The 115,343-nt window shown below is 45.0% G+C and carries 108 protein-coding genes, 3 tRNA genes, 2 pseudogenes and 1 other annotated feature (1 of these 114 only partly in view); of the genes and pseudogenes, 62 read left to right on the top strand and 51 right to left on the bottom strand.

Translation table 11 applies throughout. The annotated features are described in order from the left end of the window. Positions 1-64: the end of a DUF1287 domain-containing protein gene (locus tag YWE_RS0124610; RefSeq protein ID WP_036017101.1), read on the top strand. Its footprint begins 488 nt before the window's first position; the window shows 64 of its 552 coding nt (coding positions 489-552); the start codon falls outside the window, past its left edge; its stop codon occupies positions 62-64. 120 nt (positions 65-184) lie between these two features. Beyond that, a complete protein-coding gene (locus YWE_RS28640) occupies positions 185-1,474 on the top strand; it encodes a polysaccharide deacetylase family protein (protein WP_051323567.1) in 1,290 nt (429 codons plus the stop codon). Positions 1,475-1,490: 16 nt separating this feature from the next. On the opposite strand, the gene YWE_RS29295 is transcribed toward YWE_RS28640, so the two are convergent. The 6 genes from YWE_RS29295 to sfsA all read right to left on the bottom strand — a co-directional run bounded on the left by YWE_RS29295 (position 1,491) and on the right by sfsA (position 7,252). Further along, on the bottom strand, positions 1,491-2,567 hold the full coding sequence (locus YWE_RS29295) for a GGDEF domain-containing protein (RefSeq protein WP_029096829.1): 1,077 nt from the start codon (positions 2,565-2,567) through the stop codon (positions 1,491-1,493). A gap of 183 nt (positions 2,568-2,750) precedes the next feature. After that, the gene (gene folK, locus YWE_RS0124595; RefSeq protein ID WP_029096828.1) at positions 2,751-3,248 is read right to left on the bottom strand and encodes a 2-amino-4-hydroxy-6-hydroxymethyldihydropteridine diphosphokinase; all 498 of its coding nucleotides are present in this window, start codon (positions 3,246-3,248) and stop codon (positions 2,751-2,753) included. Positions 3,249-3,353: 105 nt separating this feature from the next. After that, on the bottom strand, positions 3,354-4,751 hold the full coding sequence (gene pcnB, locus YWE_RS0124590) for a polynucleotide adenylyltransferase PcnB (RefSeq protein WP_071605934.1): 1,398 nt from the start codon (positions 4,749-4,751) through the stop codon (positions 3,354-3,356). A gap of 120 nt (positions 4,752-4,871) precedes the next feature. Further along, positions 4,872-5,759 carry a tRNA glutamyl-Q(34) synthetase GluQRS gene (gluQRS, locus tag YWE_RS0124585; protein ID WP_029096826.1) on the bottom strand — a complete coding sequence of 296 codons (888 nt, stop codon included), beginning with the start codon at positions 5,757-5,759 and terminating at the stop codon, positions 4,872-4,874. A gap of 132 nt (positions 5,760-5,891) precedes the next feature. Beyond that, positions 5,892-6,347 (bottom strand): RNA polymerase-binding protein DksA, encoded by a 456-nt coding sequence (dksA, locus tag YWE_RS0124580; protein WP_029096825.1) that lies wholly within the window; start codon positions 6,345-6,347, stop codon positions 5,892-5,894. A 200-nt stretch (positions 6,348-6,547) separates the two neighbouring features. Continuing rightward, positions 6,548-7,252, bottom strand: a complete 705-nt coding sequence (gene sfsA, locus YWE_RS0124575; protein WP_029096824.1) for a DNA/RNA nuclease SfsA — start codon at positions 7,250-7,252, stop codon at positions 6,548-6,550. Positions 7,253-7,321: 69 nt separating this feature from the next. Between sfsA and YWE_RS30865 the strand changes: the two genes are divergently transcribed. The 3 genes and pseudogenes from YWE_RS30865 to mrcB all read left to right on the top strand — a co-directional run. Next, on the top strand, positions 7,322-7,489 hold the full coding sequence (locus YWE_RS30865; protein WP_154661462.1) for a hypothetical protein: 168 nt from the start codon (positions 7,322-7,324) through the stop codon (positions 7,487-7,489). A gap of 91 nt (positions 7,490-7,580) precedes the next feature. Then, positions 7,581-10,025 carry an ATP-dependent helicase HrpB gene (gene hrpB / locus YWE_RS0124570; protein ID WP_029096823.1) on the top strand — a complete coding sequence of 815 codons (2,445 nt, stop codon included), beginning with the start codon at positions 7,581-7,583 and terminating at the stop codon, positions 10,023-10,025. Between the two features lie 145 nt (positions 10,026-10,170). Beyond that, positions 10,171-12,504, top strand: a pseudogene (mrcB, locus tag YWE_RS28630) (bifunctional glycosyl transferase/transpeptidase); the annotation flags it as partial. A 137-nt stretch (positions 12,505-12,641) separates the two neighbouring features. Here the strand turns inward: mrcB and pheA are convergent. From pheA to glsA, 6 genes are all read right to left on the bottom strand, one after another. Further along, positions 12,642-13,799, bottom strand: a complete 1,158-nt coding sequence (pheA, locus tag YWE_RS0124560; protein WP_029096822.1) for a bifunctional chorismate mutase/prephenate dehydratase — start codon at positions 13,797-13,799, stop codon at positions 12,642-12,644. A 32-nt stretch (positions 13,800-13,831) separates the two neighbouring features. Further along, positions 13,832-13,968 (bottom strand) — a sequence feature (Phe leader region). After that, a complete protein-coding gene (gene pheL / locus YWE_RS30860) occupies positions 13,920-13,967 on the bottom strand; it encodes a pheA operon leader peptide PheL (protein ID WP_127526519.1) in 48 nt (15 codons plus the stop codon). (Overlaps the previous feature by 48 nt.) A 289-nt stretch (positions 13,969-14,257) precedes the next feature. Further along, positions 14,258-15,178, bottom strand: coding sequence for a L,D-transpeptidase family protein (locus tag YWE_RS0124555; protein ID WP_029096821.1), 921 nt, complete (start codon positions 15,176-15,178; stop codon positions 14,258-14,260). Between the two features lie 183 nt (positions 15,179-15,361). Then, positions 15,362-15,700, bottom strand: coding sequence for a ribosome-associated translation inhibitor RaiA (gene raiA / locus YWE_RS0124550; RefSeq protein ID WP_029096820.1), 339 nt, complete (start codon positions 15,698-15,700; stop codon positions 15,362-15,364). A gap of 591 nt (positions 15,701-16,291) precedes the next feature. Next, the gene (locus tag YWE_RS0124545; RefSeq protein ID WP_029096819.1) at positions 16,292-17,929 is read right to left on the bottom strand and encodes an MFS transporter; all 1,638 of its coding nucleotides are present in this window, start codon (positions 17,927-17,929) and stop codon (positions 16,292-16,294) included. Positions 17,930-18,025: 96 nt separating this feature from the next. Next, a complete protein-coding gene (gene glsA / locus YWE_RS0124540) occupies positions 18,026-19,030 on the bottom strand; it encodes a glutaminase A (protein WP_029096818.1) in 1,005 nt (334 codons plus the stop codon). 1,019 nt (positions 19,031-20,049) lie between these two features. Between glsA and thiM the strand changes: the two genes are divergently transcribed. Together thiM and thiD are read left to right on the top strand one after the other, a co-directional pair. After that, positions 20,050-20,871 (top strand): hydroxyethylthiazole kinase, encoded by an 822-nt coding sequence (gene thiM / locus YWE_RS0124535; protein WP_051323566.1) that lies wholly within the window; start codon positions 20,050-20,052, stop codon positions 20,869-20,871. Further along, positions 20,868-21,665 carry a bifunctional hydroxymethylpyrimidine kinase/phosphomethylpyrimidine kinase gene (thiD, locus tag YWE_RS0124530; RefSeq protein ID WP_029096816.1) on the top strand — a complete coding sequence of 266 codons (798 nt, stop codon included), beginning with the start codon at positions 20,868-20,870 and terminating at the stop codon, positions 21,663-21,665. Before thiM ends, thiD begins: the two co-directional genes overlap by 4 nt. 135 nt (positions 21,666-21,800) lie before the next feature. Here thiD and epd read toward each other — a convergent pair whose 3' ends face one another. Further along, entirely contained in the window at positions 21,801-22,859 is a 1,059-nt protein-coding gene (gene epd, locus YWE_RS28625; RefSeq protein WP_051323565.1) for an erythrose-4-phosphate dehydrogenase, read from the bottom strand. A 289-nt stretch (positions 22,860-23,148) separates the two neighbouring features. Continuing rightward, entirely contained in the window at positions 23,149-24,600 is a 1,452-nt protein-coding gene (locus tag YWE_RS0124520) for an MFS transporter (protein ID WP_029096815.1), read from the bottom strand. A gap of 240 nt (positions 24,601-24,840) precedes the next feature. Here YWE_RS0124520 and YWE_RS0124515 point away from each other — a divergent pair, with 240 nt between their 5' ends. After that, entirely contained in the window at positions 24,841-25,770 is a 930-nt protein-coding gene (locus YWE_RS0124515; protein ID WP_029096814.1) for a LysR family transcriptional regulator, read from the top strand. Between the two features lie 131 nt (positions 25,771-25,901). After that, positions 25,902-26,141, top strand: a complete 240-nt coding sequence (locus YWE_RS0124510) for a hypothetical protein (RefSeq protein WP_029096813.1) — start codon at positions 25,902-25,904, stop codon at positions 26,139-26,141. Between the two features lie 112 nt (positions 26,142-26,253). On the opposite strand, the gene YWE_RS0124505 is transcribed toward YWE_RS0124510, so the two are convergent. The 5 genes from YWE_RS0124505 to YWE_RS0124485 all read right to left on the bottom strand — a co-directional run bounded on the left by YWE_RS0124505 (position 26,254) and on the right by YWE_RS0124485 (position 30,398). Next, positions 26,254-26,700, bottom strand: coding sequence for a DUF7832 domain-containing protein (locus YWE_RS0124505; protein WP_036017078.1), 447 nt, complete (start codon positions 26,698-26,700; stop codon positions 26,254-26,256). Positions 26,701-26,730: 30 nt separating this feature from the next. Further along, positions 26,731-27,630, bottom strand: coding sequence for a hypothetical protein (locus YWE_RS0124500; RefSeq protein WP_029096811.1), 900 nt, complete (start codon positions 27,628-27,630; stop codon positions 26,731-26,733). A gap of 5 nt (positions 27,631-27,635) precedes the next feature. Continuing rightward, positions 27,636-28,118 (bottom strand): DUF4240 domain-containing protein, encoded by a 483-nt coding sequence (locus YWE_RS28620; protein WP_036017077.1) that lies wholly within the window; start codon positions 28,116-28,118, stop codon positions 27,636-27,638. A gap of 188 nt (positions 28,119-28,306) precedes the next feature. Next, complete coding sequence (locus tag YWE_RS0124490; protein ID WP_029096810.1) at positions 28,307-29,560, bottom strand: enolase C-terminal domain-like protein; 1,254 nt, start codon at positions 29,558-29,560, stop codon at positions 28,307-28,309. A gap of 103 nt (positions 29,561-29,663) precedes the next feature. Next, complete coding sequence (locus YWE_RS0124485; protein WP_029096809.1) at positions 29,664-30,398, bottom strand: FadR/GntR family transcriptional regulator; 735 nt, start codon at positions 30,396-30,398, stop codon at positions 29,664-29,666. A 315-nt stretch (positions 30,399-30,713) separates the two neighbouring features. On the opposite strand from YWE_RS0124485, the gene YWE_RS0124480 reads away from it, so the two are divergent. From YWE_RS0124480 to idnD, 4 genes are all read left to right on the top strand, one after another. Continuing rightward, a complete protein-coding gene (locus tag YWE_RS0124480) occupies positions 30,714-31,481 on the top strand; it encodes an SDR family oxidoreductase (protein ID WP_029096808.1) in 768 nt (255 codons plus the stop codon). Between the two features lie 105 nt (positions 31,482-31,586). Beyond that, on the top strand, positions 31,587-32,858 hold the full coding sequence (locus tag YWE_RS0124475) for an MFS transporter (RefSeq protein WP_029096807.1): 1,272 nt from the start codon (positions 31,587-31,589) through the stop codon (positions 32,856-32,858). Between the two features lie 208 nt (positions 32,859-33,066). Then, positions 33,067-34,386, top strand: coding sequence for an MFS transporter (locus YWE_RS28615; protein ID WP_036017075.1), 1,320 nt, complete (start codon positions 33,067-33,069; stop codon positions 34,384-34,386). Between the two features lie 28 nt (positions 34,387-34,414). Further along, positions 34,415-35,464, top strand: coding sequence for an L-idonate 5-dehydrogenase (gene idnD, locus YWE_RS0124465; protein WP_036017074.1), 1,050 nt, complete (start codon positions 34,415-34,417; stop codon positions 35,462-35,464). A gap of 67 nt (positions 35,465-35,531) precedes the next feature. Here the strand turns inward: idnD and YWE_RS0124460 are convergent, their stop codons facing one another. From YWE_RS0124460 to YWE_RS0124440, 5 genes are all read right to left on the bottom strand, one after another. Continuing rightward, complete coding sequence (locus tag YWE_RS0124460) at positions 35,532-36,140, bottom strand: TetR/AcrR family transcriptional regulator (RefSeq protein WP_029096805.1); 609 nt, start codon at positions 36,138-36,140, stop codon at positions 35,532-35,534. Between the two features lie 279 nt (positions 36,141-36,419). Next, a complete protein-coding gene (gene speG / locus YWE_RS0124455; protein ID WP_029096804.1) occupies positions 36,420-36,953 on the bottom strand; it encodes a spermidine N1-acetyltransferase in 534 nt (177 codons plus the stop codon). A 217-nt stretch (positions 36,954-37,170) separates the two neighbouring features. Then, the gene (gene purN / locus YWE_RS0124450) at positions 37,171-37,809 is read right to left on the bottom strand and encodes a phosphoribosylglycinamide formyltransferase (RefSeq protein ID WP_029096803.1); all 639 of its coding nucleotides are present in this window, start codon (positions 37,807-37,809) and stop codon (positions 37,171-37,173) included. Continuing rightward, positions 37,809-38,846 carry a phosphoribosylformylglycinamidine cyclo-ligase gene (purM, locus tag YWE_RS0124445; protein WP_029096802.1) on the bottom strand — a complete coding sequence of 346 codons (1,038 nt, stop codon included), beginning with the start codon at positions 38,844-38,846 and terminating at the stop codon, positions 37,809-37,811. Before purM ends, purN begins: the two co-directional genes overlap by 1 nt. 168 nt (positions 38,847-39,014) lie before the next feature. Next, complete coding sequence (locus tag YWE_RS0124440) at positions 39,015-39,950, bottom strand: M28 family peptidase (protein ID WP_029096801.1); 936 nt, start codon at positions 39,948-39,950, stop codon at positions 39,015-39,017. Positions 39,951-40,262: 312 nt separating this feature from the next. Here YWE_RS0124440 and upp point away from each other — a divergent pair, with 312 nt between their 5' ends. The 4 genes from upp to hda all read left to right on the top strand — a co-directional run bounded on the left by upp (position 40,263) and on the right by hda (position 44,231). Further along, positions 40,263-40,889 (top strand): uracil phosphoribosyltransferase, encoded by a 627-nt coding sequence (gene upp, locus YWE_RS0124435; protein ID WP_029096800.1) that lies wholly within the window; start codon positions 40,263-40,265, stop codon positions 40,887-40,889. Between the two features lie 183 nt (positions 40,890-41,072). Beyond that, positions 41,073-41,972 carry an endonuclease/exonuclease/phosphatase family protein gene (locus tag YWE_RS0124430; RefSeq protein ID WP_029096799.1) on the top strand — a complete coding sequence of 300 codons (900 nt, stop codon included), beginning with the start codon at positions 41,073-41,075 and terminating at the stop codon, positions 41,970-41,972. 189 nt (positions 41,973-42,161) lie between these two features. Continuing rightward, positions 42,162-43,433, top strand: a complete 1,272-nt coding sequence (locus tag YWE_RS0124425) for a uracil-xanthine permease family protein (RefSeq protein ID WP_084167198.1) — start codon at positions 42,162-42,164, stop codon at positions 43,431-43,433. Between the two features lie 90 nt (positions 43,434-43,523). After that, the gene (gene hda / locus YWE_RS0124420; protein WP_029096797.1) at positions 43,524-44,231 is read left to right on the top strand and encodes a DnaA inactivator Hda; all 708 of its coding nucleotides are present in this window, start codon (positions 43,524-43,526) and stop codon (positions 44,229-44,231) included. A 70-nt stretch (positions 44,232-44,301) separates the two neighbouring features. Here hda and YWE_RS0124415 read toward each other — a convergent pair whose 3' ends face one another. The 3 genes from YWE_RS0124415 to bepA form a co-directional block, all read right to left on the bottom strand. Then, a complete protein-coding gene (locus YWE_RS0124415) occupies positions 44,302-44,742 on the bottom strand; it encodes a hypothetical protein (protein WP_036017072.1) in 441 nt (146 codons plus the stop codon). A 309-nt stretch (positions 44,743-45,051) separates the two neighbouring features. Beyond that, positions 45,052-45,402 (bottom strand): arsenate reductase (glutaredoxin), encoded by a 351-nt coding sequence (gene arsC, locus YWE_RS0124410; protein ID WP_029096795.1) that lies wholly within the window; start codon positions 45,400-45,402, stop codon positions 45,052-45,054. A 15-nt stretch (positions 45,403-45,417) separates the two neighbouring features. Then, on the bottom strand, positions 45,418-46,887 hold the full coding sequence (bepA, locus tag YWE_RS0124405; protein WP_029096794.1) for a beta-barrel assembly-enhancing protease: 1,470 nt from the start codon (positions 46,885-46,887) through the stop codon (positions 45,418-45,420). A 480-nt stretch (positions 46,888-47,367) separates the two neighbouring features. Here bepA and YWE_RS0124400 point away from each other — a divergent pair, with 480 nt between their 5' ends. Beyond that, positions 47,368-48,435, top strand: a complete 1,068-nt coding sequence (locus YWE_RS0124400) for an AI-2E family transporter (protein WP_029096793.1) — start codon at positions 47,368-47,370, stop codon at positions 48,433-48,435. Positions 48,436-48,518: 83 nt separating this feature from the next. Here the strand turns inward: YWE_RS0124400 and bcp are convergent, their stop codons facing one another. Continuing rightward, the gene (gene bcp / locus YWE_RS0124395; protein WP_029096792.1) at positions 48,519-48,989 is read right to left on the bottom strand and encodes a thioredoxin-dependent thiol peroxidase; all 471 of its coding nucleotides are present in this window, start codon (positions 48,987-48,989) and stop codon (positions 48,519-48,521) included. 2 nt (positions 48,990-48,991) lie between these two features. Further along, the gene (locus YWE_RS0124390; RefSeq protein ID WP_029096791.1) at positions 48,992-49,561 is read right to left on the bottom strand and encodes a glycine cleavage system transcriptional repressor; all 570 of its coding nucleotides are present in this window, start codon (positions 49,559-49,561) and stop codon (positions 48,992-48,994) included. 144 nt (positions 49,562-49,705) lie between these two features. Here YWE_RS0124390 and dapA point away from each other — a divergent pair, with 144 nt between their 5' ends. The 3 genes from dapA (at position 49,706) to purC (ending at position 52,515) form a co-directional block, all read left to right on the top strand. After that, entirely contained in the window at positions 49,706-50,584 is an 879-nt protein-coding gene (dapA, locus tag YWE_RS0124385) for a 4-hydroxy-tetrahydrodipicolinate synthase (RefSeq protein ID WP_029096790.1), read from the top strand. Positions 50,585-50,600: 16 nt separating this feature from the next. Further along, complete coding sequence (bamC, locus tag YWE_RS0124380) at positions 50,601-51,635, top strand: outer membrane protein assembly factor BamC (RefSeq protein WP_029096789.1); 1,035 nt, start codon at positions 50,601-50,603, stop codon at positions 51,633-51,635. A gap of 166 nt (positions 51,636-51,801) precedes the next feature. Next, the gene (purC, locus tag YWE_RS0124375; RefSeq protein ID WP_029096788.1) at positions 51,802-52,515 is read left to right on the top strand and encodes a phosphoribosylaminoimidazolesuccinocarboxamide synthase; all 714 of its coding nucleotides are present in this window, start codon (positions 51,802-51,804) and stop codon (positions 52,513-52,515) included. A gap of 53 nt (positions 52,516-52,568) precedes the next feature. Here purC and YWE_RS0124370 read toward each other — a convergent pair whose 3' ends face one another. Then, positions 52,569-53,051: a WapI family immunity protein gene (locus YWE_RS0124370; protein ID WP_029096787.1), complete on the bottom strand. Its 483-nt coding sequence runs from the start codon at positions 53,049-53,051 to the stop codon at positions 52,569-52,571. 226 nt (positions 53,052-53,277) lie between these two features. Between YWE_RS0124370 and ypfJ the strand changes: the two genes are divergently transcribed. Continuing rightward, the gene (ypfJ, locus tag YWE_RS0124365; protein ID WP_029096786.1) at positions 53,278-54,156 is read left to right on the top strand and encodes a KPN_02809 family neutral zinc metallopeptidase; all 879 of its coding nucleotides are present in this window, start codon (positions 53,278-53,280) and stop codon (positions 54,154-54,156) included. 81 nt (positions 54,157-54,237) lie between these two features. Next, positions 54,238-54,690, top strand: coding sequence for a DUF441 domain-containing protein (locus tag YWE_RS0124360; RefSeq protein ID WP_029096785.1), 453 nt, complete (start codon positions 54,238-54,240; stop codon positions 54,688-54,690). Positions 54,691-54,888: 198 nt separating this feature from the next. Here the strand turns inward: YWE_RS0124360 and YWE_RS0124355 are convergent, their stop codons facing one another. Then, complete coding sequence (locus tag YWE_RS0124355; RefSeq protein WP_036017071.1) at positions 54,889-55,254, bottom strand: hypothetical protein; 366 nt, start codon at positions 55,252-55,254, stop codon at positions 54,889-54,891. A gap of 276 nt (positions 55,255-55,530) precedes the next feature. Here YWE_RS0124355 and YWE_RS28610 point away from each other — a divergent pair, with 276 nt between their 5' ends. Next, a complete protein-coding gene (locus YWE_RS28610; RefSeq protein ID WP_227659973.1) occupies positions 55,531-57,582 on the top strand; it encodes a tRNA(Met) cytidine acetyltransferase TmcA in 2,052 nt (683 codons plus the stop codon). Positions 57,583-57,791: 209 nt separating this feature from the next. Here the strand turns inward: YWE_RS28610 and YWE_RS0124340 are convergent, their stop codons facing one another. The 6 genes from YWE_RS0124340 to narQ form a co-directional block, all read right to left on the bottom strand. Then, complete coding sequence (locus YWE_RS0124340; protein ID WP_029096783.1) at positions 57,792-57,989, bottom strand: YpfN family protein; 198 nt, start codon at positions 57,987-57,989, stop codon at positions 57,792-57,794. Beyond that, complete coding sequence (locus YWE_RS0124335; RefSeq protein ID WP_029096782.1) at positions 57,986-58,666, bottom strand: M15 family metallopeptidase; 681 nt, start codon at positions 58,664-58,666, stop codon at positions 57,986-57,988. Before YWE_RS0124335 ends, YWE_RS0124340 begins: the two co-directional genes overlap by 4 nt. Beyond that, positions 58,663-59,799 carry a succinyl-diaminopimelate desuccinylase gene (gene dapE / locus YWE_RS0124330; protein WP_029096781.1) on the bottom strand — a complete coding sequence of 379 codons (1,137 nt, stop codon included), beginning with the start codon at positions 59,797-59,799 and terminating at the stop codon, positions 58,663-58,665. The genes YWE_RS0124335 and dapE overlap by 4 nt, the downstream gene beginning before the upstream one ends. Then, positions 59,799-60,170 carry an ArsC family reductase gene (locus tag YWE_RS0124325; RefSeq protein ID WP_029096780.1) on the bottom strand — a complete coding sequence of 124 codons (372 nt, stop codon included), beginning with the start codon at positions 60,168-60,170 and terminating at the stop codon, positions 59,799-59,801. The genes dapE and YWE_RS0124325 overlap by 1 nt, the downstream gene beginning before the upstream one ends. A gap of 303 nt (positions 60,171-60,473) precedes the next feature. Next, the gene (narL, locus tag YWE_RS0124320) at positions 60,474-61,106 is read right to left on the bottom strand and encodes a two-component system response regulator NarL (protein ID WP_029096779.1); all 633 of its coding nucleotides are present in this window, start codon (positions 61,104-61,106) and stop codon (positions 60,474-60,476) included. Positions 61,107-61,270: 164 nt separating this feature from the next. Further along, positions 61,271-62,959, bottom strand: a complete 1,689-nt coding sequence (gene narQ / locus YWE_RS0124315; protein ID WP_029096778.1) for a nitrate/nitrite two-component system sensor histidine kinase NarQ — start codon at positions 62,957-62,959, stop codon at positions 61,271-61,273. A gap of 402 nt (positions 62,960-63,361) precedes the next feature. Between narQ and napF the strand changes: the two genes are divergently transcribed. Genes napF through napC form a run of 7 tightly spaced genes read left to right on the top strand, consistent with a single transcriptional unit; the run spans position 63,362 to position 69,400 of the window. Then, the gene (gene napF / locus YWE_RS0124310; protein ID WP_029096777.1) at positions 63,362-63,862 is read left to right on the top strand and encodes a ferredoxin-type protein NapF; all 501 of its coding nucleotides are present in this window, start codon (positions 63,362-63,364) and stop codon (positions 63,860-63,862) included. Next, entirely contained in the window at positions 63,849-64,118 is a 270-nt protein-coding gene (gene napD, locus YWE_RS0124305; protein ID WP_036017070.1) for a chaperone NapD, read from the top strand. The genes napF and napD overlap by 14 nt, the downstream gene beginning before the upstream one ends. Beyond that, entirely contained in the window at positions 64,115-66,598 is a 2,484-nt protein-coding gene (gene napA / locus YWE_RS0124300; protein WP_029096775.1) for a nitrate reductase catalytic subunit NapA, read from the top strand. Before napD ends, napA begins: the two co-directional genes overlap by 4 nt. Before the next feature lie 20 nt (positions 66,599-66,618). Beyond that, complete coding sequence (gene napG / locus YWE_RS0124295; RefSeq protein WP_029096774.1) at positions 66,619-67,374, top strand: ferredoxin-type protein NapG; 756 nt, start codon at positions 66,619-66,621, stop codon at positions 67,372-67,374. Then, entirely contained in the window at positions 67,374-68,339 is a 966-nt protein-coding gene (locus YWE_RS0124290) for a quinol dehydrogenase ferredoxin subunit NapH (protein ID WP_029096773.1), read from the top strand. The genes napG and YWE_RS0124290 overlap by 1 nt, the downstream gene beginning before the upstream one ends. Then, positions 68,336-68,788, top strand: coding sequence for a nitrate reductase cytochrome c-type subunit (napB, locus tag YWE_RS0124285; RefSeq protein WP_029096772.1), 453 nt, complete (start codon positions 68,336-68,338; stop codon positions 68,786-68,788). Before YWE_RS0124290 ends, napB begins: the two co-directional genes overlap by 4 nt. A gap of 12 nt (positions 68,789-68,800) precedes the next feature. Next, the gene (gene napC, locus YWE_RS0124280; RefSeq protein ID WP_029096771.1) at positions 68,801-69,400 is read left to right on the top strand and encodes a cytochrome c-type protein NapC; all 600 of its coding nucleotides are present in this window, start codon (positions 68,801-68,803) and stop codon (positions 69,398-69,400) included. Between the two features lie 202 nt (positions 69,401-69,602). Here the strand turns inward: napC and YWE_RS0124275 are convergent, their stop codons facing one another. Continuing rightward, positions 69,603-70,052, bottom strand: a complete 450-nt coding sequence (locus YWE_RS0124275; RefSeq protein WP_029096770.1) for a YaiI/YqxD family protein — start codon at positions 70,050-70,052, stop codon at positions 69,603-69,605. A 188-nt stretch (positions 70,053-70,240) separates the two neighbouring features. Between YWE_RS0124275 and YWE_RS0124270 the strand changes: the two genes are divergently transcribed. Both YWE_RS0124270 and YWE_RS0124265 read left to right on the top strand, forming a co-directional pair. Continuing rightward, entirely contained in the window at positions 70,241-70,666 is a 426-nt protein-coding gene (locus YWE_RS0124270) for a GNAT family acetyltransferase (RefSeq protein WP_029096769.1), read from the top strand. Positions 70,667-70,715: 49 nt separating this feature from the next. Beyond that, on the top strand, positions 70,716-71,294 hold the full coding sequence (locus YWE_RS0124265; protein WP_029096768.1) for an RpoE-regulated lipoprotein: 579 nt from the start codon (positions 70,716-70,718) through the stop codon (positions 71,292-71,294). A gap of 86 nt (positions 71,295-71,380) precedes the next feature. On the opposite strand, the gene ulaR is transcribed toward YWE_RS0124265, so the two are convergent. Next, positions 71,381-72,136, bottom strand: a complete 756-nt coding sequence (gene ulaR, locus YWE_RS0124260) for an HTH-type transcriptional regulator UlaR (RefSeq protein WP_029096767.1) — start codon at positions 72,134-72,136, stop codon at positions 71,381-71,383. A 141-nt stretch (positions 72,137-72,277) separates the two neighbouring features. Beyond that, a complete protein-coding gene (ulaG, locus tag YWE_RS0124255; protein ID WP_029096766.1) occupies positions 72,278-73,342 on the bottom strand; it encodes an L-ascorbate 6-phosphate lactonase in 1,065 nt (354 codons plus the stop codon). Between the two features lie 431 nt (positions 73,343-73,773). Between ulaG and YWE_RS0124250 the strand changes: the two genes are divergently transcribed. The 13 genes from YWE_RS0124250 to cysM all read left to right on the top strand — a co-directional run bounded on the left by YWE_RS0124250 (position 73,774) and on the right by cysM (position 85,180). After that, the gene (locus YWE_RS0124250; RefSeq protein WP_029096765.1) at positions 73,774-75,180 is read left to right on the top strand and encodes a PTS ascorbate-specific subunit IIBC; all 1,407 of its coding nucleotides are present in this window, start codon (positions 73,774-73,776) and stop codon (positions 75,178-75,180) included. 24 nt (positions 75,181-75,204) lie between these two features. After that, positions 75,205-75,513, top strand: coding sequence for a PTS ascorbate transporter subunit IIB (gene ulaB, locus YWE_RS0124245; protein WP_029096764.1), 309 nt, complete (start codon positions 75,205-75,207; stop codon positions 75,511-75,513). A gap of 9 nt (positions 75,514-75,522) precedes the next feature. Further along, positions 75,523-75,993, top strand: coding sequence for a PTS ascorbate transporter subunit IIA (gene ulaC, locus YWE_RS0124240; RefSeq protein ID WP_029096763.1), 471 nt, complete (start codon positions 75,523-75,525; stop codon positions 75,991-75,993). A 16-nt stretch (positions 75,994-76,009) separates the two neighbouring features. Then, the gene (locus YWE_RS0124235; protein WP_099044274.1) at positions 76,010-76,669 is read left to right on the top strand and encodes a 3-keto-L-gulonate-6-phosphate decarboxylase UlaD; all 660 of its coding nucleotides are present in this window, start codon (positions 76,010-76,012) and stop codon (positions 76,667-76,669) included. 9 nt (positions 76,670-76,678) lie between these two features. Beyond that, positions 76,679-77,533, top strand: coding sequence for an L-ribulose-5-phosphate 3-epimerase (locus YWE_RS0124230; RefSeq protein ID WP_029096761.1), 855 nt, complete (start codon positions 76,679-76,681; stop codon positions 77,531-77,533). A 2-nt stretch (positions 77,534-77,535) separates the two neighbouring features. After that, a complete protein-coding gene (locus tag YWE_RS0124225; protein WP_036017068.1) occupies positions 77,536-78,225 on the top strand; it encodes an L-ribulose-5-phosphate 4-epimerase in 690 nt (229 codons plus the stop codon). 190 nt (positions 78,226-78,415) lie between these two features. Then, a complete protein-coding gene (locus YWE_RS0124220; RefSeq protein WP_029096759.1) occupies positions 78,416-78,979 on the top strand; it encodes a YagU family protein in 564 nt (187 codons plus the stop codon). A 315-nt stretch (positions 78,980-79,294) separates the two neighbouring features. Beyond that, positions 79,295-80,197 (top strand): Dyp-type peroxidase, encoded by a 903-nt coding sequence (locus YWE_RS0124215; RefSeq protein WP_029096758.1) that lies wholly within the window; start codon positions 79,295-79,297, stop codon positions 80,195-80,197. 248 nt (positions 80,198-80,445) lie between these two features. Beyond that, on the top strand, positions 80,446-81,453 hold the full coding sequence (gene cysP, locus YWE_RS0124210) for a thiosulfate ABC transporter substrate-binding protein CysP (RefSeq protein WP_029096757.1): 1,008 nt from the start codon (positions 80,446-80,448) through the stop codon (positions 81,451-81,453). Positions 81,454-81,455: 2 nt separating this feature from the next. Further along, on the top strand, positions 81,456-82,289 hold the full coding sequence (gene cysT / locus YWE_RS0124205; RefSeq protein ID WP_029096756.1) for a sulfate/thiosulfate ABC transporter permease CysT: 834 nt from the start codon (positions 81,456-81,458) through the stop codon (positions 82,287-82,289). Further along, complete coding sequence (cysW, locus tag YWE_RS0124200) at positions 82,289-83,164, top strand: sulfate/thiosulfate ABC transporter permease CysW (RefSeq protein WP_029096755.1); 876 nt, start codon at positions 82,289-82,291, stop codon at positions 83,162-83,164. Before cysT ends, cysW begins: the two co-directional genes overlap by 1 nt. Further along, positions 83,154-84,248 (top strand): sulfate/thiosulfate ABC transporter ATP-binding protein CysA, encoded by a 1,095-nt coding sequence (cysA, locus tag YWE_RS0124195; protein ID WP_029096754.1) that lies wholly within the window; start codon positions 83,154-83,156, stop codon positions 84,246-84,248. Before cysW ends, cysA begins: the two co-directional genes overlap by 11 nt. 50 nt (positions 84,249-84,298) lie before the next feature. After that, entirely contained in the window at positions 84,299-85,180 is an 882-nt protein-coding gene (cysM, locus tag YWE_RS0124190; RefSeq protein ID WP_029096753.1) for a cysteine synthase CysM, read from the top strand. A 352-nt stretch (positions 85,181-85,532) separates the two neighbouring features. Here the strand turns inward: cysM and YWE_RS0124185 are convergent, their stop codons facing one another. Beyond that, positions 85,533-87,500, bottom strand: coding sequence for a MacB family efflux pump subunit (locus YWE_RS0124185; protein WP_029096752.1), 1,968 nt, complete (start codon positions 87,498-87,500; stop codon positions 85,533-85,535). Positions 87,501-87,504: 4 nt separating this feature from the next. Beyond that, positions 87,505-88,695, bottom strand: coding sequence for an efflux RND transporter periplasmic adaptor subunit (locus YWE_RS0124180; RefSeq protein WP_036017064.1), 1,191 nt, complete (start codon positions 88,693-88,695; stop codon positions 87,505-87,507). A 21-nt stretch (positions 88,696-88,716) separates the two neighbouring features. On the opposite strand from YWE_RS0124180, the pseudogene YWE_RS32200 reads away from it, so the two are divergent. The 3 genes and pseudogenes from YWE_RS32200 to YWE_RS0124170 form a co-directional block, all read left to right on the top strand. Beyond that, positions 88,717-88,800 (top strand): annotated as a pseudogene (locus YWE_RS32200) (hypothetical protein); the annotation flags it as partial. Positions 88,801-89,040: 240 nt separating this feature from the next. Beyond that, positions 89,041-89,718 carry a response regulator transcription factor gene (locus tag YWE_RS0124175; RefSeq protein WP_029096750.1) on the top strand — a complete coding sequence of 226 codons (678 nt, stop codon included), beginning with the start codon at positions 89,041-89,043 and terminating at the stop codon, positions 89,716-89,718. A gap of 6 nt (positions 89,719-89,724) precedes the next feature. Further along, positions 89,725-91,056: an ATP-binding protein gene (locus YWE_RS0124170; protein ID WP_029096749.1), complete on the top strand. Its 1,332-nt coding sequence runs from the start codon at positions 89,725-89,727 to the stop codon at positions 91,054-91,056. A gap of 336 nt (positions 91,057-91,392) precedes the next feature. Here YWE_RS0124170 and acrD read toward each other — a convergent pair whose 3' ends face one another. The 5 genes from acrD to cysK all read right to left on the bottom strand — a co-directional run bounded on the left by acrD (position 91,393) and on the right by cysK (position 99,154). Then, a complete protein-coding gene (gene acrD, locus YWE_RS0124165) occupies positions 91,393-94,518 on the bottom strand; it encodes a multidrug efflux RND transporter permease AcrD (RefSeq protein ID WP_029096748.1) in 3,126 nt (1,041 codons plus the stop codon). Positions 94,519-95,054: 536 nt separating this feature from the next. Next, positions 95,055-95,564 (bottom strand): PTS glucose transporter subunit IIA, encoded by a 510-nt coding sequence (crr, locus tag YWE_RS0124160; RefSeq protein ID WP_029096747.1) that lies wholly within the window; start codon positions 95,562-95,564, stop codon positions 95,055-95,057. A 111-nt stretch (positions 95,565-95,675) separates the two neighbouring features. Next, the gene (gene ptsI, locus YWE_RS0124155) at positions 95,676-97,403 is read right to left on the bottom strand and encodes a phosphoenolpyruvate-protein phosphotransferase PtsI (protein WP_029096746.1); all 1,728 of its coding nucleotides are present in this window, start codon (positions 97,401-97,403) and stop codon (positions 95,676-95,678) included. 52 nt (positions 97,404-97,455) lie between these two features. Continuing rightward, positions 97,456-97,713, bottom strand: coding sequence for a phosphocarrier protein Hpr (gene ptsH / locus YWE_RS0124150; protein WP_029096745.1), 258 nt, complete (start codon positions 97,711-97,713; stop codon positions 97,456-97,458). A gap of 472 nt (positions 97,714-98,185) precedes the next feature. Next, entirely contained in the window at positions 98,186-99,154 is a 969-nt protein-coding gene (cysK, locus tag YWE_RS0124145) for a cysteine synthase A (RefSeq protein ID WP_029096744.1), read from the bottom strand. A gap of 573 nt (positions 99,155-99,727) precedes the next feature. Here cysK and YWE_RS0124140 point away from each other — a divergent pair. The 10 genes from YWE_RS0124140 (at position 99,728) to YWE_RS0124095 (ending at position 110,415) form a co-directional block, all read left to right on the top strand. Then, positions 99,728-100,834 carry an LPS O-antigen chain length determinant protein WzzB gene (locus YWE_RS0124140; protein ID WP_029096743.1) on the top strand — a complete coding sequence of 369 codons (1,107 nt, stop codon included), beginning with the start codon at positions 99,728-99,730 and terminating at the stop codon, positions 100,832-100,834. Positions 100,835-101,060: 226 nt separating this feature from the next. After that, positions 101,061-102,314, top strand: a complete 1,254-nt coding sequence (locus tag YWE_RS0124135; RefSeq protein WP_084167195.1) for a flippase — start codon at positions 101,061-101,063, stop codon at positions 102,312-102,314. A 4-nt stretch (positions 102,315-102,318) separates the two neighbouring features. Further along, positions 102,319-103,419, top strand: coding sequence for a UDP-galactopyranose mutase (gene glf / locus YWE_RS0124130; RefSeq protein WP_029096741.1), 1,101 nt, complete (start codon positions 102,319-102,321; stop codon positions 103,417-103,419). After that, on the top strand, positions 103,416-104,192 hold the full coding sequence (locus YWE_RS0124125) for a DUF4422 domain-containing protein (protein ID WP_029096740.1): 777 nt from the start codon (positions 103,416-103,418) through the stop codon (positions 104,190-104,192). Before glf ends, YWE_RS0124125 begins: the two co-directional genes overlap by 4 nt. A 1-nt stretch (position 104,193) precedes the next feature. Next, positions 104,194-105,360: an EpsG family protein gene (locus YWE_RS28605; RefSeq protein ID WP_036017063.1), complete on the top strand. Its 1,167-nt coding sequence runs from the start codon at positions 104,194-104,196 to the stop codon at positions 105,358-105,360. Continuing rightward, complete coding sequence (locus YWE_RS0124115) at positions 105,357-105,923, top strand: acyltransferase (protein ID WP_029096738.1); 567 nt, start codon at positions 105,357-105,359, stop codon at positions 105,921-105,923. Before YWE_RS28605 ends, YWE_RS0124115 begins: the two co-directional genes overlap by 4 nt. Further along, a complete protein-coding gene (locus YWE_RS0124110) occupies positions 105,923-107,080 on the top strand; it encodes a glycosyltransferase (RefSeq protein WP_029096737.1) in 1,158 nt (385 codons plus the stop codon). The genes YWE_RS0124115 and YWE_RS0124110 overlap by 1 nt, the downstream gene beginning before the upstream one ends. After that, a complete protein-coding gene (locus YWE_RS0124105; RefSeq protein ID WP_029096736.1) occupies positions 107,077-108,180 on the top strand; it encodes a glycosyltransferase family 4 protein in 1,104 nt (367 codons plus the stop codon). Before YWE_RS0124110 ends, YWE_RS0124105 begins: the two co-directional genes overlap by 4 nt. Beyond that, positions 108,177-109,136, top strand: a complete 960-nt coding sequence (locus YWE_RS0124100) for an NAD-dependent epimerase/dehydratase family protein (protein ID WP_029096735.1) — start codon at positions 108,177-108,179, stop codon at positions 109,134-109,136. Before YWE_RS0124105 ends, YWE_RS0124100 begins: the two co-directional genes overlap by 4 nt. Positions 109,137-109,248: 112 nt before the next feature. Then, a complete protein-coding gene (locus YWE_RS0124095) occupies positions 109,249-110,415 on the top strand; it encodes a nucleotide sugar dehydrogenase (RefSeq protein WP_029096734.1) in 1,167 nt (388 codons plus the stop codon). A gap of 147 nt (positions 110,416-110,562) precedes the next feature. On the opposite strand, the gene cysZ is transcribed toward YWE_RS0124095, so the two are convergent. Next, positions 110,563-111,330: a sulfate transporter CysZ gene (cysZ, locus tag YWE_RS0124090; RefSeq protein ID WP_029096733.1), complete on the bottom strand. Its 768-nt coding sequence runs from the start codon at positions 111,328-111,330 to the stop codon at positions 110,563-110,565. A gap of 341 nt (positions 111,331-111,671) precedes the next feature. Between cysZ and zipA the strand changes: the two genes are divergently transcribed. From zipA to YWE_RS0124075, 3 genes are all read left to right on the top strand, one after another. Further along, positions 111,672-112,538 carry a cell division protein ZipA gene (gene zipA / locus YWE_RS0124085; RefSeq protein ID WP_029096732.1) on the top strand — a complete coding sequence of 289 codons (867 nt, stop codon included), beginning with the start codon at positions 111,672-111,674 and terminating at the stop codon, positions 112,536-112,538. Between the two features lie 82 nt (positions 112,539-112,620). Beyond that, positions 112,621-114,642: an NAD-dependent DNA ligase LigA gene (gene ligA, locus YWE_RS0124080; protein ID WP_029096731.1), complete on the top strand. Its 2,022-nt coding sequence runs from the start codon at positions 112,621-112,623 to the stop codon at positions 114,640-114,642. Between the two features lie 16 nt (positions 114,643-114,658). Continuing rightward, positions 114,659-114,874, top strand: a complete 216-nt coding sequence (locus YWE_RS0124075) for a DUF3820 family protein (RefSeq protein WP_029096730.1) — start codon at positions 114,659-114,661, stop codon at positions 114,872-114,874. A gap of 157 nt (positions 114,875-115,031) precedes the next feature. Here the strand turns inward: YWE_RS0124075 and YWE_RS0124070 are convergent. The 3 genes from YWE_RS0124070 to YWE_RS0124060 all read right to left on the bottom strand — a co-directional run bounded on the left by YWE_RS0124070 (position 115,032) and on the right by YWE_RS0124060 (position 115,343). Continuing rightward, positions 115,032-115,118 (bottom strand) — tRNA-Leu (locus tag YWE_RS0124070). A gap of 65 nt (positions 115,119-115,183) precedes the next feature. After that, positions 115,184-115,259 (bottom strand) — tRNA-Lys (locus tag YWE_RS0124065). Between the two features lie 8 nt (positions 115,260-115,267). Further along, a tRNA-Val gene (locus tag YWE_RS0124060) sits at positions 115,268-115,343 on the bottom strand.

The following is a 115,343-nucleotide window of genomic DNA, read 5'->3' as shown; positions in this document are numbered from 1 at the left end:
GAAGGCTGAAGACATCTTATTTTTATGGAAGATTAACGGGCATTTTCGTTACTTCTCTCAATAGATAAATCTTAGTGATGAATTTTTCATCACTTCTTGCGTTATCTCATGATTGCCGATAAAAATATTCTCTATATTCAGTCATGCTTAAACCATTTGTATATCTATAAGAAAAACATCACTTATGAGTTTTAGAAAACTTTCTATTCTATTGATCCTTCTGCCTTTATTTATATTTTCATCTGCCTATGCAGAAGAGGACGTAGATTTTGATAGTGACGATATGATCCCCGTTCAGGTTAGGATGATTCGCAATAGTGAAATTTTGGCTCAGGTCGGCAATGATGTGATTAAAGTCGGTGAGCTGAATAAAGGTGAGGAGCTAATGGTTTATCCCCTTAGCGCTGAATATTATGAATTCACCTTCGGCAACGCTCATGGGCTTATACCTAAAGATGCCTTTATTCCGATAAGAAAATCCAGAAAGATTTTTGGCTTAGAGCTTGCCGGGTTGCAAAAGCTCAACCAAAACTTGATTACCACCAAGCAAATAAAAGTATTTGATCGTGCCGATGTGAAAAGTCCGGTATTTGGCACATTGGACGAGAATTTACGTTATCCCATCATGGGCCGCTTGAGGGATAGCGATAATAAATTGTGGTATGAAATTAACATCGGTGATGATGTTAAGTATATTGAGGCTGATGAGTGTGAGCTGGATAATGGCCTGCCTATTTTGACTTATCACCACGTTCTGAAAGACGATGAGAATAAGTTATTCCGCCATACCTCGACCACCACGTCAGACACCGCTTTTGATGCTCAAATGGCCTACCTGAAAGAGGCCGGGTACCAAACGATTTCAATGTATCAGCTGGAAGGCTACCTGAATAATACGTTAAATATTCCCGCTAAAGCGGTAGTTTTAACCTTTGATGACGGACTCAAGTCGGTATATCGCTATGCTTATCCGATTCTAAAAAAGTACGGGCAGCAGGCCACGGCATTTATTATTTCTTCACGTATTAAAGGCCAACCTCAAGCGTGGGATCCCGACTCGTTGCAGTTTATGAGTATCAGTGAGTTAAAGGAGATTCAGAGCGTATTTGACATTCAGTCTCACACCCATTTCTTACACCGTTATTCTGATGATAACCGCCCGATCTTGCTAAGCAGGTCTGAACACAACATTGAACTGGATTTTGAACGCTCCAGCAGAGCGCTGAGCCAGTTCAATCCCAAAGTGCTTTATATCTCCTACCCGTTTGGTGGCTACAACGACAGCGCCATTCAGGCGGCAAAACTGGCGGGTTATCATTTAGCAGTAACCACGGTCAGAGGTAAGGTGAAGCCCGGCGATAATCCATTTACCCTTAAACGCTTATATGTATTAAGCGATGACTCTATTAGCACCATGGCTGAACGTATTGCCAATACCCGTACCGATATAACACCAATATATCAGCCCCAATAGCCATTCTTTATTGGGATTAGGCGTCATCAGTCGCGTAGATAACTTTATTTCTACCGTCTGATTTCGCCTGGTACAGCGCTCTGTCAGCTCGGCGAAATAAAGATATGCTATTTTTGGCTACGTTCTTGCTGCAGCTCAAACCGATTGAAATCGTGATGTGGATGACTTTGCCATCCGGCAGAATAAACGGGTGGCTGGCTATTTGCTGTCGAATTTTCTCGGCTATACGAATCACTGATAGTACCGGGCTATCGGTAAAAACCGCTGAAAACTCTTCTCCGCCGATACGGTAATTTTTCTGTTGATATTCGGTATAGGTATTCAGAATTTCAGCGACCTCTTTAAGTACAGTATCTCCGGCATCGTGGCCGTGCTTATCATTAACCTGTTTAAAATAGTCAATATCCATCAGCATTAAGACGATGTTTTCTTCAGCGTTGAGCATATCTCTTAGGGTTTGCTCAAACATACGCTTGTTCAATAAGCGGGTTAAGAAATCCTGTTGAGCCTGATCTTGAAAGGCCATCATGTCAGTTTTCTGCTTTTTAAGATCTTTTAATAACATAAATGCCAGCAGCAATCCGACGGTGGAATAAGAGGTAATCAAACCGGTAAATATCAGCGTTCGAATCAAGTCTTTTGTGATCAAAAGGTAGCTTACACAGATCATAACGATCGTGATGGTACTGAACTGAATGGCACGATAACGCATCGAGCGCTGAGAATGTTGACTATATATCGATAATATAATGCCAATAAATATATAACATGTTGATATTGTTATTGTCGCTGGTGATATATCAAAAGTTAATCGGGTAATGGCAATCATAATTGCCGTGATCATGGTAGGAATAGCGCCGATATAACATGCCGCAATAATAAGAGGGATATGTCTGAAATCGATCAGCGTATGGCTGAATGTCGGAATAGAAAACTTCATTAATATAAAGCAGAGTAATCCATTACATAGGCCGATTAATATCTGTCTCAGCGGGGAGATATTCGCATCCAGAGGGAATTTCGATAGTTTAGAGATGAAGTAAAAGCCAGTAATCAACATACTGATATTAATTATGACTCCTTCTAAAAACATGGTGCAGCCCCAAGATTCTGTGTGAGAAAAACTCATCCATATTGAAATATTAAGCATAGCTAAGTGGTGGATTTTTGTAAAAAAACACCCTTAAATAAGCCCGGTTTCAATGAATGTAGCAGAGGACTTTCTTCAACATGGTCTCTGTTATTGCGAATAGCTTAACCAGCGCTATTTTCTTTGTTAATCGGTCTTATTGCCGAACCAGAGTGCTAATCCATCCTTTGGTATATGTTTTAAACGCTCAGATAACGATACTCCGTCGGCGAAGATGATATTAGGCGCTATATCAGCCAGCGGGTAAAGCATAAATCCGCGATTGAACATATCATAGTGAGGCACGGTTAGCCGTGGTGTCGCGATAGTCTGATGGCCAAACAGCAGAATATCTAAATCTAACGTTCGTGGCCCCCAGCGTTGATCCTTTCTGACTCTGCCCTGATTGAGTTCAATCGCCTGAGTCGCATCTAATAATTCTTCCGCTTGCAGTTGGGTCTCTAGTTCAACAACGGCATTTAAATAATCGGGCTGATCCTGAGGGCCCAGAGGTTTAGTCCGATAGAAGGGAGAACAATTAATTAAACGGGTTTGTGGAATTTGCTTTAGTGCGGAAAGGGCAGCTTCAACCTGTTCAAGCGGCTGATTTAAATTGCTTCCCAGTGCGATAAAAACTTGAGTCATGGATAACTCCTGCGGGGAAAATATCGGGTAACGATGGCGTTGAGTATGATGCTGTGCGGGTTATTACTCAATGATAAGCCGCGGTGAAGCGGCTTATCATTTTACTTATGACGACTGTTTTGGTGACGGCTTGCGCGGGCGCCGTGAACGATGGCGTCGGGCTGAGGGTTCATCACCCAGCGAAGTCAGCATCGTCTTCTGGCGCTGGATATCCGCTTGTTGGAACTCATCCCACCAATGTGTCAGTTTCAATAATTCGCCTTTCTCTATTTCAGCGCGTAGCTGCAATAGATCAAATGCGGCGCGGAACTTAGGATGTTCCATCAGCTTATACGCTTTTCTGCCGTGGCGACGTGGCAAGCGTAACTGCAATTGCCAGATATCCCGAACTAACGAGGTAATGCGTTTAGGGATTGCCAGCGTACGACACTGCTCATCTAATACGTCATTCATGGCTAAAGCGAAGGCATCGTAATAGGCCAGTCCGCTCTCCTGGGCCAGTTTCTCAGCATGTTCAACCAACGGATACCAGAGCATTGCGGCAAACAGAAACGCAGGGTTAACCCGTTTGCCGATTTGCAGGCGGGTGTCAGTGTTCTTTAGCACCTGAGATAAAATCTGTTCCATATTGCTGTCGCCCTGAGGCGTAAAATTCTTAGCAATAATTGGGAATAATGGCCTGAACAGATGATGTTGACGCAATAGTTGATAGGTCGGGTAACCATATCCGGACTGTAATAATTTCAGCGCTTCTTCAAACAGGCGGGCTGCCGGAATTTCACTTAACAGCGATGACAACCGACCGATAGGCTCGGCGGTAACCGGTTCAATTTGCATATCCAGCTTAGCGGCAAAGCGTATCGCCCGCAGCATTCTTACCGGATCTTCCCGGTAGCGGGTTTCCGGATCGCCAATCAGGCGGATAATGCCCTGCTTTAAATCCTGTATACCACCGGTAAAGTCACGAACGGTGAAATCAGCGGCGCTGTAGTACAAACTATTAATCGTAAAATCGCGACGATGAGCATCTTCAGTGATTGAGCCATAAACGTTATCACGCAGTAGCATGCCGTTGTTGGCCTGCTGTGACGCGTTTTTATCATCATTGTCACTGTGTCCGCCTCGAAAGGTGGCCACTTCAATAATCTCTGGCCCGAACATAATATGGGCCAGACGGAATCGACGACCAATCAGACGGCAATTGCGAAATAATTTACGCACCTGCTCCGGTGTGGCATTGGTCGTAATATCAAAATCTTTAGGTTTTTTATTCAGCAAGAGGTCGCGAACACCGCCGCCAACCAAATAGGCTTCATATCCTGATTTATTCAAACGATAAAGCACCTTCAGGGCATTATCGCTAATTTCCTGACGGGAAATGGTGTGCTGCGCGCGAGGAATAATAGCCACATCACTTTCAGTATGATGGCTTTCTTGCTGCGTGTCCGTATCAGATTCTCTGGTGAGTACCTTACGGCAAAAATTAGCTACGCGGGTAAAAATAGGACACCTCGGTCATTGTGTATCAGTAAGTGGTGCCGTTTGTTGGACCACTAGTCAAATATAGTCATTAAATAGCGAACGGTAAAAACGGCGGCCTATCATAGCTCACACTGAATCATTTTAGAATGAGAAGTGTGAAGCTAAAGCCGATTGCCGGGGAACTCGATCGCTATCCCAATGTTTAATACTCCATTCCAGTAAGGTATGAAGCGTTGCATCTTGCCAATCAGGCGGTAACGCCTGCCCGAGAAATGCTAAAGCTTTAGCCAATACGGGTAATGGTGCATTGTCTGGCAAGGGCTGAGCGTGGTTTTGCTTAGATAACTTATGACCTTCAGCATCCAATGCCAGCGGTAGATGAAAATAGCATGGTTCAGGCCAGCCCAGGTGCCGGTAGAGTGCTATCTGTTGTACGGTTGGCTGAATTAAATCTGCACCGCGTACAATCTCGGTTACACCCTGAAAATGGTCATCGACCACCACCGCCAGATTATAGGCAAATAACCCGTCTCTGCGATGGATAATAAAATCTTCATGTGCCCGCTCGGTATCAGCAAACAGTTGACCTAAATGACGGTCCTGAAAGCGATAAACCGGCTGCGATAAATGTAATCTAACCGAGGCGCCTTGCGCTGGAAGTTGAAGGTCTCGACAGTGTCCATCATATATGCCGCCCAACTGCTGAATTCGGGCTCGGGTACAGTGGCAATAATAGCAATGTTTTTGCTGGTATAACCAACTCAGAATCTCACGATAAGCGTCGTGACGCTGAGACTGGTATAAAACATCACCGTCCCAATGTAGTCCATAATTTTCTAGGGTATTCAGAATACGGGAGGCTGCGCCGGCAATCTCTCTGGGAGGATCGATATCTTCAATGCGAACCAGCCAGCGGCCATGGTTTGACCGCGCCTGTAAAAAACTACCCAGCGCGGTAATTAATGAACCAAAATGTAAATCTCCAGAGGGAGAAGGGGCAAATCGCCCCACATAATGGTTGTTAGTCATCAATACGTTAATAGACGGTGGATCATTAATCTAAGCATAGTCCTCTGTTACGTCATCTACCTGCTACGATAAGGCCTGATAGCCGTTCTCCTCGACAGAGTAAACTAGTTGCGTCAGATATTGCTACGCGGATTAACCAGCCATTTGTTTTTCACGAATTTCAGCTAAAGTCTTACAGTCGATACACAGATCGGCAGTAGGACGGGCCTCAAGACGACGAATACCAATTTCAACGCCGCACGATTCGCAGAAACCAAAATCATCTTCAGCTATTTTTTGTAGCGTCTTATCGATTTTTTTGATCAGCTTACGTTCACGGTCACGGTTACGCAGTTCAAGACTGAACTCTTCTTCCTGCGTCGCCCGGTCAGCCGGGTCTGGGAAATTAGCCGCTTCGTCCTGCATATGGGATACAGTACGATCGACTTCATCTCTTAACTGACCACGCCATGCTTCAAGAATTAATTTGAAGTGAGTGCGTTGAGCTTCATTCATGTACTCTTCGCCCGGCTTCTCTTTATAGGGCTCTAAACCCGCAATAGCCAGGATACTTAAGGACGATGTTTTACGCTTTTGCCCTTCTTGCATTTTGCTTCTCCTACAAAATACGCAGTGTAAATTCTAAAGTAGAGAAAAAATCAGGCCGCTATAAATAACAGATGAGGATGCAGTTAGCAATTTTTCCTAGCCTAAGTATGACAATGCTGTGAAGAAACGCATGATATTGTATGCACGCTTGCTGGTTATTTAATCAAAACCTACTTTTTTATTACTTTTCATCTAAAAAGTTAACTAATAACGGATATTTGTTCTTGCAAAATAATCTCTGTTGGCGAGAGTTTTGCTTTATAACAGACGACTTCGACACCCTGCTTCTGAACTTGTTCAAAAAGGGTGGCATAAACCGGGTCGATATGCCGTGCTGCCGAAACTTGGTCAATGCCCGAGTGCAATACGGCGAACAATAAAACCGCCCGATGCCCTTGTTCAACCATACTTTGTAGTTCCCGCAGGTGCTTTTGTCCTCTGACCGTGACCGCATCAGGAAAGTAGCCTCGGGACTGTTCAAGCAAGGTGACAGACTTTACTTCCACATAGCAATCAGGTTTATCGTCATGCTGCAGAAGGAAGTCAATACGGCTGTTTTCTTCACCATAACGGACCTCACCCCGCAGGCTTGAATAGCCTGCCAACTCGGGAATGCGGCCCAGTTCAATCGCTTCTTTTACCAACGCATTCGCCTGTAGCGTATTAACGCATATGAAATCGCCAGCCTGAGTTTCAGTCAGTTCCCATGAATGCGCATATTTACGTTTGGGATTTGATGAGGTGGAGTACCAAACGGTATCGCCCGGCTCTGCGCATCCGGTCATTGCCCCGGTATTTGCACAATGTAGGGTTAATATTTGGCCATCCGGCGTGGTGACATCAGCCAGAAAACGCTTATAGCGCTTAATTAAAATGGCGGATTGCAGTGGCATAGGGAAGCGCATAATCACTCCTGTTATGGGATACGTGACTCAAAAATACTCGGGCGTTTCGGGCGCATAAGGTACAGGTATGTGCCCGCCGATGCCACCATTATTCGCCGTTGTTCAGATATCCGTTTCTCCGATGACCTCAACTGCTACACTATGGGCTGGATTTTTTTAGTTATTGCTATACCCGTCATACTTCAGGCTGCATCTTTGTTGGCTGGGCTCACTCACCCGAATCGCTTACCTGAGTAAGCTCATCGGGACTAGCTCTCTTGCCGCCGCGGTGCAACTCGAATTATTTTGGGTATATTTATTCTGCAATTAAAAGAAGCTTGGGGTTTGCGTGGTATCTCTGCCGGTCAGTGAAGTTCTGGAATCATTGCTTAATGCACTGCGGCAATCGCCGACGGTGTTGTTACAGGCTCCGCCCGGTGCGGGTAAGTCAACTTGGTTACCGCTACGCCTGCTTGAACAACCATGGTTGGTCGGGCGCATCATTATGTTGGAACCTCGTCGTCTGGCTGCGCGTAACGTTGCACAGCGACTGGCCCAGCAACGTAATGAAGCCGTTGGTGATACCGTGGGCTATCGCATGCGCTCTGAAAGCCTTAGCGGACCGAATACTCGTCTGGAAGTGGTGACCGAAGGCGTTCTTATCCGCATGCTTCAGCAGGATCCAATGCTGGAAGACGTATCACTTATTATTCTGGATGAGTTTCATGAGCGCAGCCTACAGGCCGATTTAGCCTTAAGTTTGCTGTTGGATGTGCAAGGCGGTTTGCGCGATGACCTTAAGCTACTAATTATGTCGGCAACGCTGGACAACCTAAAGCTCCAGCAGTTCTTGCCGGATGCGCCGGTGATTAATGCCGAAGGCCGGAGTTTTCCGGTTGAGCAAAACTATATTTCTCTGCCCGCCAGCGGATATTTTGAAGAAAAAGTCGCTGTGGTGGCCAGACAATTGCTCAACCACCATCAGGGCTCAATGTTACTGTTTCTACCCGGTGTGGCAGAGATTAAGCGCGTATATAACTATTTATCTTCCAGCCTGCCTGACTATATTGATCTCTGCCCGCTGTATGGCGCACTTTCATTATCTGAACAGCAAAAAGCGATATTACCCTCAGCAGAGGGGCGGCGAAAAGTGGTATTGGCTACCAATATTGCTGAAACCAGCTTAACCATTGATGGTATTACTTTGGTGATTGATAGCGGTTTGGAACGGGTTGCTCGGTTTGATGCTAAAAGCGGGCTGACCCGTTTGATTACGCAGCGAATATCTAAAGCTTCAATGACCCAGCGTTCTGGCCGGGCAGGCCGACTGTCTGCCGGAGCCGCATGGCATTTGTTAGCCAAGGAACAGGCTGAGCGGGCTGCCGAACAGGGTGAGCCAGAAATTATGCAGGCGGACCTCTCCGGTATGCTACTGGAACTTCTTCAGTGGGGATGCCGGGATATCAACCAGATGCGCTGGCTGGACCAGCCGCCACCGGCATCCATCGCTGCCGCAAAAATATTACTCACCCAGCTTGGCGCTATTGACCCGCAGGGCGCGCTGACGGCGTTCGGGCGCCAGATGGCTGAGGTTGGTAGCGATCCACGTTTAGCAGCGATGATTGTTTATGCTAAAAATCAACGTGCTGCGTGTGCCACAACGGCTTTATTGTTAGCGGCGATTATTGAAGAACCGCCAAGAAGCGGAGTACGCGATATCGGTTATTGGCTTACCCACTCTCAGCCTCAGTGGAATAAGCGGGCCAGACAGTTGGGGCAGCGTTTACGGATATCTAATGCCAATGTTGATGCTGACGAAGTGCCTTTTTTATTGGCCGTTGGTTACTTTGACCGTATTGCCCGAAAACGAGGGGAAGAGGGGAGATACCTGCTGGCAAACGGCATGGGGGCCCAGTTGGATACCGATGATGGATTATGCCGCTGTGACTGGCTGGTGGCTGCCAATCTACTACAGGGAGCGAATAGCCCTGATGCCCGAATACTGTTGGCTTCAGTATTAGATCCCGAGGCTTTAGCCCTAAGGCTGCCTGGTTTAGTTCGCCAGCAAAGTGCGATTGAATGGGATGAAGAAAAGGGGACCTTGCGCGCATGGCAGCGCCAGCAAATAGGGCGTTTGATTTTTAAAGCAGCTCCGCTGGCGAAACCGTCGGAACAACAGCTTCATTCGGCGCTGCTGGACTGGATAAGGACTCAGGGCATTGACGCTCTGGGGTGGGATGAAGATGCCATGCAACTGCGAACTCGGATTATGTGTGCCCGGCGCTGGCTGGCGCAAGAGCAATGGCCGGACGTTAGTGATGACGGGCTATTAGCGACGCTGGAAACATGGCTGCTGCCTTCCCTGAATAAAGTGCGGGATATAAAAAGTCTTAAGCAAGTTAACCTGTCGGAAGCCTTAGGTCGCCTGATGGACTGGCAACAGCGCCAGAGGCTGGATAAGGCTTTGCCTGCTTCTTATTGTGTTCCCACCGGTTCATGGTTGCCTATTCGCTATGACACTGAACGCCAGCCCGCTTTAGCGGTCAGACTACAAGAAATGTTCGGTGAGAAATCAACGCCGTCGATTGCCGACGGCCGCGTTCCGCTAATCGTTGAGCTGTTATCTCCGGCACACCGGCCGTTACAAATCACTCAGGATTTGGCTGCTTTTTGGCAGGGCGCTTATAAAGAGGTGCAGAAGGAGATGAAAGGTCGTTATCCCAAACATGTTTGGCCTGACGATCCGGCTAATGCGACGCCGACCCGCAAAACAAAACGTTTTCAGACCGGATAACAATAGCTTAAGCGCACAGGGAATCTGAATTCCTCGCCCAGAGAACTATTAGGGTATAATGCGCGCGCGTAAGCTTCAAATTACAACCAAATAATCAGTATCAAGAGGATAATAGTAATGGTATCGGGAGAAGTTCATGGCTCGTAGAAAGGTAAAATCCCGTAAGCCAAGTGGTTTACGCCGTTTTATCGGTTTAATCATTAAGCTGGCAATTGTTGCTATTGCGCTGCTGGCGTTCTATGGAATCTATCTTGATTCACAAATCCGCAACCGGATTGACGGTAAAGTCTGGCAGCTGCCGGCGGCGGTTTACGGACGCATGGTTAACCTTGAACCGGGCATGTCTTACAGTAAAAAAGAGATGATCGACCTGCTTAACGGTATGCAATATCGTAACGTCTCCAAGATTACTCGCCCCGGAGAATTTACCGTTCAGGGTGATAACATCGATCTGTTACGCAGACCGTTTGATTTCCCGGATGTTAAAGAAGGGCAAATCCGTGCTCGCCTTGAGTTTAATAGCAATGGCTTGGCGCGTATTCTGAATTTAGACACTGGCCGGGAGTTCGGCTTCTTCCGTCTGGATCCTAAACTGATCACCATGCTTCAGGCTCCTAACGGTGAACAGCGGCTGTTTGTGGAGCGTAAAAACTTCCCTTATCCGATGGTTGATACGCTAATAGCCACCGAAGACCGTCATTTCTACCAGCATGACGGCGTCAGTTTGTATTCGATTGGCCGGGCTGTAGTCGCGAATATTACGGCCGGTAGAGCGGTTCAGGGGGGCAGTACTCTGACTCAGCAATTGGTTAAAAACCTGTTTTTGACCAACGAGCGCTCACTGTCACGTAAGCTGCGCGAAGCCTATATGGCGATTATTCTGGATGCCCGCTACAGCAAAGATCGTATTCTTGAACTGTATATGAACGAAGTTTATTTAGGCCAAAGCGGCGCTGACCAAATTCGTGGATTCCCGCTGGCCAGCCTCTACTTCTTTGGTCGTCCGGTTAATGAACTGAGCGTTGATCAACAGGCGATGTTGGTCGGTATGGTAAAAGGTGCCTCACTGTACAACCCGTGGAAGAATCCGGGGATCGTACTGGAACGACGCAATCTGGTATTACGCCTTGCTCAGCAGCAAAACGTTATCGATCAAGAACTATATGATGTGCTAAGCGCTCGCCCATTGGGGATTCAGCCAAGAGGTGGCGTCATTACGCCACAGCCTGCGTTTATGCAACTGGTGCATCAGGAACTGAAAGATAAGCTCGGTAATAAAGTTGAAGACATGGCCGGGGTTAAAATCTTTACGACGCTCGACCCCGTTTCTCAATCAGCAGCAGAGAAAGCGATTGAAGAGGGGATTCCCGCACTAAGATCGGCTCGTAACGTTGACGATTTGGAAACGGCGATGGTGATCGTTGACCGTTTTAGCGGTGAAGTGCGTTCGGTTATTGGTGGATCACAGCCTCAGTATGCCGGTTACAACCGGGCGGTAAATGCCCGTCGTCCGATTGGTTCTTTGGCTAAGCCTCCGACTTATTTGGCTGCGTTGAGTGAGCCTAACGTTTTCCGTCTGAATACCTGGCTGAACGATCAACCTCTGGCGCTAAAACAGCCGGGAGGCAAATTGTGGCAGCCGCAGAACTACGATCGCCAGTTCCGCGGGCGAGTGCTATTGGTTGATGCTTTAGCCAACTCGTTAAATATTCCAACGGTAAATCTCGGTCTGGATTTAGGGCTGGATAAAGTCAATTCAATGCTCCAACGCTTAGGTGTTCCCGCTACATCGATTACTACGGTTCCGGCGATGCTGTTAGGCTCAACCAGCTTAACGCCAATGGAAACGGCTCAGATGTATCAGACCATTGCCAGCGGCGGCCAGCGGGCTCCGTTATCCGTTCTGCGTTCGGTGATTGCTGAAGACGGCACTGTGCTTTATCAGAGTTTGCCACAGGCGCAGCGTACGGTAGAACCTCAGGCGGCTTATCTGACGTTATATGGTATGCAGCAGGTGGTTGAGCGTGGAACTTCCCGCTCGTTGGCGGTTAAGTTCCCCAATTTCCATTTAGCCGCTAAGACCGGTACCACTAACGATTTACGCGACAGCTGGTTTGTTGGTATTGATGGTAAAGAAGTGGTGATTACCTGGGTTGGCCGCGATAACAACGGCCCGGCTAAGCTGACCGGTGCGAACGGTGCTTTAACGCTATATCGCCGTTATCTGGAGAACCAGACGCCGTTAGCGCTGAACTTGGTCCCACCTGAACATATTGAACTGATGAACATTGATGCCGACGGTAACTTTGTTTGCGGCGGTGGCGGCAATCGTAGTTTACCGGTATGGACTGACTATCCGCAGTCATTGTGTCAGGTGCCACAACAGACAACCACTCAGCCCGAACAGCAACCGCTTAATGAGCAGAAAGATGCCGATGGCGTTGCGGGCTGGATTAAGGATATGTTCGGCGGGGGTTAAGGCCCTACGCGTTCAACATGCTGTTTTCAGCTACTCAGCTAGGCTGAAATTAAATTAAGCGTCTTGCCAGTAAAAAAACCACCTTTTCGAGGTGGTTTTTTTATCTATGGCGAACCCAAATTTCTGACTGGATCAATCTATGTCGGATTAACCGGAACGACGGTTTCACTCGGATAACAGCCCAAAACTTTAATTGAGCGGGTTATTGGCGTGAGGTCCTCAAGCGCCGCCTGCATATTGGCTGAATTGAGGTTGGCCTGAGTATCGATATAGAACATCTCTTCCCACGGATTACCATTGATGGGGCGCGATTCCAGTTTGGTCATTACAATATTGTGGTTACGTAATACCAGCAGGGCTTCCACCAATGCGCCTGATTGCTGGCCCGTTGCCATAATAATGGTGGTTTTTGCCGGGATCTGTGGTGCCACTTCTACACGCTTACGCGCCACAATAATAAAGCGGGTAATATTATCTTTTTGGTTAGCCAGACTGTGTTCCAGTACCTGAAGCTTATACAACGCACCGCCGGGTTCACTGCCTAAGGCCACCGCTTTTGGTGACTTTAAGCTGGCCACTTTTTCCATCGCTGCGGAAGTGCTTTCGCAATATTCGATTTTCCAGTGAGGGAAGCCGTTTAAGTACTGGTTACACTGCTGGAAAGGCTGAGGATGGCTATAAACCACTTCTATCTGGCTCAGATCGGTATCAACAGCCGAAAGTAAACAGTGATTAATTGGGTTGGTTAACTCGCCCACGATAAACAGATTGGTTGACTGAAGCAGATCGTAAACTTCATTAATTGAACCTGAGCTGGTGTTTTCAATCGGCAGAATACCGTAATCAGCCTGACCGATTTCGACCTGCTTAAAGATATCATCAAATTTACTGCATCCGCATTCGATCAAGTGGTCAAAATGCCGGGCGGCATATTGTCTGGCCGCAAGGTGAGAATAAGAGCCTTTAGGACCAAGGAAGGCGATTCTTGCGGTACGCAGAGTATCTTGGTTGATGTTTTGTTGTAACAGCGCCTGCTGCGTCAGGACGGAGTCTTCAATAATCAGTTGGAACAGGCGGGTAATATAATACCCGTCGAGACGCTGCTTTTTACCCGCTTCAACCAAGGCGTTGAGTAAATCCCGCTCCCGCTCTTTATCCCTGATTGGCAGGTGTGAGGCCTGCTTGGTTCTGGCAACGTCCAGCGCTAAGTCTCTGCGTTCAGCCAACAGTTCTAATAGCTTGAGGTCCAGCGCAGTAATTCGTTCTCTTATCCCTAATAACGGGTTATCGCTCATGATGCTGTCTCACCTTTATTTTTATAAAATCCAATAAAAAAGCCCCCCTTTGGGAGGCTTTAATGTTCGTCTTCGCTTTCTTTCTACTCTTTACAGAGTTACGGACGAATCGCCTCCCAGTCAGGGGACGGTAAAAAAGAAAGCGAAGAAAAACGGTATATGTTTCATTGGATAGTAATATTCCTGTGTTGAATGCCCTCTAACTTAACCGCCGCGTTTTGATCCTGTCAACCAATATTGTTTTATACGGCGATTTTGATTAGAAAATAGCGGGATATGATTCGATTGTATAACTTCATCTGTTGTGACATTATTTATTTAATATCATTAAGTTAAGTGATTTTTTGTTCAATATTGTCCGGTAAAGCAGCAGCATGTTCGGGGGATAATAAAGCGTTAATAGAAAAGGGGCCGACTTTGCGGGTCTGCCCCTTTTTAGCTTAATCAATAAACCGGACTTAGTTAACTTTAACCGGCATGCCTGAACGAGTTTCAATTGCCTGCTGGACTTCGCCCTGATTCACACTTGGGTCGGCCATAATATTACTGATAGTGGCGTTAAGCGTAATAGGTACCGGTGCTTCAGACTCAAATTCTGCTTGGTTGGCCGACAGCGGATTATGTACTTCAATATAGCGAGAACCGTCCGGCTCAATCGTAGCTTTGACTGACTCGTTAATAAACTGAACGCGGGTACCGACCGGCACATTGTCGAACAGATATTTGATGTCGTCAGCACGCATACGAACGCAGCCGTGGCTTACGCGCAGACCGATACCAAAATCAGCATTGGTGCCGTGAATAGCATACAGGCGGCCGATATATAGCGCATGCAGGCCCATAGGGTTATCCGGACCCGGAGGGAATACCGCAGGCAGTGATTCGCCCATTGCTCTGTATTCTTCATGCATTTTTTGAGTCGGCGTCCAGGTAGGGCCGGCTTTTTTACGTTCGACTTTAGTAATCCAGTTCAACGGCGTGTCTTTACCTAACTGGCCAATACCAATGGGTAACACGACAACGTTATTCTGGCCTTTTGGATAGTAATAAATTCTCATCTCAGCGCTGTTAACGATGATGCCTTCGCGCGGAGTGTCCGGCAGGATCAGTTGCTGAGGAATGACCAACATGCTACCGGGAGCAGGCAGCAGAGCGTCCACGCCAGGATTTGCTTCCAGCATATTACTCAGGCCCATTTGGTACTGGGCGGCAAAACTCTCCAGCGGCTGTTTGTTGTCTTGAGGAATGATCAGATTGATATTTTCCCCAATCAAGCGGCTATTACCGGGAGGTAGTGGGTATACAGTAGCAAAAGTAGTCTGGCTGAATGTGACAAGTGCCAGAGATAGTGTTAAGAACGCGCGAATATTCATTTTCATCTTCGTGTTGGTGTGGTGGCTGCACGGGCAGTAGTCTTATAAATTATATATCCAGTTAGGAAAAGAAGGAACTAATACACGCAGAATGGAATATAACAAGGTCAGCCTGATGCTTTAGATTGTTGATCTTACAGATATAAAAAAACGCGCCCAGAGGGCGCGTTAGAAAAGAACGGGTTAAATTTAGTCTTCTTGTAGCTGCTGCAGGTTAGCATCTTTAACGCTGGCCTCTGCGCGGCGAGCTTCACTTTTATGCTGTACCTTATTCAGTTGTCTTTCGAGCTTTATAATCAACTCATTGATTGCCGCATACATATCTTCATGTTTGGCACTGGCTACCAGTGGGCCATTTGGCGTAGTGATTGCGGCATCTGCCATAAATCCTTTTGGCTCTTTTGATAACACAATATGAGGATTAATTAACTGAGCCTGCCATTTCTCTAGTTTTTTAAGACGGTCTTCGACGTGAGCGCGTATTGCCGGGGTAATGTCCATTTGTTTGCTAGTGATATTTAATGTCATATAACTTACCTCTTAGTCAATTGCCGTCAGATATGAATTTAGAATACCGTTGTTGCCAAACTATTATGTGATATATATCACACTTTGAGGTTCCTCAAAACAATGCTAACAGAAGTGTGATAGGCATAATGCTTTGTGACTTTTAGTTTGTATATTGAGTATAGCTCAAGCACTATTGATGGTTGCGTTTTCATGATGATTCTGTGTGAAAAATAGGCTAATTATATTATTTAATCAATAACTTCCTCCGTTGAATACTTTTTAGGCTGTTTTTTATTTCTCACCAATTATTAGACTCAAATAAGTGTCCAATAGCCTTTACTTTGAGCACTTGATTGCTTTTGAATTTGAGATAAATAATCACAATGTCCGTCTGTCGGCTTTGACCCTTATCAAACTTGTCATCTTTACTTATTGCGCCTGACGGCTATGCCGTTGCCAGGTTGGATCTTTTGTTGCTAACGGGTAGGGGGGCGTTTGAAGGCGCGACCATTTCGCCGGGTAAAATAGCGACAGCATATAAATGAAAAAACACTGACAGCCTTTGCTTTATCGGCATGCTGCCAGTGTTTTTGTTATAGCAATCAGTAATTATTTAGCTTTCTTATCCAAATTATCCGCAGGTAGTTCACCCGGCAGGTAATCAGGCAAACGACCGGCAGGGAAGATAGAGAGTAAAGATAACAGCGCCATGATTAACAGGCCGAACTTCAGTGCACGTAAACGGGCTTCTTCATTTACCCGAACGGCTTCAGCAACCTGTTCTGGGGTGGCTGTAGTTTGTGACAATACGCTCTGTAGGCGGTCATTACTTACGAAGTTAATGCTGTCCATATTAACCTGAGCTTGAATTTCAGGCGTCAGTATCGGGGTTTCAGCAACGCCACGCATTACGTTGGCACTTAACAAACCAACCAGTAAGGCACCGGCTACGGCAGTACCGATAGCATTGGCCAGATTATTTGTTGTACCGCGTAAAGAGCCTACGTCGCCAGCCAGCTCTTTTGGTGAGGCGCTGACCAATACGTTAAACAGTAAGGTGACCAGTGAACCTTGGCCAATACCAAAGACCACCAGACCAAACAGGACGGCAAATTCGCTCCAGTTATTACGCACTACGAAGGCTAACCATAACAGCGCAATAGTACAGGTGATAAAGCCATAGCGGCCTATGGCGCGCGGAGTCAGCTTTTTATAGAAGCGTACGATTAACATGGCAGAGAAAAAGACCGACAGGTTAAACGGCATCATTGCGATAGCCGTCGCCAGCGGAGTACTACCCTGAACGATTTGAATATATAGCGGCACGGAGAAGTTCAGCATCGCCTCCAGCGCGACGACTGCAAACATAGCGAATACGGCAGAGCGTTCACTGGATGAAGTAATGACTTCCAGCGCCAGTAAAGGCGTTTTTCCTTGCTGCTGGCGACGGCGAGTCCATACAACAAACGCCTGACCCAATACGATACCTAACACGATCATAAAAGGTGCTGGTGAGAAGCCGAGCAGATCAAAAGGTGCACCATCGCGAACCAGGCCGAAGCCCCAGCGGTTGAGGTTATTAAATCCAAACGACAGCAGAATAATGGCCGATGCGGCTAAAATAACACCGATGATATCGATACCAATTTCCGGGCGTCCTTTATCCGCCTTTAAACGGAAACTCAGCACAAAGATTACCGCAGAAAGCACAATCAATATGCCGAAAGCAGGGCGCCAGCCGATGTAGGTACCCAGTACGCCGCCAATAAGGAACGCCGCCACACCGGCACCTGCCCGGGCGGAGCCCAAAGCACCCAGCGCCGTCGCTTGTTGAGTTCCACGATAGTTTTCAGCGATGAGTGCGACTAATGCCGGCACTAAGGCCGCCCCGGCAAAACCGCTTAATGCCTGAGCGCTGATCATGATGGTGGCATTCGGGCTGAATGTCATCATCACCTGAGCAATACCGAATAGCAGAACGGTACTGCGAAAGACAATCAGTGGTCCGAAGCGCTGGTTCAGCTTGGCACCTAACATAACAAAACCGGCAACCGACAGAGAGTACATAACAATTGCTGTTGCAATGGTGGTCGGTGGTACGTTGAAGCTTTTGACCATTCCACCTAATGCAACCGGCAGGGAGGCGACGTTAAATGACATTAAAATCTGGGCTAGCGCGATGGTGATCATTGGTATCCAGGATTCTTTAACTTCAGCCCCCGCATGGGGTATTGATTGATTGGACATAAATTTATTATCCTTCTATGGTGTTATTTATGTGTATAACAACCTGATATTTAAATAGTTTAATCTTCTGGTGAATATCCGATTTTAAGGAATGAGCTATTTTTCGGTATAAGGCTCAGAAACAAACATGTCCATCCCAAGACTGCGTGACAAGAATCGGGCAGCCAACTGACCTTTAATGCTGTTACCCGCATTGTCGAGTAACGGTGCAAAGGTGCCTAAACCCCCTTTTCCCGGTGATACGGTGACGATTCCGCCACCAATACCGCTTTTTCCGGGCAGGCCGATGTCATAAAGCCAGTCACCGGAAGTCTCATACAATCCGGCGGTGACCATTACGGCTAATGCATAGTGACAAACATCGTTATCGACCACCCGCTCTCGGGTTAGCGGATTAACACCGCCATCGGCCAGAGTTGCCCCCATTACTGCCAGGTCGCGGGCGTTAATATTCAGCGAACATTGGCGGGTATACAGATCGGTAGCAATCAGTGGATCGCAGCCCATACGACCGTAGCTTTGCAATAGGTTAGCAATCCCTCGGTTGCGGAAATTAGTTTCACAGGCTGATTGATACACTTCTTCGTTCAGCGTTAGTTCTCTGCCTGCAAAACGGCATAAGCCGTCGTAAATAAATTTCCACTGCTCATCGCTGGTTGTGCCGGGTACCAGGCTGGTCGTTGCAATAGCACCTGAGTTAACCATGGGGTTGGTGCGGCCATCAGGCGTACGTTCAACGGCGGTGACTGAATTAAATGCCATGCCTGTACTGTTAACACCCAGTTTTTCACGCGCAGCTTTAGCCCCGATCTCTTGGCATACCAATGCGAAGACAAAGGGTTTAGAAACGCTCATGATGGTAAATTCATGTTCGACATCGCCGGCGGAATGTATTGCGCCATTAGTGCCGACCATGCAGACCCCGAAAAGATTCGGCGGAATACGTTCTAATGCGGGGTAAACTTTAGAAACAACACCTTCGTTATTTGAATTAAAACGTTTATGGGCTTCTTGCACCAATTTAATTACGGTCTCCGGATCGGGTAGGTGTCCGGTTGATACATAATCGATAACTCCGTGTTTGCTATCATCGGTAGGCATATTTGTTATCTCCGTTTTATTTTCTACTTACTGCTTTTTATATTAATTACTTCAGGTGATTGCTAAATCATTCCCTAAAATAGTCAATTAGCTAAAGAGTCCTCGGTCTGCGTAGAGTGGTCCTCACTCAAAATAAAGTATTTATCAGACTGAGTTATGCCAAGTATAGTAAAGATGTTTAATTTATGTGTTGTTAGCTATTGTTTTATTTTGATTTTATTAATATTTTTTCAGCGGGTTTAATATCGGAATAAAAGTGTTGTTGAATGTATTAATTTAATATTAAAGCGTTGTTTAGTTTGCCTTTATTGTATTTTTATACGGCGAGGTGCCTTTGGGGTGTATGGGAATCACGATGTTTTTCATTATGGTGTTGATGGATAGTTCAAAAGTGAGAATTGAAAAAATAGCGTCACCCCATTTATTAGTAGTGAGCTAATTATTATCCGTTGCGGTATTAAGCTTGGTGTTTGGTGCTATCTTTCTGTATTTATTTAATATCATCGAACTCTTTAATTTCGTTAATTATTAAACATGAGATATGACTTATCTGAATGAATAATACGCTGAGTGATTGGCTTCTTGAGTTGTATATGTGGCCATGACTTTTCTTTATATAAAGGCAAGCATTGCTTGTGATGAGTCGAACGGAGTTCTTGGTTAGTTAATGTGTAGTTGAACGGTTGAACGGTTGTCGGTTGTTATTCGCCTGATTGATTGAATTAATCTCTAATGAATTGATTTTTAAGTATACGAGCACAGAGGTGACGCTAGCCTACTCAGTTTTTAATCCTGAACTTGCCGCTGCGCTTGAGATGAGGTGATAATCCAATAAGATAAATAGATATTTTATAACATGTCAGGATGACTTATCATTTTGTTTGTCATGAAATTATCAGTTGCTTATTGCATTGGATATTTAGTGAGTTAAGGTTGAATAATCCAATCTGAATTATGCTGGCGTAAGGACGCGAGGGTTTTAACTAAATCCTGTTTCTTAACCGCCGACCGGGAGCCCTATGAGTTCGCCTGATGTACTTAACCCCATTCCACTGCCTAACACCGTTGCCGCTTACTGGCTGTCTCAACTGCGTGAAAAAACGCCGTTGATTCACTGTTTGACTAATCAAGTAGTGCAGAATTTTACCGCTAACGTATTGCTGGCTATCGGTGCCTCTCCGGCGATGGTTGTCGCCAAACAGGAAGCGGCTGAATTTAGCGCCATTGCCGGCGGCCTGTTGGTTAACGTTGGTACGCTTAATGATATTCAGATTGAATCGATGACATTGGCGGTTTCTGCCGCCAATGTTGCCGGCGTTCCTTGGGTTCTCGATCCCGTGGCTGTCGGCGGCTTAGCTTATCGGACTGACTTTTGCCGTGATTTACTCAACCTTAAACCGGCCGCGATCCGCGGTAATGCTTCTGAGATTATGGCGCTGGCTGGCTTTTCTTCTTCGGGGCGTGGCGTAGACAGTGCCGATGATTCCCGGGCGGCTTTACCTGCGGCAATTCGACTGGCACAGCGATCGGGGGCGGTAGTTGCCGTAACCGGAGAGGTTGATTATGTCACCGATGGCAAAACCTGTTATGCCTTACCCTTTGGCGACGTTCTGATGACCAGAGTGGTTGGTACTGGCTGTGCGTTGTCTGCCGTAGTGGCTGCGTTTATAGCCTCCGGCGATGAGAATCGCCTTGAACAGGTCGCTACTGCCTGTATGGTGATGGCGATTTGTGGCGGGGCTGCTGCCATGGTATCTAACGGTCCGGGGAGCTTTACTCCGCTATTTCTTGATGGTTTATACAACCTCCAGCCACAACAATTAATAGGTAAAACGCTATGAGAATTAATGCATTAACCATTGCAGGAACTGACCCAAGCGGCGGGGCCGGCATTCAGGCGGATTTAAAAACATTCTCAGCGCTGGAAGCTTACGGCACCAGCGTCATTACCGCTTTGGTCGCCCAGAATACCCGAGGCGTTCAGTCGGTATATCGGATTGATCCCGAGTTTGTTTCAGCTCAACTACGTTCAGTGCTGGAAGATGTTCGTATTGACAGTGCCAAAATCGGTATGCTGTCTGAATCTGATGTGGTTAATGCAGTAGCCGATGCGTTGATTCACTACCCGATTCCTTATGTGGTGCTGGATACCGTGATGATAGCGAAAAGCGGCGATCCTCTGTTGGCTCCGGAAGCCGTGGATGCGGTCAGAAAGCGTCTGTTACCGATCGTTTCGTTGATCACGCCAAATTTGCCTGAAGCTGCGGCCTTATTGGATACCCGTGTAGCAACCTCTGAACAAGAGATGCTGGAGCAGGGTAAAGCGTTACTGGCAATGGGGTGTTCAGCAGTATTGATGAAAGGCGGGCATTTAAATCAATCTGAAAGTCCTGATTGGCTGCTACTTCCAGATCAAGAATATCGCTTTACCGCGCCGAGAATAGCGACCAAGCACACCCATGGAACCGGCTGTACACTCTCTGCTGCACTGGCGGCACTGCGTCCTCGCTATGATAACTGGGAGCAAACGGTTCAGGCGGCGAAGGATTATTTACAGCAGGCACTAATTATGGCTGATTCGCTGGAGGTCGGGCATGGTATCGGCCCGGTTCATCATTTTCACCGCTGGTGGTGATATAGCAAAAAGAAGGTAGATCAGGTCGGTTTGTTGGTTAAACGGCTTATTGTTCCCTGAGCCGTCATTTCATTTAAACCAAGATGAAATGACGGCGAAGTCTAGTTATTCCCCGAAGCGAAAGAATTATCTCACTCAGCTTTCAGATTCCATTTTAGCGATGCTGTTATTCTCACTTAGCCTGTCGCTTGCGGCCATAGCTAACGTGGTGTCAATCATACGGTTAGCAAATCCCCATTCGTTATCACACCAGACCAGCATTTTGATCAAATGGTGACCACTGACCCGGGTTTGGGTGCCGTCAACAATAGCGCTATGTGGGTCGTGGTTGAAGTCGCTGGAAACTAACGGAAGTTCCGTATAATCAATGATGCCGCGAAATGAATTATGGGCTGCGTGCTCCAGTAGGCGATTAACGTCTTCGACGTTGACCGGTACTTCTAAGGTTACGCTAAGGTCAATGGCGGTAACGTTAATAGTAGGAACGCGTACGGAAATAGCTTCAAAGCGATCGCAAAATTTCGGGAAGAATCGGGTAATTCCGGCTGCCAGTTTTGTGTCTACCGGAATAATCGATTGACTGGCCGCTCGGGTGCGGCGCAGGTCTTTATGATAGGCATCGATTACGGGCTGGTCGTTCATTGCTGAGTGAATGGTAGTGACCGTGCCGGAGCGGATTTCAAAGGCGTCATCAAGCAGTTTTATGACGGGAATAATACAATTGGTGGTACATGAGGCGTTGGAGACTATTCTGTGTTCAGGACGCAGATCTTGATGGTTAACGCCGTAAACCACGGTAGTATCCAGATCGTGGGTTCCCGGGTGCGAGAACAGAACTTTTTTTGCACCGGCAGCGATATGAGCTTCCCCGTCAGCCCGGCTGCCATATACGCCGCTACAGTCCAGAACGATATCAATACCGACAGATTTCCACGGTAAGTTTTTAATCTCTTTTTGGTGGTAAAGGCTGATGGCATCATCATTAACCCAGATGGTTTCACCCTCCTGTCGTACGCTGCAGCCAAAACGACCGTGGCTTGAATCGTACTTTAACAGGTGGGCCATACCTTTCGGGTCGGCCAATTCATTAATTGCGACGACGCTAATTTCGGTGTTACGGCCAGATTCATACAATGCGCGTAAAACGCTGCGGCCTATGCGACCAAAGCCATTTATTGCTACACGGATAGTCATCGGGTTCCCTTTTTATTCGTTGTTATGGCGGATTGATAGAATAATGTAATGCGTGGTCCTGCGTGAGTTCCGGGATCACAATAACGGTAGGTTATTGCTCTTTTTTAGCATGAAGCGATGCACAGATGATAGGGGGATTAAGATTTTAGCTAATTTTCACTTTGTTACTTTGTTACTTTGTTACTTTGCCACTTCAGTCACAAACAACAGAGGGCACCGCGGATATCCAGGCCACTGATGCCCCCGATAATTTATTGCCTGTGGGGTATTCGATATTTATGAGTGCTTATTACTTTTTTAACGGCTGGTTACGCGCATTCCATACGCGGCTAAAACTGAATGAAATTGCTAATATAGTCGCGATAGTCGCCACCCAAAGGCTTAATCGAACGGCCTGTCCCTCTAACATAGTGCCTTTTAGAAGTTGGCTCTCAGGGCGAAGGTATACAGACAGAATTACACCAACAGCCGCCGCTCCTAAGCATTGGCCGAAAGTACGCATTATTGCCAGAACGCCTGATGCGTAGCCACTGTTTTCACGGGATACATTTGACAACATTTCGCGGTTATTAGGGCTTTGAAAACAACCAAATCCGATACCGCATATTAAACTGCGAATGCCAATATCCCATGATTGTGGGTGATCGGGGAGTTGGGCCAGCAGCGCTAGGCCTATTGCAAATATACATAATCCTACAGTAGAAATTATTGCCGGCGAATAGCGATCGGCAAGTCGCCCCGCATGTGGGGCAGCAAGAATAATACCTATCGGCCAGGGGGTAAAAAGCAGGGCTGAGGTAAATGCACTATAGCCATAAACGCTTTGAAATAAAAACGGCAATGCAACGAATGTAATTCCCTGACTGATAAAAGATGCCAGTGAAGTTAGTGCTGCCAGAGAAAATCGTGAAGAAGCAAATATATTAAGCGGAAGTAGAGGATAGGCTGTACGACGCTGACGCCAGATAAATGCTAAGCCTGCAGAAATCGTAGCAATACCGTAAAAAGTAGTAATTGCTAAAGTATTACTCGGCGTTTCTTCAATATTAGGTCGAGAAAATGTGTCAGCAGCCATAATTAATCCCCCCAACGCGATTGCAGAAAGGATCGCGCCCGGGATATCAAATGGGTCTCTAACCGAAGTGCTTTTACCTGGAATAGTTCGAAGAGCGAGTATCACTGCGATGATGCCTAAAGGAATATTAATTGCAAAAAGCCACTGCCAGCCCATGGCAGATAATAAAGTACCGCCAATCACCGGAGCGATAGCCGTGCTTGTGGCAATAAGTAAAGCATTCAGGCCTAACACTCGGCCTAACAAGCGATTTGGAAATATCGATCGTAGAATAGCAGGGCCAATGCTCAGCGTTGCCGCACCGCCAATACCCTGCAGTATTCGCATAATAATAAGCATCTCTAGCGATGATGAAAGTGCGCAGCCCACTGATGCTAAGGTGAACAGGCTAAGACCAAAGGTAAATAGCAATCGAAATCCAATTCTGGCGGCCAGCGCGGCAAATATAGCCAGCGTCATAGATACCGACAAAAGGTAACCATTAGAAACCCAGACAACTGATCCGGCAGATACCTCCAGCGCCCGCGCAATCTGAGGTAATGCGATGTTAACCATAGAGCCATCGAATACGACCATCGTTGTCATTGTCATGACGGCTATCATAGCTAAACAACGTTCGTGGCCGGGCAAGCCTTCATCGCCGGATTGGTCAGAGAATAGTTCCATATAAACGTAACCTCAGCCATTTAACACCTGAGTAAAGTTACTGAAGTGCCGTCGTGGTCTAAAAATGTAAGATTATCTGTTATGCACCGACATGAGTATTGTCGCCAGTGCCTTAGTTCATTAACAAAAACATGTTAAGCAATATAGCTAAGAAGGATACATGGCGGAAGATGCAGTATTTGCACTTATAACATGCACGAAACGCCTTCTATCATGATTTAGACTAGGGTAGGATGAGATATGACTGAACCCGATCTGAATTTACTTATTGCGCTAGACATACTGCTTGCTGAGGCAAGCGTAGTCGGTGCTGCGCGTCGCCTTGGTTTAAGCGCCTCGGCAATGAGTCGTACGCTCAGCCGCCTTCGTGCGGTAACCGGCGATCCCTTGCTCGTTCGGGCCGGGCGTAATATGGTATTGACACCCTATGCGGAAGCAATACGTCAACGTAGCCAAAATGCGGTATTTGAAGCGCGCGCTGTACTTCGTCCCTCTTCAGTGGAGCTCAACTTATCAACGCTCGATCGCACCTTTACGCTTCGTGCTAATGATGGTTTTGTGGTGGCCTTTGGTGCTTTGCTGATTGAAGCAGTGGCCGAGGTGGCACCTTTCGTGTGTTTGCGTTTTGTACCTAAGCCAGAAAAGTCTGTCACTCATTTGCGGGAAGGCAGGGTAGATCTTGAAATTGGCGTATTAGGCGATATGGGACCGGAAATACGCGTACAGGCTTTATTCAGGGATCGGTTCGTCGGTATCGTCAGGAAAGGCCACCCGTTTGAGCGAGAGCCTGAAGTGACTGCCGGGCAGTATGTCTCTTTCGGGCATGTTGTTGCCTCTCGGCGTGAACGAGCCAGAGGGCCAGTCGATGACGCATTGGCTGAATTAGGGCTAAAACGAAAGATTGTCGCGGTAGTCCCGAATTTTTCTGCCGCTTTGGCGGTGGCTCAGGCGTCCGATCTCGTGGCGCTTGCTCCTGCATCATTTCTTATTAATCAAGCTATGGTGAATGAAAAAGAAGCTGTTAACCCGATTTTTATCTTTGAACTACCGGTAAAAACCAAGAAAATCACCGTATCGCAAATGTGGCATCCGCGTTTAGAGGTTGATCCCGCTCATCGCTGGCTCAGGCAATTAGTGCTGCGTGTCTGCAGCCAACGTCTACCAGAGTGAACAGGCTGTCCCCAATAATTAATGTAAATCGCTACTAATCATTACCGGTATTTAGCTGTTATTTTAATTATTCCATTAATTATTATGGTTGGTGGATTAATGGAATTTATTATCTAACTGGGAGATTAATCATGAAGATATGGGCGATTGCGGGCGCTGCTCTGTTTTTATTTGGCTGCGGAACTGATTCTTATAATCAACCTAATTCAAGCCTTGGGCGTAATCTTCCGTCAGCCATCGCTTCTGACCGGCCAATTTATCAGGTAGATACTAAAAACGGCGAGTTCAAGCGGGATCGACGGGCAGAAAGAATTCGCGATCTGGGGGCTCAGGACGGTTCTACCGATCAGGGTGGGACCTTCGGTTGGTAGACTATCTTCAGGTGTAGATTAGCTCTGGTCTGGCCTACATGAATCAGGCCAAACACATCGGACTGAATATTGATTTTTATGGATAAGAGAATGTGTTTTTAATCGCCGTATTCTAAACGTCTGATGAAATGACGTTAGCCTGCCGACTCAGCCACCGGCGATAGCGTTCGGATATAAACTCGGCGGCAATATGATAGTTTTCCCAACTGTCTTTAACGTGAAATACGCCGGGTAGATCTTTAACCAAATAAGTTTGGTAATCCTCAAGATAACTGCCTGTATCGAAATCAAAGTAGCTTTGAGTAAACGCATTTCCCTGTTCTGAGATATCTTGCTCGCTTAGTACTCCATCGAGTCGTTGAAATAGCCGCGGGGCAGTGATTTCTCTTCGTTTGAATAGCGCAATATCTTCATCGCAATCATCAGCAAACTCTTCATCCAGTAAATCATTGTCAATGAGCCAGCCTAAATAGAAACCGCTGTGAACATAGGCCTGAATCATATCTAGCCCTTCTTTCTGAACGGATTCGAAGTGGTATTTAGCTTTGTCGTAACTCATTGATGATTCCTTGTCGACGCTGATGTTGGTCTACTTTATATCGCTGACCGATAGGTTAGTGAAGTAGATATTATTTTGGTTGTAAGCTATTACCTGATTGCCGCGAATGTTATATACGTACTGAGTCAGGGATTTTCCTTTCTCGTCGGTAAAAACCAGCTCATCAGTTTTTTTCAGATGCTGATTATTCTTTTTGAAGACGGTGAACTTATCATTGTGGTTATAGCCCCCGCCCATAATGATATAGGGATGACAAATGGCGAAGGCATGGGAGCCACTGATTGGAAGAGGGTAGGTTGTCGGCTGCATATCCTGAAGGTGAACCAGCTTAAAGTCAGAGTAGTAATAAAACCAAAACGATCGACTGCTTTCTGCATTTACCGCATAGCAGTCTAAAATTTCAAACTGGTCGGCCTGCCATAAAATATGACCTTCAAGATCGAACTTTACTAGCCCGTATTGGCCCAGCGGTTGGCCCCAGCCGTAGTTGCCAAACACGCCTTCGTCAAAATAGCCGACCCAGACTTCATTGCTGGCGGTAACGTTAACCTGTTCAATACCGTCGCCGAGGGTAAAGCGGTTTATTAGCTGCCCGTAATGGTTATATAACGCCGCGTTCTTATCTGGCTTTCCTTCGTTGTAATGACAACGGGCTCCGACTAACAAAATCTGGTCATCACCGACTCGCTGAACGTAGTGAAAGTTAGTTTTGGATTCAACCGCTGGCAGAGTGAATAGTAATTCTCCGCCTTGATAAACCGTAACAAACCAACTGCGTTTATCGGCCTGGGCCGGAACAAACATACCGTCAATACGTTCAGGAATCTGCTCTGCTTCCAGAATCAGAATATCGTCATGGATTCCCCATGAACAGGCAACCATTTCGCCCCGAGATTGATGATTGAGTTTAGACAACGGTATTTTAATCACGGGCGCTATTCCCAGTATTTTGCGTTAGAGCAGGATTCCCGGCAGATACCGGTATTCGGCATATCGCCGAAACGTTCGCGATAAACGTGATATGACAGGTAGCAAATGCCTTCGCATTCGACATCGCTGGTAGCGAGGGAAGGGGTCGTATTTACCGTATCGTAGTAGGCTTGTCCCATTCCGACGATAAACCCGCGGGCGTAGAGGAAGCCATCGTCAGAACCATCGGTATATTGATGAATTTCAGCACGATCTATATCGTACAGCTTTCGTTCTAAAATGTTATCGAACAGCGCCAGATCTTGTTGTGAAAGCTGATTAAGCCTCTCCCGCAACGCGGGGATCGTTTTTCCTTCCAGAATATCGGCCAGTGGCCAGATATCATCTTCATCAATAGAGCCGTCGGTCAACTGGGCTCGTTGATTTCCCTGAGGGCCTGCCGCTTTCCATGCCTGTTCAATTAACTGCCAGAATGCTTGGTCATTCATATGCCAGTCCTTCAATTTGATTATTGATAAAAAACAGCATAGTAATACCTGATTCTTATTGGGAAATACAGATGGAATCAATGGGAATAACGGAGGCTGAGAGGAATATAGAATAAAAACCCCGAGGCCTGATAAAGTGAATTATCAGACAACGGGGCAACGTTTATAGCGCGACTAATATTGCTGAATTAAGGACGTGATGCCGTACCGTCAGGAGTTCTGGCCATAGTCCATGAAGGGATTCCTCCCTGGCATGGGTACTGTTTGGCTTTCTCTTCATCGATATCAATACCTAAACCCGGTTTATCGCTCAGGTAAGCGTAGCCGTTATCGATTTCCGGACAGCCGCTGAATACTTCACGCAGTTGGTCATTCATTGGAGTAATTTCCTGAATGCCAAAGTTGGTACTGCTCATATCTAAATGTAGATTAGCCGCTACGCCGATCGGCGATATATCCCCCGGTCCGTGCCATGCGGTACGCACGCCGCACATTTCACTTAGGGTTGCCAGTTTCTTGGCCGGAGTAATGCCACCGATAGTACTAACATGGCAGCGAATATAGTCGATTTGCTGATTAATAATTAACGACTTGTATTCATTGACGTTAGTAAACAGTTCACCCATAGATATTGGGGTAGAGGTTTGCTGGCGCATAATCTTCAGCCATTCGATATTTTCCGGGGCAACCGGATCCTCAAGATAGAACAGATGATATTGTTCCAGATTCTTCGCTAATTGAACTGCGGCAATTGGTGTTACGCGTTCATGGACATCGTGAATAAATTCAATGCCAAAACCTAATTTATTACGCAGGTGATCAAACAGGCGTGGAACGCTTTTTACATAGGCCTCAGGATCGAAATAGATACCCGGCGTGCGAGTGCGAGGTGAACGCTTAGGTTGAATATTTTTCGCTTTAGCATACTGCGTTGCGATCAGTTTCATATCGTCAGTACCTGCACCACCGTACATACCCATCTGACAACGTACATACTGATAGCCTTCTGCCATTAGGGCGTGAATATTGTCTTCAACCGCAAATTCGTCTTCACCGTCGGCGTGGCGATATAGCGGAATTCCATCGCGGCATTTACCACCCAATAGCTCATAAACGGGCATGCCTGCCAGCTTTCCTTTAATGTCCCACAGGGCCATATCAATACCGGACAGGGCATTATTCATGATCGGGCCGCTTCTCCAATAACCGCTGACGCAGGCTGATTGCCAGATATCTTCAATGCGGCTTGGATCTTTACCAATCAGGAACGGTTTCATGTAGTTCTCGATTGCTGCTTCTACGCCATAGATGCGTTGGGTAAAAGTAGCACAGCCTAATCCGTATAGGCCGGGTTGGTTAGTCTCAACTTTAACTACCACCAGATCGATCCCGCCCGGTGCAGTCAGAATAGTTTTTACGTTGGTGACTTTTAGCTCTTGCATCATGTGTTCCTTGTAAAATATAAAAAAGTTTAGCGTCAACTTAACTTGTCAGATGTCCTACATGATTAATCATTTAGAGCCGATAAAGGCCCTACATGATTAATCACGCCGAAGCGTCGTTTTCAGAAGCGGGTTGGGCTTCTTTTAACTTATTTATCGCATTGACGTTATCTGCCATAGCCGCGTTGAGTACTGCTGTAGCGGTTGATGCATCGCGATTTTTTATCGCTAAAAATACTTTTAAGTGAGCATCAACGCTTTCCAGCGTAATGCCGAAAACTCGGTTCAACTCTTCCAGATAGTAGTAGTACATATCTTTTATTGAACACATAACGTTGTAGAACACCTTGTTTTGTGAGGCTTTCACAATCGCCAGATGAAATTCAAAATCAGCCTGAGAGTAGCGTTTATAGTTATCTTTATTGGTCAGCATCTTACTCAGCGCTTGTTCTAATGCCTGAATATCTTCATCAGTGGCATTTTGCACCGCCAGTTCCATGCATTTAAATTCAACGGTTTGGCGAAACACCATCATATCGAAGAACTCTTCCTGACTTAGGTGCATTACCGGTGCTGCATTGTCACGAAGCAGTAAGTTTGGGTTAAGGTTCTCAGAAATAAAAGTGCCTTTACCCTGATGAGTAATAGCAACGCCAAGATCTCGTAATCGCTGAACGGCGCTGCGTACGCTGACCCTGCTAACGTCAAAAGACGCTGCAAGTTCTAGCTCTGATGGCATTTTGCTGCCGGCAGCCCACTTACCGTCAAGGATATGAGCCTTCATCTGCTCATAAACGATATCAACGATATTCTGTTTTTTAATTGTTTTTATGCTCATTGGTAACCCGTTTGTGTCATTGCGGGATCAGTATAGCCACAATAGAAGATGTCCTACAAGTTGAAAAATAAGTTAATTGAATTAAATGACCATAAAATCGTAAAAACAGGCTTTTTTTTACCTATTTTTGAGATTTACCTCGCAAAATTGCGTTCTTCTGATTGAGATAAACAAGTTTAATCGCTAAATATGCACCGTCAACTTGTTAGTCATCTTACATTTATTAATGCCATCTTATAATCGATAACTAAAATGTTTGCGGTAGCATCAGGCCTAAACGATGCACTGCGATGCGTTTAATAAAGGGGTTTTTCAATGTCATCATTATTCAATCTTAGTGGACGTACTGCACTTGTCACCGGTTCGGCGCGCGGATTAGGCTTCTCTTATGCAGAAGGGCTGGCCCAAGCCGGTGCTTCTGTCATTCTTAACGATCTAAGAGAAGAGGTCTTAAAGGAGTCGGTTAAAAAACTTCAGGATAAAGGCTTTAAGGCAAAAGGTTTAGTCTTTGATGTTTCTAAAGAAGAGGCGGTTAATGCCGCTTTTGAACAGTTAGATGCTGAAGGAATTAAGGTAGATATCTTGATTAACAATGCTGGAATCCAGTTCCGTAAGCCTATGGTCGATCTGGATTTAGCCGACTGGCAACGGGTGATTGATATTAACCTGACCAGTGCCTTTATCGTTTCTAAAGCGGCGGCGAAGCGAATGACCGCTGGTGGTAAAGGCGGAAAGATCATTAATATCGGTTCTTTAACCAGTGAAGCTGCTCGGGCAACGGTTGCGCCTTATACCGCCGCTAAGGGTGGTATCAAAATGCTGACCCGCGCGATGTCTGCCGAATGGGCACAGTTTAATATTCAGGCTAATGCTATTGGACCGGGCTATATTCTGACGGATATGAATGAGGCATTGATTCAAAACGTTGAGTTTGATGCATGGGTGAAAAGCAGTAACCCATCCCAGCGCTGGGGTAAACCTGATGAATTGATTGGTACCGCGGTTTATCTCTCATCAGATGCCTCTAACTATATTAACGGGCAAATTATTTACGTCGACGGTGGCTGGTTAGCCGTGCTGTAAGGGACTTTGTGACGGTATTAAGCAGGGCCGTAGGATTATTCGCCACTAGGCTGATTAAAATTCACCGGCTCTGAACTGATGCACTTTTTTAAGGATCGAATTTTTATGAGTCATGATGTCCCTAAAAAGCTGGCTCCTGCCCGCTGGAAAAGGCTAATTCCGATTGCTTTTATTACCTATAGTTTGGCCTATTTAGACCGTGCTAACTATGGTTTTGGCGCTGCAGCCGGGCTAGCGGATGATTTAAATATTACCGCATCGACTTCATCCATGCTGGGTGCTCTATTTTTCCTTGGTTACTTCTTTTTTCAGGTTCCCGGCGGAATTTATGCTGAAAAACGCAGTGCAAAGAAACTGATTTTCTGGAGTCTGTTGGTCTGGGGAGCACTGGCAACTGCCACCGGTATGGTGAGTAGCATTCCTATGCTAGCCGCCATCCGTTTTTCGTTAGGGGTAGCTGAAAGTGCGGTGATGCCCGCGATGCTAGTGTTCTTAAGCCATTGGTTTACTAAACAGGAACGCTCGAAGGCGAATACCTTTCTGTTTTTAGGAAACCCGATAACGGTGTTATGGATGTCAGTACTTTCTGGTTATCTGGTTAACTCCTTTGGCTGGCGTGGCATGTTTATTATTGAGGGCGTACCGGCAGTTATCTGGGCCGTCATCTGGTGGATAATCTTTGTTGACCGGCCAAGAGATGCCAAATGGTTAAGTGATAAAGAGAAGATCGATCTGGAGCAGGCGTTAGCTGCTGAGCAGAAAGATATGAAACCCATTAAGAACTATGGTGAAGCATTCCGCTCGCCGACCGTTCTTGCTCTCTCCTTTATTCACTTCTTTTGGAATATCGGTATGTACGGTTTCATTATGTGGTTGCCTTCGATTCTGAAGTCAGCTTCAGGACTTGGAATTGTCGCTACCGGTTGGTTATCTGCAGCGCCTTATCTGCTTGCGGTACCGCTAATGCTGGGAGCGTCGTATTTTTCAGATAAATTCCAGAAAAGAAAGTTAATCGTATTGGTGTTTTTGGGCATTGGAGCCATCTCTTTTATTGGTTCATTTACTCTTGGTGCATCAAACTTCTGGCTCTCTTATACCCTGTTAGTGATTGCCGGCGGGGCAATGTACACCCCATATGGACCATTCTTTGCCGCTATTCCTGAAATTATTCCAAGAAATGTGGTTGCCGGGGCGATGGCTTTTATCGTCAGCTTCGGAGCATTGGGGTCTTTTGTCGGCTCTTATATTGTAGGGTATTTAAACGGTACGACCGGTGGACCTGAAGCCTCTTATATCTTTATGGGAAGCTCTCTGGTGGTTGCGGTGTTATTAACTACGGTAACAAGATTCAATAATAAAAAGGTAGCAACCGTTTAACGTTATTTTTTGTTAAAACATATGGGCATATTTATATGCCCGTATCAAAATAATACTCATCAATAAAAGATTGATTTATTGAATTTTTATTTCATGGCGAATTCTATTTTTAATATAGAACGGACTGACTTATCTGTCTTCCGATGGCGCCAGTGATTTTGCGTATATCAATCCATTTTTATTAAAAATAATTAAAGGGATTAATCAGATGAAAGCCACTAAATCACGCTTTTTTATTCTTACGCTCTTGTTTATCGTGACGGCTATAAACTATATGGATCGGGCAAATTTATCGGTTGCCGGATCTCATATTCAGGCTGAGTTTGGTTTAACGCCAACTCAGCTTGGTTTGCTGTTCTCAATGTTTACCTGGTTCTATGCAATGAGTCAGATCCCGGTTGGCTACATTCTGGATAAGATAGGCTCACGAATTTTGTATGGTAGTGCCATTGTATTGTGGAGTATTTTTACTTTCTTTATGGGGTTTGCGTCATTAGAGATATTTGCAGCTTCATCTATGTCATTTGCTATGTTACTGGTCTGTCGGGCATTGATTGGTATTGCTGAAGCCCCGTCTTTTCCATCTAATACTAAAATTATTGCTAATTGGTTTCCCGATCAGGAGCGGGCCAGAGCGACGGCTATTTATTCCAGTGCTCAATATATCGGGTTGGCACTATTAACGCCGGCACTCTCATTTATTGTGGCTAGCTATGGCTGGGAAATGTCTTTTTATATTTCCGGCGGTATAGGAATTATATTTGGTGTTTATTGGCTGATTGTTTATCGCGATCCTCAGCATAGCAAAAGTGTTAATCAGGCTGAACTGGACTATATCCGCGAGGGGGGTGGCTATGGTTCCAGCAATCAGGCTACGATTAATCAAAAGGCTAACTGGCCTGAAATATTTTATATCTTAAGAAAGAAGACCATTTGGGGCTTATTTATTGCGCAGTTTGCCTGTTCTTCAACCCTCTATTTCTTTTTAACCTGGTTTATTGTCTATTTAGAAAAAGGGTTAAATCTGTCGATTGCTAAAGCAGGTATGGGGGCAGCTTTCCCTTATCTGATGGCGATGGTCGGCGTTCTGTGCGGTGGAGTACTGAGTGATACCTTACTGAAGAAAGGCAAATCTAAAACTTTTGCCCGTAAGTTACCGGTGATCTCCGGCCTGTGCCTGACGTGCATTATGTGTACCGTTAACTTTTTTGAAGATCGACCGGTTATTGCCATTGCCATCCTTTCTATCGCTTTCTTTGCCAACGCATTTTCTAACTTAGGTTGGGTGGTGTGCGGTGACGTTATTCCACGTCATTTAATCGGTACGCTGGGCGGATTCTTGAACGTCTTCGGTAACCTGTCCGGGATTGTCAGCCCTATTGTTATTGGCGTGATTCTCGAGCGAACCAGTAATTTTCAATATGCCATGTACTACATCTCAGGCGTTGCATTTATGGGGGTCTTAGCTTACGTATTTTTAGTCGGCAAGATCGAAGTTATTCAGCCCCCGCAGAAGCAACCGGTTTAAATTATTCTTAATATCAGAGGTAAGAAAAATGACTGTTCAACATATTCAATGTAAAGCCTGCTTTGCTCATGGTGAAAAAGATGTGCGGGTTGAAGATCGTGAACTGCAGTTAGGTGAACACGACGTGTTAGTTAAAGTGGAGCGCGGCGGTATTTGTGGTTCAGATATTCACTACTATTTTCATGGCCGGGCAGGGATGTCAATTCTGAAAAATCCGATGGTTATTGGCCATGAGTTTGCCGGTATCGTCGAGCAAGCACCGAAAGATTCCGGGCTAGCCATAGGGCAACGGGTTGCTGTTAACCCCTCTCAGCCTTGTAATTGCTGTCCGATGTGCTTGTCCGGTAAACAAAATCAGTGTCCGACCATGAAATTTATGGGCAGTGCCCAGTTTAATCCTCACGTTAACGGAGGATTTTCTGAATATATTGTCGCTTCAGTTGCTCAGTGCATACCCTATGCTAACCATGTGTCGCCTAAAATTATGGCTTTTTCCGAACCTCTGGCAGTCGCAATTCATGCAGTAAATATTGCTGGCAGTTTAGTAGGGAAACGGGTGTTAGTTACGGGTTCAGGACCGATAGGCTGCCTTATTATGGCTGCAGCACTTAATTCCGGTGCCTCCGAGATTGTAGCTACCGATATGAGTGAACGTTGCCGAGAGCTGGCTATAGAAATGGGGGCCTCGTTAGCGCTGGATCCAACAGATGAAAAAGCGGTAGGGCAGTATAAAGAGAATAAAGGCTATTTTGATGTGGTTTTTGAGGCCAGTGGTGCTGCATCTGCCGTGGCTTCTACCGTTGAGTTTACTAAACCAACCGGCACGGTAGTACAGGTTGGTATGGGGGCGAGTCCGGTAAATTACCCGCTTTCTCTGATGTTAGTTAAAGAGATCAATTTTGTCGGTTCTTTCCGCTTTGTTCATGAATTTGAAACCGCGGTTAAATGGTTGGAGAGCGGTCGAATAAATCCGTTACCGCTGCTTTCCTCTGAGTTCAGTAAAGAGGAAATTGTCAACGCGCTGGAATTCGCCGCTGATAAAAATAAGGCGGCAAAGGTGCAGGTCTATTTCGACTAACAACGGATGTTGGATAAGTTAATCAATAAACGGTCGCTATCAGAGGTGACCGTCTATTGAATAAAAGCTAGGCTGACGGCGTTTGATATCCGGTAAGAAAGCATCTGACAGACAATTCTACATGCTGCTTTATCACTGCTTTAGATGGAATCTTCATGCCAAGCAGGGCTTCTTTGTAGATTCTGCCCTGCAATAAACTGAGCAAATGGTCGCAGGCAGTTTGAGGATCGCTGGGTAATAATTTCCCCTGGTCCATGTTGGCTTTGAGGTATTCAATGAGATAGTTGGATACTCGATGAGGTCCTTGAGCCAGAAAGAATTCAGCCAGTTCCTTGTCGTTAACCGACTCCGCAATGATAATCCGGTATACATGCACTAATTTAGGGGAGAGCGTAGTATTGAGAAAATTTAAGCCAAAGCGCAGTAACTGCTGTTCTAAATCGCTATTTTTATCGTATTGAAAGTTAAATATTTGTTCGACGGATTCTATGCAGTGGCCCACTACGGCGAAAAGCAATCCGCGCTTATCACCAAAGTAACTATAGATGGTTTGTTTTGATCCCCCGCAACGCTCAATGACTTGATCTAAATTTGTGTGAGCGAATCCTTGCTCCAAAAAAAGTTGAGTAGCAGCCTCAACGATTTTCTGTTGCTTTAGTCTTGTTGATGGGCGCATATCCGTACCTCGCTGGTTTGAACACATTAGAACAGTTCTATTAACGAGTTGCAATTTCTCTTATTTGGTTGATAAATAGAAGTTAAATCTAGGTTATAAAAATTAATGCTGAGAAATAATAAACTGAACGGTACAGTACAATTGATGGCCGTTTAATCGCTTATTATTAATAGGGAATTAGGATTTTAACTACTGGCTCTATCGGTAAGGTATGGCAAAGAAAAATAGCGGAAGGATTAACAATTCACCAATATGGCTATTGTTAATCCGCCCTCAGGTTTAAGCCTGTTGTTTAAATTTAGCTAAGTATTGCGGCTGGAAGATACACATACGGATAGTATCGCGATATTCCCCATTGATAAAAAACTCATGTTTTAACGTGCCTTCGATTTCAAACCCCAATTTGGTGTAGATATGAATGGCTTTTTCATTCTCTTTATCAACGATCAAATAGAGCTTATTCAGATTCAGAACTGAGAATCCGTACTCCATTGCTGATTTGGCCGCCGAGCTGGCGTAGCCTTTTCCCTGATGGGCAGGGTCAATAATAATCTGAAATTCAGCCCGGCGGTGGATATGGTTTATCTCCACTAGTTCAACGAGTCCAACCCGCGCACCCTGACCTTCAATAATAAAACGCCGCTCGCTTTGATCGTGGATATGCTTGTTATATAAATCGGAAAGTTCGACAAAAGCCTCATACGGCTCTTCAAACCAATAGCGCATCACGCTGGCGTTATTATCTAATTGATGGACAAATCTTAAGTCTTCGCGTTCAAGCGGACGAAGCCTGACGCTGGTGGTGCCCGGCATGGGAAACTCCTGATAGTTAAATAAAATGGATAAATAAATGCAATTTGCGATTGCAGAACCTACTTATAGCTTAGATATACTCCGGTAAATTAGGCAAGGCCTATCTGAAATTAGACAGACGCCTTCTTGGCCTGAACCGTCGGTACTATAGGAAGGATTGAACTCTGGTAAAAGAGAATCGGGGCCATAAACAGGCCCCGTAGAAACGGAAGTTTGTTTACTTAGCGGTATATCCTTGAGCGGGTAAAACTCGATCATCCATCCATGCCTTACCCTCTCGCATTGCGAGGCGGCCGTTAACAAACCAGCTTACGACCAACGGATAAATCCGATGCTCTTCAACCTGAACCCGGCCAATAATATCGGCTTCAGTATCGCTAGCTGAGAGGGGGATTTTTGCCTGCAGGATAATTGGTCCACCGTCCAGCTCTTCGGTAACAAAGTGGACCGTAGTTCCATGCTCTTGATCGCCATTGGCTAACGCCTGGCTGTGCGTATGGAGTCCTGGGTATTTAGGCAACAGGGAAGGGTGGATATTCAGTAGCTTGCCGCTATATCGGTTGACGAATGCCGGACTAAGAATGCGCATATAGCCAGCCAATACAATCAGATCCGGCTGATAGTGGTCAATTCGGTCGGCTAGCGCAATATCGTAAGCGGTACGATCGGCAAAACCTTTGGGTTCTGCCACTTCAGTCGCAATGCCAGCCTGTTGCGCACGGGTTAAACCGTACGCGTCAGATACATTGCTAAATACAGCGCGAATAGTGCCGTTAATTGCTCCGCTTTGGCAGGCGTCAATAATTGCCTGAAGATTGGAGCCGCTACCGGAAATCAGCACAACAATATTTTTCATTAGCGGATAACCACCTGCTCATCAGAAGACGATGCGCTAATTTTGCCGATTTTCCATGCCACTTCTCCGGTGGCGTTTAGCTGAGCAATCGCGTTGTCGGCATTTTCTGCCGGCAGTGCGATAATCATGCCTACGCCACAGTTAAAGGTACGATACATTTCATAGCGGCTAACGTTACCTGCCTGCTGCAGCCAGTTAAAGACGTCCGGCCATTGCCAACTGGATTCATCAATGTCAGCCTGAGTACCCTGAGGTAGTACGCGCGGGATATTTTCCCAGAAGCCACCGCCGGTAATATGAGCAATGGCATGTACTTCGATGTTCTCAAGCAACTGTAAGATAGATTTCACGTAGATCTTCGTGGGGGCCAACAGGTGGTCGGCTAATGGCTTACCGGCCAGTTGGGTGGTCAGCGGATCGGTTTTGCTGACTTCCAGAATTTTGCGTACTAATGAATAACCGTTGGAGTGCGGGCCGCTGGCGGCAAGGGCGATCAGCACATCACCTTCACCGACTTTACTGCCGTCGATAATTTCTGATTTTTCTACCACGCCGACGCAGAAACCGGCTACGTCATAATCATCACCGTGATACATTCCCGGCATTTCAGCCGTTTCGCCACCAACCAGTGCGCAGCCTGACTGTTTACAACCTTCAGCAATACCGGTAATTACGCTGGCGGCAGTATCTACATCCAGCTTTCCGGTTGCGTAATAATCTAAAAAGAACAGCGGCTCAGCGCCCTGAACGATCAGGTCGTTGACGCACATCGCCACCAAATCGATACCGATAGTATCGTGGCGTTTTAAATCCATGGCTAAACGTAGCTTAGTTCCTACACCGTCGGTACCGGAGACTAAAATAGGCTCGCGATATTTTTGTGGCAGGGCGCAGAGTGCTCCAAATCCACCGAGTCCACCCATAACTTCCGGACGGCGGGTTTGCTTTACAACACCTTTGATTCGATCGACTAAAGCATTACCGGCATCAATGTCAACGCCAGCGTCTTTGTAGCTTAGAGAGGTTTTATCGGTCACTGCGGGTTCCCCGTGGGTAGGTGATTTTAGCCAGAAACGCGCTAATTCTATCAGTCATAGCAAACGTTTGCCTAGGGTTATTTATTTACAAAAACGTTATTCACAAAAACTAAAGCGCATAGATTAATCGCCGGCATATCAGCCGAATAGTTTCGGGCGACAAAGGGGTTATTGGATATTTTCAATTACGGCGTAGGCCCCTTTAACAACCTTAGCCATACGATCATAATCTAACTGGTCCCAAGTATCCCCGTTGTATTTATGATAGTTGTGATTACGGTAAAAGGATGTGTCAGTGATCATGACAGCCGGAATATCAAAATTCCAATAGTGATAGTGATCTGAGTAATCAATGCCTTGAACGATGGCCGGACCATTGAGGGAATAGACTTGAAGATCGCTGGCACCCATCATCAAGCTTTTAACCTGAGCGGTTATTTGGCGATTATCCATATTGCTGACAACGGAAATAAAATCACCTTTGTCGCTGTATAAACGTTTCATCATATTAAGAGGGAAGCTCTGAGAGTCGGGTTCATCGCTGAAATAGCCGATCATCTCCAGCGACATCATTAGCTTTACCGCTTGGCCTGACTCGGCTAATTTGCCTGCATGGTAAGCGCTCCCCATACTATCAGTGCCGAAAAACGGCGGCTCTTCAAGACTATAGGCCACCAGTTCGACCGGGCGGGTTGGCGGGTTCTGTTTTAATAATCGAGCCAGTTCCAATATGCCTGCAACGCCGCTGGCATTATCGTCTGCCCCCTGAGTCAGGCCGTAAGAATCGTAATGAGCGCCAACAACGATTAACTCCCCCTCTTCAGGGCCAAAACGGGCGATGATATTGCGGTAATAATTGTCTCTGACCAGAAACGGTTGTTCTGTGACTCTGGTCGAATAGGATTCAAACTGATGTTTAATATAGTCAGCGGTGTTATTCAGGTTATCTAAATGGGTGTAATCCCGTGGGTGGTAGGTCTCAGATAATTGTTTAACGTGTGCCATGAGTTGCTGTGCGGAGACTTCTGGGGGAGTGCTAGGTATGGCTTCAACGGAAGACTGGGTAAATAGACTACAGGACGTTATGACGACCGTTGTGGCCATTAATCCGGCACCGACGATACAGCGAAGAATATTTCTTATTTTAATCATCATTGGCATATACCAACCTCCTTATGGCACTACATTCCATTATCCGTTCTGATTTATCACCTTAGGGTATGCATGAATGTAATTCAATTCGCATCATAAGATGATAGGCGAATAAAACGCCTTAGCTAACATTATTCGAATGATCTATAGCCTATTATGATCTTAATCATGCATTTCTTTGCCACGCTACCCTCAATATCAGGTATAATTTGCCGATTTTTTTGAGAACAGTGCGCCATTTTGCGATATGGGGAGAATAAATAAATGAAGATAGTTGTAGTTAAACACCCGCTGGTTAAGCATAAGATTGGCCTGATGCGCGAAGAGGATATCAGCACTAAACGTTTCCGTGAATTAGCCTCTGAAGTGGGTAGTTTGCTGACTTATGAAGCAACGGCCGATTTAGAAACTGAAAGAGTGACCATCAACGGCTGGAACGGCCCGGTCGAAATTGACCAGATTAAAGGTAAGAAAATTACGGTTGTTCCTATCCTGCGTGCAGGCTTAGGCATGATGGAAGGCGTTTTGGAACATGTTCCAAGTGCCCGTATCAGCGTAGTAGGTATCTATCGTGATGAAGAAACCCTACAGCCTGTGCCATACTTCCAAAAGTTAGTTTCCAATATCGAAGAGCGTATGGCGCTGGTGGTTGACCCAATGTTGGCAACCGGTGGCTCAATGATTGCGACCATAGATTTACTGAAAAAAGCCGGCTGTCATTCAATTAAAGTGCTGGTACTGGTTGCCGCACCTGAAGGCGTTGCTGCATTAGAAAAAGCCCATCCGGACGTTGAGTTATATACTGCTTCTATCGACGAAGGGCTGAACGATAAAGGCTATATTATCCCCGGGCTGGGCGACGCCGGTGATAAGATTTTTGGGACTAAATAATCCTTAAGATTATCGACCTATATCCGGATAGTTAACGATAAAACTTAAATTATCCGGATGTTAAACAGGGACGTTATAACCCGATACTATTGTTGGTGACGTTATGGCTGTGTTCATTAGTCACCATCGATAAATGCACAGTCTGGCCGTTATGACTGGTCGTTACAAAAATAGGTGTTCCGTATGTCACGTTACCATTATTTTTTAGCTGCGGTATTTTCTCTGTCTATGTCTGCTCCGGTCTGGAGTAGTGAAGCACCGGTAAGTAATGCTAATAGCAATGCCAATAGCCGTGAAGTAGCCAGCGCGCTTGGCGGCATCCAAAATAAAACGTTTTCTCTTTCTGAAGCGCCAGTATTAAAGGTGGCCTCTTTCAATATGGCTGCCGGTAAAGTCAGCAATATGACCGAGATTGCCAAAGCAATTAAAGCGATGAATGTCGATATCGTTGCTTTGCAAGAGGTTGATAAACTGACTGCCCGCAGCGGCAAAGTCGATCAGTTAGCTGAGTTGATGAAGCTAACCGGTATGTACGGTGCTTTTGGCCGGGCAATTGATTTTGACGGCGGTGAGTATGGCGTTGCTTTTTTATCTAAGCATCCGATTAAAGATCCGGTGATTTATCCGCTGCCTTCTGGCCAGCGTGAACAGCGCATTGCTTTTACCGCTAAAGTAGACGTTCCGGGTTTTGCCGCACCAATTACAGTGATTAACGCCCACTTAGATACTAAAGAAGACCCGACAATGCGCCTGGAGCAAGTCAGGGAGCTTAACGATCGTACCATCGAAATTCGCGGCATTAAGCTGCTGTTTGGTGATATGAACGACGTGCCTAAGAGTGTGACCTGGCAAGAGCTGACCCGTTACTGGAATGATATCCAGCCGGAGAATAAAGACGGCCGCAGTTGGCCTGCTGAAAACGCCGAGATAAAAGTAGACTATATTTTTACCGGTAATGCTCAACGCTGGCACTTGGATAATCTGACCATCCCGAATACCACGGGTGAATGGCAAGGCATCAACTGGCCTGCCGTCAGCGATCATCTCCCCTTAGTGGCTGAGCTAAGGATGATTGAACAATAGAATATAAAATGGGCGACTGGATCGTCCATTTTTATGACCGTTGGTTAGTAAATTTTTCAGCTAACCAACCAATTAGCAGCAGTAACAAGATAAATATAATAAGTACGTTGTAGTAGGCAAGGCGTTCCGGAGCGGGTTATCTCAAGCCGGATAAGACACTATCATCACTCAAAACTAGAGGTTTATTCTATGCAACAGCCGTCAATGACCGGCGCGCAGCCCCCTGCCTGGCAAAATATTCTGGTAGGTGCACAGATGTTGTTTGTCGCATTTGGTGCGTTAGTACTGGTACCGCTGATCACTGGATTAGATACAAACGTGGCACTGTTTACCGCCGGTTTCGGAACGCTACTGTTCCAGCTGTGTACTAAAGGTAAAGTGCCGGTCTTTTTAGCCTCTTCTTTCGCGTTTATCGTTCCGATTCATTATGGGGTTCAGACTTGGGGAATTCCGGCCACAATGGGCGGTCTGCTGGCTGCCGGTGTGATGTATATGATTTTCGGCGGGCTGATTAAGCTGCGTGGTTCAAGAGTTATTGAAGTGTTACTGCCGCCGGTGGTTACCGGACCGATGATTGCTATCATCGGCCTGACGCTGGCCCCGGCCGCAGTGAATATGGCGTTGGGTAAAAGCGGGGATGGCGGTTCTGTTATTGTAGATAACTACAGTACAGCGCTGTTTATTTCCATGTTATCTCTGCTAACGACGTTATTGGTTGCGGTATGGGCCAAAGGGATATTCCGCCTGATTCCGATTCTGTCTGGTATCGTGGTGGGCTACCTGACTGCGCTGGGGATGGGATTAGTTAATTTCCAGCCGGTGCTCGATGCGCCTTGGTTTGCCGTACCTAATTTTACTACCCCTGAGTTTCACTGGCAGGCCATTCTGTTTATGTTGCCGGTAGTTATCGCCCCGACCATTGAGCACGTTGGCGATATTATGGCAATCAGTTCAGTAACCGGTAAAGATTATGCCAAAGACCCTGGTTTGCACCGTACGCTGGGCGGCGACGGGCTGGCGACCTCGGCTGCGGCGATGCTGGGTGGACCGCCTTGTATTACCTATGCTGAAGTTATTGGTGCGGTAACCCTGACGCGTAACTTTAACCCGATGGTGATGACCTTTGCCGCCTGCTGGGCTGTCTTTATGTCCTTCATTGGTAAAATTGGTGCTTTCCTGAATACCATTCCTTCCGTGGTGATGGGCGGTATTATGGTGCTGCTATTTGGTTCGATTGCTGCGGTTGGTATCAATATTCTGGTTAAGAATAAGGTTGACCTGTCGGTTGCGCGTAACCTGTGCATCGTATCTATCGTTTTGGTTTTTGGTATCGGCGGAATGGTATTTAACTTCGGTGAATACTCTCTGCAAGGTATCAGCCTGTGTGGTGTCATTGCCATCGTACTGAATCTGATTCTGCCAAAAGCTCCGCCACATGAGCCAAGCAGTTCAGCACATTGATCCCTTAACCGGCAGCACAGTGTGTTGCCGGTTCTCCGAAGGATCCCTCTGTGATAAACTGATCCGGTTTTCCGATCTTTTAGGTTTGAGGTGTTTCTGAATACATCGACGCAGCTATCATTTCCTCTTTATCTTTCTGATGATGAGACTTTTGCCAGCTTTTATCCCGGCGAAAATGCGTCGTTGCTTGCGGCTGTTCATTCGGCTCTGGAGCAGGAACACAGTACCTATATCTATTTTTGGTCCGGCGATGCCGGAGGCCGAAGCCATCTGTTACATGCAGCCTGTGCTGAGTTATCGCAAAAGGGAATGGCCGTGGGCTATGTTCCTTTAGATAAGCGCGCCTATTTTGTGCCGGAAGTATTAGATGGAATGGAACAGCTGGCCCTGGTGTGTATCGATAATATCGAATGCATTGCCGGTGATGAAGAGTGGGAAATGGCGATTTTCAACCTGTATAACCGCATTTTGGAAACCGGATTTACCCGGCTATTTATCAGCGGCGATCGTCCGCCTCGTCAGATTGATCTGTCACTACCGGATCTGGCTTCCCGCCTTGACTGGGGGCAGATTTATAAGCTTCAGCCACTGTCAGATGACGATAAGCTTCAGGCGTTGATTCTGCGGGCTAAGCTGCGTGGTTTTGAGCTTCCTGAGGACGTAGGGCGTTTTTTACTTAAACGTTTAGATCGGGATATGCGTACGCTGTTTGCTACGCTGGATCATCTGGACAGCGCCTCAATTACCGCTCAGCGTAAGCTGACGATCCCGTTTGTGAAAGAGGCTTTGGCGCTTTAATTTCAGACTCAATATTGACCTTTCCGTTTATCTTCCTGTTTATCTTTTTAGGCCACTCATATTCTGTTCGTTAAGGTTGATAGCGCTGGTAATCAACGTCAGCCATACCCATCGAGCGATAGCTGATATTCATTATCAGGTTATCTTCAACCGATACGATAGTATAGGGATGATTGCCGTTAGCTTTTCTCATTTTTTTATATAACGGCTTGTAATAATTAGACGTTTGCCCTCGGGGATCATATTTCAGCCTCAAAAAGAATACCGGGTAGCTTTTATCATTACACAGTTTAATCTGCAGAATTTCACTGCTCGGGTTGGTCAGCACTTTTCGCGTCGGATGTTGCCAGTTTTGCATATCGACATCCTGGCAGTTGTGAGCAATTTGAGTAAACAGGCGGGTTTGTTCTAATTTAGGAAGAGGGTCATTAGCCTGCACCGGTAACGCTGTGCTCAGGCTAACCAGCAACAATGAGCTCCATAAGAGCGGAGCAACATGCTTGTAATTCATTCTGTATATCCTTATTTATTTTATATCCGTCATACTTCAAGTTGCATTTTTGTTAGTCACGTTGGTTCACCCGAATCACTTACTTGAGTAGGCTCATCGGGACTGACTCTCTTGCTGTCGCAATGCAACTCGAATTATTTTAGATATATCCTGCTTGATATAAATCCATTTTATATCAATCTAATAGCCCTTATTAGGTCTCTGGTTTATACCCAACGTATAGCAAATGTTACCACTATTTCATTGCCTTCGGCCAGTATCGATTCGGTTGGCGTTGTGCCGGCAGGTTAATGCCGGCACCCAAGATACTTAAAGAATTTCAAGTACCTGCTCAGGCGGGCGGCCTAAACGGGCCTGATGACCAACGATAACGATCGGGCGTTCTATCAGCTTTGGATTGCTGACCATTGCCGCGATAAGCTGCTCTTCGGATGCATCAGCCAGATTTAACTGTTTGTAGAGATCTTCTTTTGTACGCATAAGCTGGCGAGCAGAATCAAAGCCAAGCTGTTTTAGCAGCGTTTTAATTGCCGCGTGATCCGGTGGCGTTTCCAGATAAAGCACAACCTGTGGCTGAATGCCCTGAGCTTCAACCAGGGCCAGGGTTTCCCGGCTTTTAGAACAGCGAGGATTATGATAAATGGTGACACTCTTGGTCATGTAAGGCACTCCTGCTTAAGACTTGTCAAATTGTTTGAATCGTTGTTGTAGTTGGCGTAGTTGATCGATTCTGGCGTCGTAGCGGGCCTGTTCTAAACTGCCTACTTTGGAGGCTGAGCTGGCGGCTGCCAGCATGCTGATAGATTGATCTAACCGCCCAACTAACGCCATGCTTTCAGCCCGGGCTGATAGCTCTTCCGCCCGTTTGCCTTGGTCCGCTGAGGCTTTGGTTAACAGGTCCCAGCCGTTTGGATCTTCAGGGTTTGCGTAGGTATAGCGATACAGCAGTTTAGCAGCCTGTGCCGGCTGGCGACCTTCAAGATAGGCATTGGCCAAATTTAACTGCAACACCGGATTAGATGGCTGACTCTTAATCGCCTGCTCGAGGCGCTTGATGGCTTCAGGAGCTCGGTTTTGTTCAAGATCGATATCGGTGATTAAATCCAAAAACCACGGATTATTGGGCTGCTGGGCTAAGATTGGTTGTATTAACGAGCGAGCCTGATCGTACTGCTTGGCTTTATAGCTGATGATAGCCCGACCATAGCGCGCTGCCAGCTGTTCGCGGGCGCTGCCCTGAGCGTAGCTGTCCAGCATATGGGTATCCAAGCCACCAAGGCCGCCATACATACCAAGTACCCGGAACTTAGCAAATAAATAATCTTGCGAAGAAGGGATATCTTTATGGCCCATTTGGTTAGCCCGGCCGCGGGTGTCAGACATCCGGCTATCGGGCATTGGGTGGGTCAGTAACATTTCTGGCGGTTTACTGGCGTAACGATATTTATCGGCCAGTTTCTGCATAAAGTCAGGCATACCCATAGGGTCAAAGCCTGAACGTTGAAGGACTTTAATACCGATACGGTCGGCTTCTTGCTCATTAGCCTGAGTAAAGCTAATCATTCCTTGCTGAGTACCGGCCAGCGTGGTGCTTAGCGCCGCCATACCCGCCTGAGGGTTAGCCATAGCGATAAGAATAGAACCTAAGGCTCCCACCCAAGTCAGCGGCGCATTACGCTGCTGCTCTTCCATCGCTCTGGCTAAGTGGCGCTGAGTCACGTGAGATATTTCATGGGCCATAACCGAAGCTAACTGGCTTTCGTTGTCAGTTTCACGCAGCAGCGATGAATGCAGTACTACGTTTCCGCCGAAGAAGGCGAAGGCGTTTATTTCGTCATTTTGAATCAGATAGAAATGGAAGGGGGTACGCACGGTATCGGCATTAGAAACCAGTTTCTGCCCCAGTCCGTTAATATAAGACATCAACAGTGGGTCATAGATCAACGGGGCGCCGGCGCGTAACTGACGCACATAAAAGTCACCCATCAACAGTTCCTGATTGATGGTTAAAGTCCCTCCGGCCGTGGTGCCGATATCGGGTAAATCTGTTGTTGTATCAGCGGTAACCACAGGGATTGCCATAGGAAATAGTAACGTGCTGCCCAAAAGGGTAACGAGCAAAGATTTACGTAGGCTGGTGGACATAGTGGTATAGGTTCCAGAAGTTAGTATTTAACTTTTACACCTTCCGTATGAAGTTGATTTCCATAATACGGTTTTTTACAGCAACAGCGGATCGCTCATGGAGATGATTCACCGTTAGCTTTGGTGTAACTATTTGATGTAAATGTGCTATTTTATAAAATCTTTATTCCAGACTAAATCATGTTATGACCTGAAATGTTATCGTTACAGGGCATGTTTATTGCTATTATAGCGAGTGTTCTGATTTACAACCGTCCTGAGCTGAAGATTAACAATAAATTATTATTGTTATGTTGTATATGTATCGGATTATCAACGGATGGTTTTCCTGATGAGTCCGGTTTAACACACTTTAAACATAGACAATAATTATTAGGTTTTGTCCCGTTTATTTTGCTCTTCCTATAGGTTTTTTCTGAATCTATATGAAGCGCTGAATAGAGATTCTGTTGCTTAGCTGATTGATTCCGGAGGTTGTATATGCTGGATATGTTGTTACGTTGGTATCGCCGACGTTTCACCGATCCCCAGGCTGTTGCTCTACTGATTATTTTAGTGGTTGGCTTTGGTGTTATCTATTTTTTCCATAATATTCTGGCACCGCTATTGGTCGCGCTGGTGCTGGCTTACTTGCTTGAGTGGCCGACATCTAAGCTACAAAGTACGGGGTTATCCCGCGGGCTGGCCGTTGGTGGCGTTCTGATTATGTTCGGGGGCATTACGGCGCTGGCGGCATTAGTCGTTATGCCGGCGGCATGGCAGCAGGGGGTTAATTTATTAACCGACTTGCCCAAAATGCTCAATCAGTTTCACGATTTTGCTGCAACGCTCCCGGCTCGCTATCCGGCCTTAATGGATGCGGGTATTGTCGACCTGATGGCTGAAAACTTGCGTACCCGAATGATGGGCTTTGCCGAGTCAGTGGTTAAATATTCAATGGCGTCGCTGGTAGGGTTATTTACGCTGGCCATTTATCTGATTTTAGTCCCATTGATGGTGTTCTTTTTACTCAAAGACAAGAAGCAGATGATTTATGCCTTCCATCGCATCCTGCCGCGTAACCGCGGTCTTGCCGGTAAGGTGTGGATCGAGATGAATCAGCAAATCACTAACTATATCCGTGGCAAAGTGGTTGAGATTGTCATCGTTGGTGTCGCAACCTATCTGGTTTTTTGGGCGATGGATCTGCGTTATTCCTTACTGCTGGCGGTTTTAGTGGGTATTTCGGTTGTTATACCTTACATCGGCGCAGTCATTGTGACGATCCCGGTGTTTATCGTTGCTCTGTTTCAGTGGGGTGTCGGACCTGACTTCTGGACGCTGTTTATGGCCTATCTGGTGGTTCAGGGGCTGGACAGCAATATATTAGTGCCGTTCCTGTTCTCAGAGGCGGTTAATCTTCATCCTCTGGTGATCATTTTATCGGTGGTCATTTTTGGCGGATTATGGGGTTTTTGGGGGGTGTTCTTTGCTATCCCGCTGGCAACCTTAGTTAAGGCGGTTATTCATGTCTGGCCTGATGATTTGATCGCCGAAAATTTAGATTAAAGAAGATATCAAAGCCATAACATGGTGAGCTAAAAAGAGGGGCTATCCGTTGAGATAGCCCCTCTTTTATTATAAATGGGGAGTTAGTTTTTGCCGTTTAAATAATCTAAAACGATTTCGTGGTGGTTATTGGTTTTGAAGTCATCGAAGACTTTCTCAACTTTACCGTCAGTACCAATTAAGAAACTAATGCGGTGAATGCCGTCATAGGTTTTCCCCATAAAGGTTTTTTCACCCCAAACGCCGAACAGCTCACAGACTTTATGTTCTTCATCAGACAATAACGTAAAGTTCAGCAGGTCGCGTTCAACGAAACGGGATAGTTTCTCTGGTTTATCAGTACTTACGCCCAAAACTTCGACGCCCAGCTTTTTAAGCTCGTCCATATTATCCCGTAATCCACAGGCTTGTACGGTACAGCCCGGGGTCATTGCTTTAGGATAAAAATAGACAAGAACTCTCTGCCCTTGAAAGTCAGTGAGACTAATATCTTCACCATCTTGATCCGGGAGTGTAAATTCTGGGGCGGTATCACCGGCTTTTAATGGATTTATCACTAGTTTCCGTCCTTTTCTTCATGCTGTGGATTGATAACGATAGTAATACTGCCTTGTGCATTGAGTTCTGTACAGAGGCAATGAAAATCTTGTTCAACAATCTTTTGTGAGCCCGTAAGCGCACTGTGTAATGTCATCTCAATATAGAGTGTCGGATCTTTAGTTATTTCGCAAATACTGGTTTTTGACGTTAGCTCAGCAATGCTGGTTTCTTCTGCATCAAATAAGTTAGTAAAGCGTTCAATTAAGTGAGGTGAATCTTTTACCTCTACTTTGACCCACATCGTAACTGGCATAGGAGGGCGTTCGTGTTGAGTTGTGCGCTTCATCACAATAAGAAGATCTAACTCCACACCCTTCTGCGGCAGCGTTGATTCTAATAGCATCATCGCGCTCCAGCCACCGGACAGCAACATAATAAAAGTAAATTCTTCACCTAACAGCGCCAGACGGCTATCCTCAATATTACAGCCGCAGCTACTAACATGTCGGGTAATAGTATTAACAATACCAGGACGGTCAGTACCCAATGCGGTAATGACAAGGTAATATTCAGATTGCTGGGGCACGTTATACTTCCTGCCTAAAAAAGGTGATACATATGGTAAACATAAAAAAATCACCCAGACAAGCAGTTAGAGTGATGTTGTTGCTTGCTTTTCTCTATTGGTCAAAAGTACCATGGTTAACATATCTATAAAGGGGAATGGCTTATGTTTACGGGTAGTATGGTTGCGCTGGTTACGCCGATGGATGCAAATGGTACTGTCGATCGCGCCAGTTTAAAAAAACTGATTGATTATCATGTGGCTAGCGGCACCGCCGCAATAGTTTCCGTAGGTACTACCGGAGAGTCAGCCACCTTAAATCACAATGAACACGTGGATGTTGTAAAGTTAACGCTGGATTTAGCGGATGGACGGATTCCGATTATTGCCGGGACCGGTGCGAATGCGACGGCTGAAGCTATTTTACTGACTCAACATTTTAATGATACTGGCGTAGTTGGCTGTTTGTCAGTTACACCGTATTATAATAAGCCAATGCAGGAAGGGCTTTATCAGCACTTTAAAGCAATTGCTGAACATACTGATTTACCACAAATTTTATATAATGTACCGGGCCGCACAGGTTGCGATATGTTACCTGAAACCGTAGCGCGGCTGGCTAAAGTTCCTAATATCGTGGCATTAAAAGATGCAACGGGTAATTTAAGCCGTGTTAGTCAGACTCAGGCGCTGGTTGGTAACGACTTTAAATTACTCAGCGGCGACGATGCGACTTCATTAGAATTTATGCAATTAGGCGGTCACGGTGTTATTTCCGTTACGGCAAATATTGCAGCCAAAGAAATTGCTCAACTATGTGAATTAGCGGCTCAAGGAAACTTTACTGAGGCGCGTTGTCTTAATGAACGACTAATGCCGTTGCATTATAAACTGTTCGTTGAGTCAAACCCTATTCCGGTTAAATGGGCATGTCATCGTTTAGGCCTTATCGCCGGCGATACCATGCGATTACCTATGACACCGCTGGCAGAATCTGCCCGTCCGGTTGTTGAACAGGCGTTAAAGTCTGCGGGTTTGCTATAAATTTTAGGAAGATTTAATGGTTCATTCATTACAGAAAATAGTAGGTGTCTCACTGGTCATGCTTGTGGCTGCGTGTTCTAACGATCAGACATACAAACATCAGGTGAGTGGCAATGAAGACTATTTGAAAGCCCCTGAGCTAAAAGAGCTACATGCACCGACTGGGATGATCTTACCGCTTCAGAATGGTGAATATGCTTTAAGAAACGTCGCAGTAAAAGAGGGTAAAGTAGGCTTGGCATTGGATATTCGTCCTCCTGCTCAACCTCTGGCCTTAATGACGGGTTCACGAGTGCAATATAGTAATAACGTTGCCTCTCTGGCATTAGAAAATAACGCTCAAAATCAGGCGCTGTGGTCACAAGTGATTGCGGCTATGGGGCAGAAGAACTATAAGATTGCCGACCGTCAGGATGCTAACCAGACGCTGACAACCGACTGGATTAACTGGACTCGTGAAGATGAAAATGCGCCGCATCAGGCTCGTTATCAAATCAGCGTTCAATCACAGGGTTATCAAAACGTCCTTATGGTCAAAGTGCTGGAGCTGAAAACGGGCGACCAAAGTATTAATGACCCGGCCAGCATTCAACGCTATAGCATCAGCATGCTGAACAGTATTATTGAATCTTTAGATAAAACTCAGCGCGATCTGGACGCCAGCCGTTTAGCTCAAACCACAGGCAGCATTATTCTGCAGGGTGGACGTGATGATACCGGTCTTCCGGTGGTGATTGTCCGCGCGCCTTACAACGTGGTTTGGGAACGTTTACCGGACGTGCTAGAAAGCATTGGCATGAAGATTGACGATCGTAACCGTCCTCAGGGTTTGATCACCATGAGCTTTAAATCTTCCTCCAGCAACTGGTCTGCACTCAACGTGGCCGATCCTGAGCTGAAGAATGGCGATTACAAACTGCAAGTGGGCGACTTAGATAACCGCAGCAGCTTGCAATTTATCGATGCCAAAGGACAGGTTCTAAAAGAATCGGAAAATAACGCTCTGGTTGCAGTATTGCAGTCTGCGTTTAACCGGAGTATGACCAAATAATTAAAAGGGGCTTAAGGCCCCTTTATATTTTCTACTGTTATACCCGTGATGCTTCAAGCTGTAGGTGCGTAGGCGGTGTCCGTTCATTTGCCTCCTTCCTGCAATTCGGATTATTTCGGGTATAGGTAAGAATCCTTCAACTTGAAATCAACGGAGAAAACTGAAGATGCAAAAGTTAGCCGAACTTTATCGTGGTAAGGCAAAAACAGTTTATACAACCGAGAATCCGGACCTGCTAATTCTGGAATTCCGTAATGATACGTCGGCGCTTGATGGTCAACGCATTGAGCAATTTGATCGTAAGGGAATGGTCAACAATAAGTTTAACCATTTCATTATGACCAAGCTGGAAGAAGCCGGTATTCCAACGCAGATGGAACGCCTGCTGTCAGATACTGAAGTGCTGGTTAAAAAGTTAGATATGGTACCGGTTGAATGTGTTATCCGTAACCGCGCAGCAGGTTCATTAGTTCGTCGTTTAGGCATTGAAGAAGGGCTGGTATTAAATCCACCGTTATTCGATCTGTTTTTAAAGAATGACGAGATGCACGACCCGATGATTAACGAATCTTACTGCCACACCTTTGGTTGGGTCAGCGATGCTAATCTGGCTCGTATGAAAGAGCTGAGTTATAAAGCCAATCAGGTTCTGAGCAAATTATTTGATGACGCCGGACTGATTCTGGTGGATTTCAAGCTTGAGTTTGGCCTGTTTAAGGGCGAAGTGGTATTAGGCGATGAGTTTTCTCCGGACGGTAGCCGCCTGTGGGATAAAGCAACGCTAAACAAGATGGACAAAGACCGTTTCCGCCAGAGCTTAGGTGGCCTGATTGAAGCGTACGAAGAGGTTGCACACCGTCTTGGTATTAATTTGGACTAAATACGCAATCGATTACGTCGGGCTGGCTATAGAGATATAGCCAGTTTTGCTTTTCATGTTAGGCGGCGTTTTGGATATTGTTCCATTACTTGATCTAAATATTCTAACGTAGCCTTAAAATCATCAGGAGCAAGAGCAAACGAAATGATAAATGGTTCATATTGGTTTTCTTCATCCTGTGTGTCATACCCAGTATGAGAATCAATTTTGAAGTTGGGCTCTAATTCGTAAGCTAGTTCGATAGAGATATAAACCAAGCCATCTCTGTATCCGTTAAAACTAAAATTTATACAGGGTTCTGTGAACCAAACGTGAGAGGAATAGGGCAGAGTATTATTTGCTAATGCGCTAAACCAGTGATGAAGTTTCGGCAGGTCCATCGTTTCCAACGTCGGATCGATTTTTTCGAAAACTTGGTCGCTATAAATAACTTTGATCCGTAATAAACACCACTCATCGGCGATCTCAGGGAACTGATAGCCAACAATTTCGCATTCAAAGTGAATATTATCTCGATTGCTGATGAACTTAAGCACCGATACCCTCCTTTATTTTTATCTCTGGTTTGAGCTTAGATTCGTGGTTTACTCACGGTTTTTTCTATTCTAGTCCAATGTTGTAACAGCCAATAGGTAGATTAAATATTACGAGCAATGTGTAATTAAGCAGGATTTTTTTGCTTTGACTAATATACTTATATTCAAGCTATATAATTCAGTACCGGCCTGACTGTTTGGGCCGCAGATAATGAGAGATAAGATTATGCGTTGGCAAGGCCGTCGGGAAAGTGACAATGTTGAAGACCGCCGTAGTGATTCCAGTCGACCTTCCGGTGGGCTGGGCGGTGGTAATTTTCGGGTTCCGCGTGGAAAGGGCGGTATTCTGCTATTAGTCGTTGTCCTGGTTGCCGGATATTATGGCGTCGATTTAACACCGTTACTAACGGGAAATGACGGTGCTCCGACAACTCAGCAGAGCCAGCCCATTACACCTCAGGATAATGAGATGGCTAAGTTCACCTCCGTGGTCTTAGCTTCAACGGAAGATACGTGGGCCGGAATATTCAAGACTCAGGGTGGGACCTATCAGGATCCTAAGCTGGTGCTATACCGCGGTGCCACCCGAACCGGCTGTGGTACCGGGCAGTCGGTGATGGGGCCTTTCTATTGCCCGGCAGATAAAACCGTTTATATCGATCTTTCCTTCTATCAGGATATGGAAAATAAGCTAAAAGCCGGCGGTGATTTTGCTCAGGCCTATGTTATCGCCCATGAAGTCGGGCACCATGTGCAAAACTTACTGGGGATCAGCGATAAGGTTCGCGGGCTTCAACAGCAGGCCCGCAGTGAAGCTGAAGTCAACCGCCTGTCCGTTAAACAAGAACTGCAGGTTGACTGCTTTGCCGGCGTTTGGGGTAACAGCATGAAGAATCAGCAGGTGCTTGAGCTGGGCGATATGGAAGAGGCGCTTAACGCCGCTGAAGCCATCGGTGATGACCGCTTACAGAAGCAAAGTACCGGTCGGGTTATTCCCGATAGCTTTACCCACGGAACGTCACAGCAGCGCTATACCTGGTTTAAACGCGGGTTTGATAGCGGCGACTTTAAGCAATGCAATACATTTGCGACGGATAAATTATAATCTCAAGTAATTTGGAGTATGCTTTGTGCCGGGTGATTAACCCGGCGCAATAATTCCATACACAACCTTGAGATAGCTGCCATGCCAAATATTGATCCTACGCTAATTGTTTTGTTGGTCTTAGCGGGGCTGGGTATTCTTAGTCATAACAATACGGTGACTATTGCCATTCTGGTTCTATTAATCCTTCGCCTTACCCCTCTTGAAGCCGCTTTTCCGGCAGTTCAAAAGTATGGCCTGACCATCGGGATTACTATTCTGACTATTGCCGTTATGGCTCCGTTAGCTAACGGGAAAATGACACCGGCGATGTTGATGCAGGTTTTTGTTAACTGGAAGTCTCTGACGGCAATTATTATTGGTATCGCTGTCGCATGGCTGGGCGGACGAGGCGTAACCCTTATGGCCAGCCAGCCAAGCATCGTTGCCGGGCTATTAGTGGGCACCATTATCGGTGTGGCCTTCTTTAAAGGCGTACCGGTTGGCCCGTTAATTGCGGCAGGTATGGTATCGCTGATTATTGGTAAGACCTGATATTCTTGCTTCAGCCGCGTTCTGTTTGTATTTGATTTATGTTACTACCCTAATCGCTCACCCTCCGGTGAGTTCGATGGGAACTTTTATACAGCCGAAGTGATTCGTTTTCTGGCGGTCAATTAGCTGATTTATCAAACCCAGCCTAAATAGAGTCATTAAAACGAGGTTACTTTATTGCCCTGATGCTGACACATATTATGAAAAATAATGGGTATAGTAACGAATAAACTCGTCAATTATTGCTGCCCGACTTCGGGTATATTCATCTTCTGCACCATCATTTTCCAGACTGCTTAACCACTGTGAATCAATCATCGTACCAACATCCATATTAATTGATTTTTTAGCCATTGTGATAAGAGCTAAATCCTCTTTATGACCGATACAGAAGAGGTAGCCGCATAGAAAACGTAAGTACTCGCTGCTACCCGACTGATAGTCGTCAATTTCGTTTTTCAAATGCATTTTAACTTCAGCGCGATGTTCTTCCTTAAATTGAAATTGGTACTTTTCAACCAGAAGCTTGGCCCTTAATTCATTATTGTCGAATTGGTAATCCATTAGAATTTCCTTGATTGCATGCGATTTACTGCGTTATGCCGCCGATTATCATCCGAGCGATTAGCATTGTATTGTGAAGTATTAAGCTGGGATAGCGTATTGTTCGCACCAGTTATTACGTAATCAATCATTGTTAGCTGGATTTGATAGCTTCATTTGCACCATAACAAATGCTTTGCTTGATGGTATCAATGGCAGGGGTGATTAAAATCATATGTCTTGTGTTATATATTGCCTATAATCGCTCTTTATCCGCCGCAGACAGATAACGCTTTTATGAACATAGAGTTAAGTTCCTGCCTCAATCAAATGTCGGATTACGGCGTCCGTCGTCTGGTTATTTTAAGCGGAGACCCCGCATGGTGCTATGAGCAGGCACTTACTTTTACTCGTCAATATCCCGGTGACTGGCCGTGGATCTCCGATCGTGTTATCGATGATTACCCTTACCTGCAACGCAGGCCTTCTGCGGTTAATAACTTGCTGGGCTCTGAGTTTCGACATGCCGTATTTGATGCTACCCAAGGCTTGCACGCCGAGGCATTAGCGGCGGTTTCCGGCACCTTGGCTGCCGGAAGTATACTGGTGATGATGGTCCCTGAATGGCATCGCTGGCCACAACGAGAGGACGCTGACAGTCTGCGCTGGAGCGAGTGCTCACAACCGATAAGTACACCTAATTTTATTCATCACTTTCAGCAACAGATAATGGCTGATAGTGATGTGATATTGCTGCGACAGCACCATCCTGTAACTCTTAATTTGCTCTCAGCCCGTTGTGATTGGTTACCTCCTGACGGCTCACCAACGGCAGAACAGCAAAACCTGCTGGCAACGTTATTCAGTGCTGAGCATGGCACCTATGTATTGATTGCCGGACGTGGCCGGGGTAAATCAGCCCTTGCCGGTATGATGGCCAGCGATTGGCCCGGTACGGGTAAATGCTGGCTTACGGCTCCGGCTCAGGCATCGACTGACACGCTGCAGTCATGGAGCAATGGGAAAGTGACATTCTTTTCTCCTGATGGGCTGTTGGAACAGTGTCGAATGACTAAGCCCCAAGGCGTTGACTGGCTGATTATTGATGAAGCCGCCGCTATTCCTGCGTCAGTGCTGTATCAACTATCCGCATTTTTCCCCCGAATATTACTGACAACCACCGTTCAGGGATATGAGGGCAGTGGCCGGGGCTTTTTATTGAAGTTCTGTGCCGGATTACCCGAACACCAGATTTTATCGCTAAATCGGCCGGTGCGCTGGGCTGATAACGATCCGTTGGAGCGCGTGATGAATCACGCACTGCTGATGGACGCTGAAGACAGCTTAGAACAGACGGCGGAGCGGCTACAAACCGTTATGCATATCGATCGGCCGCAGTTGGCTAAACAGCCGGCGTTACTGACTCAGTTTTATGGTCTGTTAACCAGCGCTCATTACCGCACCAGTCCGCTGGATTTACGCCGCCTGTTCGATGCTCCGGGAATGTCATTCAGCGTCGGATTAAGCCAAGATAATGGTGTCATTGCGGCACTCTGGTCAGTCGATGAAGGCGGACTATCTGCCGACTTAGCCCGTGAGGTATGGGCCGGACGCCGAAGACCCCGCGGGAATTTGGTGGCGCAATCGCTGGCGGCTCATGGTTCTGAATATCTTGCTCCGCAGTTATCTTCCTCCCGAATAAGTCGGATCGCAGTAATATCGTCGTTACGACGTCAGGGTATTGCCAAAAGTCTGGTCAGTGACCAAATCCGGCAGGCTAAGGACCGGGGGCTGGACTACCTTTCTGTCAGCTTCGGCTATACCGATGAACTTTGGTCTTTCTGGCAGGCATGTGGTTTTGAACTGATTCATATGGGAAGCCATAAAGAGGCCAGTAGCGGGTGCTATTCCGCAATGGCACTGGTTCCTTTTACTCAGCGAGCAATAATGCTCACTAAAAGGTCTAAACGTCACTTTCTTCTGGGCCAACTGCTTAATGGTTTTCGGCCTGAATGTATCAATGATATTGCACCTGTCGCTTTAGACGATGATGACTGGCTGAGTCTGGCTGGTTTTGCTTTTGCGCTCAGAACGCCGGATGCCACTCAGGTATCGCTGTATCGATTATTAAGACACCCCGACGTTGAATGTCGATGGGTTAGGATGATGCTAGAGCAGCGCTATAGGCTAGACGAGTTAGTCCAGCTATCAGGCGTTAGCGGTAAAAAGGAACTGATTAAGCTTTGGCGATATGAAGTTGCGCAAGCGCTGACGTTATTGGATAAGCAGAAGAGCCGCTACTGGAAAGATTGGGTTTTAGGCATAATTCCGCTTGAGTGTGGAAGTTAACCTGCTATTTAGCCGGCGTATTAAGCGTGGACTGTTTTATCTGAGTTAATCCCAAAGGTCACAATAATTATTGCGGCCTTTGGGTTACGGACTAATAAATTAATTCTATTGGGATAAATTTTAGCATTATTGATGTAGTGTATGTACTAACTGTAATAGAACTTTTCAGCGCCGATAAATTTATCCGGAAAATGAGTCTGACACCCTCACTATTTCTTCTTGTTTTTATTCCATTCATCATCATCTTCTTTATCCCACTGGGCGTTGTTATCCCGGTGAGGCGGAAGTTTAGACGGATCGTTAAGTGAGCCTTTATAATTGATTTTGTTCAGGGCTTTGATGCCGTTAATAAAAATACCGACCAAAATAACCAGAATGATCCACCAGTAGTCAGCTAACCATGTCATAAGCATACCCCGTCAATGTTGGTGATGTAGCGTTCAAATATTGACTCAATATGCTGGCTGAGCCAGTCATAGCCTGCAATATCCTGATTTTCCCATGCGCTAAGTAAAATCTCTGGCGTGAGTAAGCGTTCAGCCTCTTGCGCCAGCGGATAATAACTTAAGTGCCATGGTTCAGCCGCTACGCCCCCTCGGTCATGATGAAATGGGCGATAGAAACCGTATTTACTCATGTTAGCCGTTAACCACAAAGTTAGCTGGTAGAAATAGCCATTTTCCTGATATTCCCAAGGTTCGAGCTGCAGCTTTTGACCTTCGGGTAATAAATCCGGATCGTAGATATCCAGATCTGTCCCCCAGTGATGGCGGCTGGCTCCGGGCATCGCCGACCAGCGTAGAATCGCACAACAGCGCTCACCATTACCTAAAGTTGAGATGTCCATCGGCTGGCTTTGGGCATCCATCACCTGACGAATGCCGGAAAACTTCTCATTCCATATAGCCCGCTGTCTGGCAAAATCACGAAATGTACTGGCCGGCTGGAGGTTAAACCCAGCCAGCTTAGCCGCCGTCTGTAATTCAAAAAAGGCGCTGACTGCCGCAGGCTGTAGCCGGTGGTTTCCGCTTAAACAGGCCAAGTGTTCCGTACTCTGACCGGTCAACATTTCGGGGGTGATCATGCCAGTAACTGTTCCATTATTTTTTGATACATTCGGCTGAGCAACTGAAGGTCTGAGGCTTTAACGCACTCATTCACTTTATGAATGGTGGCATTGACCGGCCCTAGCTCAACAACCTGTGTTCCCATAAGGGCAATAAAACGGCCATCCGAAGTACCACCGGTGGTCAGCAGTTGTGGGGCGGTGGTAGCGTAGTACTCAACGGCATGAGAGACCGCGTCAACCAGCTTTCCGCGCGGAGTTAAGAACGGTTTTCCTGACAGATTCCACTCTATGCTGTAGCGCAGTTGGTGGCGCTGCAGCATTTCCTGAACCTTACGGGCAATTTGTTCGTGGGTGAGCTCGGTGCTGTAGCGGAAGTTAAACTGAATAAATAGTTCACCCGGGATAACATTATTACTGCCGGTTCCGGAATGTATATTGGCGATTTGCATGCTGGTTGCCGGGAAGAATTCATTACCCCGATCCCATTCGGTATTCACCAATTCGCTGATAAATGCGGTTGCTTTGTGAACCGGATTGTCAGCCAGATGGGGGTATGCAACATGGCCTTGGGTACCATGAACCGTCAGGTTTGCAGTTATAGAGCCTCTGCGGCCATTTTTTACTACGTCACCCACCCGTTCAGTACTCGACGGTTCACCGACCAGACAATACTCGACCCGCTCACGGCGAGCCATCAGAGCCTCAACGACTTTTACCGTACCGTTAACCGCGCTGGCTTCTTCATCAGAGGTAATTAAAAAGGCTAAGCGGCCCTGATGATTAGGATTTGCAGCGACAAAACGTTCTGCGGCAACCACCATTGCAGCCAGTGAACCTTTCATATCGGCTGCACCGCGGCCGTAAAGAAAGCCATCCTGAATGGTGGGTTCAAAAGGTGATTGATTCCAGTGTTTTTCATCACCGGTAGGAACGACATCGGTATGCCCGGCAAATGCCAGCGTAGGAGCGCCCGCACTTCCTCCTCGGTGAGCCCAAAAGTTCAGCGTATCGCCGAAGTTCATCGGTTCAACGGTAAAGCCGATGGCCTTCAGCCGATCGATCATAATCTGCTGACAACCTTCATCGTTGGGGCTCAGCGAAGGGCGCTTAATGAGCTGCTGGGCTAAAGTGATTACTGGGCAGAACATTATTTCACCCCATCAATAAACTGTTGATAGCTGTCAGCAGAAAAGCCCAGCAACATACGATCGGAATCATTCAGGGCCAGGACCGGGCGTTTAATGATTGAGGGCTGAGCCAGCATCAGCACTTTTGCGCATGCTTCATTATTGGTCGCTGCTTTTTGTTCATCAGTCAGCTTACGCCATGTGGTGCCACGGGTATTGAGCAGGGCCTCCCAACCAAGATGGTCAATCAGCGTCTGTATTAGTGCTTCATCTAAGCCATCGGTGCGATAATCATGAAAACGGTAGTCAACCTGATGCTCTTCCAGCCAACGGCGGGCTTTTTTTATGGTATCGCAGTTTTTAATGCCGTAGAGGCTATATGGCGTTTTCAAACGAAGTCCCTCATCAATTTAGAATCATAAGTACAAGCGGACGGCCTGTCGCAGGTTAGTACGTTCAGCAAAGGGCTGATAAAGTCAGGATCGACCAAAGAATAAATCTACCATTTATTGGTATAATAGTGCGAAAAAATGCGATCTAATTTAAAAAATTGGCTGAAAACTCGGGGGTATTAAAGGAAATTAGGGATGGTTGTTAACGTTAGCGAGCGTTGTTAGGACGGATATTCAATTGCCATTGAAATCGTCCCCCGATAGCAGGGGACCGGAATATTTCAAATGGCGAAGAGCGAATAGCTAGTTACTGGCTTTTTGTTCCAGATACATCACCGTTGCCGCCACGCGTGAGCGAACGTTCAGCTTACGCAGCATATTACGAATATGCACTTTTACGGTTTCTTCAGAAATATGCAGATGAACGGCAATTTGTTTATTAGACATACCGCGAGCAACTTCTTGTAATACGTCTAGCTCACGTTCAGTCAGTGACTCAAACGGATCGGTTTGTTCGTCTCTGGTTGCCAGATATTCATGAATAATGTCACTGAATACGTTTTCCCCATTGGCAGCCTGAAGAATTTTACTCAGTAACTGCTCAGGCTCACTGTCTTTTAGCAGATAGCCATCAGCCCCGGCATCAATCAGCGCATAGATATCATTACGTGAGTCTGAGACGGTAAGCACAATAATTCGAGCATCAACCCCTTCATTACGTAAGGCTTTCAGCGTATCCAGACCGGACAGGCCCTTCATATTCAGATCGAGTAAAATTAAGTCAGGTGAAAATTGGCTGGCAAAGGTGATAGCTTCATTGCCATTGCTTGCCTCGGCCACGATGTTAAACGTCGGCTCAAGTTCAAGAAGTTGTCTAACGCCACGGCGCATAAGCGGGTGGTCATCTACGATCAAGATATTACATTGCTCTGACACAGTGTATTACTCCGTTGTTTCTTAATCTGTTGAAGAATACTGATATATACCGCCATACTTCAATTTACAGATGCGTTGGTGACATTCAGTCACTCGCTGCCTTTCTGCATATCGAATTATTTCAGGTATAAAATATTTCCCATTTTATTCTTTTTATTAAAAACTTATTGTTGAGGAAAGAGAAGACATACAGAAGTCCCTCCTTCTTCACGACGATGAATATTAAGCGTACCGCCTAATCGGGATGCCCGTTCGCTCATAATATTCAGGCCATAATGCCCTTCCGGTTCATCAAGACTTTTAATACCCGTTCCGTTATCGGTAATTATAATCATATTATTACCGTTAGGTGCAGAATCACAGTTGACAGTGATAAGCGTAGCATTGGCATGCTTGATGGCATTCAAAACCGCTTCCCTGACAATTTGTAATGCATGAACCTGCTGTTGTGCATTAAGAGACTGCGAGGATAATGCACAATGAATCTGAATTGATGCCGTCGTTTGGCCCTGTAAAGGTACTATCAACTGGTTCAGTGCTTCATGAAGGTCAGCTTCCTGTATCGTCAGCCTGAAGGTAGCCAATAATTCCCTAAGCTGTCGATAGGCGCTGGAAAGCGCTTGATCAAAATCACTGATAACCGACATTGCCTTTTCATTATTACTGGGAATAGTACGTTTAAGCAAGGTAAGTTGAATTCGTAAGAAAGAAAGAGACTGAGCCAGTGAGTCGTGCAACTCACGGGCAATGGTTGCTCTTTCTTCCATGAGAAGGACTTGCAGATAACGTTTTTGTGCCCGGTTAAAGTAAATGCCCCGGCTTAATATATTCGCGACGTTCTCGATTAATTGCGGGTGAACGGCCGTATCTGAACATTGCCAGCTTAATCGCCCTAACTGTTGCTCATTTTGCTCTAAGGTCAGGTATTGCCAGTCACGGTTTTTATCTTCAGTGCCTTCAACTAAAACCCAGCGGCCTTCACCACTGTCTTGGACTTCCAGCCGTATTGTGACCAGGTTTTCACTGTTACGTACAATAGACAGAACCTGCTCGAAGCATTGGCGATCGACCTGACTGACGCTTAGCGCCTGCAAACAGTCATACAGTACGCCCAGCGAGCGGTTTGCCTGGGTTAACTTGAGGGTTTTTTCTGCTACTTTTTCGGCCAGTGACTGATACAGCTTAGCTAAATCTGTCGACATAGAGGTAAAGGCGGTAGCCAGTACGCCGAGTTCGTTAGGCAATTCTACATCCAGTGGTGGATGGTCAAATCGACCGGTTTGAATATAGTGGCTGGCATGGACCATTCGATTGAGTGGCTCAACGATTTGCCGTCTGCTGAAGTGAATAATGTAAAAAACCAGTCCGATGGTAAGTAAAAAGCTAATGATACTGATGCCAGCGGCAACCCTTAGCTTCATTTCAGAAAAACGTTGAATAGACAGGACAAAATTATCAATTTGCTTTACATAGTTTGATAGCTGATTGATATAGTTTTCGGGGCGATTACCCTTCAATTCACTTTCAAGCAGGCTCCAGCGTTCCAGCAACAGACGATACTCATTTTGAATGTCTGACGGTGAGTAGAAACGCTTAAATTCCGCTAATGCAGGCGCTTTAAGAGAAAGATCGTATTGCCTGATGTGTTCTTCAAGATCCGGCGAATTAGTCGTCAGGTCATAGGCCAAGCGATAGCTTTGCATACGCAGTGAACCGGAAATATTCACCGCTTCCGCATCGGTACGGCTGGCGATTAGCGTAATGATAGCCAGACCAGTGGATAATACGGATAAAACAACAATTGCAATCAGCATGCGTGCAATAGTCGTGGTGACTGAACGTTTCACTGACACCTTGATACCTCAACGACTTAAATAATATGAAATAAAGACGATTAAATAAAATGACTGTATATTTGTTATTTAATTGTTAATTTGACCGGCGCTAAATGAGCGGGTAGATAAATAATTCAGCATTCATTGATAAGTGCGCTTAATTATATTTTTAATTCTCAATCAAATAACGATGATATGAAACCAAACATAGGTCAAAAATCTGCTTAAAAAAGACGCTATCGATTGATCTAACGCAAACTACCCTATGATTTACCCATTAAGAGTAATTATAACTCTACCCTCTAAAGATTAACTTACGCTAGCCGGAGTTTCTATCTGAATTATTTTTTTCCGGGGCTCATAAGATTAACCAGTATTGAAAGAAAAGAAATGTTTCTCTTGTGTTAACGGAGTAAAAGCATGTCGGTTTTATCGAGGCGAAATTTATTACGCGGGCAGTGGCATCGCAGTTCTGCGATTCGGCCGCCCTGGTCGATAGACGAAGCGCAATTTATTGATGGTTGTACGCGTTGCCATGCTTGTGTTGATGCCTGTGAAACTCAGGTTTTAATCGTTAAGGGAGAGGGTTTTCCTGAGATAGATTTTCAACGCGCTGAGTGCACATTTTGTGGCCGTTGTGTGGCGGCTTGTCCGGAACCGGTTTTTACATCGATACAAAACCAGCCCTGGCAGCGCAAGGCTGTAATTAGTACCACCTGTTTAACTTTTCAGAATGTAGCATGCCGGAGCTGCCAAGATGTCTGCGAGCCTAATGCGATTAAGTTTAAGCTTCGATTAGGGGGAATAGCGCAGCCCGAATTAGACAGTGATAGCTGTACCGGATGTGGAAGCTGTATTTCGAGTTGTCCTGTTCAAGCCATCACAACCAGTGAGAGTGATAAAGATAATGTCGGAAAATAATAGCTGGCACGTTTGTAGTCTGATTGTTCAGGTTAAGCCTGAAAATATTTCAAAAGTAAGTGAAGCACTGTGTGCACTACCGGGAACTGAGATTCCCGGAGTGAATGAAAATGAAGGCAAGTTAATCGTTGTTATGCAAGCAGATAATTCCGACGTTCTGTTTGCCCAAATTGAGTCAACGCGGGATTTAGCGGGTGTGTTGGCTGTGTCGCTGGTTTACCACCAGCAAGATGAGCAAGGTGAGGATACGCCATGAAACTCAGTCGTAGAGACTTCATGAAAGCAAATGCTGCTGCCGCAGCTGCAGTGGCCGCAGGAATGACTATTCCTACGGTAGCTGTGGCCGCTGAAGGAAGCGAAGATATTAAGTGGGATAAGGCTCCGTGCCGCTTTTGTGGTACCGGATGTAGCGTCTTAGTTGGCACACAGAATGGCCGAGTTGTGGCTTCTCAGGGAGACCCTGATGCGCCGGTTAACCGTGGTCTGAACTGTATCAAAGGTTACTTCCTGCCTAAGATTATGTACGGAAAGGATCGTCTGACTCAGCCGCTGTTGCGTATGAAAGACGGCCAATATGCTAAAGACGGTGAGTTTACCCCGGTAACCTGGGATCAGGCATTCACCGTAATGAGTGACAAGTACAAAAAGGCCTTTAAAGATAACGGTCCTAACGGTGGTGGTATGTTTGCTTCAGGGCAATTCACCATTTGGGAAGGTTATGCTGCGGCTAAACTGTTCAAAGCGGGCTTCCGTTCTAACAATATCGACCCGAATGCGCGTCACTGTATGGCCAGTGCGGTAGTTGGTTTTATGCGTACCTTTGGTATGGATGAACCTATGGGTTGCTACGATGATATCGAGCAGGCCGATGCTTTTGTCCTTTGGGGCTCAAACATGGCGGAAATGCACCCGATTCTGTGGTCACGCATTACCGACCGTCGTTTGTCTAACCCGAATGTTAGGGTTGCGGTGATGTCTACCTTTGAACATCGTAGCTTTGAATTAGCCGATAACCCGATGATCTTCAAGCCTCAGACCGATCTGGTTATTCTCAACTATATTGCTAATTACATTATTGAAAATAACGCTGTTGATCATGAGTTCTTAGAGAAACACGTTAATATCCGCCGTGGTGAAACTGATATTGGTTATGGCTTACGCCCGACTAATCCGCTGCAAAAAGCAGCTAAAAACCCGGATAGTGATAAATCAACGCCAATGAGCTTTGATGAATATAAAGCTTTTGTCGCTGAATATACCTTAGAAAAAACGGCAGAAATGACCGGAGTGGCAAAAGATTCGCTGGTTGCTTTGGCAAAACTGTATGCCGATCCAAACGTGAAAGTGGTTTCTTATTGGACCATGGGCTTCAACCAGCACACCCGCGGTGTATGGGCGAATAACCTGTGTTACAACATCCACTTACTGACCGGTAAAATTTCTAAGCCGGGCTGTGGTCCGTTCTCACTAACCGGCCAGCCATCAGCCTGTGGTACTGCCCGTGAAGTAGGTACCTTTGCTCACCGTCTGCCTGCGGACATGGTGGTTACCAACGAAGCACACCGTAAAATTGCTGAGCAAAAGTGGAAATTGCCTGAAGGCACCATTCTTGGCAGCATTGGCCTACATGCCATCGCTCAGGACCGTGCTCTAAAAGACGGCAAGCTGAACGCTTACTGGACGCTGTGTACCAATAATATGCAGGCTGGTCCGAATATTAACGAAGACCGTATGCCTGGCTGGCGCGATCCGCGCAACTTTATTGTGGTTTCCGATCCGTATCCGACCATCAGTGCACTAGCCGCTGACCTGATTTTACCGACCGCCATGTGGGTAGAAAAAGAAGGGGCTTATGGTAACGCTGAGCGCCGTAGTCAGTTCTGGCGTCAACAGGTTAAAGCTCCGGGCGAGTCTAAATCCGACCTGTGGCAAATTGTTGAGTTCTCTAAATACTTTAAAACCGACGAAGTATGGCCTGCTGAACTGTTAGACAAGAACCCTGAGTACCGCGGTAAAACGCTGTATGAAGTGCTGTTTGCTAACGGCCAGGTTGATAAATTCAACGTGGATGAACTGGCTGCCGGTCAGCTTAACGATGAGTCCCGTGAGTTTGGCTATTACCTACAGAAAGGCCTGTTTGAAGAATATGCTGGCTTTGGCCGTGGTCATGGTCATGACTTAGCTGACTTCGACGCCTACCATAAAGCGCGTGGTTTACGCTGGCCGGTGGTCGACGGTAAAGAGACCTTATGGCGTTACCGTGAAGGTTTTGACCCGTATGTGAAAGCCGGTGAAGGCGTTAAGTTCTATGGTAAGCCTGACGGCAAAGCGGTGATTTTTGCCCTGCCTTATGAGCCAGCAGCTGAAAGCCCGGACGAAGAGTTTGACCTGTGGTTATCTACCGGTCGTGTTCTGGAGCATTGGCATACCGGTTCAATGACCCGCCGCGTACCTGAATTACATCGCTCATTCCCAGAATCAGTGCTGTTTATTCACCCTCAGGATGCACAAAAACGCGGTATGCGCCGCGGAGATAAAGTTAAGGTCCAGTCCCGTCGCGGCGAGTTAGTTTCGATTGTGGAAACTCGTGGCCGTAACCGTGTACCTGAAGGTTTAGTGTATATGGCGTTCTTTGATGCTGCACAGCTAGTTAACGTTCTGACTCTGGATGCTACAGACCCATTGTCGAAAGAAACTGACTACAAGAAGTGCGCAGTTAAAGTGGTCAAAGCATAGGATAAGAAGGACGTATCACTATGGCTAATCAAAGGGATAAAGGGCCCGCACGTCGCCGTTTTTTACGCGACGTAGCACGCAGCGCAGGCGGCTTAGCCGGTCTGACGCTGCTGTTGGGCATTCCGCAAAAACAGTCTCAGGCCGCACGTGAGGGCATTGCTCTGCGTCCGCCTGGTGCACTACCGGAAGCGGCGTTTAATAGCGCCTGCATCCGCTGTGGACAATGCGTTCAGGACTGTCCTTACGATACCTTAAAGCTGGCAACGTTACTGTCGCCGGTCTCTTCAGGTACCCCGTACTTTGTGGCTCGTCAGATACCTTGTGAAATGTGTGACGATATTCCCTGTGTTAAAGCTTGTCCTAGTGGTGCATTAGACTCTTCTCTAACAGATATTGATAAGTCCCGCATGGGACTGGCGGTATTACTGGATCATGAAAACTGCCTGAACTGGCAGGGATTACGCTGTGATGTTTGCCACCGGGTGTGTCCGTTAATCAACAAAGCCATTACGCTGGAGCTTCATCGTAATGAGCGCACGGATATGCACGCTAAGTTTTTACCTACGGTTCACAGTGAATACTGTACCGGCTGTGGTAAATGCGAAGAAGCCTGTGTTCTTGAGGAAGCCGCTATTAAGGTGCTTCCTTTGTCACTGGCTCAGGGCAAATTGGGTGAGCACTACCGATTGGGCTGGATAGAAAAAGATAAAGCCGGGCATTCACTGATTCCCGAAGCTTTAACGCTACCCACCCGTAAGCCGGAAGGAGGGCTATAATGGCAAATGCACCTAAACAGGCAGGCCATGAAGCTCGGGCCAAATATGGCTGGTGGTATAGCCACCGCTTCCTGATTTTACGTCGGATCAGTCAGTTGCTTATTCTCAGCATGTTCCTGACCGGACCTTTGTTCAGCATCTGGATCCTACGGGGTAACTACAGCGGCAGTATGCTGCTGGGCACTATCCCGTTGGCCGATCCTTTAATTATGTTGCAAAGTCTGGCATCTGGTCATATTCCTGCCGTTCCGGCTGAAGGAGCCAGCGCTGGCTGGGCTTCTTGGTCCGAATGGTATGGAATATTCGGCGGTTTAATTATTGCTCTATTGTATGCGTTATTTGCCAGCCGGTTGTTCTGCGGCTGGGTTTGCCCTCTGAGTCTGGTCACTGATTTTGCTGCCTGGTTGCGGCGTAAATTAGGTATCCGAAACAGTGCCACTATTCCGGCCTCACTGCGCTATGGCATTTTGATTGCCATTATTTTAGGCAGTGCGGTTAGCGGGGCCTTGGTCTGGGAATGGGTAAATCCGGTTTCAGCCTTCGGCAGGGGATTAATCAACAGCATTGGACATTCATCAGCGTCAGTAAATGGTGTGATTACCGGACTGGTTTTCGGTTTCGGCGCCAGTATCTGGCTGATTGTGGTGGTTTTCCTGTTTGACCTGTTAGTGGTCGAACACGGTTGGTGTGGCCACCTGTGTCCGGTTGGTGCTCTTTATGGTGCTATTGGCTGTAAAGGGACATTGAGAATTAGCGCAGAAAATCGCCAGGACTGTACCCGTTGTATGGATTGTATCCACATCTGCCCGGAGCCACAGGTACTGCGCGGCCCTCTGTTTGGTAAAAATGAGAGCCCGTTAGTATTGAGCAAAGATTGTATTTCTTGTGGCCGGTGTATTGATGTCTGTTCTGAGAAAGTATTTCAAATAAAAACACGATTCCATCGTTCGGGAGTAAAGGAATGAAGAGTAACGTCTTGAAAAAGCAGGTTACCTTGTGGGCAATGTTAATTGCATTAGTCTCCGGCGGCGTTGCTGTTGCTGCAGGTAATGGCGTTGATTTCAGTCAGTCACCGGAAGTTTCCGGTACCACTGAAGGTCAAATAATTATGCCTAAAGAGCAAAGTCGTATGGCACTGGACTATGTAAACCAGCCGCCAATGATTCCACATAGCGTAGAAGGCTATCAGGTAACGTCTAAGGTCAATACCTGCCTTAAATGTCACGGTGTTCAAAGCTACCGTACCACCGGAGCACCGCGTATCAGCCCGACGCACTTTATGGACAGTGAAGGTCATGTAAGCAGTCAAGTGGCTCCACGTCGTTATTTCTGCCAGTCTTGCCATGTTCCACAGGCTGACGCACCACCTATTATTGGCAATACGTTCGAGCCTGCACCGGGATACGGTCAGTAATCGGGGGATGAAATGAGTAAAGAGAAAAAACCGGGTTTGATCCGCCGGGTCTGGACATGGTTCCGTACACCGAGCCGTTTAGCTATTGGTACCTTATTGATTCTGGGCTTTGTTGCCGGCGTCGTTTTTGTGACTGGCTTTAATACCAGCATGCATGCGATGAACAGTGAAAAGTTCTGTATCAGCTGCCATGAAATGCGCGATAACGTTTATCAGGAATATATGGATACTGTGCACTACAGCAACCGGACTGGCGTTCGCGCTATCTGTTCCGACTGTCACGTGCCACAGGAGTTTGTTCCTAAAATGGTACGTAAAATTCAGGCAACTAAAGAGCTGTATGGTAAAGCGTTTGGCATCATTGATACGCCACAGAAATTTGAGGCTCATCGTTTAGAGATGGCCAAGAATGAATGGGCCAGGATGAAAAAGAACGACTCTCAGGAGTGTCGTAACTGCCATAGCTTCGACTATATGGACTTTACCGAGCAGAAGACCGTCGCCACTAAGATGCACAGTTTTGCCATCGATGAAGGTAAAACCTGTATTGACTGCCATAAAGGGATTGCGCATAAGCTTCCTGATATGACGGGGATTCCTAACGGTTTCTGAGGCTGTCGAATAGCTTTATCACTAAAGGCCTGCAGGTTTATGACTTGCGGGCTTTTTTATTGATAGTTTAACCCAGCGTTTATTCCCCACTGTTTTCTAATTTTTGTCATCCCCACATTCCGCCATCCCGTTTTTCAACGGGATGGCGGAATGTGGGGAATGCAGAGTTAACTTTGACGAAGGATGGAGGTTAGGTTGCTATCTATTTCTTAAACTTCAACAGCCATTTATCTAGTTCATTGGCAAACTGTTGGCGATCGCGTTGGGTCATGGTATTGGGTCCGCCGGTTTGTACTCCGCTGGAGCGCATAGTGTCCATAAAGTCACGCATTGTCAGGCGTTCGCGAATGGTTGCCGGGGAATAACGTTCACCGCGCGGGTTAATCGCATCTCCGCCTTTTTCAAGTACTTCGGCTGCCAGCGGAATATCGGCGGTGATAACTAAGTCTCCGGGTTCAACCCGGCGTACTATCTCATTGTCAGCCACATCAAATCCTGCGGGCACTTGAAGGCTACGAATATAGGGTGACGGAGGTGCTTTGATATATTGGTTGGCTACCAGCGTCACCATGACGTTAACCCGATCGGCGGCCCTAAATAGCACTTCTTTTATCACGTTAGGGCAGGCGTCTGCATCGACCCAGATTTGCATAATTTATCCTTACTTTTAACGGCATTTATTGCTGGCGTTGGCTAATTTACCATGTCCAGCCTCAATCATATGGCCGACTGATAAAGATAATTTAGTATACCACCACAAGAATATTCAGTTGCCTATTGCACTTGTCGCTAAACTTACCATAATCATCAACTATTAGAGGGTGATAACGGTGAATAATGATGGAAATCCGTATATTTAAACAAGGTGATTTTGAAGACGTAGTAACGCTATGGGAACGTTGCGATTTATTGCGTCCGTGGAACGATCCTGAAACGGATATCGAACGTAAACAGAACAACGATCCTGAACTGTTTCTGGTTGCTGAGGTCGGAGGTGAGGTAGTCGGTACGATTATGGGCGGATATGACGGCCATCGCGGTTCGGCGTATTACCTTGGCGTACATCCTGATTATCGCGGAAGAGGCATTGCCAATGCGCTGATCAGCCGACTAGAGAAAAAGCTTATTGCCCGAGGCTGTCCTAAATTGCAATTAATGGTGCGTGACGATAACGACGCCGTGATCGGGATGTATGAAAAGCTTAGCTATGAAATTCAGGATACGGTTTGCATCGGTAAACGGTTAATTGAAGATCAGGAATATTAGCAGGGAGTCGATCGCCATCTTCTTGCCCACTGACCCGATAGGATAATAGATGAATATTCGTGTTGTTTTGTTACTGGTTCCTTTTTTGATTACGGGCTGCTCAACCGTCAGTAATTTTTCCTTTTCAAGCCTTTCTCCGTTTAACTGGTTTGGCGGTAGTCCGATGTTAAGCGATAGCGGATTAGGTGATATCTCTTCGGCAACCCCGCTGGATGAAGACTCTCTGAATAAAACCTTAGATGATGACTATCGTCTGCGTAAAGGTATGGGCATGTCTGCCGGTCAAACGACCACATTCTTTGAGGCAATGGACGGTACTAAACTTCAATTGGCTTTTTATGGCAATGAGCAGGGCAAAGTTGAACGTATTGAAGTGATGGATAAAGGGATTAAAACGCCGGCGGGAACCAAGCTGGGCACTGAGTTCAGTGAACTGTTTGAAAAAGCCTATAACCATTGTGAAGTCGGCACCGGTGACTATACCGGCAGTGTGATTTGTCAGTCTCCGGAAAGTAAACATATCAGCTATATTTTCAGCGGTGAGTGGATGGGTTCATCCAGCATAATGCCACCGGATGATAAGCTGAAAACCTGGACAATTAGTAAGATGGTCTGGAGCGCGAAATAACATATTTGTTACGCGCAGATTGATTTGAATGAATACCGTCAGGCTGGATATTGCCGTTTGGCCTGACGGTTGTATTTCAGCTATGGCTAAACCAGAACGACTTCAACACCCTGTTGGCGTAGTTGCTCGACAATAACCGCATCGGCGGCTTTACCGGTAATTATCATATTAATTTGTTCTGTCCTGCTAAACAGCATGCCTGCTCTCTGGCCGATTTTACTGCTATCAACCAACACCACCAGCTTACCCACATACTTCAACATTTTTTGCTCAGCCATGGCGGTTAACATATCGGTTTTATATAACCCATCAACGGTTAAACCTTTGCCGCTGGTAAACATCCAGTGCCCTGCGTATAGGCTGGAATCGCTATCCTGAGGTGATAAGGTAATTGACTGACTTTTATTATACTGCCCGCCCATGATAACGACGCTATCGTGTTCTTGCTCAATCAGATAATTAGCCAAAGGCAAATAGTTAGTAATAACCTGAATATCGCGACCAGCAATCTCTTTTCCTAACAGAAATGCGGTAGAACCGCAGTTGATCACCACGCTTTCTCCGGGCTGACACAGCTCTGATGCGGCTTTGGCAATGCGCATTTTTTCATTCAGATTCTGAGCCTGATGAATATTTAACGGTGTCCAGGCCGGCCGCTGTGAATGAATGACTTCCGCGCCGTTACGCACTTTCCGTAGCTTATTCATATTATTGAGCTTATTGATGTCTCTGCGTGCAGTCGCCGGTGAGATATTAAAAGTATCGATAACATTTGCGATGGAGATTTGCCCCTTTCGCTGCACCAACTCAAGAATAGCGTTATGGCGTTGAGATTCGGTCATGTGGGCTCCGGTCTGTGCGTGAATATGATTATCCGGTGATTATATGCGAGCGGGAATGCAATTTAAATCATCATGTCAAATAAAAGCACATTAGCGGGAATTTGACGGATGGGGACTGGCCATCCGCCCAACGGTTACCGATTACAAGAATGATTTAAACGGAAGGTCCGGCTCAATAGTAAAGCAATCATCAAAGCCGCGCGGATAGTGATATTCAAAGTTATCTTTATCCTGAGGCCAGATAAATTTGCCACCAACCTGCCAGATATACGGTTTGAAATTATACTTTAGCCGGTCTTTTTTCATATTCCACAATACCCGTATTTCCTGTGGATCGGCCTGAAAGTTAGACCAGATATCGTGATGGAAGGGGATAACGACCTGCGTATTCAGTGATTCAGCCATACGCAGGATATCAGCGCTGGTCATCTTGTCGGTGATCCCTCGAGGATTTTCACCATAAGACCCCAAGGCAACGTCAATTTTGTGGTCGTTACCATGTTTAGCATAGTAGTTGGAATAATGAGAGTCTCCGCTGTGGTAAAGGCTGCCGCCCGGCGTTTTAAACAAGTAGTTTACCGCTCGCAGGTCCATGCCGTCAGGTAAGGTGCCTGCTGCTTTTTGGTCTGCCGGTAGTGTGATCAGCGCCGTACGGTCAAAGGCATCCAGCGCATGAATTTCGATATCTTTTATGCGAATAACGTCCCCGGGCTTGACTACCCGGCAGCGTTCAACCGGCACGCCCCAACTTATCCAAATATCAACGCAGGTTTGCGGCCCGATAAAAGGAACCGATGAGTCGCAGTTTTGCATCACCGCCGCGGCTACGTTGACATCGATATGGTCGTTGTGATCGTGAGTAGCCAGTACGGCATCAATATTTTTGATGGCAAAAGGATCCAGAACAAATGGGGTGGTGCGCAGGTTAGGCTGTAGTTTTTTAACGCCAGCCATTCTTTGCATTTGATGGCCATTTTTCATCAATGGGTTGCCGTGGCTCTGCTTGCCTGTACCACACCAAAAATCAACGCAAACGTTAGCTCCGCCTTCAGATTTCAGCCATATACCGGTGCAACCTAACCACCACATAGCAAACGTTCCCGCAGCGACCTGTTCTTGATCTATTTCTTCATTTAACCAAGATCCCCATTCTGGAAAGGTACTCAGAACCCATGAATCACGCGTGATGGTATTAACTTTACTCATGATGAAACCCTCTTTATTGGTTATTAGGCTGCGTTATTTAGCATTGAAAGAATCAAGTTGAATCACTAAAAGATTTATTATGATTTTTAATGATTGTTTTTCGAACTCTAGCATTGATTTTTTTTATGTTCAACGGAGATTTTTATTGGGTTTAATCGACTTTCACTACCTGGGTTGTTGGGTGTTATCAATTTAAAGAACAAATTATATTATTTAATTTATTGATATTTAATGATAATTATTTGATTGAATTGTTTCGGTTTGATATTGGAATGATAACATTGGGAGCAATGTCACAAATAATCATAATAAATCTTTTAATGATTCTTTGTGATTGGTATGGTGATTTTGTTTTATAGCTACGTACTTAGGAATTACAAAACAGGTACGTCTAATTCACTGGATAGATAAAAAATCAAACGGGGAGTTTTATGGAAACCCTCTACAACATTTTTACCGTTTTCTTTAATCAGGTCATGACAAATGCGCCATTGTTGCTGGGTATTGTCACGATGCTTGGCTATATGCTTTTGCGTAAAAGTGCAACGGTGATAATCAAAGGTACGATCAAAACGATTGTCGGTTTTATGTTGCTGCAGGCGGGTTCTGGCATTCTGACCAGTACCTTTAAGCCCGTGGTTGCTAAGCTATCTGAGGTTTACGGGATTAATGGTGCTATCTCTGATACCTATGCGGCGATGATGGCAACGATTGAAAGAATGGGTGATGCCTATAGCTGGGTTGGCTATGCGGTGTTGTTAGCACTCGCTCTGAATATTATCTATGTTTTGCTACGCAGAATTACCGGTATTCGTACCATCATGCTTACCGGCCATATCATGTTCCAGCAGGCGGGCCTGATTGCCGTATTCTTTTTCATTCTGGGCTATGACATGTGGACTACGGTTATCTGTACTGCAATTTTAGTCTCGCTCTACTGGGGCATCACCTCCAACATGATGTTCAAACCAACGCAAGAAATCACTGAGAATAGCGGTTTTTCTATCGGACATCAGCAGCAGTTTGCCTCATGGGTTGCTTATAAAATAGCACCGTATCTGGGCAAAAAAGAAGATAGCGTAGAGAATATGAAATTGCCGGGGTGGCTGAATATCTTTCACGACAACATTGTTTCCACGGCGATTGTGATGACTCTGTTTTTTGGCATCATCCTGTGTTCTTTCGGTCTTGATACTCTGCAGAAAATGGCCGGTAAAACCCATTGGACCATCTACATTCTGCAAACTGGCCTGATGTTTGCCGTTGCTATTTTCATTATTGTGCAGGGCGTGCGCATGTTTGTTGCTGAGTTAACGGAGGCCTTTAACGGCATCTCTCAAAAACTGATACCCGGCGCCGTACTGGCTATCGATTGCGCGGCTATTTATAGCTTTGCCCCCAACGCAGTGGTTTGGGGTTTTATGTGGGGCACGATAGGTCAGCTAATTGCCGTCGGCGTTCTGCTCGCGGTGGGTTCTTCCATCATGATTATTCCCGGCTTTATTCCCATGTTCTTCTCTAATGCCACCATCGGCGTTTTCGCTAATCATTTTGGCGGATGGCGCGCGGCATTAAAAATCTGTCTGGTCATGGGGATGATAGAAATCTTTGGCTGCGTGTGGGCGGTTAAGCTCACCGGTCTGAGTGCCTGGATGGGCATGGCTGACTGGTCGATTCTAGCGCCTCCATTAATGCAAGGGCTGACTCTTGGCCTGTGGTTTATGGGCGTCGTAATCGCGATTGCACTGTTGTATATGTTTTTTGCCAGCCGTTCACTACGGGCAGAAGAAGATCTGGAACAGCAGCAAAAGGAATTATCTAAATCCATAGCTAATTAATACTAACCAATTGGAGATTTCATTATGACAGTACGAATTTTAGCAGTGTGCGGTTGCGGGCAGGGCAGTTCCATGATCATGAAAATGAAAGTCGACCAGTTTCTCACGGAGCAAAAAATTGATCATACGGTTAATAGCTGTGCCGTAGGTGAATATAAATCAGAAATCAGCGGAGCGGATATCATTGTTGCTCCTACCCATGTCGCTGAAGAGATTACGGTTAGTGGGAATAAATATGTGATTGGCGTTAGAAATATGCTGTCACCCGCTGATTTTGGTCCGAAGCTAATGGATGTGATTAACGCGCATTTTGCTAAAGACATTAAATCATAGGAGCCATTAATGAAACTCAGAGATTCTCTCGTTCAGAATAATTCTATTCGTTTACAGGCAGAAGCCGATGACTGGCAGGCCGCGGTTAAAATCGGCGTTGATTTGCTGGTTGAGGCTGGCGTTGTAGAGCCTCGTTACTACCAGGCCATTCTGGACGGCGTTGAGCGTTTCGGTCCGTATTTTGTGATTGCCCCGGGTCTGGCTATGCCTCACGGCAGACCGGAGGAAGGCGTTAAGAAAAACGGATTTGCGTTAGTCACCCTTAAAACGCCGCTGGTATTTAATCATGAAGATAACGATCCGGTAGACATTCTGATCACGTTCGCCGCCGTTGACGCTAAAACCCATAACGAAGTCGGCATCATGCAGGTGGTTAATTTATTCGAAGATGAAGCTAACTTCGATCGCTTGCGGGCCTGCCGTTCTGCTCAACAGGTTCTTGAGCTAATCGATGAAACGACAGCCGCTGCCAATGCTTAATTAAGGAAATTTAGTTATGACTAATCATTCATTACCTATGTTACAGGTTGCACTGGATAACCAGACCATGTCCGATGCTTATGCGACCACCCGGCTGATCGCTGACGAAGTCGACATCATTGAAGTTGGCACCATTCTTTGCGTTGGTGAAGGCGTTCGGGCCGTGCGCGATCTAAAGGCGCTCTATCCCGATAAAATCGTGCTGGCCGATGCCAAAATAGCCGACGCCGGTAAGATCCTGTCACGTATGTGTTTTGAAGCTAATGCTGACTGGGTCACGGTAATTTGCTGTGCCGATATTAATACGGCCAAAGGCGCGCTGGAAGTGGCAAAAGAATTTGGCGGAGACCTGCAAATTGAACTGACCGGTTTCTGGACGTGGGAGCAGGCGGATGAATGGCGTAGGGCCGGCATTCAACAGGTCGTTTACCACCGTAGCCGTGATGCACAGGCTGCAGGCGTTGCATGGAGCGAGGCCGATATTGCCGCCATCAAACGCCTGTCCGATATGGGGTTTAAAGTCACCGTTACCGGCGGGTTGGCGTTAGAAGATCTTCCTCTGTTTAAAGGAATCCCTATTCACGTATTTATTGCTGGGCGCAGTATTCGCGATGCAGCAAGCCCGGTTGCTGCCGCAAGAGAATTTAAACGTTCTATTGCTCAGCTTTGGGGATAAGGAGCCTTTATGCTGCAGAAAGCGGTTCCACTTGGTATCTATGAAAAGGCGTTGCCGCAGGGTGATGACTGGCTGGCTAAGCTTACGCTGGCTGCTGAATTGGGTTTCGATTTTGTTGAGATGTCTCTGGATGAGAGCGATAGCCGGTTAGCTCGACTAGACTGGAGCCCTGAACAACGGATGGCGCTGGTTTCTGCTGTAGCTAAAACCAGCGTACGCGTGCCTTCAATGTGCTTAAGCGCTCACCGACGCTTTCCGCTGGGTGCAGAAGATGATGAGACGCGCAATCAGGGACTGGAGATTATGCGTAAAGCCATCAGGCTGGCTCAGGATGTTGGAATCAGGGTAATCCAACTGGCCGGTTATGATGTCTACTACAAGCAGGCCAATGATAATACCCGGGAACGCTTTCGCCATGGTTTAAAGGAATCTGTCGAAATGGCCAGTCGAGCGCAGGTTACGCTGGCAATGGAAATTATGGATTATCCGTTAATGAACTCAATCAGTAAGGCATTGGGTTATGCGCATTATCTGAATAATCCATGGTTCCAACTTTATCCTGATATCGGCAATTTATCGGCCTGGGATAATGACGTGCAGATGGAACTGGCTTCCGGCGCTGGCCATATCGTAGCGGTTCACGTCAAAGATACAAAGCCGGGCATATTTAAAAATGTACCTTTTGGTGAAGGCATTGTGGATTTTGAACGTTGTTTTTCTACCTTGCATAAAAGTGGTTATCAGGGCCCCTATCTGATTGAAATGTGGAGCGAAACGGCCAGTAACCCGACGAAAGAGGTGATTATTGCACGGGATTGGGTAAAACAGCGAATGCACAACGCAGGCTTGGCCATCGAGGTATAACTATGCTTGAACAGCTTAAACAACAGGTTTTTGCCGCTAATATGGCATTGCCGGATTACGGCTTAGTGACGTTTACCTGGGGTAACGTTAGCGCTATCGACCATGGCCGCGGTCTGATAGTGATAAAACCAAGTGGTGTACCTTATGACACGATGAAAACCGAAGATATGGTGGTAGTCGATTTACAGGGTAAGGTTGTTGACGGTGGTTATCGGCCCTCATCGGATACTGCTACGCATTTGGTGCTTTATCAACGTTATCCACAGATTGGTGGTATTGTTCATACTCATTCTACTCACGCAACAGCATGGGCGCAGGCTGGCCTGCCTATTCCTGCGCTTGGCACAACTCATGCGGATTATTTCTTTGGTGATATTCCCTGTACCCGACCGCTCTCTGCAGAAGAGGTCGCTGGTGAATATGAACTCAACACCGGAAAAGTGATTGTTGAAACATTAGGTGATAATGACCCGCTGCATACTCCCGGTGCTGTGGTTTACCAACACGGTCCTTTCGCATGGGGAAAAGACGCTCATGACGCAGTGCATAATGCAGTCGTGATGGAGGAAGTTGCCAAAATGGCCTGGATAGCCTGTGGCATTAACCCTCGACTGCGCCCGCTTGACGGTTACTTAATGAATAAACACTTTCGCCGTAAACATGGGCCAAACGCCTATTACGGGCAGACATAGTGAATATCCACCGGTCTCGGGCTGGTGATTAATCCATCTTGTTAAATGTCAGCGTGTTACATCATTCCCAAGGAATATTTTTAGCATGATATTTCGCTATTTATGAAAGCTCTGCATTTCCTTACGCTGGATGAGACTTATTCTTTTACTCTGACATGTTTAACTGTCTAATATTTATAGGATTATTTCGATGGGATTTAAAAATTTGTTTTTACAAACGGAACCGTCTCGCCGGCGCTATGGTATCGCCGTTTTTGTCGGATTTATTGCAGGTATTTTATCGGCATTTGTTAAGTGGGGAGCCGAAGTACCGCTGCCGCCCCGCACCATTACTGATGGTCGCGCAGAATTTAATCCGCCTTATCTTTTTTTGCGTGATTACCTCGGTATAGACCCGACAAGTACGGTATATACCTTCTCTGAGCACATTATTAACCCAGTGATGGTAACGCATATTATATTTTCACTGGTGTTTGCTATTGGTTATTGCATTGTTGCCGAGCGCTTTCCGAAAGTGAAAATGTGGCAAGGGGTGATGGCCGGTATTATTGTGACTGTTATCGTTCACGGGATAACTATCCCGCTGCTCGGGCTATCGCCAGCGCTGTCTATGTTGCCCTTTGATGAATATGTTTCTGAAATAGTCGGGCATATCTTTTGGTTCTGGGTTATTGAAATGATCCGACGCGACCTGCGCAATCGCATTACTCATGAGCCCGATGCAGAAGTCCCGCTAGATTCACCCTATCGCTGATTTTGAAATAATTAAAATTTAACTGAACGAAAAGAATAGGGGCCAGTGTTATCTGGCCCGAAGTATTTGAAAGCCGGGTGATTTGTATGCTTGTTGCGTTTTGGCTGATGTACTATGTAGGGCGCTTCGATTCTCTGATCCGGTCGCTAAGCATAAACGATATTCAATTGACAAAAATAAAGAATTTATCCTGTTAGTTTTGAGTTAACGCATGATAGCCTGCTCTTATTTCGCTATGATAGAGGCATTATTTCTATACATATTAAGTGTCGTCTGAAACCGGGCGGCGATTTAATCGATACGAGGATAGGTTTTATGGCGCAATCTCAAAGCGGTGTTCTGCTGGAGCACTGTCGTTTTGGTATTTTTATTGAAGCAAAAGTGGGCACTGATTTAGAACGTATTCGCTCTGGTTGTAAAGATTTTTGCGCGGCGTTAGCTGAGTTACAGCAAAAATTTCCGGATGCGGCATTAGGCGGGGTGATCTCATTTGGCTCCGACCTGTGGAAGCAACTGTCTGGTGGTAAGGGCGCTGGTGAGCTTAAATCTTTTACTCCGTTGGGTAATGGACTGGCTCCGGCAACCCAACGAGATCTGTTAGTCCATATCCTTTCTCAACGTCACGATATCAACTTCACTCTTGCTCAAGCGGCGCTAAAAGCTTTTGGCGATGCCATTACGGTTGAAGAGGAAACGCATGGTTTCCGTTGGACCGAAGAACGTGATCTTAGCGGATTTGTTGACGGCACTGAAAACCCACAGGGTGATGCACGGCCTGAAGTTGCCGCTATCCCTGCCGATGATGCTGAAGATGCCGGTGGCAGCTATGTTTTAGTTCAGCGCTATGTGCATGACCTGAATATCTGGAACCAGATGCCGGTTAAAGCACAGGAAAATGCGATGGGGCGGACTAAGTTTGATAATCAGGAATTACCGTCTGACAAGCGCCAGCCTACTTCTCATTTAGGCCGCGTAGATCTTAAAGAAGAGGGCAAAGGCCTGAAGATTCTTCGTCAAAGCCTGCCTTATGGTACCGCCAGCGGAGAGCATGGTTTATTGTTTATCGCTTATTGCGCTCGTTTACATAATATTGAACAACAGCTGCTGAGTATGTTTGGTGATATGGATGGCAAAACCGATCAGTTGCTGCGCTTCAGTAAGCCGGTCACCGGTAGCTATTATTTTGCACCTTCTCTGCAACGTTTGATGGCGTTGTAAGAACGATCACCGGCAGGGATTAGCCTTGCCGGTGACTCTTATTTGTCACTTTTACCCTTTCGTCATCCCCCCGCGATTCCTGCGCTGACGCTATATTCCTTTTTGCTCTTAATCAGTCCTAAACGGTATATGAAAACGTTATATATAAGTTAAATCTGGTCATACACTATGACTTATCCAATGCGGTTTTTATTACTCTGCTTCGTTAATAGCGAACGGTAAATAACAGCGATAAGTGAGAATGTAAAATGAACAGAAAATGGCTAAAAGGCTGGGTATTAGCAACGCTGGTAGCAACCGGTTCGGCATCTGCCGCAGAATTACTAAATAGCTCTTATGATATTTCTCGCGAGCTGTTCGCTGAGATAAATCCGGTGTTTGAAAAACAGTGGAAAAAAGAGTCAGGTGAAGATCTGACGATTAAACAATCCCATGCAGGATCGTCAAAACAGGCTTTAGCTATTTTACAGGGGCTTAAAGCCGATGTGGTTACTTACAATCAGGTCACTGACGTTCAGATACTGCACGATCGCGGTAATTTGATTCCGGCAGACTGGCAGTCCCGTTTACCAAATAACAGCTCTCCATATTACTCAACCATGGCGTTTCTGGTTCATAAGGGAAACCCTAAGAATATTCGTGACTGGAACGATCTGGTCCGTGATGACGTGAAGCTGGTTTTCCCTAATCCTAAAACATCCGGCAACGGTCGTTATACCTATTTAGCCGCCTGGGGTGCTACCAATATTGCTGACGGGGGCGACCAGAAAAAGACTCGCGAGTGGATGACCCGTTTTCTACAAAACGTAGCGGTATTTGATGTCGGTGGTCGTGGTGCCACAACCTCTTTTGTTGAGCGCGGGCTGGGGGATGTATTGATTAGCTTTGAATCTGAAGTTAACAACATTCAAAAACAGTATGGCGCCGACAAGTATGACGTTATCGTTCCTCCGGTTGATATTTTGGCAGAGTTCCCTGTCGCGTGGGTTGACCGCAATGTAGAACGTAATGGCACAGAGAAAGTGGCTAAGGCTTATCTAAACTTCCTCTACACGCCGGAAGCTCAGCAAATCTTCACGCGTTATCACTATCGGGTATACGACAAAGCGGCTATGGACGCGGTGAAAAGCCAGTTCCCTGAAGTAAAACTGTTCAATATCGAAGACCAATTTGGCGGTTGGGAAAAAGTGATGAATGAGCACTTCAGTACTAACGGTATTCTGGATCAGCTATTAGCCGAAGGACATAAAATCTAATGCTGTTATCAATACCTGCTAAACGCGTATTACCGGGTTTCTCTCTGAGTTTAGGGAGTAGCCTGTTATTTACCTGTTTAATTCTACTTCTGCCATTAAGTGCATTGGTTATGCAGCTTAGCCATATGAGCTGGCAGGAGTATTGGCAGGTAGTGACTCATCCTCAGGTGATTGCAGCTTATAAAGTCACATTATTGGCTGCGGCCGTCGCCAGTATTTTTAACGCCTTCTTTGGCATGCTGATGGCGTGGATTTTAACCCGCTACCGTTTCCCGGGCCGCAGTTTGTTAGATGGCCTGATGGATTTACCTTTTGCTTTACCCACTGCGGTTGCCGGATTAACCCTAGCCGGTCTGTTTTCTACCACCGGCTGGTATGGTTCATGGCTGGCGGAGTTTGATATTAAAGTTTCCTTTACCTGGTTAGGCATTGCCGTTGCCATGGCGTTTACCAGCATTCCTTTCGTTGTCAGAACTATCCAACCGGTATTGGAAGAGCTAGGCCCGGAGTATGAAGAAGCCGCCGAAACCTTGGGAGCCAGCCGCTGGCAGAGCTTTCGTTTAGTGGTTTTACCTGAAGTGGGGCCGGCATTGTTAACCGGTACCGTTTTATCTTTTACCCGAAGTCTGGGGGAGTTTGGCGCAGTGATCTTTATTGCCGGTAACATTGCGTGGAAAACCGAAGTGACGTCACTGATGATATTTATTCGCCTGCAAGAGTTTAATTATGCTGCTGCCAGCGCGATTGCCTCGGTCATTTTAGCCGCATCTTTAGTTTTACTGTTTATCGCCAACGTATTGCAGAGTCGATACGGTAAGCGCGTCGGGGGCCATTAATGACGGACTTTACCTATCAACAAGAGATTGGCCAGCGCCAGATTAACTGGGGTAAGTGGGCACTGATTTTTATTGGCGTGGCCTTATCTCTGTTACTGCTGGTGATCCCGATGATCGCCATTTTTGTAACCGCATTCTCTGCCGGCTTTGAAGGGGTAGTCAAAAGTCTGAGCGACCCGGATATGCTGCATGCAGTCTGGCTGACGGTGTTAATCGCGTTTATTACCGTACCGGTTAACTTGGTTTTTGGTACCTTGCTGGCTTGGCTGGTGACGCGCTTTGAGTTTCGTGGTCGTCAGCTACTGCTTACGCTGATTGATATTCCCTTTGCCGTGTCGCCGGTGGTGGCCGGGCTACTGTACCTGCTGTTTTACGGCTCTAACGGTTTAGTCGGCGGCTGGCTGGAATCACACAATATTCAACTGATGTTTTCATGGCAAGGCATGGCATTGGTGACCATTTTTGTCACTTGTCCGTTTGTGGTACGTGAACTGGTGCCGGTGATGATGAGTCAGGGGAGCCAGGAAGATGAAGCGGCGGTGTTATTAGGCGCTTCCGGCTGGCAGATGTTTCGCCGAGTGACCTTACCCAATATTCGCTGGGCGCTGTTATACGGCGTGGTACTGACTAATGCCCGGGCAATCGGTGAGTTCGGGGCCGTGTCGGTGGTCTCTGGTTCCATACGCGGTGAGACCTACACGCTGCCGCTACAGGTTGAGTTGTTGCATCAGGATTACAATACCGCCGCCGCCTTTACCGCAGCAGCGCTGTTAACTTTAATGGCTATCGTGACGCTGTTCTTAAAAAGTACCCTTCAATGGCGTCTGGCCCGCCAGAAAAAACGCAATATTCAGGAGATAAACCATGAGCATTGAGATTAAAGGCATTAATAAATACTTTGACCGTACCAAAGTATTACAGGATATCTCTCTGGATATTACTTCCGGTGAGATGCTGGCTCTGCTCGGTCCTTCTGGTTCCGGTAAAACCACTTTATTGAGAATTATTGCCGGGCTGGAGTATCAAAGTGCCGGCCATCTTAGCTTTAACGGTAAAGATGTTAGCCGCCTTCATGCCCGGGACCGACACGTTGGCTTTGTTTTCCAGCACTATGCTTTATTCCGTCATATGTCGGTATTTGATAATGTAGCTTTCGGCCTGACGGTACTTCCGCGCCGCGAACGGCCGGACGCTGCAGCAATTAAACAAAAAGTAGAGCGTCTGTTGGAGATGGTTCAACTTGCCCATTTGGGGAGTCGTTTTCCATCTCAGCTATCCGGTGGTCAGCGCCAGCGGGTAGCATTAGCGCGCGCACTGGCAGTTGACCCACAAATTTTGTTGCTGGATGAGCCATTTGGCGCACTGGATGCTCAAGTGCGTAAAGAGCTGAGAAGCTGGCTTCGTCAGTTACATGAGGAGCTAAAATTTACCAGCGTATTTGTCACCCACGACCAAGAGGAAGCGATGGAAATTGCCGATCGGGTTGTGGTGATGAGTCAGGGCCGAATTGAGCAGGTTGGTACACCTAATGAAGTGATGCGTGAACCGGAAAGCCGTTTTGTGCTGGAGTTTTTAGGTGAAGTGAATCGTATTCAGGGCGAAGTTAGGGGTTCCCGTTTATGGGTAGGCCAGCATCAATGGCCTTTGGATAGCGCATTGATTTATCAGGGGCCGGTTGAGCTTTATCTGCGCCCTTGGGAAGTTGAATTGAGTTCTCAAGCAACAAGCCGTTGTGTTTTGCCGGTTACCGTTGCAGACAGTATCCCTAAAGGACATTACTGGCAGCTCACATTACAACCTTTAGGTTGGCAAGGTGCGCCGATTAGCGTTACCTTTAGTCATGAGAATGGCGCACCGCCGAAAAGAGGCGATCGTTATTTTATTGGCGGTGAACGTGCGCGGCTATATGCCGGAGAAGAATTGCTACAGCAGTCATTCTCTTATGCCAAAAGCGCTTGAGCGTTTGTTTCAGAATAAAATTTAACATGTATTAGCGTTGGGAATACCAGGTGTCCACATTAGACGATTTTATTGGTAATACACCGTTAGTAAGATTACAGCGGTTGACGACAGGTTTAGACAGCGAAGTTTGGGTTAAGCTGGAAGGTAATAATCCGGCCGGATCGGTAAAAGATCGGGCCGCTTTGTCGATGATTGTTCGGGCAGAACAGCGGGGTGAAATTCAGCCCGGCGATTGCCTGATTGAAGCGACCAGCGGAAATACCGGTATAGCGCTGGCAATGATTGCCGCACTCAAAGGCTATTCCCTGCGTTTGTTGATGCCTGAAAATATGAGTAAAGAGCGTCAGGCGGCCATGCGCGCCTATGGCGCGGAGCTTATATTGGTCAGTCGCGAGCAGGGTATGGAAGGGGCTCGGGATTTGGCGCAGAAAATGGCTGATGAAGGGCAGGGGAAGATTTTGGATCAGTTTAATAATGATGATAATCCTTATGCTCATTTCTCGACTACCGGACCTGAAATCTGGCAGCAAACGGGCGGGAAAATTACGCATTTTGTCTCGAGCATGGGGACGACCGGAACCATTACCGGCGTCAGTCGCTATTTAAAATCCCAAAATGACAGCGTTCAGGTTATCGGACTTCAGCCGGCAGAAGGAAGTAGTATTCCGGGTATTCGTCGTTGGTCTCCAGGCTATTTACCGGGTATTTTTCGTCCGGAGTTAGTTGATACTGTATTAGATATTTCGCAGTCAGATGCAGAAAAAACCATGAAGCAGTTGGCAACGCGCGAAGGCATATTCTGTGGTGTCAGTTCTGGTGGCGCCGTTGCCGGAGCGTTGAGGGTTGCGGCTGAGAATAAGCATGCGGTGGTTGTAACGGTGATATGCGATCGCGGTGATAGGTATTTGTCGACGGGGGTGTTTGATTAATGATGATGTTGAGTGGTAATCATTGGGTTTGAATTCGTCAGGATTATCATATATTTCGTCCGTTAATCGTAATGAGTTTAGCTAAACTACAGTGCACCGGCCGAGCAGATGGGGGGCCGACCCCCTCTTGCATCACCGCGGCCTCGCTACAAATGTAGACCGCAGCTTTGCTGCGGCAACCTCAGTCAGCTAAAAGGTTTAACGCACCGGTACGGATTCGTTCCTGACGAAGCCGTACCTCGCCCCGCATCCATGCGGGCCGTGCTACCTTTTAACTTCCTTCGGCAACATTTGTCATGCTCGAGTTGAAAGGTAACGCTCAAGGTCAAAACAAACGCCTAATCGTTAGCTATTACTCTCTCTCCAGCGCATTTATCGGGTCCATTCTTGCTGCCCGGCGGGCCGGGAAGAAGCCGAATATTACACCGATCAGCGTTGAGCAAGCGAACGCGGCGACGATTGAGGTCACGGAGTAGATCATTGAGAAACTACTGACCAGCTGATCAAACAGGCTGCCAATGGCTAGTGCTAATCCAACGCCTAATGTGCCGCCTAACAGGCAAACCAGAACCGCTTCAATTAAGAACTGCTGCATAATATCGCTTGAGCGGGCGCCGACCGCCATGCGAACGCCAATTTCTCGGGTTCGTTCGGTGACTGAAACCAGCATAATATTCATGACGCCGATACCGCCAACAATCAGGGATATTACGGCTATCATTGAAACCAGCAAGGTCATTGTCGCGGTGGTTTTTTCAATCGTCTGACGGATACTGTCGGTGTTAAGAATAAAGAAGTCCTGTTTACCATGACGCTGGGTCAGAAGTTTAGTCACCCCTTGTTCAGCAACGTTAAGGTCAACATTGTCGTTAATTCGAACGGTAATACTTTTTAGATAAGACTGCCCCAGCATACGGTTCATCACGGTGGTATACGGCAGCCAAACGTTAAGGCTTTCATTGCTGCCAAATCCGCTCTGCTGTTTTTCTACTACTCCAATAATTCGCGCCGGAAGGTTGCCTAATAGGATGACCTGACCGACCGGATTACTTTGCTCACCGAACAGCTTATTACGGGTGTTTTCATCAATTACCGCGTCCTGCGACAGTGAGTTAACGCTGTTGAGATTAAATGACATACCCTGAGCCAGCTTATAGCCCCGCACATCAAAGAATTGTTCACCAACGCCGTTAACCGTTCCGGTTACCGACTGATTATTGACTCGGAAAGTGGTACTGGTAGAGACGCTGGGGGTCACGCTGTGAACATAGCCCTGTTGGCGTAACGCATCGGCATCGCTGGCGCGCAGTGTGTGAATCGTCGAGGCTTTTCGGTCACCAAAATCATTGCCGGGGAAGACCTCCAGCGTACTGGTACCCATCGAACTGATATCCGCTAATATCTTTTGCCGGGAGCCTTCTCCCAGCGCCACCACTGATACCACCGATGCGATACCAATAATAATGCCAAGCATGGTGAGGAACGTACGCAGGCGTTGGGATACCATCGCCAGTAAGGCCATTTTAAACGCATCAACAAAGCGGTCTCGCTGGGCAGAAAATCCATTATTGGTCTTTGTGTGGTGCGAGGAGCCGGGAATACCTTTAGCCGGCGTGGTTGTTTCCTGATCCGGCCGGCTTTGTCGGTCGGCAATAATGTTGCCGTCACTGATCTCAATAATACGTTCAGCATGCTCAGCGATTTGCATATCGTGGGTAACAATGACTACGGTATGGCCCTGACCGTGTAAATCTTTAAGAATTTTTAAGACTTCCTGACCGCTATGCTTATCAAGCGCGCCGGTTGGCTCATCGGCCAGAATAATTTGCCCGCCATTCATCAGCGCTCTGGCAATACTGACCCGCTGCTGCTGGCCTCCGGATAGCTGGCTTGGACGATAGCTGGTGCGGTCACTCAACCCTAAACGGGTTAACAGGGCGACGGCGCGATCTTTACGCTTTTGTCGTTCGGTACCGGCATAGATCGCCGGTACTTCCACGTTACCCGCCGCGGTTAAATCCCCTAACAAATGATAACGCTGGAAGATAAAGCCAAAGTGCTCACGCCGCAGCTCGGCTAAGTCATCGGGCATTAATTGATTAGTTGCCCGACCTGCGATTTTATAAGTGCCGCCGCTGGGTTTATCCAGACAGCCAAGGATATTCATCAGGGTCGATTTGCCGGAGCCTGAGGCTCCGACAATAGCCACCATTTCACCTGCATTGATGGTGAGATTAATCCCTTTTAATACGGTTACGGTTTGCTCTCCCGCCGGGAACTGACGGGTGATATTATCTAACTGAAGTAACGGTTGAGCCATAGGATTACATCCTCATCCGTGGCATACGCGTTGACTGATTCTGGGCACTGCCGCTGGCTTCACTGACGATGACCTTTTCCCCTGCTTTAAGGCCGTCTAATATTTGGACGTCTACATTATTGTTAATGCCGGTTTTTACTTTTCTTTGTGTCACATTGCCGGCCTCATCAACCACCCGAATAGTGGCATTACCCTGGCCATCCATCTGATTTATAGCCGTGGCCGGAATAATGATGGCATCTTTTGCCTGCTCAAGAATGATATACACCTGAGCCGTCATGGATATACGCAGCTTGCCATCCGGGTTATCAACGTCGAACAGGCCGTTGTAATAGATAGCGGTAGTGCTGGATGTTGAGCTGGTTGATGTGGTGGTGTCAGTATTAATGGAGTCAGGAGCTGGTTCAATGGCTCTTAGTTTTGCGCTATAGCGTTTGCCGGGTTCACCTAAAATGGTGAAATAAACCGGCATACCGACTTTAACTTTCGGTACGTCAGCTTCAGAAATCTGAGCCTCGATGGTCATAATATCTAACTGCGCCACCTTGATAATTGTCGGCGCGCTTTGTACGGCGTTAACCGTTTGACCTTCTTCCACCGGAATGGCCACTACCACTCCGTCAATCGGTGAACTGATTTGGGTATAGCCCAAATTGAGTTTAGCGGTATCAACGGCGATCTGGGCCTGAACAATTTGGGCATCCAGCGCCTCAATATCGGCTTTGGTGGAATCTAACACGGCTTTCGCACTATCGTAATCAGCCTGAACGCCGACGCCTTTAGCCAAAATTTGCCGCTGGCGTTCAAAGGCTAGCTGGTTGTTTTTCAGGGTGGCCAGCTTGGAGGTACGCTGAGCCTGAGTGCTTTTTAAACCCGCTTCGGCATCTTTGAGATTATTTTGCTGGGTTAAGTCATCAATTTCTGCAATAGCCTGACCTTTAACCACTTTATCGCCCAGTTCTACATGCAGAGCTTTGATTTGTCCGGAGACTTGAGCACCGACATTAACCTGTTTTAATGCTTTAATAGAGCCATCGGCCAGAACGGTTTGTTCAACGTCGGCTTTAATCGCCAGCGCCGTGATAAAGTTAGGTTTTTCCGTTGCGGAAAAAAAGAATACTTTTATCAGCAACCCGGCAATCAGTATACCTGCGAGGATCAGCACATAACGTAGCTTGGATGATCGTATTTGCATAAGCCTAAATAGCCCCTAAAAAAGCGAAAGATAAATATAACCGTCATACTTCGAGCTGCATCTTTGTTGGCTGCGCTCGCTCACTCGAATCACTTACTCATGTAAGCTCATCGAGAGTTGCTCTCTTGCCGTCTCGATGCAGCTAGAATTATTTTGGTTATATAAAAAATATAGAGAAAAAGTATCTCTTAATGATTACGCGTTAATGTACAACGAGTTTAGGGTCAATGACGTAAACTCATCTTAAGGAAAGTGTAAGGTTTAGGTAAAAATGGCTGCATCCTGATGCAGAAGGCGTGAGAATGAGCGAAAACATATTATAAGCATGATATTGCGGAGATTGGCATGAAAATTCTTCTGGTCGATGATGACGTTGAGTTAGGCAGTATGCTGCGGGAATATCTGGAAGCCGAAGGCTTTTCAGCCACGGTAGCATTAACCGGGACCGCAGGCGTAGCCGGTGCCCTGTCGGGTGAGTATGCTGCGATGATTTTAGACATCATGTTACCGGATATGAGCGGTATCGATGTGTTGAGTAAAGTCCGGAAACAAAGCCGTTTGCCGATTATTATGCTAACGGCAAAAGGGGACAATATCGACAGGGTCATCGGGCTGGAAATGGGGGCGGATGATTACGTGCCTAAGCCTTGCTATCCGCGCGAATTAGTTGCCCGCCTGCGGGCGGTATTACGCCGTTTTGAAGAGCATGTTGAACCTCAGGACAGCATGATTATTGCACTGGGAGACTTACGGTTAGATGCTTCTCAGCGCATCAGTGAGTGGAAAGGTGAAGCCTTTGAACTGACGGCCTCAGAATTCAATCTATTGATGTTATTGATGAAAGAGAGAAATAGAGTGGTGTCGAAAGACGAGCTGTCACTACAGGGTCTTGGTCGACCGAGAGAAGCCTACGATCGCAGCGTGGATGTTCATATCAGCAATATCCGACAAAAGCTGAGTCAAATTGCCGGTGATACGCTGTCAATCGAGACTGTCCGCAGTATTGGTTATCGAATCAGGTAAGGGATTATGCGACGTAGCCTTTTTTGGAAGATATTAATTGGATTTTGGATTACTTATATTGCCATTACTCAGTCGGTATGGATGGTGTTTTCCTATTATGCCAGTCAGAAAGAGCCGTTTGAAAATCGAATCGCTAACCGAATTGTTGCGCTACAGTTTAATTCTGCGGTATCCGTTTTGGAGACTGAAGGTCTCAGCGGATTAAATCGCATGGTAGATAAGTGGCCGGAAAGCGATCAGCGCAACGTCTCGGTTATGCTGCTGAAAGGGCCGTTGTCTGCAGTCTCTGAGCGCCAATCACTGATTCCGTTAACCGATGATATCAAAGTGGAACTGGTTAAAGGCGGGGACGGTAAAAGCTATTTACTCAAGTATGACGTTGAAGCCCTACGCAAAGAGTATCGTCCGAAACGTTCCGGAAGAATATTGCTTAGCTTGCCTAATCCGCTGGTAATTTTAGGCGCGATTGGTGGCTTTCTCTTTAGTGCTGTTCTGGCATGGCATTTAACCAAACCGATGCGCCAACTTCGATCCGGTTTTGATCGGGTATCTCAAGGCGATCTTGAAGTGAGACTCTATCCTCTGATGGGCAAACGGCGCGATGAACTTAGCGATATGGCGCGTGATTTTGACTCTATGGTAGAGCGCCTGAAGCTATTAGTCGGCGCTCGGGAGCAACTTCTGCACGATGTTTCCCATGAACTTCGTTCGCCTTTAGCCCGGCTACAGTTGGCCATTGGCTTGGCCAGACAGAACCCTCAAAACGTAGATAATGCGCTTGAACGGATAGAACAGGAGTCAGTCCGGTTAGATAAAATGATCGGTGAACTTCTGACTTTATCCAGAACGGATGCCGCCGGTATCTCTGATGAAGAGTACTTTGACCTCTATGGTTTAGTGGATGCAGTTGTAAGCGATGTGCGTTACGAAGCTCAAATTCCCGGTGTGAATATTGAGCTTGAGGCGGATGAGCAGATCCAGTCTGAATCGACAGTCAGGGGTAATTCTGAACTGATGCGCAGGGCGGTTGAGAATATCGTTCGTAATGCTTTGCGCTTCTCCAGTACCGGGCAACTGATTAAAGTGATTCTGACTCAGGTCGAGAATGAGTTTGTTATTCAGGTCAGGGATCAAGGACCGGGAGTGGATGAGGATAAGCTGTCCAGCATTTTCGACCCGTTTGTCAGAGTTAAATCAGCCTTGTCAGGCAAAGGCTATGGTCTTGGGTTGGCGATTGCCCGTAAAGTTGTCAATGCACACGGGGGCTCGATTGAGGCCCATAATGGTGATACCCAAGGGCTGATTATCAATATTCACGTGCCCAAGTGGGATAGCTGATAAAGCGAAAACCGGATTGTGTGAGCAATCCGGTTTCAGATGGCTGACAAAGTGGTTAATTTGATTTCATCGCAAATTTCGTCCGCATAATTAGCATCGGAATATTGATTTTTTTTAGCGGCCGAGGGGTGACGTTTTTTGGTGTATCGGGCTACGGGCCAGCACCAGCGCTGTTCAAATTTGTTCCTGACAAATTTGTCGGTGGCTCACGCCACTACGACCCCAACGGTGGCCTCTCCCTCCGATTGGCTATTTTTAAGACCAATAATTTAATTTTGGGGTTTATCATCAGTTTGAAAGCGGATTGTTGCGAGCAATCCGCTTTCTTCTTTGGACTTAGCGTTTGATTGCGCTAACGTCTGTTTTTCCGGGGAATCTTTTGCGTATCAGAACAAAGAATACCGGCACAAAGAAGATAGCCAGTATCGTTCCTGACACCATCCCGCCTAATACCCCGGTACCTACCGCATGCTGGCTGCCAGACCCGGCGCCTTGGCCAATCGCCATTGGCAGCACGCCAAATATAAAGGCCAGTGAGGTCATCAAAATGGGGCGCAGACGTAAGCGACAGGCTTCAAGGGTCGCATGGACTAAATCTTTACCTGAACGATGAAGTTCATTGGCAAATTCGACAATCAGAATCGCATTTTTAGCTGACAGGCCGATGATCGTTAACAGACCTACCTGAAAATAGACGTCGTTTTCCAGCCCGCGCATCCATGTTGCACATACTGCACCTAACACGCCGAGTGGAACGACCAACATCACAGAAAAAGGTATAGACCAGCTTTCATATAGTGCTGCCAGACAGAGGAACACCACCAGTAACGAGATGGCATAAAGTGCCGGGGCCTGTTCGCCAGATAAACGTTCCTGATAGGACATACCGGTCCATTCCAGACCGATACCCATAGGCAGCTCTTTAACCAGCTTTTCCATGATATCCATGGCAGTACCGGTACTGATGCCCGACGCAGCCTCTCCGACAATTTCCACTGCTGAACTGCCGTTATAGCGCTCTAAGCGCGGTGAACCATAGTTCCATTCGGTAGTGGTAAAGGCAGATAGAGGAACCATACCGCCCTGATTATTATTCACATACCAACGGTTAATATCATCCGGCTGCATACGGTAAGGGGCATCACCCTGGACATAAACTTTTTTTACCCGCCCGCGATCGAGGAAGTCATTGACGTAAGACGAGCCCCAGGCGGTTTTTAATAAATCATTAATATCATCAATCTCTACGCCCAGTGACTGAGCTTTGCGCTGATCGATATTAACCTGTAGCTGCGGGCTGTCATCTAAACCATTATGACGCACTCTGGTGAGCCTTGGGTCTTTGGCCGCAGCGGCTAATAGCGTGTCTCGGGCCTGCATTAGAGCTTCATGACCTACGCCTGCGTGGTCTTCCAACTCCATATCAAAACCGGCAGAATTTCCGAGGCCGGAAATTGCCGGAGGACTGCTGGCAAATACTCGGGCTTCTTTAATTTGGCTAAAGGCTCGGGTAGCCCGTTCAATAATGGCAAATGAAGTGTCTTCTGGGTTGGTTCGTTCACTCCAGTCGCGAAGGCGAACAAACATTCGGGCTACGTTTTGCCCGTTACCTCCGGGGCCAGAACCCACGGTGGAGAACACGGATTTAACGTTTTTACCTTCTTTCTGTAGCAGATACTGTTCAACGCTCTGGACGACTTTAAAGGTTTGTTGCTGGGTTGAGCCCACCGGTAATTGAATTTGGGTCATAAACACCCCCCGATCTTCAAGAGGAAGAAACGAGGTCGGTAGGCGGGTAAACATCAGGCCCAAGCCGACAATAATTAGCAGGTAAACTAACATTGTGCGCCCTTTGTGATGAATGACCTTAGAGACACCTTTTTCATAACGCCGGGCGTTACGCGCAAACATGCGGTTGAACCAGCCGAAAAAGCCGCGCTGAGTATGGACTTCACCTTTTCGAATGGGTTTTAGCATTGTTGCACAGAGTGCCGGAGTCAGTACTAGCGCGACTAAAACAGACAACACCATGGCTGAGACAATGGTGACGGAAAACTGTCGGTATATCGCACCGGTCGTTCCGCCAAAGAACGCCATAGGAACGAACACTGCGGATAAAACCAACGTAATACCCACCAGCGCACTCTGGATTTGCCCCATAGACTTTCGGGTAGCATCTCGTGGTGAAAGGCCTTCCTCCGCCATAACGCGTTCGACGTTTTCTACCACCACAATGGCATCGTCAACTAATAATCCGATCGCTAATACCATGGCAAACATGGTGAGAGTATTGATACTAAAGCCGAACATGTACAACACGGCATAAGTACCAAGCAGCACGATAGGTACGGCAATTGTCGGGATTAGCGTGGCGCGGAAGTTTTGTAAAAACAGATACATAACTAAAAAGACCAGGAAGATAGCCTCCATCAGGGTCTTTACCACATCTTTAATTGAAGCCTGCACAAAGGGGGTTGTTTCATAGGCATATTCAACTTTTAGTCCCGGTGGAAAATATTGTTCCAGCTCGGCCAGTTTTGCCTTAACCAATTTATCTGTAGCTAACTCATTGGCACCGGAAGCCAGTTTTATACCCATTCCGGAAGCCGGCATACCATTATAGCGGCTGATGTAATCGTATTTCTCTGACCCCAATTCAATGGTAGATACATCACCAAGGGTGACGACAGAACCATCCTGATTTACTCGTAGAGTAATCTCGCGAAATTGTTCCGGGGTTTGTAATTGAGCCTGCGCATTCATGGTGGCATTCAGCGCCTGGCCGGGCACGGAAGGCGTCCCGCCGACTTGCCCTACGGCAATCTGGCTATTTTGCGATTTAATAGCATTCACTACGTTTTTGGTGGTGAGATTAAAGCTGGTCAGCTTGTCTGGGTTTAACCAGATACGCATTGCATATTGTGAACCATAGGAATCTACACTACCGACTCCGTCTATTCGACTTATCGGATCTTGTAAGTTACTGGCAACGTAGTCTGAGATATCTTGCCGGGTCATGGAGTTATCGGTCGACACGAAAGCAACGGTCATCAAGCTATTATCGCCAGATTTTGAAACGGTTACGCCTTGCTGCTGAACGTCCTGAGGTAATTTTCTGATTGCGCCCTGTAATTGATTTTGCACCTGCTGCATCGCTTCATTCGGATTAGTTCCGGCTTTGAAAGTGAGAGTGATAGATGCACTGCCCGTGTTACTGCTTTGGGATGACATGTACTGCAGGTTATCCAGACCGGTCATATTCTGTTCTATGGTCTGAGTGACGGTATTTTCCAGCGTTTGAGCAGATGCTCCCGGGTAATTGGCCGAGATACGAACGGTCGGGGGAACAAGATTAGGATATTGCTCAATAGGTAATGAACTGATGGCAAGCAGGCCAGTAAGACTGATAATGATGGCAATAACCCAGGCAAAAATAGGGCGATCGATAAAAAAACTAGCCATGGGTAGCAACCTTCATAACGCTCTCTTTTTATTTTAATGTCTGCTGCTACATAGCAGGACAGCGAAACAGAGTAAAAATCGTAATCTACTTTAACTCGCGACTGTGAAGAAAAAATGGAGATCATGTAAAAAAACATCAGCCCGAGAAAAATAGCTCAACTGAATGAAATCAGAAAAGAAAAAGTGTGTCGATTAAGTAAAAAGAGACTTAAGTCTGACCCGGTTATAAGCTTAACTCAGACAGGGCAGCGTGGGGATAGGGGAATTAAAATAAATATGCCGACCGGTGACGCCGATCGGCATTGAATAACTATTTATACTGTCATACTTCAAGCCGCATCTTTATTGGCTACGTTCGTTCACCCGACAAATCTGCTGTAAGTAGATTTGAACGCTGCTGGCAGCGGCCCCGAAGGGGTTAGGCCCATTAATGGGCCTAATAATCACTTACCTGAGTAAACTCATCGGAACTCTCTCTTGCCGTCTCGATGCAACTCGAACTATTTTGGCTATAGCTGCTTTTAAGCAAACAATAACTATTTCTTGATACGAATAACCGGTGTTTCACCGACAACAACCGTGCCGCTAAGCTTAATCAGTTCTTTGATTTCATCCATATTGGAGATCACTACGGGCGTTAGCGTTGATTTAGCTTTTTCTTCCAGCAGGGCCAGATCAAATTCAATCACTAAATCACCTTTCTTAACGTGTTGGCCTTCTTCTGCAATACGCTTGAAGCCTTCGCCTTTGAGTTCAACGGTATCAATACCGAAGTGAACAAATAATTCAATACCGCTATCAGACTCAATAGAGAATGCGTGATTGGTTTCAAAAATCTTACCGATAGTTCCATCTACAGGGGCAACCATTTTGTTACCAGTAGGTTTAATCGCAATACCATCGCCAACGATTTTTTCAGCAAACACAACATCAGGTACGTCTTCGATGTTGACAATTTCACCGGACAGCGGAGCAACAATCTCAATGCTGCCTGCGTCTTTTTTATCATCAGAAACGAGTTGTTTCAGCTTATCGAACAGACCCATGACTTTCTCCTCAGCAGTAATGTTTTAAGCGGTGTGCCGTTATTATTTTATCTACCCATAATCGTTGGAGTTGCGATTGTATTGACTGCAACTCCAATGACGTAGGGATAACTAGCAGAGCGTTTTTTCTTCGATGAATTTATTAACAATGTCTAATACCTCTTGTGCCGTTGGCTGTGCTAATGCACTCTCCGCCAGCGCTTTTACATCAGAGAAATTCGCGTTGCGAATGATTTTCTTGATGCGAGGAATAGCAATTGCGCTCATGCTAAATTCATCCAGGCCCATACCGAGCAGCAATAAAGTTGCACGTTCATCACCGGCTAATTCACCACACATCCCAGTCCATTTGCCTTCTTTATGAGAAGCATCAATAACCTGTTTTATCAGGGTTAAAACGGACGGAGATAATGGATTATAGAGATGAGAAATCAACTCATTGCCACGATCTACTGCTAGAGTATACTGGGTTAAGTCATTTGTCCCAATACTAAAGAAATCAACTTCCTTCGCCAGATGGTGTGCAATGGTGGCCGCAGCAGGTGTTTCTACCATTACTCCCACTTCGATGGCTTCATCAAAAGTGATATTCTCTTCTCTTAGCTGCGTTTTCAACATTTCCAACTCAGTTTTCAGTAATCTAACTTCTTCTACTGAAATGATCATTGGGAACATGATTCTTAGCTTACCGAAGGCGGATGCGCGCAAAATGGCCCGCAGTTGAGCGTGAAGAATTTCTTTACGGTCAAGACAAATACGAATTGCACGCCAGCCAAGGAATGGGTTTTCTTCTTTAGGAAGGTTCATATACGGCAGGTCTTTATCACCACCGATATCCATGGTCCGTAATATAACCGCTTGCTCTCCCATGGCTTCAACAACCGCTTTATATGCCTGGAATTGCTCTTCTTCAGTAGGGAATGACTCACGGTCCATAAACAGGAATTCTGTACGGTATAAACCAACGCCTTCCGCACCGTTACGTTCTGCTCCGGGTACATCACGAACTGTTCCGATATTGGCACAAACTTCTACCTGATGACCATCAAGGGTAATTGCAGGCAGATCTTTTAGCTTGGCTAATTCATTTTTATCACTGATGTATTGGCTTTGAGCTACTTTAGATTGCTCAATCACTTCAACAGATGGATTAACGTGAACTTTATTATTCACACAATCCAGAATCAGGAAGTCACCATTTTTTACTTGCTTAGTGACATCGTTGGTACCAACGATTGCCGGAATCTCCAGCGATCGGGCCATAATGGATGTATGGGAAGTGCGGCCGCCTAAATCGGTAATAAAGCCAAGAACTTTATCCAGATTCAACTGTGCGGTTTCTGACGGCGTCAGGTCGGTAGCAACCAGAATAACTTCATCTTTAATTGCACCGAGATCGACAATAGACATGCCGAGAATATTTTGTAGTAAACGTCTACCGATATCACGGATATCGGCAGCACGCTCTTTTAAATATTCATCTTCAAGGCTTTCAAGCTCGATGGCTTGGGCTTCGAACACTGCATGAACAGCGGCATCAGCCGTCTCTTGCTTAGTTTTAATTCGACTTATGATTTCCTGCTCGAGGTCTTCATCCTCTAACAGCATGATATGGCCTTCAAAGATCGCAGCTTTTTCTTCGCCGAACGTCTCACTCGCTTTAGCCATAATGGCGTTGAGTTGTTCACTGGCCTTATCGCGGCCGGTCTTGAAGCGGGCAATTTCCTGCTCGGTATTATCGCTGGAAATCTTTTTGTTATTAATGACGATGGGTTCGTCTTTTAATATCAAAGCCTTACCAAATGCGATGCCTGGAGATACTAAAATGCCTGAAATCATAAGCCTACCTTTAATTTAAAACTAAAACGGGTGTTGAAATGTCGTAAAGGGCTTATTCAAGTTCCGCCATTAATTTGACCAGATGTTCAACGGCCTGTTGCTCATCTTCACCTTCCGCTGAAATAGTCACTACGGTGCCTTGAGTCAGGCCAAGAGTTTGTAATTTAAACAGGCTTTTAGCGCTAGAGCTCTTACCATTAGAAGTCACAGTAATGTCAGAAACGAATGCTTTAGCTTCTTTTACAAATTGTGCAGCAGGGCGGGTATGAAGGCCGTTTGGTGCAGTTACGGTTATATCTTGCTGAAACATAGTGATCCTCAACTTAGTTGGATTAATGTTCTTGGCGTTAACACTTAAGTTTAGCCTAAATTTAACTAACATCGCTTTTGTTATTGGGTAAAAAAGCCATGCTAATGTGGGATGCGCTGGGTAGTCAAAACGGGTAATAAACCGCACGTATGCTGGCTTGCTACCTGTTAAAAACAGAACTTCTTTTACCTACGCTATTATATCTACTCCTTTTTAGCAAGAACCTAAAAAGGCTGAGTAGTGATTTAATTCGAGCATCGAAAAAAAGTAGTAGCTTGATACTAGTAGTCAGTCAATAAATCAAATTTTTTTAGCAAAAAGCGAGAGCTGACGCACAAAAAATACCCATGTAGCACCGTTTGCGAATCTCAAGAAGCGGCAATCCTGTGCAGCCATTTTAATATTAGCAGCTATATAAAATTGAAATGAAAAAGGCCCAGAAAAGGGCCTTTTAGTGGGTGGGCAATTGTTACTATTGTTGCAGCTCTTTTTCCGTAAATATATCGGCAAACAGCGGGGTACTTAAATAGCGTTCCCCTGATGATGGCAATATGACAACAATATTCTTGTCTGCAAACTCAGGCAGCTCAATTAGTCGAAGAGCTGCTGCAACGGCTGCACCGGATGAGATACCGGCCAAAATACCTTCTTCTTCCATTAAACGACGCGCGGTTGAAATAGATTCTTCATTGCTAATCTTCTCGACGCGGTCAATCAGGCTTAAATCTAAGTTACCCGGGATAAAACCAGCACCAATGCCCTGAATCTTATGCGGGCCCGGTTTTAATTCTTCACCGGCTAAAGCCTGACTGATAACCGGTGAATCCGTTGGCTCGACGGCAACGCTGATAATCTTTTTACCTTTGGTATTTTTAATGTAGCGGCTAACTCCGGTCAGCGTTCCGCCAGTACCTACGCCAGCAATAAACACGTCGACAGCACCGTCAGTATCTTGCCAGATTTCCGGGCCGGTCGTTTTTTCATGAATTTCAGGGTTTGCCGGATTATTAAATTGCTGGAGTAATAAATAATGAGCAGGATCTGAAGCAACGATTTCTTCTGCTTTAGCTATCGCCCCTTTCATCCCTTTAGCGGCTTCGGTTAAAACCAAATTAGCACCAAGGGCTTTAAGTAATTTACGGCGTTCCAGACTCATAGATTCAGGCATGGTCAGGGTTAGTTTATAACCACGCGCAGCGGCTACATAAGCTAAAGCAATACCGGTGTTACCACTGGTCGGTTCAACCAGCTCAACGCCCTGTTTCAATAAACCACGCTTCTCAGCATCCCAAATCATATTGGCACCAATACGGCACTTAACGCTGAAGCTAGGATTACGCGACTCAATTTTGGCCAGAATTTTGCCATTTCCGATACGGTTCAGACGTACTAATGGGGTGTGGCCAATAGTCTGTGAGTTGTCTTCATAAATCTTAGTCATGGTCTATCCTTTTAATCTTATGAATTATTTAGGGAACCTATACAGCATAACGTCTAAATCTGAACTGTGAAGGAAGGAATAGATATATCGATATGTAATTAAGGAATAAGTTTTTATCACCGTACAAAATCATGGCGTTGTACTCAGAAGGTGCCTATGTACCAACGCTTATGGAGGAATCTACGGAAGAAACAGTAAATATAAGAATAATTGCTGTGTGATAAGTAAACAAACCATATTGTAAGAATATTGTTCATTTATGGATATATAGCACTGTGTTTAATTTGTGTTTGATTAAAAATCAAATGGTTATGGTTTTTTCATCACACTACTTGTGTGGCACTTTACTTGCGATTGAGTGTTAAGTGGGTATAATCAGCCGCAACAAGAAAGTCACATAAAACTGGTTTAAGGACGAATAATAACTAGCCTTATTTATGCCAGTGGCTTTGCTATATCATTCTATACAGTGCCTTTAGGAGCCGTAACCTAAGGGCGGTAGCATGCCTGAAAAGCAAATAAAGAATTTATTCTTCAAGTAAATACATTATATTTCAACCAATTGGAATGGCAATGAGCGACAAAAATCAACCGCAGCAACCACCACAGTCACAACAACCACCTATCGCTGGTTACTATCCTTACCCCATGTTTCAAGCCCCTAAAAACGATGAGATTGATTTATTTGACCTTATCGCACAGCTATGGAAGAAAAAGCACTGGATTATTGGTTGTATGTTGATCACCACGCTTCTCGCCGCGGTATATGCGTTTACCGCCAAAGAGCAGTGGACTGCCACGGCGGTGGTTGATGCGCCGAGTTTTGAAACGATGGATAACTATTATCAGGGTTACCGGTTGTTGGAGGGTAACGTTGAGAAACCAACATCATCAGAAGAGGTTGCCGATAAATTGTTTAAGCAATTTATCTCGCTGGCCGGTTCTTATAATGAGTTAAGTAAGTTTGTTAGTGGCAGTGATTACTTTAAAAAGTTAGCTGAAGGAAAAGATGAGCAAAGCAGGGCTAGATTGCTTAATGATATTATTGATAATGTAAAGCTAACTAAAGAGAAAGATAGCTCGATCTATTCTTTAAGTTTCCCCGCAGCTACTGCGATTGAAGCTAAAAATCTGTTAGAAAAATACGTTAGTGTGGTTAATAGTAATATTAGCAAAACTCAGTATGCTCAATTAACGACTCAAATCGAAAATAAAAAGCAAACATTAAAAAATCAAATGGATGCTATTAAAAATATAGCTGAAGAGCAGCGGTTGGAAGAAATTCAAAACATAAAGATGGCTCTTACGGTAGCTGAAAAAACAAATATTCAGAAACCTGAGATTACCAGTTTAACTAAGTTAGATAATAATAGCCTATTTTTACTTGGTAAAGATGCGCTTAGTGCTATGTCTCAAGGTATTGAGAAGCAGCCTTTGGTTATGAGTGATGATTACTATGATTTGCAGCGGCAGTGGATTAACTTGAATAATTTCAAGGTTGATAGAGCTGATGCTAAAGGGTTTAGTTATTTAAAGAGCCCGATGGAGCCAATAGATAGAGATAAACCTAGAAATGGGCTGATTTTAGTGTTGGGGTGCTTAGTGGGATTGATTATCGGAACCTGCTTCATTCTGATTAATAATGTTTTAGTCAGTTATCGCATAAAAACTAACGTATGATTTAGTGTATTTGAAATTTTCCATATAGGATTTCAAGTGTATATCAGATGAACTGAATTTTTATAAATTAAGTAATATTAATTTGGCCTTTTTTATAAAGTGTTATCAAGGAGAATAATTCTCAAGGCTAGTTTTTTGTTATTTGTGTGGTTGGGGATTTAACTATATGCTAAAAACTATAATTAACATTATGCTAGGTAATTATAATTAACAGTATGGATGACGCGTGAGTATTAATACATCGTTAAATAGAAATATATTTTACTTGGCTTTAGTTCAAGGTAGTTCCTTTATATTACCATTGTTGACATTTCCATACTTGGTTCGTATTTTGGGTCCTGAGTATTTTGGTATTCTTGGTTTTTGCCAAGCTTCAATGCAATATCTTGTTTTACTTACCGATTATGGGTTCAATTGGACTGCAACTCAACAGGTGGCTAAATATCGTGAAGACAGAGGGGAGTTAACAAATATATTTTGGTCAGTAATATTTAGTAAATTATTGTTAGCAGTGTTAGCTTTTATCTTATTGCTAGTGGTTTGTTTCTTTGTAACAAAATATCAGCAGCTTTGGATGGTGCTTCTGGCATTTTCCCCCATGGTATTAGGTAATGTTATATACCCTATATGGTTTTTTCAGGGGGTAGAAAAAATGAAGTGGATTACACTCTGCAGTATTAGTGCTCGCTTTATGCTTGTGCCATTAACATTTGTTTTTGTACAAGGTATTGATGATTTATGGATTGCTGCTTTGATACAGGGCGGAACTAATTTTATTGCAGGATTGATTGGGTTTTATTTTATATTTAATAATAATTGGGTTGGTGGTCCTATATTTTCATTAGAGAGAATTAGATGTAGTCTACGTGATGGCTGGCATGTTTTTGTTTCGACATCAGCAATAAGTTTATATACAACAAGTACTACTGTTATTTTAGGGTTTCTTGCCGGCCCTGTTTCTGTAGGGTATTTTAATGCAGCTAATATGATAAGAGGTGCTGTGCAAAGTCTTCTCAATCCTATTTCTCAGGCTATTTATCCAAGGATAAGTTTCTTGATGGATAATAATTATTCTAAAGCAATATTGCTTATTAGGAAATCATTAATGTACCTTGGTGTAATATCTTTATGTGCTTCTGTTTTTTTGATTTTGTTTTCCTCACTTATTGTCAAGTATGGTGTGGGTGACGAATATCAGGCTTCTGTTTCCGTATTGCGATGGATGGCTTTTCTTCCATTTTTTATTTCACTTAGCAATGTTTTTGGTATTCAAACTATGTTGACTCATAATTATAAGAAACAATTTAGCTGGATATTAGTTGTTTGTGGGTTGTCTAATTTAATCATAATATTTCCATTGGTTTACTATTTTCAGCAAGATGGCGCCGCAATGTCAATGTTATTGACTGAGTTATGTGTAACTATAATTATGTATTTATTTTTACGGTCAAAGAACATTTATTTAATTAGAGGTAAATAGTTTTATGTATGATTATTTAATTGTTGGTGCTGGGTTATTTGGCTCAGTGTGTGCCCGTGAACTAACAAAAAAAGGTAAAAAGGTATTAGTTATTGAACGAAGGTCGCACATTGGAGGAAATGTTTATACTGAGGATTATGATGGTATTCAGGTACATAAATACGGTGCGCATATTTTTCATACAAATGATAAGGACGTATGGGATTATGTAAATTCATTTGTAGAGTTTAACCGATTTACTAATTCCCCTCTTGCATATTATAAGGGGAAATTATTTAATTTGCCTTTTAATATGAATACATTTTATCAGTTATGGGGAACAAAAAGTCCTAAAGAAGCACTAAGTAAAATTAATCAACAAAGGAAAGAAATGGATGGTAAAGAAGCGGAGAATTTAGAGGAACAAGCGATTTCTTTGGTTGGAAGAGATATTTATGAGGCTTTTATAAAAGGTTATACTGAAAAACAATGGGGGCGAAAAGCAACTGATTTGCCTTCATTTATAATTAAGCGTCTGCCTGTTCGCATGACTTATGATAATAATTATTTTTCAGATAAGTTTCAAGGTATTCCTATTGGTGGTTACACGAAGCTTATAGAAAAAATACTAGAGGATATTGAAGTAAGACTGGATGTTGATTTTCTTAAAGATAAGGCGTTATTTTCTGAGTTGGCTAAAAAAATTATTTATACTGGTCCAATAGATGAATTTTTTGAATACCAATATGGTAAATTAGATTATCGTTCTTTGCGTTTTATGCATGAGCGAATCGAGGAGGAAAATTATCAAGGTAATGCTGTTATAAATTATACTGAGGCTAATGTTTCTTACACAAGAATTATTGAGCATAAGCATTTTGATGTGGTTGATACGTCGCATACAATTATAACTAAAGAGTATCCATCAGAGTGGACATTAGGTGATGAGCCTTACTACCCTGTTAATGATGATAAGAATATGGCTTTATTTAAAAAATATAAAGCCCTCTCAAAAAAAGAGCCAAAGGTTTTGTTTGGTGGTCGGTTGGCTGAGTATAAATATTATGATATGCACCAGGTTATAGCATCTGCATTTCATTTGGTTTCAAAGGTGGAGGAAATTTGACTAATATCTATATAGCTACTCATAAATGTTATGATTTCCCTACTGGGTATATTCCAATTCATGTGGGAAAGGCATTGGGTGGTGGTGAGTTAGGCATTCTAGGTGATGATTCTGGTGATTCAATTTCTGTTTTGAATAAATCTTTCTGTGAACTGACAGCATTATATTGGATATGGAAAAATGACCTTTCCAGGGGGGATGATATAGTAGGTATGGTTCATTATAGACGATATTTTAAATCGAATGGGAAATATCAATATCTAAAAGGAAAAAAGATTGCCTCAATGTTCGATTTTTCAGAATTATTAAATGGCGTTGACATTATTGTTCCTGAAAAAAATAGATTTTTTGGTATGACATTATCTGAGCAATATGCTAAATATCATAATAAGGCTGACTTGGATATAACAAGAAGCGTAATAGAAGATATGTATCCTGAGTATATTTTTTATTTTGATTCTGTCATGAATGAAAGTATATCTAGTTTTTGCAATATGTTTGTTTCTAAAAAAAATATTATTGATGGCTACTTTGAATGGTTGTTTAGTATTCTTTTTGAAGTGAGGTCGAAAGTTGACATTGAGCATTATGATGATTATCAAAAAAGAATTTTTGGTTTTTTATCTGAACGATTATTTAATGTGTGGCTTGAAAGAAATAAATGCATATATAAAATCAATTATCGTAAGGTGATCGAAATTGAGCCGACTCCGCTAGTTTTGAGATTTAAAAAGTATTTCAAAAGAACTCTATTCTTTTTTGGTCTTAAATAATATGTACTGGTATCCATTAACCGTTTTATTAATGTTATTACTTTTTTGCTTTACACAAAAGCTAAAATTAAGCAGAAGTGTATCGATATTTTTATGTGGTTTTTTGATGTTTTTTTTCTTATCTGGAAATTATTTTAATGGCTATGATTGGATAAATTATGAAAAAAATTATCAATGTTTTTATTATAATAAGTATGACTGTTGGCTAAAATATGAGTTTGGATATAATGCTATTGTTTATTTGACTAGTCGATTTTTCGAAAATTATCATGCCGCTGTTATCGTAATATCACTTATTAATACTTATATTTTGTGCTGGTTTGCAAGGCGTAATACTACGAATCCTACACTCTATATTATACTTTTTTTCTCATTGTACGCTTGGGTTTTATATAGTGAAACATTGAGGCAAGCATTAGCCTTGTCTTTTTCTATGGTAGCTTTGGATTTTTATCGACATAATAAAAAGAATAGAGCTTATGCTATATGTATAGCTGCTTGTCTTTTTCATGTATCTGCCATATTTATGTTTTTATTGTTTATTTTTGAAAGATTTCCAAGATTTTCTATAACATTATTTGTTGTTTTTGGTTCTTTTATACTTATATTTATACCTGTATTAGCTGAGTATTTTTATATGCTAAATCCTAGGATATTGGGTTATTTTGTTAATGAGTCATGGGGGGGCACTCAAGAGAATGTTGGAATTATACAAATTAGTTCCATCATCTTTGGTGGGGGGCTAATCATGGTGACTAAGATGGCTTCTGATAAAGTAATCTATAATTATTTAATATGGGAGCGAAACTGCTTAATTCTATTTTCTGCTTTATATATTATATTTTCATTGGCTAAATTATATGCTCAGTATTTTGAAGTGTTATCTAGGGTTAATTACTATATTGCTTTATGTGGTTTTATATATTTAGTTGATAAGTTTACTTCTTTAACCTTGTATAATAAGAGTGTATATGCATTTTTTCTATTGTTTTTTATATTTTATAATCCATTTAGAATATGGGCGTCGGTTGATAAATTTGGTGAATATGACCATTTTTATATTGATATATTGCTTTTGAATAATAATGTATCTTTACAAGATAAAACTGATGTCAGATGTTATTATATTGAAAATAAATTTTCTTCTTGTGTTGAGCGAAAAATATGACTGGTAGGCGTTTTTTTGAATTATTTTCACCTATTATTAAGTTCTTTGTGCTTTTTCTACGTTTTTTTCCAAGATTCTTTTTATTAGCTTTATATGATTTTTTTAGTTTGGTTCCAACACGAATTGGCGTTTTGGCTAGATATATATTAGTTTCAGCTCAAGTGAAAAGCATTGGAAAAAATGTATATATAGGTAGGTTTGTTACAATAAAAAACATGTATAAGCTCTCTATTGGCGATAATGTGTCTATTCATGAATATTCATATTTAGATGCTTGTGGAAATATATATATTGGTTCTGAGGTTTCGATCGCTCATGGTGTAAGCATTATATCTTTTGAGCATTCTTGGAAAGATTCACTTAAGTCTATTAAGTATAATAATATTATATTTAAAGATATCATTATTAATGATGATGTATGGATCGGTGCTGGAGCTAGAATTTTAGGGGGAAGTATTTTAGAACACAGAACAGTTGTCGGGAGTGGTTCGGTTTTTAAATTATGTGGTATGAAAAATTCTATATATGCTGGTGTTCCGGCAAGAAAAATAGGTGAGATTTGATGAAGAAGGCATTGTTTTGTCATGACCATATATTTTTAGAATACGAGAAAGATTTCTATTCTCCAGGGAAAATGACATATGATGATATTTCTAGATATTTTATTTTTTGCCACTCAGTCACTATAGTTTCGAGATCAAAAGAAGTTGATGAGATAGATCGTGAACGATATAAATCAGTAACTGGCCCTCAGGCTACATTTATTAAATTTCCAAATGCATCAAGCTTTAATTCATTAATATTTAATAGGAAATTAGTTGAGTTAGCCAAAAATATTATTAATGGTTATGATATTGTTATTGTTAGACTACCATCAGAAATCGGTAATATTTTTGCAAAAGCAGCAAAAGAACTCGGTGTTTGTATTTTAGTTGAAGTCGTTGCATGTGTCTGGGATAACTTGTGGAATTTTGGTAAGTTAAGTGCGAAAATTTATGCCCCTTTAGCTTTCCTAAGAATGAAAAAAAATGTTAAATCTGGAAATTTTGTTCATTATGTAACTAGTAAGTTTCTTCAGAGTAGGTATCCTGCGTGTCAAAATGCCCTTACACTAAGTGTATCCGATGTTTTTATTCGCGAGAGAAAAAATAACACATATAAGCCCTCAAATGATACGTGTGTTAATTTATGTTTGATTGGAAGTCTAGATAATAAAATAAAGGGAATAGATATCGCTATTAAAGCAATATCTAAGTTAGAGGAGGAAGTAAAGTTATATATTATCGGGCCTGGCGATCCTAATCAGTTTCAATCATTATTGAATGAGTTAGATATTATAGAAAAAATTATTTTTATTGGTACGCTTAAGGATTCTGAGGCAGTTATGAATTTCTTAAATGAATGTATTGATATTTATATACAGCCCTCTTATCAAGAAGGGATGCCAAGAGCTGTTATTGAGGCTATGTCTTGTGGTATACCATGTATTGTTAGTAATGCTGGCGGAATGCCCGAGATAATTCAAAGTGACTGGATTCACTCTCGAGGAAACTCAAGCGAACTTGCAAATAAAATAATGAACCTTATAAAGTCACCTGTTTTAATTGGAAAAACTTCCTCATATAATTTTAATAAATCGAGAGAGTTTTTACCTGAAGTTCTTAATAAAAAAAGAAATGATTTTTACTTAAACATAAAGATTGGTATGGTTTTATTATGAAAATAGTTTATGTCATAACAAAGGCTGATGAGATTGGTGGGGCCCAAATACATATACGTGATTTAGCTAAGAAATTACTGGGTGATGGTCATGTCGTAGAGGTGGTTGTTGGTGAGAAAGGTGCGTTGATAAATGAACTTGAAAAGATTGGTGTTAATTACTATATAATTCCTGAGTTGGTGCGAGATATAGATTTTTTCAAAGATGTAAAGTGTGTTTTTAGATTGCGTAACTTACTAAAGAGTATAGCGCCAAATATAGTTTCTTTACACTCATCTAAAGCCGGAGTGATTGGAAGAGCAGCCTCTATTGGTCTACCGTATTCAGTTGTTTTTACGGCTCATGGGTGGTCATTTGCAAATGGTGTTAGTTTTAAGAGCAAAGTATTATATATTATTATTGAAAAGTTATTCTCTAGATTATCTGATGTAATAATAACCGTATCTCAGCAAGATAAAAACTTAGCTTTAAAATATAAAGTAGCAAAGGATGAAAAACAAGTCGTTATTCATAATGGAATGCCTTTAATTCAGTTGAATAAGAAGACATCTAATGATTATACAACTCAGTTAATATCAGTTGCGAGATTTTCGAACCAGAAAGATCATATTACTTTATTCTATGCTTTATCTGAACTTAATCAATTAAATTGGCATTTAAGCTTAGTAGGCAAAGGTCCATTGTTACCAAGTATGATGCAGTTGGCTTCTGACTTAGGCATATCAGCAAGAATAACATTTCTAGGTGAGCGTAGTGATGTTAGTAGCTTACTCGATAATAGCGATATTTTTCTTCTAATCTCTAATTGGGAAGGCTTTCCTCGTAGTATTTTAGAAGCAATGCGTAGTGGATTGCCTGTCATAGCTTCGGATGTTGGAGGCGTCAGTGAGTCGGTAATTCATGGTGAAACGGGCTATCTTGTAGATAGAAAATCGATCGAGCAAATTAAGCATGCAATCAACTCATTGATTCTAGATAAAAAACTATCATCCGATCTTGGAGCTAAGGGAGCGTTAAAATTTGCAAAAGATTTTACATTTGATTCTATGTATAAAAAAACTTTGTCAGTTTATAACGCGTTAATTAAGGAAAAACAATGAAAGTCGTAATTGTTGGTGGGAGTGGATTTATAGGTAGTTGTTTAGCAAATAGATTGTACAAAGCAGGTATTTTATTTTCTATTGCAGATATCAAAACTAGTGATAGTTTTCCTACGCTATCCACGTATGCTGATGTTACTAAGCCTGAAACACTCAAATCTGCACTTGAAGGTGCCTCAATTATTATTAACTTAGCCGCTGAGCATAAAGATAATATTCATCCAACAAACTTATATTATGATGTCAACGTACAGGGTGCAAAAAATGTTTGTGATGTAGCTACACAATTAGGTATAAAACATATTATTTTTACTTCATCTGTTGCTGTATATGGTTTTGTTGAAAAAGAAACTGCTGAAGACGGTGAATATCATCCATTCAATCATTACGGAAAATCTAAGCTAGAAGCAGAATATATTTATGATGCGTGGCAAGCCAAAAATCCATTACATTCTCTGGTAACAGTTCGACCGACAGTTGTATTTGGTGAAAATAATCGTGGTAATGTTTATAATCTTTTTAGACAAATAGCATCAGGTAAATTTTTGATGATTGGCGCTGGTGATAATCAAAAGTCAATGGCGTATGTGGAAAATATTGCAGAATTTTTAAAGTTTGCTACTACTTTTGAGTCTGGGCGGCATGTATTTAACTACATTGATAAACCAGATTTTACTATGAATGAATTAACAAATATTATTTGTGTTGCTTTAAATAAGAATAAGAATAATATTCGTATTCCTTATGTAATTGGTATTACGGGTGGATATTGCTTGGATTTTTTATCTAAAATTACTGGCAGAGAATTTCCAGTTAGTAGTATTCGAGTCAAAAAATTTTGCGCTCGGACGCAGTTTAAATCTAATTATATTGGTTCTACAGGTTTTATAGCTCCTATATCACTTGAGCAAGGCATTGCTAATACTGTTCGTCATGAGTTTTTGAAAGAAAAATAATATGGCTAAAAAGTCGACTTTTTTAGTGTTATAATTTTCTTGTTATTTTTATAAAGATTGTGTTTCTATTTTAATGTTTTTAGCTATGTCTATTCTGTAGAGATATATAATTATGAAAGTGGCAATTGCTGGCACTGGCTATGTTGGCCTGTCGAACGGAATTTTGATTGCACAACATCATGAGGTTGTTGCACTAGATCTCATTGAATCTAAAGTGAATTTGTTAAATAAAAAGATATCTCCAATTGTTGATGGTGAAATAGAGAACTATTTAGCGAGTAAATTACTTAATTTTCGTGCAACAATTAATAAAGTAGATGCATATAATGGGGCGGATTTTGTTATTATTGCTACGCCGACGGATTATGATCCCAAGACAAATTATTTCAATACCTCTTCTGTTGAGTCAGTGATTAAGGATGTTATTGCTATTAATCCAAATGCAGTAATGGTGATAAAATCAACTGTTCCCGTCGGTTATACAGCGAAAATACGTGAAGAATTTGGTATTGATAATATATTTTTCTCTCCTGAGTTTTTACGGGAAGGGTGTGCTCTTTATGACAATTTATATCCATCACGTATAGTGATAGGTGAGCGTTCTAAGAGAGCTGAAAAATTTGCTTCTCTGCTAGTTGAGGGGGCAATTAAAAAAGATACCGAAGTTCTGTTTACTGATTCTACAGAAGCAGAAGCGATAAAGTTGTTTGCTAATACTTACCTTGCTATGCGTGTTGCCTACTTCAATGAGCTAGATAGCTATGCTGAAGCTTTGGGATTAAATACTCGCCAAATTATCGATGGTGTATGTTTGGACCCTCGAATTGGAAATCATTATAACAATCCATCATTTGGCTATGGTGGCTACTGTTTACCGAAAGATACCAAACAGCTATTGGCAAACTATTCTTCAGTACCTAATAATCTGATTAGTGCGATTGTTGATGCCAATCGAACCCGTAAAGATTTTATTGCTGATTCCATTATTAACCGTAATCCAAAAGTGGTTGGTATATATCGGCTAATTATGAAGAGTGGTTCTGATAACTTTAGGGCATCTTCTATTCAGGGTATTATGAAGCGAATTAAGGCCAAAGGTATTCAAGTAGTAATTTATGAACCTGTAATGGATGAGGATGAATTTTTCAACTCAAAGATTATTCGAGATTTAGATAGTTTTAAAATGATGGCGGATATAATAATTTCAAATAGAATGTCTGGTGAGTTAGCTGATGTTGAAAGTAAGGTTTATACACGCGATTTATTCGGTAGTGATTAATATCCTATTGGTGCAGGTAATGCATTTATAGTGTTCAAAAATAGAATAAATTAAAGTACCAGAAGGTGGACTAATAACCAAGAGGTTGTCTTAGTTATTAGTCTAAGCGAGTTTTTCACTAATTAAACTAAAATACTAAATAAAACGTCACCCACCAATCAATCCACCCCGATACCGATCAACCCACATCTTAGTCGCACCACACACCGCAACCGGCATAATAAACAGGTTCAGAATCGGAATCATGGTTAACAGGTTAACGACGCCGCCGAACTGTAGATTACGCACTCTTTCTTTTGCCAGCGTGCTTTTCATATCGGCAAAGCTGATTTTATGGTTATCGAACGGATAATCATTATATTGGATTGACATCATCCAGGCGCTGAACAGGAACCAGACTATCGGAAAGAGGATTTGTCCTACTACGGGAATGAAATAGATCAGTAATAGCAGTAGAGCGCGGGGCAGGTAGTAGGCTAGCTTTTTCCATTCCCGTTTCATGATGCGTGGAATATCTTTAATTATTCCGGTAAATCCACTGTCTGGTAAAGTCTTACCGGTTAGTTTAGCTTCCAACTGTTCTGCCAGCAGGCCGTTAAACGGGGCGGCAATCCAGTTAGCAATGGTGCTGAACAGGTAGCCAAAAACCAGCAGTATGGTGATCACGGCAACGGGCCAGAGCAAATAGCTCAGCCATTGCAGCCAGTCGGGTACATAGCTCATTACCGTAGGAATCCATTCCCCTAGCTTGCCATATAGCCACCAGAATGCCCCACCGATTAAAATAATATTCAGCAGCAGGGGAAATAATACGAATCGCTTGATCCCCGGCAGGGTAACCAGCTTGAATCCTTGGGATACATAGTGAAAACCGCTTAAAGATTGCGGATTATTGCCATTAGAATTTGTTGTCATGCATTAAAAGTTCCTGTTATAAACGCAAATCAGGTTATCATATTCTATGATAAATACATTACTAACTTCATGATACCCTTGGTGCTTGAAGTTGCAGTTTTGCCGGTGATCTTTACTTATCTGAATGATTAGCTTTAGTTAGCGTATCGGATTTGTTTGTCTGCGGCCTTGCTGAAACGTCAATTACTTTGCGTGTAGATGGAAAAGTAACCAAAAAACAGTAAAAAATGCATTTATCGTTAATAAAAACAAGCACGGGCTTGCACTTGGATACGCGGACAAATAGATTAGTAGGGTGAATGTTTGCCGCGGTGGCATGTATTAGAAAAGCAGAGAAAGCAATGATGCAAAATTTGCGTCTAGTATTGATAGTAGTTGGAGCAATAGCAATTTTAGCGCTGTTAATTCACGGCTTGTGGACTAGCCGTAAAGAGCGCTCGTCAATTTTTCGTGATAAGCCATTTAAACGGGGCATATCACAAAAGACAGAACAGTCATTTGAGTCATTAGATGAAGGGGTGGGCGCTGTGCGAGTGCGTACTATTTCTACCCACTCTTCCGATCCGCTCGATGAACCAGAACCGGAAATGCGGGTTAATACTCAAGTTTTAGCTGAAGAGCCAGAACTGGTAGTCGATAATGAGCCTTCTCCCGTTCAAATGTCTTTTGATGACGTTTTGTTATCTGATGAAACACCTGAACCTGCTAAAGCAGATGAATCGTTAGCGGCCAATACTCAGCATCAAGTTTCAGAACCGCAGGAGCCTGCTGGGTTAAAAGAGTTGGTGATTGTTCTGCATGTTTCTGCACTGAACGGTGGCAGTATTGCGGGAGAGCCGCTGTTACAAAGTATTCTTCATGCAGGATTCCAGTTTGGTGCAATGGGTATTTTCCATCGCCATGTTGACCCTGCCGGTAGCGGCCCGGTGTTGTTTAGCTTAGCCAATATGGTGAAGCCAGGATCTTTTGATCCTGAGCATATGTCGGATTTCTCTACCCCCGGCGTATCGATGTTTATGATGGTGCCGTCTTTTGGCGATGCTCATCAGAACTTTAAACTGATGCTTCAGTCCGCGCAGCGTATTGCCGATGATGTCGGTGGTGTGGTTCTCGATGATAGTCGCCATATGATCACGCCGCAAAAGCTTGAAACTTATAAAGCCCAAATTAGAGAAGTGCTCGATAATACGGCTAAGTCACCGCGCTAAATCTGGCTTTTAACATTAGTTACTTTTATCTATTCAATAAAACCTCCGCCAGTCGGGGGTTTTTTATCATTAACGGTGAGTTATGGAATCTCTTAAGCAACGCCTAATCCAACTCTGTAATGAGTTACGTCATCATGAGCATCTTTATCACGTCCTTGATGCCCCGGAAATTCCTGATGCTGAATACGATCGATTGATGCGAGAACTGCGCGATATCGAATCCGCTCATCCGGAGTGGATTACTGATGATTCACCGACGCAAAGAGTCGGGGCAAAACCGTTAGCGGCGTTTGAGCAGGTTACTCATGAAGTTCCTATGCTTTCTCTTGATAACGTTTTTGATGAGCCAAGTTATCTGGCGTTTGATAAACGCGTGCGCGACCGCTTAAAGAATGAACAAGAAATTACCTATTGCTGTGAGCTTAAGCTTGATGGTTTAGCCGTTAGCCTGCTTTATGAAGACGGGCGGTTGGTTCAGGCTGCAACCCGGGGCGATGGGACTACCGGTGAGAATATTACCTCTAACGTACGAACAATAGGTGCAATACCTCTGCGACTGACCGGCGATGATATACCCAGCCGCGTAGAGGTCAGGGGAGAGGTATTTATGCCTCAGGCCGGTTTCGAAAAACTAAATGACCATGCCCGGCGCAATCATGAAAAAGTATTTGCTAACCCGAGAAATGCTGCGGCTGGTTCTCTGCGTCAGCTAGATCCACGAATTACGGCCAAGCGCCCGTTAATGTTTTATTGTTATGGCGTTGGGGTTATTAGCGGTGGTGATCTTCCCTCCAGCCATTGGCAGCGTTTAATGAAATTTAAGCAGTGGGGATTGCCCGTCAGCGATCGGATCAAATTATGTACCGGTAGCCAGCAGGTGTTAGATTTTTATCATCAGGTGCAAAAAGATCGCCCAGGTTTAGGTTTTGATATTGATGGGGTAGTCATCAAAGTTGATGATTTGGCACTGCAGGAGTCGTTAGGCTTTGTGGCTAAATCACCGCGTTGGGCTACTGCATTTAAATTCCCAGCTCAGGAAGAGATGACCGTTGTACGTGACGTTGAGTTTCAGGTAGGACGTACCGGAGCGATCACCCCGGTCGCCCGTTTAGAGCCGGTAACCGTTGCCGGTGTTACCGTAAGCAACGCGACCTTGCATAATGCCGATGAGATTGCACGTTTAGGGCTCTGTATCGGCGATACAGTTATGATTCGTCGTGCAGGGGATGTTATCCCTCAGGTTGTTGGCGTTATCGCCTCAAAACGGCCGTCAGGCGCTAAAGAGATTGTTTTCCCGATTGAGTGCCCGGTTTGCCACTCCGCTATTGAGAAAGTGGAAGGCGAAGCCGTTGCTCGTTGTAGCGGTGGCTTAGTCTGTGGTGCTCAGAGAAAAGAGTCCCTTAAGCACTTCGTATCCCGCAGGGCGATGGATGTGGAAGGGATGGGCGATAAAATTATTGAGCAGTTAGTTGATAAAGAATATGTCCATACGCCAGCCGATTTATTCCGTTTGTCGATCGGTGTACTGACCCGGTTAGAACGTATGGGGCCGAAATCGGCACAAAATCTGATCGAAGCGTTAGATAAAGCCAAAAGCACCACCTTTGCTCGTTTCCTGTTTGGTCTAGGAATTCGCGAAGTGGGTGAAACTACGGCGTCTAATCTGGCCAGCCACTTTGGTTCTCTCGAAGCGCTTCAGGCTGCGGATATTGATACGCTTAAAACCGTGCCGGACGTCGGTGATGTTGTCGCGAAGCATACTTTTAACTTCCTAAGAGAAGAGCACAACCAGAAAATTATTGCTGAACTGGTGGGTCCGGAAATTGGTATTCACTGGCCGGCACCGGTTGTGATAATTGCTGAAGAGATTGATAGCCCGTTTGCCGGTAAGACCGTGGTACTGACCGGGTCACTTAGCCTGATGTCACGAGATGACGCTAAAGCTAAACTGATTGCTCTCGGTGCTAAGGTCAGTGGCAGCGTCTCCAAGAAGACGGATATGGTGATCGCCGGTGAAGCCGCAGGCTCTAAGTTAGCAAAGGCGCAGGAACTGGATATTCCGGTAATTGATGAAGCCGAAATGGTGCGGTTACTTGGCGAGTAAGCGGAGAGCGACAGCTATGCTAGAGAAAGAGCATTTAATTCAGATCGCCAATACGCCGATGCCGTTTGGCAAATATAAAGGCCGAATGTTGATTGATTTGCCTGATGAGTATTTGCTGTGGTTTGCTAAAAAAGGCTTCCCGACGAGCGCATTAGGTCAACTGATGGAAATGACATTAGCGCTGAAGATTGACGGGTTAGATGAGGTGGTTAAGCCGCTGAAACGCAGATAAATCTTACTGTATAGTCATAAGAATGGCCTGATAATTCGGGCCATTTGTTTATCCAATTAATGGTATCACTAGGGCTAGTTATTATCGGCTTCAAATTTTAGAGTGCTAGCGACTGATGAGGTGGTACTAAGTGGGGGCTAAAGAGAGAGATTTTAAATGGTGCCCGGGGCGAGACTTGAACTCGCATGGCGTTGCCGCCGAGGGATTTTAAATCCCTTGTGTCTACCGATTTCACCACCCGGGCTAGGGGGATTGTTATCTGACTGACTCAGATATGAAAAAAGCGCTCTAAGCGCTTGATTCGAAATTTGGTGGGGCGTGCAGGATTCGAACCTGCGACCAATTGATTAAAAGTCAACTGCTCTACCAACTGAGCTAACGCCCCAGAGATTATGGTGGGTGATGACGGGCTCGAACCGCCGACCCCCTCCGTGTAAAGGAGGTGCTCTACCAACTGAGCTAATCACCC

Origin of the sequence: Budvicia aquatica DSM 5075 = ATCC 35567 (assembly GCF_000427805.1) — a bacterium.
Classification (GTDB): Bacteria; Pseudomonadota; Gammaproteobacteria; order Enterobacterales; family Enterobacteriaceae; genus Budvicia; species Budvicia aquatica.
The sequence above is the reverse complement of the archived record's forward strand: the minus strand, read 5'-3'. Positions and strand labels throughout refer to the sequence as shown.

Excerpts from the sequence above, each read along its gene's own strand:
- YWE_RS0124115 (WP_029096738.1), top strand. The coding sequence starts at position 105,357 with ATGACTGGTAGGCGTTTTTTTGAATTATTTTCACCTATTATTAAGTTC.
- YWE_RS0124220 (WP_029096759.1), top strand. The coding sequence starts at position 78,416 with ATGGGATTTAAAAATTTGTTTTTACAAACGGAACCGTCTCGCCGGCGC.
- napC (WP_029096771.1), top strand. The coding sequence starts at position 68,801 with ATGAGTAAAGAGAAAAAACCGGGTTTGATCCGCCGGGTCTGGACATGG.
- pheA (WP_029096822.1), bottom strand. The coding sequence starts at position 13,799 with ATGAGCGATAACCCGTTATTAGGGATAAGAGAACGAATTACTGCGCTG.
- bamC (WP_029096789.1), top strand. The coding sequence starts at position 50,601 with ATGGTTCATTCATTACAGAAAATAGTAGGTGTCTCACTGGTCATGCTT.
- cysK (WP_029096744.1), bottom strand. The coding sequence starts at position 99,154 with ATGACTAAGATTTATGAAGACAACTCACAGACTATTGGCCACACCCCA.
- dksA (WP_029096825.1), bottom strand. The coding sequence starts at position 6,347 with ATGCAAGAAGGGCAAAAGCGTAAAACATCGTCCTTAAGTATCCTGGCT.
- ptsI (WP_029096746.1), bottom strand. The coding sequence starts at position 97,403 with ATGATTTCAGGCATTTTAGTATCTCCAGGCATCGCATTTGGTAAGGCT.
- upp (WP_029096800.1), top strand. The coding sequence starts at position 40,263 with ATGAAGATAGTTGTAGTTAAACACCCGCTGGTTAAGCATAAGATTGGC.
- YWE_RS0124475 (WP_029096807.1), top strand. The coding sequence starts at position 31,587 with ATGAGTCATGATGTCCCTAAAAAGCTGGCTCCTGCCCGCTGGAAAAGG.
- crr (WP_029096747.1), bottom strand. The coding sequence starts at position 95,564 with ATGGGTCTGTTCGATAAGCTGAAACAACTCGTTTCTGATGATAAAAAA.
- YWE_RS0124275 (WP_029096770.1), bottom strand. The coding sequence starts at position 70,052 with ATGCAAATCTGGGTCGATGCAGACGCCTGCCCTAACGTGATAAAAGAA.
- YWE_RS0124140 (WP_029096743.1), top strand. The coding sequence starts at position 99,728 with ATGAGCGACAAAAATCAACCGCAGCAACCACCACAGTCACAACAACCA.
- YWE_RS0124355 (WP_036017071.1), bottom strand. The coding sequence starts at position 55,254 with ATGGATTACCAATTCGACAATAATGAATTAAGGGCCAAGCTTCTGGTT.
- YWE_RS0124270 (WP_029096769.1), top strand. The coding sequence starts at position 70,241 with ATGGAAATCCGTATATTTAAACAAGGTGATTTTGAAGACGTAGTAACG.
- speG (WP_029096804.1), bottom strand. The coding sequence starts at position 36,953 with ATGCCGGGCACCACCAGCGTCAGGCTTCGTCCGCTTGAACGCGAAGAC.
- dapE (WP_029096781.1), bottom strand. The coding sequence starts at position 59,799 with ATGTTCTGCCCAGTAATCACTTTAGCCCAGCAGCTCATTAAGCGCCCT.
- YWE_RS0124095 (WP_029096734.1), top strand. The coding sequence starts at position 109,249 with ATGAAAGTGGCAATTGCTGGCACTGGCTATGTTGGCCTGTCGAACGGA.
- YWE_RS0124545 (WP_029096819.1), bottom strand. The coding sequence starts at position 17,929 with ATGTCCAATCAATCAATACCCCATGCGGGGGCTGAAGTTAAAGAATCC.
- napG (WP_029096774.1), top strand. The coding sequence starts at position 66,619 with ATGGCTAATCAAAGGGATAAAGGGCCCGCACGTCGCCGTTTTTTACGC.
- cysZ (WP_029096733.1), bottom strand. The coding sequence starts at position 111,330 with ATGACAACAAATTCTAATGGCAATAATCCGCAATCTTTAAGCGGTTTT.
- acrD (WP_029096748.1), bottom strand. The coding sequence starts at position 94,518 with ATGGCTAGTTTTTTTATCGATCGCCCTATTTTTGCCTGGGTTATTGCC.
- YWE_RS0124235 (WP_099044274.1), top strand. The coding sequence starts at position 76,010 with ATGACTAATCATTCATTACCTATGTTACAGGTTGCACTGGATAACCAG.
- folK (WP_029096828.1), bottom strand. The coding sequence starts at position 3,248 with ATGACTCAAGTTTTTATCGCACTGGGAAGCAATTTAAATCAGCCGCTT.
- YWE_RS28615 (WP_036017075.1), top strand. The coding sequence starts at position 33,067 with ATGAAAGCCACTAAATCACGCTTTTTTATTCTTACGCTCTTGTTTATC.
- napD (WP_036017070.1), top strand. The coding sequence starts at position 63,849 with ATGTCGGAAAATAATAGCTGGCACGTTTGTAGTCTGATTGTTCAGGTT.
- YWE_RS0124105 (WP_029096736.1), top strand. The coding sequence starts at position 107,077 with ATGAAAATAGTTTATGTCATAACAAAGGCTGATGAGATTGGTGGGGCC.
- YWE_RS0124110 (WP_029096737.1), top strand. The coding sequence starts at position 105,923 with ATGAAGAAGGCATTGTTTTGTCATGACCATATATTTTTAGAATACGAG.
- YWE_RS0124180 (WP_036017064.1), bottom strand. The coding sequence starts at position 88,695 with ATGCAAATACGATCATCCAAGCTACGTTATGTGCTGATCCTCGCAGGT.
- ulaC (WP_029096763.1), top strand. The coding sequence starts at position 75,523 with ATGAAACTCAGAGATTCTCTCGTTCAGAATAATTCTATTCGTTTACAG.
- idnD (WP_036017074.1), top strand. The coding sequence starts at position 34,415 with ATGACTGTTCAACATATTCAATGTAAAGCCTGCTTTGCTCATGGTGAA.
- YWE_RS28620 (WP_036017077.1), bottom strand. The coding sequence starts at position 28,118 with ATGAATGACCAAGCATTCTGGCAGTTAATTGAACAGGCATGGAAAGCG.
- glsA (WP_029096818.1), bottom strand. The coding sequence starts at position 19,030 with ATGCCTACCGATGATAGCAAACACGGAGTTATCGATTATGTATCAACC.
- YWE_RS0124100 (WP_029096735.1), top strand. The coding sequence starts at position 108,177 with ATGAAAGTCGTAATTGTTGGTGGGAGTGGATTTATAGGTAGTTGTTTA.
- ulaR (WP_029096767.1), bottom strand. The coding sequence starts at position 72,136 with ATGACCGAATCTCAACGCCATAACGCTATTCTTGAGTTGGTGCAGCGA.
- sfsA (WP_029096824.1), bottom strand. The coding sequence starts at position 7,252 with ATGCGCTTCCCTATGCCACTGCAATCCGCCATTTTAATTAAGCGCTAT.
- dapA (WP_029096790.1), top strand. The coding sequence starts at position 49,706 with ATGTTTACGGGTAGTATGGTTGCGCTGGTTACGCCGATGGATGCAAAT.
- napF (WP_029096777.1), top strand. The coding sequence starts at position 63,362 with ATGTCGGTTTTATCGAGGCGAAATTTATTACGCGGGCAGTGGCATCGC.
- YWE_RS28610 (WP_227659973.1), top strand. The coding sequence starts at position 55,531 with ATGAACATAGAGTTAAGTTCCTGCCTCAATCAAATGTCGGATTACGGC.
- YWE_RS0124460 (WP_029096805.1), bottom strand. The coding sequence starts at position 36,140 with ATGCGCCCATCAACAAGACTAAAGCAACAGAAAATCGTTGAGGCTGCT.
- YWE_RS0124230 (WP_029096761.1), top strand. The coding sequence starts at position 76,679 with ATGCTGCAGAAAGCGGTTCCACTTGGTATCTATGAAAAGGCGTTGCCG.
- YWE_RS29295 (WP_029096829.1), bottom strand. The coding sequence starts at position 2,567 with ATGTTTTTAGAAGGAGTCATAATTAATATCAGTATGTTGATTACTGGC.
- YWE_RS0124185 (WP_029096752.1), bottom strand. The coding sequence starts at position 87,500 with ATGGCTCAACCGTTACTTCAGTTAGATAATATCACCCGTCAGTTCCCG.
- ulaB (WP_029096764.1), top strand. The coding sequence starts at position 75,205 with ATGACAGTACGAATTTTAGCAGTGTGCGGTTGCGGGCAGGGCAGTTCC.
- bepA (WP_029096794.1), bottom strand. The coding sequence starts at position 46,887 with ATGTCCACCAGCCTACGTAAATCTTTGCTCGTTACCCTTTTGGGCAGC.
- ypfJ (WP_029096786.1), top strand. The coding sequence starts at position 53,278 with ATGCGTTGGCAAGGCCGTCGGGAAAGTGACAATGTTGAAGACCGCCGT.
- YWE_RS0124360 (WP_029096785.1), top strand. The coding sequence starts at position 54,238 with ATGCCAAATATTGATCCTACGCTAATTGTTTTGTTGGTCTTAGCGGGG.
- YWE_RS28605 (WP_036017063.1), top strand. The coding sequence starts at position 104,194 with ATGTACTGGTATCCATTAACCGTTTTATTAATGTTATTACTTTTTTGC.
- YWE_RS0124290 (WP_029096773.1), top strand. The coding sequence starts at position 67,374 with ATGGCAAATGCACCTAAACAGGCAGGCCATGAAGCTCGGGCCAAATAT.
- YWE_RS0124170 (WP_029096749.1), top strand. The coding sequence starts at position 89,725 with ATGCGACGTAGCCTTTTTTGGAAGATATTAATTGGATTTTGGATTACT.
- YWE_RS0124515 (WP_029096814.1), top strand. The coding sequence starts at position 24,841 with ATGACTGAACCCGATCTGAATTTACTTATTGCGCTAGACATACTGCTT.
- napB (WP_029096772.1), top strand. The coding sequence starts at position 68,336 with ATGAAGAGTAACGTCTTGAAAAAGCAGGTTACCTTGTGGGCAATGTTA.
- YWE_RS0124225 (WP_036017068.1), top strand. The coding sequence starts at position 77,536 with ATGCTTGAACAGCTTAAACAACAGGTTTTTGCCGCTAATATGGCATTG.
- arsC (WP_029096795.1), bottom strand. The coding sequence starts at position 45,402 with ATGACCAAGAGTGTCACCATTTATCATAATCCTCGCTGTTCTAAAAGC.
- YWE_RS0124510 (WP_029096813.1), top strand. The coding sequence starts at position 25,902 with ATGAAGATATGGGCGATTGCGGGCGCTGCTCTGTTTTTATTTGGCTGC.
- ptsH (WP_029096745.1), bottom strand. The coding sequence starts at position 97,713 with ATGTTTCAGCAAGATATAACCGTAACTGCACCAAACGGCCTTCATACC.
- purC (WP_029096788.1), top strand. The coding sequence starts at position 51,802 with ATGCAAAAGTTAGCCGAACTTTATCGTGGTAAGGCAAAAACAGTTTAT.
- YWE_RS0124075 (WP_029096730.1), top strand. The coding sequence starts at position 114,659 with ATGCTAGAGAAAGAGCATTTAATTCAGATCGCCAATACGCCGATGCCG.
- YWE_RS0124490 (WP_029096810.1), bottom strand. The coding sequence starts at position 29,560 with ATGCAAGAGCTAAAAGTCACCAACGTAAAAACTATTCTGACTGCACCG.
- YWE_RS0124485 (WP_029096809.1), bottom strand. The coding sequence starts at position 30,398 with ATGAGCATAAAAACAATTAAAAAACAGAATATCGTTGATATCGTTTAT.
- ligA (WP_029096731.1), top strand. The coding sequence starts at position 112,621 with ATGGAATCTCTTAAGCAACGCCTAATCCAACTCTGTAATGAGTTACGT.
- YWE_RS0124480 (WP_029096808.1), top strand. The coding sequence starts at position 30,714 with ATGTCATCATTATTCAATCTTAGTGGACGTACTGCACTTGTCACCGGT.
- YWE_RS0124265 (WP_029096768.1), top strand. The coding sequence starts at position 70,716 with ATGAATATTCGTGTTGTTTTGTTACTGGTTCCTTTTTTGATTACGGGC.
- cysA (WP_029096754.1), top strand. The coding sequence starts at position 83,154 with ATGAGCATTGAGATTAAAGGCATTAATAAATACTTTGACCGTACCAAA.
- YWE_RS0124520 (WP_029096815.1), bottom strand. The coding sequence starts at position 24,600 with ATGGAACTATTCTCTGACCAATCCGGCGATGAAGGCTTGCCCGGCCAC.
- purN (WP_029096803.1), bottom strand. The coding sequence starts at position 37,809 with ATGAAAAATATTGTTGTGCTGATTTCCGGTAGCGGCTCCAATCTTCAG.
- thiM (WP_051323566.1), top strand. The coding sequence starts at position 20,050 with ATGAGTTCGCCTGATGTACTTAACCCCATTCCACTGCCTAACACCGTT.
- cysW (WP_029096755.1), top strand. The coding sequence starts at position 82,289 with ATGACGGACTTTACCTATCAACAAGAGATTGGCCAGCGCCAGATTAAC.
- zipA (WP_029096732.1), top strand. The coding sequence starts at position 111,672 with ATGATGCAAAATTTGCGTCTAGTATTGATAGTAGTTGGAGCAATAGCA.
- YWE_RS28640 (WP_051323567.1), top strand. The coding sequence starts at position 185 with ATGAGTTTTAGAAAACTTTCTATTCTATTGATCCTTCTGCCTTTATTT.
- YWE_RS0124440 (WP_029096801.1), bottom strand. The coding sequence starts at position 39,950 with ATGGCCACAACGGTCGTCATAACGTCCTGTAGTCTATTTACCCAGTCT.
- YWE_RS0124415 (WP_036017072.1), bottom strand. The coding sequence starts at position 44,742 with ATGAATTACAAGCATGTTGCTCCGCTCTTATGGAGCTCATTGTTGCTG.
- thiD (WP_029096816.1), top strand. The coding sequence starts at position 20,868 with ATGAGAATTAATGCATTAACCATTGCAGGAACTGACCCAAGCGGCGGG.
- napA (WP_029096775.1), top strand. The coding sequence starts at position 64,115 with ATGAAACTCAGTCGTAGAGACTTCATGAAAGCAAATGCTGCTGCCGCA.
- raiA (WP_029096820.1), bottom strand. The coding sequence starts at position 15,700 with ATGACATTAAATATCACTAGCAAACAAATGGACATTACCCCGGCAATA.
- YWE_RS0124555 (WP_029096821.1), bottom strand. The coding sequence starts at position 15,178 with ATGAAAATGAATATTCGCGCGTTCTTAACACTATCTCTGGCACTTGTC.
- YWE_RS0124175 (WP_029096750.1), top strand. The coding sequence starts at position 89,041 with ATGAAAATTCTTCTGGTCGATGATGACGTTGAGTTAGGCAGTATGCTG.
- epd (WP_051323565.1), bottom strand. The coding sequence starts at position 22,859 with ATGACTATCCGTGTAGCAATAAATGGCTTTGGTCGCATAGGCCGCAGC.
- YWE_RS0124250 (WP_029096765.1), top strand. The coding sequence starts at position 73,774 with ATGGAAACCCTCTACAACATTTTTACCGTTTTCTTTAATCAGGTCATG.
- YWE_RS0124400 (WP_029096793.1), top strand. The coding sequence starts at position 47,368 with ATGCTGGATATGTTGTTACGTTGGTATCGCCGACGTTTCACCGATCCC.
- YWE_RS0124505 (WP_036017078.1), bottom strand. The coding sequence starts at position 26,700 with ATGAGTTACGACAAAGCTAAATACCACTTCGAATCCGTTCAGAAAGAA.
- ulaG (WP_029096766.1), bottom strand. The coding sequence starts at position 73,342 with ATGAGTAAAGTTAATACCATCACGCGTGATTCATGGGTTCTGAGTACC.
- YWE_RS0124430 (WP_029096799.1), top strand. The coding sequence starts at position 41,073 with ATGTCACGTTACCATTATTTTTTAGCTGCGGTATTTTCTCTGTCTATG.
- glf (WP_029096741.1), top strand. The coding sequence starts at position 102,319 with ATGTATGATTATTTAATTGTTGGTGCTGGGTTATTTGGCTCAGTGTGT.
- YWE_RS0124425 (WP_084167198.1), top strand. The coding sequence starts at position 42,162 with ATGCAACAGCCGTCAATGACCGGCGCGCAGCCCCCTGCCTGGCAAAAT.
- cysP (WP_029096757.1), top strand. The coding sequence starts at position 80,446 with ATGAACAGAAAATGGCTAAAAGGCTGGGTATTAGCAACGCTGGTAGCA.
- YWE_RS0124335 (WP_029096782.1), bottom strand. The coding sequence starts at position 58,666 with ATGATCACCCCCGAAATGTTGACCGGTCAGAGTACGGAACACTTGGCC.
- YWE_RS0124340 (WP_029096783.1), bottom strand. The coding sequence starts at position 57,989 with ATGACATGGTTAGCTGACTACTGGTGGATCATTCTGGTTATTTTGGTC.
- gluQRS (WP_029096826.1), bottom strand. The coding sequence starts at position 5,759 with ATGACTAACAACCATTATGTGGGGCGATTTGCCCCTTCTCCCTCTGGA.
- YWE_RS0124215 (WP_029096758.1), top strand. The coding sequence starts at position 79,295 with ATGGCGCAATCTCAAAGCGGTGTTCTGCTGGAGCACTGTCGTTTTGGT.